Genomic DNA, 114,364 nt, shown 5'->3' on the forward strand with positions numbered 1-114,364 from the left:
CGCAGGGGCGTCCCCGCAGGAGGAGCGCGCAACCACCCTCCCCATCGCGCCGCGGCCGCAGGCGCGACGACGAGGAGTCGCCCCGGAGGGCCCCCGCGGACCGACCCGCACGACCGAAGCCCCCGGCCCGGCACATCCAGCCTCGCCGGCGTTTGAGGCGCGGGGGCGCGGGGGGAGAGCCCCCGCAACGGCGCCGCAGTTGCGCTACTGGATCAGGCTCGGGCCTTCACGGCCTGGATGAACGGAGCCCACGCGGCCGCCTGGAACACCAGCACCGGACCGAGACCGGCGAGCTTGCTGTCGCGGACGGGGACGGCGCCAGGGAGGTCGTCGGACACCTCGACGCACTCGCCGCCCTCCCCGTTACTGTGCGAGGACTTTCGCCAGGACAGCCCGTTCACTGCGCGCATTTCGCATGCTCCTCCGCCACCGACTCGATCAAAGCCAGGGACGCCTCCGGCGACAGCGCGGCAGCCCTTGCAAGATCGTATGACCTCCAGTGACGCCCGACCAGCGCCGGATAATCGAGCAACTGCCCGGCGTGAGGCCCCTCCGTGTAGGCCACATCGGGTGCGTCACCGAACTGCATGATGCGTAGGTACGCTCCCGAGGCACCATGGGCACCCGCCGCGAACGGCACCACCTGAACGGTGATCCGATGCGCACGGACACGGGAGGAGATGTGCCGCAGCTGAGCAGCCATCACGAGGTGCCCACCGACTGCTGTCCGCAAAACGGCCTCGTGCAGGACGACCCAAAATTCGGGAGTGACCGGGTCTTCGAGGATTCGCGCACGATCTATGCGAGCCTCAACCAAAGAGTCGACTCGTTCCGCCAGACCGGTGGGACTGCTCGCCCTGATCACGGCACGCGCGTAGTCCGCCGTCTGGAGCAGGCCCGGAACCAGCGTGGGAGCGTAGTCGAAGACGGCCGTCGCCAGACGTTCCAGCTCAGCCGCTTCCGCGAAGTACTCCACATGCTTCGACTTGAACGCCCTGGCCAGGCGGGTGAAGTAGTCCCCGGTGCCCAGCTCCCGGTCGATCAGCTCCGCGATCTCCGGCCGGAGCCTCCTCGTCCCGCACTCCATCTGCCCGACGTACGCCCCGCTCGTGAAGATCCGCTCGCCCAGGCCCTCCTGGGTCAGCCCCGCCGCCTCCCGGTGGCGCCGCAGCTCCTCGCGGGCGAACTCCTCCGGCGTCTGCGCCCCTGTCCGGTCCTTCGGCTTGCCCATGGGCCGAGCCTAGCCCCGGCGACCCGTCCCGGGCGGCGGAACGCATTCATACGACCAGGCAACGCCACAGCGCCCGCCATCCCTGGTCGGGGACATGGCGGGCGCTGTGTCGGGAGTTCCGTACGCCGTTGTACGGACCGTATGAGGGGTCCCGCCCTTCCCCGGGCGGGGGTACTGCGCGTACTGCTGTCCGTCAGACGGTCAGCGAGCGGTCCGTCGGCTTGACCGGGTACGGGAGGGTGCTGCTGCCGGTCAGGAAGCGGTCCACGCCGCGGGCGGCCGAGCGGCCCTCCGCGATGGCCCAGACGATCAGCGACTGGCCGCGGCCGGCGTCACCGGCGACGAAGACGCCGTCGACGTTGGTCGCGTAGGACGCGTCGCGGGCGACGTTGCCGCGGCCGTCCAGCTCCAGGCCGAACTGCTCCACCAGGCCGTTGGCCTGGTCGGTGCCGGTGAAGCCCATCGCCAGGGTGACCAGCTGCGCGGGGAGGACGCGCTCGGTACCCGGGATCTGCTCCAGCTTGCCGTCCTTGAACTCCACCTCGACGAGGTGCAGCGCCTTGACGTTGCCGTCCTCGTCGCCCTCGAAGTGGGTGGTGGAGACGGAGTAGACCCGCTCGCCGCCCTCCTCGTGCGCCGAGGTGACCTTGTACAGCATCGGGAAGGTCGGCCAGGGCTGGTTGGCGTTCCGCTCCTCGCCCGGCTTGGGCATGATCTCCAGCTGCGTGACCGAGGCCGCGCCCTGGCGGTGGGCGGTGCCCACGCAGTCGGCGCCGGTGTCGCCGCCGCCGATGACGACGACGTGCTTGCCCTCGGCGGTGATCGGCGGGGCCATGAAGTCGCCTTCCTGGACCTTGTTCGCGAGCGGCAGGTACTCCATCGCGAAGTGGATGCCGCCGAGCTCACGGCCCGGGACCGGGAGGTCGCGGGAGACGGTGGCGCCCGCCGCGATGACGACCGCGTCGAACCGCTTGCGCAGGTCGGTGGCGGTGATGTCGCGGCCGACCTCGATGCCGGTGCGGAACTTGGTGCCCTCCGCGCGCATCTGCTCGATGCGGCGGTTGATGTGCACCTTCTCCATCTTGAACTCGGGGATGCCGTAGCGCAGCAGGCCGCCGATGCGGTCGGCGCGCTCGTACACGACCACGGTGTGGCCGGCCCGGGTCAGCTGCTGGGCGGCGGCCAGGCCGGCCGGGCCCGAGCCGATGACGGCGGCGGTCTTCCCGGACAGGCGCTCGGGCGCCTGCGGGGTGACGTCGCCGTTGTCCCAGGCCTTGTCGATGATCGAGACTTCGACGTTCTTGATGGTGACGGCCGGCTGGTTGATGCCGAGCACGCACGCCGACTCGCACGGGGCGGGGCACAGGCGGCCCGTGAACTCCGGGAAGTTGTTCGTCGCGTGCAGGCGCTCCGAGGCGGCGGTCCAGTCCTCGCGGTACGCGAAGTCGTTCCACTCGGGGATCAGGTTCCCGAGCGGACAGCCGTTGTGGCAGAACGGGATGCCGCAGTCCATGCAGCGGCCGGCCTGCTTGCTGATGATCGGGAGCAGCGAGCCCGGGACGTAGACCTCGTTCCAGTCCTGAAGCCGTTCGGCGACGGGACGGGAGCAGGCGGTCTCGCGGGGGGTGGTGAGGAAGCCCTTCGGGTCAGCCATGGGTCGCCGCCTCCATCATCTTCTCCGTGGTCTCGGTTTCCGAGAGTCCGGCGAGCTCAGCGGCTTCCTTGGCGGCGAGCACTGCCTTGTACGTGGTCGGGATGATCTTGCTGAAGCGGTCCGCCGCGACGGTCCAGTCAGCCAGGAGCTTCGCGGCCACGGTCGAGCCGGTCTCCTCCTCGTGGCGGCGCACCACATCGTGCAGCCACTGCTTGTCGGTGTCGGACAGGGCCTCGACCGCGCCCGTGTTGCCGACGTTGACGTTGTTCGGGTCGAGGTCGATGACGTACGCGACGCCACCCGACATGCCGGCCGCGAAGTTGCGGCCCGTCTCGCCGAGGACGACCGCCGTGCCGCCGGTCATGTACTCGCAGCCGTGGTCGCCCACGCCCTCCGAGACGACCAGGGCGCCGGAGTTGCGGACGCAGAAGCGCTCGCCGGTGCGGCCGCGCAGGAACATCTCGCCGCCGGTGGCTCCGTAGCCGATGGTGTTGCCGGCGATGGTGGAGTACTCGGCGAGGTGGTCGGCGGCGCGGTCCGGGCGGACCACGATCCGGCCGCCGGAGAGGCCCTTGCCGACGTAGTCGTTGGCGTCGCCCTCGAGGCGGAGGGTGATGCCCTTCGGGACGAAGGCGCCGAAGGACTGGCCGGCCGAACCGGTGAAGGTCAGGTCGATGGTGTTGTCGGGCAGGCCCGCACCGCCGAACTTCTTCGTGACGTGGTGGCCGAGCATGGTGCCGACGGTCCGGTTGATGTTGCGGATCGCGACCTGGGCGCGGACCGGCTGGGCCGCCTCCGCGGTGTCGGCGTTCAGCGCGTCGGCGGCGAGCTCGATGAGCTCGTTGTCCAGCGCCTTCTCCAGGCCGTGGTCCTGCTCGATCAGGGCGTGGCGGACCGCGCCCTCGGGCAGCTCGGGCACGTGGAAGAGCGGCTCCAGGTCGAGGCCCTGCGCCTTCCAGTGCGTGACGGCCTTGGTGGTGTCGAGGAGTTCGGCGTGGCCGACGGCCTCCTCGATGGAGCGGAAGCCCAGCTCGGCGAGGAGCTCGCGCACCTCCTCCGCGATGAACTCGAAGAAGTTGACGACGAACTCGGGCTTGCCGGAGAAGCGCTCGCGCAGGACCGGGTTCTGCGTGGCGATGCCGACCGGGCAGGTGTCCAGGTGGCAGACGCGCATCATGACGCAGCCGGAGACGACGAGGGGCGCGGTCGCGAAACCGAACTCCTCGGCGCCGAGCAGCGCGGCGATGACGACGTCACGGCCGGTCTTGAGCTGGCCGTCGGTCTGGACGACGATCCGGTCGCGCAGCCCGTTGAGCAGCAGGGTCTGCTGGGTCTCGGCGAGGCCGAGCTCCCAGGGACCGCCCGCGTGCTTGAGCGAGGTGAGCGGGGAGGCGCCCGTTCCGCCGTCGTGGCCGGAGATCAGGACGACGTCCGCGTGGGCCTTGGAGACACCCGCGGCGACCGTGCCGACGCCGACCTCGGAGACGAGCTTCACGTGGATGCGCGCGACCGGGTTGGCGTTCTTGAGGTCGTGGATCAGCTGAGCCAGGTCCTCGATGGAGTAGATGTCGTGGTGCGGCGGCGGGGAGATCAGGCCGACGCCCGGGGTGGAGTGACGCGTCTTGGCGACCCACGGGTAGACCTTGTGGCCGGGCAGCTGGCCGCCCTCGCCGGGCTTGGCGCCCTGCGCCATCTTGATCTGGATGTCGTCCGCGTTGACCAGGTATTCGGAGGTGACGCCGAAGCGGCCGGAGGCGACCTGCTTGATGGACGAGCGGCGCGCCGGGTCGTAGAGGCGGTCCGGGTCCTCGCCGCCCTCACCGGTGTTGGACTTGGCGCCCAGCTGGTTCATGGCGATGGCGAGGGTCTCGTGCGCCTCCTTGGAGATGGAGCCGTACGACATGGCGCCGGTGGAGAAGCGCTTGACGATCTCGGAGACCGGCTCGACCTCGTCGATGGAGATCGACGGGCGGTCCTCGGACTTGAAGCCGAACAGGCCGCGGAGCGTCATGAGGCGCTCGGACTGCTCGTTCACGCGGTCCGTGTACTGCTTGAAGATGTCGTACCGGCGGTTGCGCGTGGCGTGCTGCAGGCGGAAGACCGTCTCCGGGTCGAACAGGTGCGGCTCGCCCTCGCGGCGCCACTGGTACTCGCCGCCGATCTCCAGCGCGCGGTGCGTGGCCGCGATGCCGGAGGCCGGGTACGCCTTGGCGTGGCGCGCGGCCACCTCCTTGGCGATGACGTCCAGCCCCGCGCCGCCGATCTTGGTGGCGGTGCCCGCGAAGTACGCGTCGACGAACTCGTCGTTCAGGCCGACGGCCTCGAAGACCTGGGCGCCGCGGTAGGAGGCGACGGTGGAGATGCCCATCTTGGACATGACCTTCAGGACGCCCTTGCCGAGGGCGTAGATCAGGTTCTTGATGGCCTGCTCCGGCTCCAGGCCGGACAGGAAGGTGCCGGCGCGCAGCAGGTCCTCGACGGACTCCATGGCGAGGTACGGGTTGACCGCGGCGGCGCCGTAGCCGATGAGGAGCGCGACGTGGTGGACCTCGCGGACGTCACCGGCCTCGACGAGCAGGCCCACCTGGGTGCGCTGCTTGGTCGCGATGAGGTGGTGGTGCACGGCGGCGGTGAGCAGCAGCGAGGGGATCGGCGCGTGCTCGGCGTCCGAGTGGCGGTCCGACAGGACGATCAGGCGGGCGCCGGCGGCGATGGCCGCGTCGGCCTCGGTACGGATCTCCGCGATCCGCGCGGCGAGCGCGTCGGCGCCGCCCGAGACCCGGTAGAGGCCCGAGAGGGTGGCGGCCTTCATGCCCGGCATGTCGCCGTCGTGGTTGATGTGGATGAGCTTGGCGAGCTCGTCGTTGTCGATCACCGGGAAGGGCAGCGTGACGCTGCGGCACGACGCGGCGGTCGGGTCGAGCAGGTTGGACTCCGGCCCGATCGAGGACAGCAGCGAGGTGACGAGCTCCTCGCGGATGGCGTCCAGCGGCGGGTTGGTGACCTGCGCGAAGAGCTGGGTGAAGTAGTCGAAGAGCAGCCGGGGGCGCTCGGAGAGGGCGGCGATGGGCGAGTCGGTGCCCATGGAGCCGATCGGCTCGGCGCCGGTGCGGGCCATCGGCGCGAGGAGGACGCGGAGCTCTTCCTCGGTGTAGCCGAAGGTCTGCTGGCGGCGGGTGACCGAGGCGTGGGTGTGCACGATGTGCTCCCGCTCGGGCAGGTCCGACAGCTCGATCTCGCCGGTCTCCAGCCAGTCCGCGTACGGGGCGGCGGCGGCCAGCTCGTCCTTGATCTCGTCGTCCTCGATGATCCGCTTCTGGGCGGTGTCGACGAGGAACATCTTGCCGGGCTGCAGGCGACCCTTGCGGACGACCTTGGCCGGGTCGATGTCGAGCACGCCGACCTCGGAGCCGAGGACGACGAGGCCGTCGTCGGTGACCCAGTAGCGGCCGGGGCGCAGGCCGTTGCGGTCGAGGACCGCGCCGACCTGGGTGCCGTCGGTGAAGGTGACGCAGGCCGGGCCGTCCCAGGGCTCCATCATCGTGGAGTGGTACTGGTAGAACGCGCGGCGGGCCGGGTCCATGGAGGTGTGGTTCTCCCACGCCTCCGGGATCATCATCAGGACGCTGTGCGGGAGCGAGCGGCCACCGAGGTGGAGCAGCTCCAGGACCTCGTCGAAGGAGGCCGAGTCGGAGGCGTCCGGGGTGCAGATCGGGAAGATCCGGTCCAGCGCGCCCTCGCCGAAGACGTCGGACGCCAGCTGGGACTCGCGGGCCTTCATCCAGTTGCGGTTGCCCTTGACCGTGTTGATCTCGCCGTTGTGCGCGACGAAGCGGTACGGGTGGGCGAGCGGCCAGGACGGGAAGGTGTTCGTCGAGAACCGCGAGTGGACCAGGGCGACGGCCGAGGCGAAACGGCGGTCGGAGAGGTCGGGGAAGAAGGGCTCCAGCTGGCCGGTGGTCAGCATGCCCTTGTAGACGATCGTGCGGGCGGAGAGCGAGGGGAAGTACGTGCCCGCCTCGCGCTCGGCGCGCTTGCGCAGGACGAAGGCCTTGCGGTCCAGCTCGATGCCGGTGCTGCCGTTGCTCACGAAGAGCTGGCGGAAGGCGGGCATGGTGGTGCGGGCGCCGTTGCCGAGCAGGTCCGGGGTGACCGGGACCTCGCGCCAGCCCAGGACCGTGAGGTTCTCCTCGGCGGCGATGGCCTCGATCTGCTCCACGGCGACGGCCTGTGCGGTGCCGTCGGCGGGGAGGAAGGCGATGCCGACGGCGTACGCGCCGGCTTCGGGGAGAGCGAATCCGGCGACCTCGCGGAGGAACGCGTCGGGCACCTGGGAGAGGATTCCGGCACCGTCGCCAGAGTCCGGCTCGGAGCCGGTGGCGCCGCGGTGCTCAAGGTTCCGCAGTACGGTCAGGGCCTGCTCAACGAGGGTGTGGGTGGCCTCGCCGGTGAGGTTCGCCACGAATCCGACGCCACAGGCGTCCTTCTCGTTGCGCGGGTCGTACATGCCCTGCTGGGCGGGGCGACCGTCCATGGGCGACCAGGCGGTGTTGCTGGGGCCGGTCGCGGAGTGCGTGGATGCGGAACGCATCGGCTCTCCCGTCGTCGTCGTGGCATATGTGCATAGCCGAGGGACGACGTTGGCCCTCTGCGAAATTTCGTGCAGATTACATGATGACGACAATCCCGCGAAGCGGATATGCCATTCCAGCATGCGGACAGCGCACGAGGCAGAAAGAAGGGGACCTTCGAGTGTTCAGACGCAACAAGCACGGGGAAGGTCCCGACGCGTAGGTGGGCATCATTGCCCTGGCGCCCTGGTCTGATGCCCAGCGGACACGGGATCGAAACCGCCGGGTAACGAACTACTTATGCTGCGTTCCGCATAGTGTCTCACTCCCTGCCTGATCAGCCTATGGCCGCACCGATCCAGGTTCCCAGGATGTACGTCACACCGGCGGCGGCGCCACCCAGGACGAGCTGGCGCAGACCGCTGTACCACCAGGACCGGGCGGTGACCCGGGCGACGACCGCGCCGCAGGCGAAGAGGCCGGCCAGCGCCAGCAGCACCGCGGGCCACAGGGCGGTGGCGCCGAGCAGGTAGGGCAGTACGGGGAGCAGCGCGCCCAGCGCGAAGGAGCCGAAGGAGGAGACGGCGGCGACGAGCGGCGAGGGCAGGTCGTCGGGGTCGATGCCGAGCTCCTCGCGGGCGTGGATCTCCAGCGCCTGCTCGGGGTCGCGGGACAACTGCATGGCCACCTCGCGGGCGAGGGCCGGCTCGACGCCCCGGGAGACGTAGAGCTCGGCGAGCTCCTCCATCTCGTCGACCGGGTGCTTTCGCAACTGCTGGCGTTCCACGTCCAGTTCGGCGAGGACCAGCTCACGCTGCGAGGCCACGGAGGTGTATTCGCCGGCCGCCATCGAGAACGCGCCGGCCGCGAGGCCCGCCAGGCCGGTGATCACGATGGTGTGCGGGGCGACGGCGCCGCCCGCCACGCCGGTCATCAGCGCGAGGTTGGAGACGAGCCCGTCCATGGCGCCGAAGACGGCCGGACGCAGCCATCCGCCGTTGACGTCGCGGTGCGTGTGGTTGTCCCGGTGGGCGGTGTGCAGCGGTGCTTCGATGTCGATGATGGACATACGGATATCTCCCCATTTGTGCCAACGGGCTCCGCGAGACCTCCCGCTCCCCCTGAACACCTCGAAACTACGCACGATTTCTGCGGCCCGCCAGCAAGGAAGGCCGTACTTACCTGGGGTTTTGAGGGTCGGCGACCGGGTGACGGCACCGTTCGCGGGGTGTTTCGCGACGAGCGACAAACCTCATGCCATGGCACAAATCCCCCAAGGGCTCATGATGAGTCCCATCAAGTGGAGAGGCGCGCCATGGAGCTGATTGCATGCAATCCGCAGGTCCTCCTCGAACGGGCCAGGGGCGCTCTTCTGGGACTGGCGGTGGGTGACGCGCTGGGCGCCCCCGCGGAGAACATGAAGCCGTCGGAGATCCGGGCCAAGTGGGGCCGGATCGAGGGCTTCGTGTCGGACGACCCGGCGGGCACGGACGACACCGAGTACGCGATCTTCTCGGGCCTGCTGCTGGCCCGGCACGGATCGGCGCTGACCGTCTCCCACGTGGAGCGGGCCTGGCACCACTGGATCGCGGACCTCGACGAAGGCCCGTTCCGCGGCGCCGGGTTCTCGGAGCGCGGCACCCTGGAGAACCTCCGCCGCGGGCTGGCGGCGCCCATCTCGGCGCAGCACCGGCACGCCTGGTCGGACGGTCTCGCCATGCGGGCGGCGCCGTTCGGCGTCTTCGCGGCCGGCCGGCCCGCGGAGGCGGCCCGGCTCGTCTCCATCGACGGCACGGTGAGCCACGACGGGGAGGGCATCTACGGCGGCCAGGCGGTCGCCGCCGGGGTGGCCGCGGCCATGGCGGGCGGCTCCCCGGCCTCCGTGGTCTCCGCGGCGCTGTCCGTGATCCCCTCCGACTCCTGGACGGCCCGCTCGCTGCGCCGCGCGGTGACGGCCGCCCCGCGCGGCGAGCGGGCGGTGCGCTCGGCGGTGGTCATCGGCGGCTACCCGTGGACGGACCTGGCCCCCGAGGCGGTGGGCCTGGCGTTCGGCGCGTTCGCCGCCTGCCGGGGCGACTTCTCCTCATCGGTCCTCACGGCCGTGAACATGGGCCGCGACGCCGACACGACGGCGGCGGTGGCGGGCGCGCTGGCCGGAGCCCTCTCCGGCGCCTCCTCGATCCCCGTCTCCTGGTCCTCGGCCATCGGGCCGGTCCGCGGCAGCTGCCTCCCGTCGATGCGGGGCTACCACGTCCTGGACATCGCGGACCTCCTCACCCCGGAATACGAGGCCCCCCGATGACCCCCTTCACACCGGACACCCCCGACTCCCCGGACCCCGGCGGGTGCGGCGCCGTTGCGGGGGCTCCGCCCCCGAACCCCCGCGCCTCAAACGCCGGCGAGGCTGAAATTGCCCCCAGCCGCGCTGCAAGCGCAGGCGGCAGCAGCGGCAATCCAGCCCCTCCGGCGTTCGAGGAGCGGGGTCCGGGGCGGAGCCCCGGTTCGGGAACGGCCACGGCCGAGAGGGCCAAGGGCACGGAGCCACCCGGGGCACGGAACGCGGCACACCCGGCCGAGCCGCCCGCAGGGCAACCCGCAGGGGCCCGCCGGATCGAGGGACTCCTCCTCGGGCTCGCCGCAGGCGACGCCGCCGGGTGGCCCGCGGCCCGCCACCGCGCCAGCCGGATGCCCGAGTGGACCCGCCGCCTCACCCGCGAGCTCGACACCTTCGCCGAGCAGAACGCCACCACCACCCTCCCCGTCCCCATCGCCCTGAACCAGCCGCCCGAGCCGCTCCGCCTCGGCCCGTCCGACGACGCCGAGTGGGCCGCCTTCGTCGCCGAGTCCGTGCTCACCGCCGCCGGCGTGCTCCTCTCCGACCTCAGCCGGTCCCGGCGCATGCGCGCGGCCATCGACCTCGCCTGGAACGCCCTCGCCAGCGAGGTCGCCGCCGCCGCGGAACGCGCGCCCGAGGTCGAGTCCGCCGTTCTCCCCCTCCGCGCCCGGATCTCGGTCCGCGCCGGCCTCGGCAACCTCGCCACCGGCCTGCGCCCGCCCGCCACCGGCCACGACAACCCGCACTACTTCGACGACGCCGCCTGCGTCCGCGCCTGCGTCCTGGCCGTCGTCCACCCCGGCGACCCCCGCGCGGCCGCCGACCTCGCCGAGTTCGACGCCCGCTACACCCAGGACGGCGACGGGGTCCACGGCGCCCGCGCCATGGCCGCCGCCCTCGCCACCGCCCTGGCCACCCCCGATGTCGACGCCGCCGTCGACGCCGCGCTCGGCCAGCTCCCCGAGACCACCGAGATCGGCCGCAACGCCCGGCACGCGGTCAAACTGGCCCGCGCCCACACCGACGGCGGGGCCTTCGCCATCGTCCCCACCCTCGAACACGAGATCGTCGACCACGTCTACAGCTACGGGATCGCCGCCGCCGAGACCGTCCCGGTGGCCCTCGCCCTCGCGACCGCCGCCCGCGGCAAGGCCACCGAGGCCGTCCCGGCCGCCGCCTGCCTGTCCCGCGTCGCGGACTCCGCACCCGCCCTCGCCGGCGCGCTCACCGGCGCGCTCGGCGGCGGCGACTCGATCCCCGCCGCCTGGCGCGAGGCCTGCCGCACCCTCTCCGGCTGCGCCCTCCCCCGCCTCGCCGGGACCGACCTCGTCGAACTGGCAGCCCTCCTCACCCGCACGGAACTCACCTCACCCCACCCCGGCCACCCCCATCCCCATCCCCAAGGAATGATTCGGACATGACGCTGACGACCCCCACCCTGGAGGACCGGGCCACCGGCGCCCTCGTCGGAGCCGCCGTGGGCGACGCGCTCGGCGGCCCGGTGGAGGGCTGGACCCCGGACCAGATCGTCGAACGGCACGGCGGCCGCATCCACGGCATCGTCGGCCCGTGGCACGAGGACTGGCGCACCGCCCGCCCCATCGCCCCGTACCACAAGGGCGACGGACACGTCACCGACGACACCCTGATGACCCACGCCCTCGTCCGCGTCTACGAGGCCGTCCGGGACCACCTCGACGCCTACGCCGTCGCCGAGCACCTGGTCCCGGACCTGATGACGAACCCGCGCTGGATCCCGGAACTGGAGGCCGAGGCCCTGCCCCTGCAGCGGATCTTCCTGGCCGAGAAGTGGATCGTCACCCGCCTCCACTACGCGCACGTCGACCCCCGCGAGGCGGGCTCCGGCAACATCGTCAACTGCGGTGCGGCGATGTACATGGCGCCGGTCGGCATCGCCAACGCGGGCAATCCGGCCGGGGCGTACGCGGAGGCGCTGGACGTCGCCGGCGCGCACCAGTCCTCGTACGGGCGGGAGGCGGCGGGCGTGTTCGCGGCGGCGGTGGCGGCCGCGTGCCAGCCCGGTGCGACGGCCTCCTCGGTGGTGGACACCGCGCTCGCGCTGGCGAAGGACGGCACCCGCTCCGCCATCGCCGCGGTCGCGGAAACCGCCTCCCGCCACCGGGACTTCGAGTCGGCCCTGGGCCCGCTGCGGGCGGCGGTCGCCCCGTACGACTCGGTGGGCCCCGACTACCGTTCCCCGTCCCTCGGCGCGCGGCGCCCCTCCCGTCTCCACTCCATCGAGGAGCTCCCCATCGCGCTCGGCATGCTGCTGATCGCGGACGGCGCGTACGAGGCCTCCGTGCTCGGGGCGGTCAACTACGGCCGGGACTGCGACTCCATCGCCACCATGGCGGGCGCGATCGCCGGAGCCCTGGGCGGCGAGGCGGTGGTCCCGCCGGTCTGGGCGAAGCAGGTGGCCGAATCCAGCCGCCTGGACCTGCACGCCCCCGCCGCGTCGATGGCCGCGGTGACCCGCGAGATCTTCGCCCGCGACCGCACCCGCCACGACGCCCACGCCCGGGCCTTCGCCACCCTGACGGCCCCCCGATGACCCCGCCCCCGGCGGACCCCGCCCGCCACCCCCTCCCCGAGCCGGCAACCCACCCGGCCGGAGGCACCCAACCCCCCGAGCCCACCCCCACCGAACACGGCCCGACGCCCGGGCACGACCCGACGCCCGGGCCGGGGACCGGGCACGGGCCGGGGACCGGAGCGGGGTCCGGGCACAGGCCGGGGACCGGGCCCGGGCCGGGGTCCAGGCCGGGGACCGGGCACACCCCGGGGACCGGAGCGGGGACCGGGCACACCCCGGGGACCAGGCCAGGGACCGGGCACGGGCCGGGGTCCAGGCCGGGGACCGGGCACACCCCGGGGACCGGAGCGGGGACCGGGCACGGCCCGGGGACCAGGCCAGGGACCGGGCACACCCCGGGGACCAGGCCGGGGACCGGGCACGGGCCGGGGTCCAGGCCGGGGTCCGGGCACGGGCCGGGGTCCGGGGCGGAGTCCCGGTTTCGGGAAGGGACGGGTAGGGGAACAGCGCCGCAGGCCCCCGCGCCCACCCACCCCGCCCCCGGCCCGGTACGGCTCACCTGGGCGCAGCCCGAGGACCTGCTCGGGCACGAGCTGCGCCAGGCCGCGGAGGACGGCCGGGACGCGTACGCGGAGCCCGCCCGCCGGACCTGGCTGGCGGCGGGCGGCCACCCGGCCCCCACACGGGCCGGCGCCTCCCCCACCCCGGCCCCGCCGGAGCTCCGCGCCCTGGCCGTCCGCCTCCTGGACGACCTGGCCGCCCTCCCCTCCCCCCTCGCCCCCCACGAACCGCACTCCCTGGAAGCCATCGCCGCCACCTGGCCCGAGCCCGCCGCGCCACCCGGCGCCCCCGGGGGCCCGACCCCGGACCCCGCCGAGCCGCCCGCCGAGCCGCCCGCCGACTACCCGGCCCGGCTGCAGGCCGCCTGGACCGGACGGGCCGTCGGGTGTCTGCTCGGGAAGCCCGTCGAGAAGCTGCCGCTGCCCGGCATCCGCGCCCTGGCCCGCGCCGCCGGCAACTGGCCGCTCGACGACTGGTTCACCGCCCGCCGCGTCCCACCGGAGGTACTCGCCGCGTACCCCTGGAACCGCCGTTCCGCCCCCACCTCCCTCGCCGAGAACATCGACGGCATGCCCGAGGACGACGACCTCAACTACCCCCTCCTCGGCCTGCTCCTCCTCCAGCGCCACGGCAAGGGCTTCACCACCGCCGACGTCGCCCGGCTCTGGCTCGACGAGCTGCCCGCGGGCCGGACCTTCACCGCCGAGCGCGTCGCCTACCGCAACCTCCTCCACGGCCTGGAACCCCCGCTCACCGCCACCCACCACAACCCCTTCCGCGAATGGATCGGCGCTCTCATCCGCGCCGACGTCCACGGCTGGACCAACCCCGGCGACCCCGCCGCCGCCGCGGCCCGGGCGTACCGGGACGCCGTCCTCACCCACACCGCCAACGGGCTCTACGCCGCCCTCTTCGTCGCCGCGGCCACCGCCACCGCCGCCACCGGGCGCGCCGACGTGCACACCGCGCTGCGGGCCGGGCTGGACTTCGTACCGCCCCGCTCCCGTCTCGCCGAGGCCGTCCGGTTCGGCATCCGGGCCGCCGGGGAGGACGCCGACTTCGATCTCGTCGTGGACCGCCTGCACGCCCGCTACGGGCACTACCACTGGGTCCACGCCGTGCCCAACACCGCGCTGATCGCCGCCGCCCTCACCCACGCCGACGGGGACTTCACCCGCTCCGTCTGCCGGGCCGTCTCCGGCGGATGGGACACCGACTCCAACGGGGCCACCGCCGGCGCCCTCGCCGCCCTCGTCGCCGGCGAGGTCCCGCACCGCTGGTCGGCCCCCCTGAAGAACCGCCTCGCCACCACCGTCCCCGGCTTCGACGGCATCGGCTTCGACACCCTCGCCCACCTCACCGCACAGGAGGCAGCACGCTCATGACGGCCATCGCCGTGCTCGGCAGTACCAACATGGACCTCGTCGCCTACGTCCCCAAGGCCCCCCGCCTCGGCGAGACCGTCACGGGCAGAGCCTTCCGCACCGTCCCCGGCGGCAAGGGCGCCAACCAGGCCGTCGCGGCCGCCCGCTGCGGCGGGGAGGTGGTGATGATCGGCGCGGTCGGGGCCGACGAGTTCGGCGTACGGCTGCGCTCCGCGCTCGCCTCGGCCGGGGTGGAGACGGCCGGTCTGCGCACGGTCGAGGGCGCCAGCGGCACCGCCCACATCACCGTCGACGACGAGGGCGCCAACAGCATCATCGTCATCCCGGGCGCGAATGCCCTGTTCACAGGCCTGGAGGCGGGCGACGAGGCCCGGATCGCCGGCGCCGGCTCGCTCCTCCTCCAGCTCGAACTCCCCCTCCCCGCCGTCCTCGCCGGTGCCCTCGCCGCCCGCGCCCACGGCGTCCGTACGGTCCTCACCCCGGCCCCCGCCCAGCCGCTGCCCGCCGAGCTCCTCGCGGCCGTCGACCTCCTCGTCCCCAACGAGCACGAGGCCGCCGCGCTCACCGGCCTCACCGACCCCGGCCAGGCGGCCGCGGCCCTGCTGGACGACGTGCCCGAGGTGGTGATCACCCTCGGCGCGGCGGGCGCCCTGTACGCCGCGCGCGGCCGGGAACCGATGACCGTGGCCGCGCCGCGGGTGCGCGCCGTGGACACCACCGCCGCCGGGGACACCTTCGTCGGCGCCCTCGCGGTGGCCCTGGGCGAGGGCGGGCCCGTGCCGGAGGCGCTGCGCTGGGCCGCGCACGCCGCCGCCCTCTCCGTCCAGCGCCCCGGCGCGCAGGACTCGATGCCGACGCGTGCGGAGACCGATGCCTTTGCCCTGGCCGGGCGGAAGACGGAGAACGGACCGCCACCCGGGCCGGCCCCGGACCCGCACCCGGGCCGCGCCTCCGGGCCGGAACCCGACGGAGCCTCCGCATGACCCCCCGGCCGGCACCCGGCGTACCCCCACCCGCGCCCGGACCCGGGACCGAGGCCAAGACCCGTACCGAGCCCGAGACGCGGACCGAAACCCGGACCGGGACCGGGGCCGGGACCGGGGCCGGGGCCAGGACCGGGGCCGGGGCCGGGGCCGGGGCCGAAACCCGGACCGGGGCCGGGGCCGAGGGCTCGGGTACCGGTTCGCGGCCAGGGTGTTACCCCGTCGGCGCACGGCCAGGGCCAGGGCGAGGGCCCGGCCCCCTGGAGGGGCTGCGCGTCCTCGACCTCGCCACGCTCTTCGCCGGGCCGCTGGCCGCGACCCTCCTCGGGGACTTCGGCGCCGAGGTCGTCAAGGTCGAGCATCCCGGCCGCCCCGACCCCTCCCGCGGCCACGGCCCCGCCAAGGACGGCGTCGGCCTGTGGTGGAAGCTGCTCGGGCGGAACAAGCGGAACATCACCCTCGACCTGTCCACCCCGGGCGGCCGCGACACCCTGCTCCGCCTGGCCGCCACCGCCGACGTGGTCGTCGAGAACTTCCGCCCCGGCACCCTGGAGAAGTGGGGTCTGGGCTGGCCCGAACTGTCGGCGGCCAACCCGCGCCTCGTCCTGGCCCGCGTGACGGCCTTCGGCCAGCAGGGCCCGTACGCCCGCCGCCCCGGCTTCGGCACGCTCGCCGAGGCGATGAGCGGCTTCGCCGCCATCACAGGCGAGCCGGACGGGCCGCCGACCCTCCCGCCCTTCGGGCTCGCCGACTCGATCGCCGCGCTGACCACCGCGTACGCCGTGATGACGGCCCTCACCGCCCGCGACCGCACCGGGCACGGGCAGGTCGTGGACCTGGCCATCATCGAGCCGATCCTGACCGTGCTCGGCCCGCAGCCGATCTGGTACGACCAGCTCGGTTACGTACAGCCGCGCACCGGCAACCGCTCCACGAACAACGCCCCCCGCAACACCTACCGCAGCGCCGACGACCGCTGGCTGGCGGTGTCCACCTCGGCCCAGTCCATCGCCGAGCGGGTCATGCGGCTGGTGGGCCGGCCGGAGCTGATCGCCGAACCCTGGTTCGCGACCGGCGCCGGGCGGGCCGCCCACGCCCAGGTCCTGGACGAGGCGGTCGGCGGCTGGATCGCCCGCCACAAGGCGGAGGAGGTCGTCGCCGCCTTCGAGGACGCGGAGGCGGCCGTAGCCCAGGTCTACGACGTCAGGGACGTGATGGCCGACCCCCAGTTCGCCGCCCTGGACACGCTCACGGAGATCGAGGACCCGGAGCTGGGCCCGCTGCGGATGCAGAACGTCCTCTTCCGGCTGTCCGAGACCCCCGGCGGGATCCGCTGGGCCGGCCGCCCGCACGGCGCGGACACCGAGGCCGTCCTGACCGAGCTCGGCCTGTCGTCCACCGAGATCGACAACCTGCGCGAGGAGGGGGCACTGTGATCCTGACCTGGCTGTACGCACCCGGCGATCACCCGGAGGTGGTCGCCAAGGCCCTGGGGCGCGGGGCGGACGCCGTGATCGTGGACCTGGAGGACGCGGTACCGGTCTCCCGGAAGGAGTACGCCCGCGCCGCCACCGCCGAACTGCTCACCGAGCGGCCCCCGGTCCCCGTCCACGTCCGCGTCAACGCGCTGGACTCGCCTTGGGGCGGCGCGGACCTCACGGCCCTAGCCGGCCTGCGGGGGCTCGCGGGGCTCCGGCTGCCGAAGATCAGCGCCCCGGAGCAGATCACCGCGGTCGCCGACCGCACCGGCGGGGTCGGGCTGCACGCGCTGCTCGAATCGGCGCTGGGCGTGGAGCGGGCGTACGAGATCGCCCGCGCTCACCCGGCCCTGCACGGGCTGTCCCTCGGCGAGGCGGACCTGCGGGCCGACCTGGGCGTGAGCGCGGAGGCGGGGCTGGACTGGCCGCGCTCCCGGGTCGTGGTCGCGGCCCGCGCGGCGGGGCTGGCGCCGCCGGCCCAGTCGGTGTTCCCGGACATCCGGGACCTGGAGGCGCTTGCCGTCTCCTGTGCGCGGGGCCGCGCCCTCGGCTTCCTGGGCCGGGCGGCGATCCATCCGCGGCAGCTGCCGGTGATCGAGCGGGCGTATCTCCCGGGGCCGGAGGAGGTCACGGCCGCGGAGGAGATCGTCACGGCGGCTCGGGCCGTGCCGGGGGCGCAGGCCCTGCCGGACGGCCGCTTCATCGACCCCGCGGTGGTCGCCGCCGCCCACCGCACCCTCGCCCTCGCGGAACGCCCCCGCTGACGCCGCCCACCCGCGGCCCTGCGCACCCCCCGGCCCAGCCCGACCCACCGCTGCCCTGCGGAGCTGTCCCCTCCCCTCCCCCCGGACTCCGTCCGGGGCCCCTCTTCCCCCGTTCCCTGGGGCTCCGCCCCGGACCCCGCGCCTCAAACGCCGGCGGGGCTTGATTCGTCCCCGGTGCGGGCTGGTGTGCGCGGAGCGCACTTCCAGCCCCGCCGGCGTTTGAGGCGCGGGCGCGGAGCGCCGTGCAGTGGGCCGCGGGGCGGGCTCGGGGCGGAGCACCCGCGAAGGCCGGGTCCGGGGCGGGGCCACGGGGAACGGTGGAAGAGGGGATCCCCCCGGACGGAGTCCGGGAGGAGGGTCGGGAAACGGCCCCGCGCAGCGGGCACGGCCGGGCCGGGTACGCGTAAGGGGGCGCCGCGCAGTGCGCGGCGCCCCCTTCCGGACCGTACGGTCAGCTCTTCCCCGCCTCCGGGGCCTCAAGCGCCGGCGCTTCCTTCGTCAGGACGGCCGCCTTCGGTTCGGCCTCGCCCAGAGCCGCGGTGCCCGAGGCCTTGCCCTCGGACTCCTCACCGCCCTCCGCATCGGCCTCGGCCTCCCCACCGGAGGTGTCCGGCTCGACGATCTCCTCGCGCCCCGGCCGCAGCTTCGCCGAGACCACCAGGTACACCACCGCGAGCACGAAGACCACGATCGAGGTCCACACGTTCAGCCGCAGGCCGAGGACGTGGTGCGCCTCGTCGACGCGCATGTACTCGATCCACACCCGCCCCGAGCAGTACGCCGCCACGTACAGCGCGAACGCCCGCCCGTGTCCGAGCGTGAACCGCCGGTCGGCCCAGATCACCAGGAGCGCGACGCCGACGCACCACAGCGACTCGTACAGGAAGGTCGGGTGGTAGGTGCCCGCGACCCGGTTCGGGCCCTCGCTGATCTCCAGCGCCCACGGCAGGTCGGTGGCGCGGCCGTACAGCTCCTGGTTGAACCAGTTGCCCCAGCGCCCGAAGGCCTGGGCCAGCGCGATGCCGGGGGCGAGGGCGTCCGCCCAGGCCGGAAGCGGGATGCCGCGCAGCCGGCAGCCGATCCAGGCTCCGACCGCGCCCAGCGCGATCGCACCCCAGATGCCGAGGCCGCCTTCCCAGATCTTGAAGGCGTCGACCCAGTTGCGGCCCTCGCCGAAGTAGAGCTGGTAGTCGGTGATCACGTGGTAGAGGCGACCGCCGACCAGGCCGAACGGGACCGCCCACACGGCGATGTCCGCGACCGTGCCCGGCTTTCCGCCGCGCGCGATCCAGCGCTTGTTGCCGAGCCAGACGGCGACGAAGACGCCGACGATGATGCAGAACGCGTAGCCGCGCAGCGGGATCGGTCCGAGATGGATCACGCCGGTCGACGGGCTGGGGATGTAAGCAATGTCCATGGCAGTCATGACGCTACCCTGCCGGGCGGTACGGACCGCAACCCGCCCGGCAAGCCGAAACCAAATCCACACATGCCCCGGGGGTGACTCAGTCCTCCTCGGCCCCGCCGGCAGCGCCCGATGCGGTCCCCTTCGGCGACCCGCTCGCGGAAGGTGAGCCGGTCTTCGACGAGCTCTTCGCCCGCGCCCCGGCCGGGGGAGAAGCCGGGGCGGAGGCCGAACCGGAGGCGGAGGCGGACGGGGACGCCTTCCCCGCACCGCTGCCGGATCCCGCGGCCGTGCCCTCGACCTGCTCCTTCAGCTTCTGCGGGGTGATGGGGTTGGTCTGGTCGGAGAAGATGTCCTTGCCGTCCAGCAGCACGGTCGGCGTGCCCCGGAACTTCGCGGCGCGGAAGGCCTCGTGCGATTTGCCGACCCAGCTGTTGTGCGTGCCGTTCTCGACGCACGCGCGGAACTCGGGCGTGTCCAGCCCGTCCACCTTGCCCGCCAGTTCCAGCAGCTTGGCGTTCTTGCCGTAGGCGTCGTCGACCTCCTGCGGCTGGTTCTGGAAGAGGACGTCGTGGTACTCGGGGAACTTCCCGGCGTCCTGCGCGCAGGCGGCGGCGTTCGCGCCCTTCAGCGAACCGCTGCCGCCCATGTTCCCGTCGATGAGGGTGACCAGGTGGTACTCGACGTCGAGCAGGCCCTTGGCCTGCAGTTCGTGGATGGTGCCGCGGTAGTTGTCCTCGAAGGCCTTGCAGGCGGGGCAGCGGAAGTCCTCCCACACGACCAGCGTGTGCTTGGCCCCTTCCTTCCCCGTCCGGATGGCGAGCGCGTCCTTGCCCATGGCCCCGGAGGGGGCGACCACCGGGCCCGCCTTGGCTGCCTTGTCGCCCTTGCCGGTGTTGGCCGCGATCACGCCCACGACGGTGGCCAGGCCGAGCACGCCGACCACCGCCGCCGCCACGATGAGGGTCCGCCGGCGCTTGTCCCGGGTCTTCTGCCGCTCGCGCTCCATCTGGAGTCGCTCCCGGGCCGATCGTTTCGTCGCATCGCGGTTCGCACCGTCGTTCTTCTCGCTCACGTTCGGCCAAACGAAGCGGGGAGGCACTCGCGTGCCTCCCCGCCGTCACTTCCACCCGATCGGACTACAGAACCCGCTCAGGAGTGCGTTTCGCCTCGGCGCCCTCAGTGCCTGCGCACGCCTTCGGCGAGCTCGCCCGCCAGCGCCCGTACGGCGTCCAGCCCGGTCGCCTCGTCCGGTGCGTCGAGCAGCAGCTTGACGAAGGCCGAGCCGACGATCACGCCGTCGGCGAAGCCGGCGACCTCCTTGGCCTGTGCGGCGTTGGAGACGCCGAGGCCCACGCAGACCGGGAGCTCGGTGGTGGCGCGGGTGCGCCGGACGAGGTCCTGGGCCTGGTTGCCGACGGACTCGCGGGTGCCGGTGACTCCCATGAGGGAGGCGGCGTAGACGAAGCCGGAGCCGGCCGCCGTGATGGTGGCGAGGCGTTCGTCCTTGCTGCTGGGGGCCACGACGAAGACGGTCGCCAGACCGTGCTTCTCCGCGTGCTCGCGCCACAGCGCGGACTCCTGGACGGGCAGGTCGGGCAGGATGCAGCCGGCGCCGCCCGCCTCGGCCAGCTCGGCGGTGAACCGCTCGACGCCGTAGCGGTCGATGGGGTTCCAGTACGTCATCACCAGGATCGGGGCCCCGGTCGCCTCGTGGGCCTCGCGCACGGTGCGCAGTACGTCGGCGATCTTGACGCCGCCGCGCAGGGCGATGTCGTCGGCGGTCTGGATGATCGCGCCGTCCAGGACCGGGTCGCTGTGCGGGAGGCCGATCTCGACCACGTCGGCGCCGCCCGCGATGACGGCCTTGACCGCCTCGATGGCGCCGTCGACGGTCGGGAAGCCGGCCGGGAGGTAGGCGACGAGGGCGGCGCGGTCCTCGGACTTGGCCTTGGCGAGCGTGTCGCTCAGCAGCTGGATGCGGCCGGTCTTTTCGCTGGTGTCGCTCACTTCGACTCCCCCTCGGCGTTCTCGCCGTCGTACAGCCCGAAGTAGCGGGCTGCCGTGTCCATGTCCTTGTCACCGCGGCCGGACAGGTTGACGACCAGCAGGCCGTCCTTGCCCAGCTCCTTGCCGAGGTCCAGCGCGCCGGCGAGGGCGTGTGCCGACTCGATGGCCGGGATGATGCCCTCGGTGCGGGAGAGCAGGCGCAGGGCCTGCATGGCCGCGTCGTCGGTGACGGCGCGGTACTCGCCGCGGCCGGAGTCCTTGAGGTAGGAGTGCTCCGGGCCGATGCCGGGGTAGTCCAGGCCGGCGGAGATGGAGTACGGCTCGGTGATCTGGCCTTCCTCGTCCTGCAGGACGTAGGAGCGGGAGCCGTGCAGGATGCCGGGCTCGCCCGCGGTCAGCGTGGCCGCGTGCTCGCCGGTCTCGACGCCGTGGCCGGCGGGCTCGAAGCCGACGAGGCGGACGTCGGCGTCCGGGATGAAGGCGTGGAAGAGGCCGATGGCGTTGGAGCCGCCGCCGACGCAGGCCGCGACGGCGTCGGGCAGGCGCCCGGCGCGCTCCAGGATCTGGCGGCGGGCCTCGACGCCGATGACGCGGTGGAAGTCGCGGACCATGGCGGGGAAGGGGTGCGGGCCGGCGACGGTGCCGAAGAGGTAGTGGGTCCGGTCCACGTTGGCGACCCAGTCGCGGAACGCCTCGTTGATGGCGTCCTTCAGGGTGCGGGAGCCGGATTTCACCGCGATGACCTCGGCCCCCAGCATGCGCATGCGGGCCACGTTGAGGGCCTGGCGCTGGGTGTCGATCTCGCCCATGTAGATGGTGCAGTCGAGGCCGAAGAGGGCGCAGGCGGTGGCGGTGGCCACGCCGTGCTGGCCGGCTCCGGTCTCGGCGATGACGCGGGTCTTGCCCATGCGCTTGGTGAGGAGCGCCTGGCCCAGCACGTTGTTGATCTTGTGCGAGCCGGTGTGGTTGAGGTCCTCGCGCTTGAGGAAGATCCGTGCGCCGCCCGCGTGCTCGGCGAACCGGGGCACCTCGGTGAGGGCGCTGGGCCGGCCGGTGTAGTTGACCATCAGGTCGTTGAGCTCGGCCGCGAAGGCCGGGTCGCTCTTGGCCTTGTCGTACTCGACGGCGACCTCGTCCACGGCGGCGACGAGGGCCTCCGGGATGAACTTGCCTCCGAAGTCACCGAAGTAGCCTTCGGCGTTCGGGACGTGACCCTCCGGGTCCGGGATGAAGTATTGGCTGGACATGCCGGTGCTCCTACGGAATGCGACGAGTGGGTTCACCGTATTGCGCCGCTCGCCCACGACAGACGTGTCCCGCTCGGGGGCCGCTGGTGTGTCGGGACGAGGAGACCGCGCCCCGGGCCGGACGGGCCCGGGGACGCTGGCGGTACGAGGGTGCGGTGCGGCGCGGTACGTCTCGCGTACCCGGCCGCCGCGGCGGCCCTCGTTACGGCGCGTCTCCGGGACGCCATCGCATGCCGTTGACCTGACCGGGCTCGGAGCCGATCACGTACCGGACCCGCCGCCCGTGCACGCGCCGGGCCGGGGCGCGGCAGCCGCGGGGGCGGCAGCCGCGCGCCAGGGGCGCGTGTGCCGTCGGCACGCCGACCGGGCCGCGGCGGGATGCCGGGGGCGCGGTCTGCGTGCTGACGACGGGCGGGTTGTGGGCCATGGGGACGGGTCAGCTCCGGCCGTGGCGCAGGGCGGGGTGGGCGCCGGCGGCGACGAGGTCGGCCACGGCCGCCTTCGGGTCGCGGCCGGTCACCAGGGACTCGCCGACGAGGACGGCGTCGGCGCCCTCGTTCGCGTAGGCGATGAGGTCGTGCGGACCGCGGATGCCGGATTCGGCGATCTTGACGATGTGGTCCGGGATCTCGGGCGCGACGCGCTCGAAGGTGGAGCGGTCGACCTTGAGGTCCTTGAGGTTGCGGGCGTTGACGCCGATGATCCTGGCGCCTGCCGCGACCGCGCGCTCGACCTCCTCCTCGTCGTGGACCTCGACGAGCGGGGTGAGGCCGATGGACTCGGCCCGCTCGATGAGGGAGACGAGCGCCTCCTGCTCCAGGGCCGCGACGATCAGCAGCGCGAGGTCGGCGCCGTAGGCGCGGGCCTCCCAGAGCTGGTACGCCGAGACGATGAAGTCCTTGCGCAGGATCGGGATGTCCACGCGGGCGCGGACGGCCTCCAGGTCGGCCAGCGAGCCGCCGAAGCGGCGCTGCTCGGTGAGGACGGAGATGACCGCCGCACCGCCCGCCTCGTAGTCGGCGGCGAGCCCGGCCGGATCGGCGATCGCGGCCAGCGCGCCCTTGGACGGGCTGGAGCGCTTGACCTCGCAGATCACCTTGACGCTGTCGCCGCGCAGGGCGGCGACGCCGTCCTTGGCCTGGGGCGCCTTGGCGGCACGCTCCTTGAGCTCGTCGAGGCTCACGCGGGCCTGCCGTTCGGCAAGGTCTTCGCGGACCCCTTCGATGATCTCGTCGAGCACACTCACGCGAGCGGCCCCCTTCCGGGTCGATGACGGTCGGCCGCCTTGCGGACACGTACCACTGCGAGGTCGGCAATCAAATGGTATCCGCAGGTGGCGTCGCACTCCGCACGCGGTTGACTCCGTCCCAGTAACTGGACATTCGGAACCACGGCTTCATGCCGGCCCCGTACGGGCCTCAGGGGGCCAGTGCGGAGCCGAAGGAAAGATTTCGGACGACGGCGAAGACCAGGGCCGCGATGCCCAGTCCCCACCATTGCAGGGGCTTCAGGGTGAGCTTCGGCACGGGTCCGCCGCGGTAGGCGCGAACCAGCCACAGGGCCGTGAATCCGGCGAAGACGAAGTAGCCGACGACCGCCAGGGCATTTGCCCCGAATGCCGTCGCCAGATCGCCATGGGCGAACGCGTGAGCGCTCCGCAGGCCGCCGCAACCGGGGCACAGGATCCCGGTCAGCCGGAACAGCGGACAGACCGGGTAGTGGCCCGGTTCGTTGGGATCCACGACGCCCACGTACGCGAACGCCGCGACGGCCCCCGCCAGGGTGGCGGCCGGAACGGCGAGGCGCCGGGCCCGGGAGACCGCACGGGTCCCGTGGGCTGGTGGAACGAGTGGGACGGGGGGAACCGGTGGAACCGGGGGCGGTGCGGCTTCGGGAGTGCGGGAGGCGTCCACCCGCCGATTCTCTCCGATCTTCGCGGGAGCCGCAGCCCGGCAAGGGAGCCGCAGCCCGGCCAGGGGGCGCACGCCGGCCAGGGGGCGCATGCCGAAAGGCGCGGCCCGACGGGCCGCGCCTTTGCGTTCCGCGGTACCGGTCAGACCTTGGCGGGCACCTTGGCGGCGGCGATCACATCGGCGAGGTCCTTGTGGGGGGCCTTCGGCGCGCCCAGGCCCGCGGCCTTCATCGCCATGCCCACGACGCCGCCGATCGCGACGACGACGATGCCGGCCCAGAAGCCCAGCGGGTTCGCGAGCACCATGAAGGCGCCGGAGATGCAGAAACCGATGAAGGCGATGATGACACCGGTCCAGGCGGCCGGGGTGTGTCCGTGGCTAGTGCCCGCCATTAGTTGCTCCTCGTTGCTCTGCCGCGATGCTGTGTGGGTGGAAAGCGCGGTCCGTGCGGAACGCTCGGTGACCATTGTCCCGCACCCGGCCGGGGCCGCGCTCACGGGGGTGGGGTCGTAGTGCCGGTCAGCGCCCCTGATCGGAGGTCGGATCCTCGCCCCGGTCCAGAGCCTTCCACAGATCCTCGGGCCGGTCCGGATCCACGACGGCGGCCTTGCGGGCGCGCGGGCTGCCGTCGCGCTCGTAGCGGCCGCCCATCGCCGGCCAGTCCCGGCCGAAGCGCAGGGCGAGCAGGCCCGCGACCAGGATCAGGGCCGCGCCGGCGGCCGTGACGTAAGGCCAGGCCGTATGGGTCAGTCCCGCCGCCTTGGCCGCGGTGTCCGCGGTGGTCCGGGCGGCCGCCGCGTCGAGGGCGCTGCGGCCGTCGGCGGCGAGGACGGCCGACAGTGCCGCGCCGAGGCCGCTGAGCGCCAGCAGCCCGGAGACCAGCAGCCGGCTCCGGCCGCGCACCGCGAAGACGGCGACGAGCGCGGCGAGCCCGACGATGGCCAGGGCCGCCGGCAGCCCGGTGACGGTCTGCCCGTCCGCGGTCAGCCTGAGGGAGTCACCGGCGTAGGCGGTGGTGCCGCGGGCCCAGACCCGGCCGGAGGCGAGCAGGACGACGGTGGCGCCCAGCGTGCCGAGCAGCAGCGCGACGGCCACGCTGCGGCGGCTGCGGCGGCTGTCGGGGGCCTCGGACCGGGGCGCGTGCTCCGGTCCGTGGTCCGGGTCGTGCTCCGGGTCGGGGGCGGCGTCGGTTCGGGGCGGGGGTACGGCACTCACGTACCCCACTATCCCCTACGGCTTCACGCTCGGTGGAGGCGGTTCGCCGCTCCGACCGCGCGCAGCACCGCGGCCGCCTTGTTGCGGCACTCGTTGTCCTCCAGCTCGGGCACCGAGTCGGCCACCACCCCGGCGCCCGCCTGGACGTACGCCGTGCCGTCGCGCAGCAGCGCGGTGCGGATGGCGATGGCGGTGTCGGAGTCCCCGGCGAAGTCCAGATAGCCCACGCAGCCTCCGTACAGTCCGCGGCGGGTCGGCTCCAGCTCCTCGATGATCTGCATGGCGCGCGGCTTGGGCGCTCCGGAGAGCGTGCCGGCCGGGAAGCAGGCGGTGAGCACGTCGAACGCGGTCTTCCCCTCGGCGACCCGCCCGGTGACGGTGGACACGATGTGCATCACGTGCGAGTAGCGCTCGATCGACATGAAGTCGACGACCTCCACCGAGCCCGGCTCGCAGACCCGGCCCAGGTCGTTGCGGCCCAGGTCGACGAGCATCAGGTGCTCGGCGCGCTCCTTGGGGTCGGCGAGCAGCTCCTCCGCGAGGTCGTGGTCCTCCTGCGGGGTGGCGCCGCGGTGCCGGGTGCCGGCGATGGGGTGGACCACGGCTCGCCCGTCCTCGACCTTGACCAGCGCCTCGGGGCTGGAGCCGACCACGTCGAAGCCGTTCTCGAAGCGGAAGAGGTACATGTACGGGGACGGGTTGGTGGCCCGCAGCACCCGGTACACGTCCAGCGCGGAGGCCTCGCAGGGGGTCTCGAACCGCTGGGAGGGCACCACCTGGAAGGCCTCGCCGGCCCGGATCCGCTCCTTGATGTCCTCGACGGCGGCCTGGTACTTCTCGCCGCCCCACAGCCCGGAGAACTCCGGCAGCTCGGAGGCGGGCAGCGGGGTCGGGGTGTACGGCGCGGGCCGCGCGAGGTCGGCCTCCATGGCGTCGAGGCGGGCGACGGCGTCCGCGTATGCCTCGTCCACGCCGGTGTCGAGGTCGTTGTGGTTGATGGCGTTGGCGATGAGCAGGACGGTGCCGTCCCAGTGGTCCAGCACCGCCAGGTCCGAGGTGAGCAGCATGGTCAGCTCGGGCAGTTCGAGGTCGTCGGCCGTGCTGTCGCCGATGCGTTCCAGGCGGCGCACGATGTCGTAGCCGAGGTAGCCGACCATGCCGCCGGTGAAGGGCGGCATCCCGCCCGCGAGGTCGCGGGGGGTGTGCAGGGCCTCGACGGTGGCGCGCAGGGCGTCGAGCGGGTCGCCCGCGGTGGGCACGCCCACCGGCGGGGTGCCGATCCAGTACGCCTGGCCGTCCCGGACGGTCAGGGTGGCGTCGCTGCGCACGCCGACGAAGGAGTACCGCGACCAGGAGCGGCCGTTCTCGGCGGACTCCAGGAGGAAGGTGCCGGGGCGCTCCGCGGCCAGCTTCCGGTACAGCCCGACCGGGGTGTCCCCGTCGGCCAGCAGCCTGCGGCTCACGGGGATGACGCGGCGGTCGGCCGCGAGCTTGCGGAAGGTGTCGAGATCCATGGCGTGGGACCCTATCCGGCTATTCGGCCAGCGGAAGGACATCGGCGTCGAAGCAGGTGCGGGCTCCGGTGTGGCAGGCGGCACCGACCTGGTCGACCTTGACGAGCACGGTGTCCGCGTCGCAGTCGAGGGCGACCGACTTCACGTGCTGGAAGTGGCCGGAAGTATCCCCCTTCACCCAGTACTCCTGGCGGCTGCGGGACCAGTACGTGCAGCGCCCGGTGGTCAGGGTGCGGTGCAGCGCCTCGTCGTCCATCCAGCCGAGCATGAGCACCTCTCCGGTGTCGTACTGCTGGGCGATGGCCGGAACCAGGCCGTCGGCGGAGCGCTTGAGGCGCGCGGCGATGGCGGGATCGAGGGAGGACGTACTCATGCGTGCCATTGTGCCGCGAGACGGGACGGGAAATGGATCTCTGTCCGCCTGATGGGCAGGCACGGGGCGAGTTCCGGCCGTAGGCTGGCCCGCATGTCTACCCATGCGAAGCGCGAACGTCTGCTGCTGGCCGACCTGTTGGAAGCGGCGGGGCCGGAGGCGCCGACGCTGTGCGACGGCTGGACCTGCCGGGACCTGGCGGCGCACGTGGTGGTCCGGGAGCGGCGTCCGGACGCGGCGGGCGGCCTGCTGCTGAAGGTGCTGAGGGACCGGCTGGACAGGGCGATGGCGGAGTACGCGGCCAAGCCGTACGAGGAGCTCGTGCAGCTGATCAGGACGGGCCCGCCGAAGCTGTCCCCGTACGCGCTGAAGCAGATCGACGAGGCGGCGAACGCGGTGGAGTTCTACGTCCACTCGGAGGACGTCCGGCGGGCCCAGCCCGACTGGTCCCCGCGCGAGCTGGACCCGGTGTTCGCGGACGCGCTCTGGTCGCGCCTGGAGAAGCTGGCCCGCCTGACGGGCCGCCGCTCCCCGGTGGGCCTGGTCCTGCGCCGGCCCGACGGCCGCACGGCGGTGGCCCGCCGCGGTACCCCGGTGGTGACGGTGACGGGCGAACCGGGCGAACTGACCCTCTTCTGCTTCGGCCGCCAGGCCGCCGCCGCGGTGACCCTGGACGGCGACAAGGAGGCGGTGGCCAAGCTGACCACCGCCCAACTGGGCATCTGACGGCCGCCCCACCGCTTCCTGGGGCTCCGCCCCAGACCCCGCGCCTCAAACGCCGGCGGGGCTGGATTTTCCAGCCCCGCCGGCGTTTGAGGCGACGGGCGCGCAGCGCACGTTCGGGGACCGGCTCGCGCGGCCGAACCCGCACCCACCCCGCCCCATGGGCCGAAGGCCTCAGCGGACGGGGTGGCCCGCTTCGCGCAGGGCGCCCTTGACCTCGGAGATCCGCAGATCGCCGAAGTGGAACACCGACGCCGCCAGGACCGCGTCAGCACCGGCCGCCACCGCCGGAGCGAAGTCCGACAGCTTGCCGGCCCCGCCCGAGGCGATCACCGGGACGGTGACGTGCTTGCGCACCGCCCCGATCATCTCCGTGTCGTAGCCGTCCTTCGTGCCGTCCGCGTCCATGGAGTTCAGCAGGATCTCGCCGGCGCCCAGCTCGGCCGCCCGGTGCGCCCACTCGACCGCGTCGATGCCGGTGCCCTTGCGGCCGCCGTGGGTGGTGACCTCGAAGGAGCCGGTGGCGGTGCGGCGCGCGTCCACCGACAGGACGAGGACCTGCCGACCGAAGCGTTCCGCGATCTCCTGGATGAGCTCGGGGCGGGCGATGGCGGCGGTGTTGACACCCACCTTGTCCGCACCGGCGCGCAGCAGCTTGTCCACGTCGTCCGCGGTGCGGACGCCGCCGCCCACGGTCAGCGGGATGAAGACCTGCTCGGCGGTGCGCCGCACCACGTCGTACGTGGTCTCGCGGTTGCCGGAGGACGCGGTGATGTCGAGGAAGGTCAGCTCGTCGGCGCCCTCGGCGTCGTACAGCTTGGCCATCTCCACCGGGTCGCCCGCGTCGCGCAGGTTCTGGAAGTTGACGCCCTTGACGACGCGGCCGTTGTCCACGTCCAGGCAGGGGATCACCCGTACGGCGAGAGTCATGCCGTCTCTCCCTTCCAAGCCTCGACCTCGACCTCGACGACCATGCTGGGGTCGACCAGGCCGGCGACGATGACCATCGTTGCGGCCGGGCGGACCTCGTCGAAGAGCTCCTTGTGGGCGCGGCCCACCTCCTCGACGTCCCGGGCGTGCGTGAGGTACATCCGGGTGCGCACGACGTGCTCGGGGCCGAGACCGGCCTGGGCGAGGGCCTTGAAGGCGACGCCGAAGGCGGTGACGGTCTGGTCGTACGGGCCGTCCACGCCGGCCGCGGTGCAGCCGGAGACGAGCACGAGCCCGTTGGGGAGCTGGACCGCCCTGGAGTAGGCGATCACGTCCTCGTAGGGCCCGCCGGAGGAGATCCGGCGTACCTCGGGGGCGTTGCTCATGCGGAGACCACCTCCAGTGCCTCTTCCAGGGTGAAGGCCTTCGCGTACAGGGCCTTGCCGACGATGGCGCCCTCCACACCCAGCGGCACCAGCGCGGACAGGTCGCGCAGGTCGTCGAGGGAGGAGATGCCTCCGGAGGCGACGACGGGCCGGTCGGTGGCGGCGCAGACGTTCTTCAGCAGCTCCAGGTTGGGGCCGGTGAGGGTGCCGTCCTTGCCGATGTCGGTGACCACGTAGCGGGCGCAGCCCTCGGAGTCCAGGCGGGCGAGGGTCTCGTAGAGGTCGCCGCCCTCGCTGGTCCAGCCGCGGCCCTTGAGGGTGGTGCCGCGGACGTCCAGGCCGATCGCGATCCTGTCGCCGTGCTCGGCGATGGCCTTGGCGGCCCACTCGGGGGTCTCCAGGGCGGCGGTGCCGAGGTTGACGCGGGTGCAGCCGGTGGCGAGGGCCGCGGCGAGCGAGGCGTCGTCGCGGATGCCGCCGGAGAGCTCGACCTTGATGTCCATGGCGCGGGTGATCTCCGCGACCAGCGCGCGGTTGTCGCCGGTGCCGAACGCGGCGTCCAGGTCGACCAGGTGCAGCCATTCGGCGCCGGAGCGCTGCCAGGCGAGGGCCGCCTCCAGCGGGGAGCCGTAGGAGGTCTCGCTGCCGGACACGCCGTGCACGAGGCGGACGGCCTGGCCGTCGCGGACGTCGACCGCGGGCAGGAGTTCCAGGGTCTTCGGCGTAGCGGTCATCACAGGGTCTCGATCCAGTTGGTGAGGAGCTGGGCTCCGGCGTCTCCGGACTTCTCGGGGTGGAACTGGGTGGCCCACAGGGCGCCGTTCTCCACCGCCGCGACGAACCGTTCCCCGTGCGTGGCCCAGGTGACCTTGGGGGCGCGGATCACCGGGTTGGTGACTTCCAGGGTCCAGTCGTGCGCCGCGTAGGAGTGCACGAAGTAGAACCGGGCGTCGGCGTCGAGGCCGGCGAACAGCCGGCTGTCCTCCGGGGCCTCGACGGTGTTCCAGCCCATGTGGGGGACGACGGGGGCCTTGAGCGGGCCGACCGTGCCGGGCCACTCGTCCAGGCCCTCGGTCTCGACGCCGTGCTCGATGCCGCGCTCGAAGAGGATCTGCATGCCGACGCAGATGCCCATGACGGGGCGGCCGCCGGAGAGCCGGCGGCCGATGATCCAGTCGCCGCGGACCTCGCGCAGGCCCTGCATGCAGGCGGAGAAGGCGCCGACGCCGGGGACGAGGAGCCCGTCGGCGTCCATGGCCTTGTCGTAGTCGCGGGTGATCTCGACGTTCGCGCCGACGCGCGCGAGGGCGCGCTCGGCGGAGCGGACGTTGCCGAAGCCGTAGTCGAAGACGACGACGTTCTTGGTGGCTGCGCTCATTCCCAGATTCCTTGGATTCGCAGGACTCCGGCGGCCAGGCACATCGCGGAGCCGATGGCGAGCAGGACGACGACCGACTTGGGCATCTGCTGCTTCTGGAAGGAGTAGACGCCGCCGGCCAGGAAGAGGCCGACGACGATCAGGATGGTGTTGAGCCCGTTCACGCTAGAGGGCGCCCTTCGTGGACGGAAGGATCCCGGCGGCGCGCGGGTCGAACTCGGCGGCGTAGCGCAGGGCGCGCGCCAGCGCCTTGAACTGGCACTCCACGATGTGATGGGCGTTGCGGCCGTAGGGGACGTGGACGTGCAGGGCGATCTGGGCCTGCGCGACGAAGGACTCCAGGATGTGCCGGGTCATCGTCGTGTCGTACTCGCCGATCATCGGCGCCATGTTCTCGGGCTCGGTGTGCACGAGGTAGGGGCGGCCCGACAGGTCGACGGTGACCTGGGCGAGGGACTCGTCCAGGGGCACGGTGCAGTTGCCGAAGCGGTAGATGCCGACCTTGTCGCCGAGGGCCTGCTTGAAGGCGGCACCGAGCGCGAGCGCGGTGTCCTCGATGGTGTGGTGGCTGTCGATGTGCAGGTCGCCGTCCGTCTTGACCGTGAGGTCGAACAGGCCGTGGCGGCCGAGCTGGTCGAGCATGTGGTCGTAGAAGCCCACGCCCGTCGAGACGTCGACCTTGCCGGTGCCGTCGAGGTTTATCTCGACGAGGACCGAGGTCTCCTTCGTGGTCCGTTCGACCCGTCCGATGCGGCTCATGCGTGCTGCTCCTTCTTCAGTGCGCGAACCGCTTCCAGGAACGCGTCGTTCTCGGCCGGGGTGCCCGCGGTGACCCGCAGCCAGCCCGGCACTCCGTTGTCCCGGACCAGGACGCCCTGGTCGAGGATCTTCTGCCAAGCGGTGTGGGAGTCCTCGAACCGGCCGAACTGGATGAAGTTCGCGTCGGACTCGGTGACCTCGTAGCCGATGGCCCGCAGCTCGGTGACGAGGCGGTCCCGCTCGGCCTTGAGCTGCTCGACGTATCCGAGCAGGGTGTCGGTGTGCTCCAGGGCGGCCAGCGCGGTGGCCTGGGTGACGGCCGACAGGTGGTACGGCAGGCGCACCAGCTGGACGGCGTCGACCACGGCGGGGTGCGCGGCCAGGTAGCCCAGGCGCAGTCCGGCGGCGCCGAAGGCCTTGGACATGGTCCGGGAGATCACCAGGTTCGGGCGGCCTTCGATCAGCGGGAGGAGGGAGTCGCGGTGGGAGAACTCCACGTACGCCTCGTCCACGACGACCAGCGAAGGCTTGGCGGCCTGCGCCGCCTCGTAGAGGGCGAGGACCGTCTCCGCCTCGACCGCGGTACCCGTGGGGTTGTTGGGCGAGGTGATGAAGACGACGTCAGGGGCGTTCTCGGCGATCGCCTGCTCCGCCGCCTCCACGTCCAGGCGGAAGTCCTCGCGGCGCGGGCCGGAGATCCACCCCGTGCCGGTGCCGCGCGCGATGAGCGCGTGCATCGAGTACGAGGGCTCGAAGCCGATGGCCGTGCGACCCGGGCCGCCGAAGGTCTGCAGCAGTTGCTGGAGGACCTCGTTGGAGCCGTTGGCGGCCCAGACGTTCTCCTTGGCGACGGGGTGCTTGCCCGTGCGGGTGAGGTAGGCGGCCAGCTCGGTGCGCAGCTCCACCGCGTCCCGGTCGGGGTAGCGGTTGAGGGTGCGGGCGGCGTCGGCCACGCGCTCGGCGATGCGCCGTACGAGCGGCTCGGGCAGCTCGTACGGGTTCTCGTTGGTGTTCAGCTGCACGGGCACGTCGAGCTGCGGGGCGCCGTAAGGGCTCTTGCCGCGGAGCTCGTCCCGGATGGGGAGGTCGTCGATCCCGAAGGTCACTGTCCGGGCACCTTCCATCCGAAGCGCGCCTTGAGGGCCGCGCCGTGCGCGGGCAGGTCCTCGGCCTCGGCGAGGGTGACCACGTGGTGGGTGACCTCGGCGAGGGCGTCGCGCGTGTAGTCGACGATGTGGATGCCGCGCAGGAAGGACTGCACGGACAGGCCGGAGGAGTGGCAGGCGCATCCGCCGGTGGGCAGCACGTGGTTCGACCCGGCGCAGTAGTCGCCGAGGGAGACCGGGGCCCACGGGCCGACGAAGATCGCGCCGGCGTTGCGCACGCGGGCGGCCCACGCGGCGGCGTCGGCGGTCTGGATCTCCAGGTGCTCGGCGCCGTAGGCGTCGACGACCTTGAGGCCGTCCTCCAGGTCGCGCACGAGCACGATGGCGGACTGCCTGCCGGCGAGGGCGGGCTTGATCCGGTCCTCGACGTGCTTGGTGGCGGCGACCTGCGGCTCCAGCTCGCGCTCGACGGCGGCCGCGAGTTCCTCGGAGTCGGTGACGAGGACGGCGGCGGCCAGCGGGTCGTGCTCGGCCTGGCTGATCAGGTCGGCGGCGACGTGCACCGGGTCGGCCGTGGAGTCCGCGAGGACCGCGATCTCGGTCGGGCCGGCCTCGGTGTCGATGCCGATCTTCCCGGTGAAGTAGCGCTTGGCGGCGGCGACCCAGATGTTGCCGGGGCCGGTCACCATGTTGGCGGGCGCGCACTCCTCGGTCCCGTACGCGAACATCGCCACGGCCTGGGCCCCGCCGGCCGCGTACACCTCGTCCACGCCGAGCAGCGCGCAGGCGGCCAGGATCGTGGGGTGCGGCAGCCCGCCGAACTCCCTCTGCGGCGGGGACGCGAGCGCGATCGAGCCGACCCCCGCCTCCTGGGCCGGTACGACGTTCATGACGACGGAGGACGGGTACACCGAGCGGCCGCCTGGGGCGTACAGCCCCACGCGCTCCACCGGAACCCACTTCTCGGTCACGGTGCCGCCGGGGACCACCTGGGTGGTGTGCTCGGTGCGGCGCTGGTTGCGGTGCACGATCCGGGCGCGCCGGATCGACTCCTCCAGGGCGGCGCGGACGGCCGGGTCGAGCTCGTCGAGGGCGGCCTGGAGGGCCTCTGCGTCCACCCTGACCTGCTCCAACGTCACCCCGTCGAACTTCTGCGCGTACTCGATCAGCGCCGCCGTGCCACGATGATGGACGTCCTCGCAGATGGGCCGCACCTTCTCCAGGGCAGCTTCTACGTCGAACTCGGCACGGGGCAGCAGATCGCGCAGGGCGCCGCCCTCGGGGAGGGCGTCACCGCGCAGGTCGATACGAGAGATCACCTTCCAATTCTCTCAGACCGCCTCGATCCACCGTTCGCCCGTATCACTGGCTGATACACGCCCCGGACGTCACAGCCCCCGATAGCGTTGATCCACACGTCGTACCAGCGGAGGGGGGCCGCCATGACCGAGGCACGCGCGGTCGACGCGCCGGCGGATCTTTCCGCCGCGGAACAGCGCATGTGGGAGGCGTTCCGCACGGGCAGCGTGTGCGATCTGAGCGAGCGCGCCGCCGCCGCCCGGGACGACCCGCACGCCGACCACGTGTGGGGCCCGGAGCGCAGCGTCCGCGCCCAGGTGGTGGCCCTGCTGCTGCTCCACGGGCCGCCGCCGGTGCCGGGCCGGGTGGCCTCGCTGAAGCTGCGCGGGGTGCGGATCGCGGGGCGGCTGGATCTGTCCGGTGGGGTGGTCGGCCCGTACGTGGAGCTCCAGTCCTGCCGCTTCGACAGCGAGATCCAGCTGTCCGAGGCCCGGCTCGGCACGCTGCGCCTGGTCAACTGCGCGATACCGCGGCTGGAGGCGGCGCGGCTGCACACGGAGGGCGACCTGCACCTGCCGCGCTGCCGGGTGGCGCGCGGGATCCGGCTGACCGACGCGCAGATCGGCACGGACCTGCTGATCAGCCAGGCGGTGGTGCAGCGCGACGCCAAGGGGAGGGCGATCACGGCCGACGGGATGTCCGTCGCGCAGGACTTCCAGGGCGAGCTGCTCCAGACGTACGGGGAGATGAGCCTGCGCGGCGCGAAGGTCGGCGTGTCGATGAACATGCGCGGCGCCCGGCTCCACAACCCGAACGGCCGGTACGCGCTGAACGCGCCGCAGTTGACCGTCGAGCGCACCCTGTACCTGACCTCGATCTCCATGGACTACGCCACGGGGGCGGTCTCCTCCACTCCCCCGTACGGGCTGGGGGCGACGCCGGTGCGCGGCAGGCGGGCGCAGCGCTTCGAGTGCCGGGGCGGCCTGCGGCTGGACGACGGCCGTTTCGGCGACGCCGTCGACTTCTACGGGGCGCGGTTCGTGCTCGCCGCCGATCAGGAGCTGTCGCTGCGGCGGATCCAGACGCCCGAGTTCCGTTTCGTCGGGGAGCGGCCGGAGCGCGGGCGGGTCGTGGTCTCGGGGGCCAAGGTGGTCAAGCTGGTGGACACCTCGACGAGCTGGCCGGGCCCGGGCGGCGTGTCGATCGAGGGCTTCGTCTACGAGAACCTCGCGCCCCGGGGCCACTTCCCGCTCCCGCGCCGGCTGGAGTGGCTGGAGGCGGCCACGCCCGAGTACTCGCCGGAGCCGTACGAGCGGCTGGCGGCGGTGCTGCGGGCGGGCGGCGAGGACGCGGACGCCCGCGAGGTGCTGCTGGCCAAGCAGCGACGGCGCCGGGCCACGCTGCCGGCGGGGCAGAAGGCGTGGGGGTACCTCCAGGACTGGACGGTGGTCTACGGCTATCGCCCGGGCCGGGCCGCGCTGTGGATGGCGGTGCTGTGGGCGGCGGGGACGCTGCTGTTCTCGCAGCTGCACCCGCCGCCGATCAAGGCGGACGAGCACCCGCAGTGGGACGCCGCCCTGTACGCCCTGGACCTGCTGCTCCCGGTGATCGACCTGGGCCAGCAGGACCAGTGGATGGTGACGGGCGGCTGGCAGTGGGGGGCCACGGTCCTCATCCTGCTGGGGTGGATCCTGGCCACGACGGTGGCGGCGGGGGCCTCCCGCCTGCTGAGGCGGGGGTGACGGGTCCCGCCCCGCGGCCATTACCCTGTGCCTCGTGACCACCGTTCGCCTGCCCCTCTTCCCGCTGAACTCGGTGCTGTTCCCGGGACTCGTCCTCCCGCTGAACGTCTTCGAGGAGCGTTATCGCGCCATGATGCGCGAGTTGCTGAAGGGGAGCTCGGACGAACCGCGCCGGTTCGCCGTCGTGGCGATCCGGGACGGCCGGGAGGTGGCCCCGACCGCGCCCGGCCTGCCGGACCAGACGTCCGTCCCCGAGCGCGGCCCGGCCGCGGGCTTCGGCTCGGATCCGATCCAGGCCTTCCACCGGGTGGGCTGCATCGCGGACGCGGCGACGATCCGGGAGCGGGAGGACGGCAGCTTCGAGGTCCTGGCGACGGGTACGACCCGCGTGCGCCTGCTGTCGGTGGACGCGTCGGGCCCGTTCCTGACGGCGGAGCTGGAGGAGCTCCCGGAGGACGCCGGGGACGGCGCGGGCGCGCTGGCCGAGGGGGTGCTGCGGGCCTTCCGCACCTACCAGAAGCGGCTGGCCGGGGCGCGCGAGCGGTCCCTGACGGGCGCGGAACTCCCCGACGAGCCGTCGGTGGTGTCCTACCTGGTGGCAGCGGCGGCGGTGCTGGACATCCCGGCGAAGCAGCGCCTGCTCCAGGCCCCCGACACGGCGACCCGCCTGGCGGAGGAGCTGAAACTCCTGCGCACGGAGACCGCGGTGATCCGCCACCTCCCCTCGCTGCCGGCGGTGGACCTGACCCGCTCGCCGACGAGCCCGAACTGATGGCGAAGAAGAAGCCCGCGGGCACCCCGGCGATCGTCGCCCTCACGGCGGCCGGGGTGTCCTTCACCACGCACTCCTACGAGCACGACCCGGCGCACCCTTCGTACGGCGAGGAGGCCGCGCAGGCCATGGGCGTCTCCCCGGACCGTGTCTTCAAGACGCTGGTCGCGGACGTGGACGGCGCCCTGACGGTGGCGGTGGTCCCGGTGTCGGGCTCCCTGGACCTAAAGGCGCTGGCGGCGGCGGTGGGCGGGAAGCGGGCGGCGATGGCGGATCCGGCGCTGGCGGAGCGGACCACCGGGTATGTGCGGGGCGGCATCTCCCCGCTGGGGCAGCGGCGGCGTCTGCGCACGGTCCTGGACGCCTCTGCCTCGCTCCACGCCACGATCTGCGTCTCGGCGGGCCGCCGCGGCCTGGAGGTCGAGCTCTCCCCCACGGCCCTCGCCACCCTCACGGCCGCCACCCTCGCCCCGGTGGCCCGCCCGTAGCCTGCGGGGCGCCACTGGTTCTGCCGGGCCCCGCCCGTACCCGTCTGCAGCGCCGCTGTCGGGGGCCGGCCCCCGAACCCCCGCTCCTCAAACGCCGGAGGGGCTGTTTTGCCTCCGGCGGCGCCTCAAACGCCGGCGGGGCTGAATTCGCCCGCCCCCGGCGGACGGCAGGAGCGAAATCCAGCCCCTCCGGCGTTTGAGGAGCGGGGTCCGGGGCGGAGCCCCGAGGGTTGAGCCGCAGGCGACCCCGAGGCGCGCCGTCAGGCGATCGGTGGCTTCGGTTCCGCGTGGACGTGCGGCGGCGGGTAGACGGACCACTCCGGGGACGGGTCCGGGTCGTCCCGGGGGGTCCACAGGGCCGTGAGGCCCAGGTGCACCAGCACCGCCGCCATCGGCCAGGCCAGCAGCACCCCGTGCGCCAGCAACTGCAGCGGCGCGTCGAACGGCACCCCCTTGCCCGCCGCCCGCGCCGCGGCGACGAGGTTCGACGTCGGCCCGAGCACGAGGCCCAGCCGCCATCCCACCAGCCCCGCGAAGAGCGACCCCACCGCAAGCCCGATGACGAGCGGCACGCCGCCAGCCCGCCGCCACAGGAACGTGCCGGCGCCGCTCAGCGCGCCCAGTCCGGCCGCCAGCAGGAAGAACGTCCCGTCGGTCCCTATCCGCCCCTCGCTCTCGCTGTTGCGCAGGAACACGGCCTCCCCGTTGGAGACGTACTGCACCCGCGGCGCCAGCCACGCCCACAGCAGGGCGAGGAGCACGCCGGCCACACCGACCGCCAGGGCCACGGCGGCCCCGTCGCGGACGTCGGCCGGGGTGATGCCCACCCCGGCGCCCCGCTTCTCGGGCGGGGGCGGCGGCGGGTCGGCGGGGGACGGAGGGGTCACGGCTTCGGTCACCCCCACATCGTGCCAGGTGTGCCCGGCACCGGCGCCACCGGCGTCAGCGGACCGCGGCCCGCCGGTACGCCCAGGTGGCGACGGCCAGCGAGAGGACGCCCACGGCCGCGCACACCCCCAGGTCGACGGCGACGGCGGCCCAGTCCGGCGCGGGCGCGAAGGTGCGGGCGAACGCCTCGACCCCGTACGTGGACGGCAGCAGGTCCCGCGCCCACGCGATCGGCTCCGGCATCCGCTCGGGCGGCAGCACGCCGAGCAGCAGCGCCGCCGACATGCCGAGCTGCCCGGCCAGCGTGGCCAGCTCCTGCCGCGGTGCCAGCAGCCCCAGCGCCGCGCCGAGCCCGGCGAGCGCGGCCCCGGCGAGCGGCACCACCGCCAGCAGGATCCACAGCCCGCCCATCGGCAGCCCGAACAGCACGCATCCCAGGACCGCCGTGACCAGCGTCCCCGGCAGCGTGAAGGAGGCGTACGCGGCGGCCGCGCCCAGCACCACCGACGCGGGCGGCACCGGCAGGGTGGCGTAGTGGTCGAGCCCGCCGCCCGCCCGCAGCTGCCCGAAGTACTGCGCGAGCAGGTTCAGCGCGACGAAGGCGACGACGAGCACCGAGGAGCCGGCCACGACGGCCCGGGCCTCCGAGCCGCCGTCCACCACGCCCCGCATCAGGATCATGATGCCGACGGACTGGAAGGTGGCCACGAAGAGCAGCGGGATCCGTGCCACGCGGGCCCGGGAGAGCTGGGCGCGGTACACCGCGGCCAGCGCCGGCAACAGCCGGGCCGGGGTCGCGAGCGGCGCCGCGGCCGCCTGCCGGGCGGCGGAGTGCGGGACGGCCCCGGTCGGCGTGGCCGGCGCGGTCGGCGCGACGCCGGTCGGTGCCGTCCCGGTCGGCACGGCCCCGGTCGGGCCGGCTTCGGTCGGCGTGGCAGTGCCTGCCGGACTGTCGCTCACTGCTTCACCAGCCCTTTCGTCTTGCCGCCGAGCGCGAGGTACACGTCCTCCAGGCTCGGCGTGGCCAGTGTGAAGTCGTCCAGCGAGGCGAAGGCCGGGCCGCCGGTCACGGCCGCGACCGCGGCCCGCGCCGCGTCGGGGCCCAGCCGCAGCACCCAGCGCCGCCCCGACTCCGTGGCGAGCTCGCGCAGCGCCGCGACCTCCGGCACGCCCAGCGGAGCCGATTCGCGCCACACCAGTTCGAGCCGGACCTCGCCCGAGACGGTGGCCTTCAGTCCGGCCGGGGAGTCGCAGGCGATGACCTTGCCCTGGTCGATGACGGCGACCCGGTCGAGGACGGTCTCGGCCTCGATGACGTTGTGGGTGACCAGCAGGACCGTCGCGCCGTGCTGCGCGCGCCGCCGGTCGACGGCCGTCCAGACGGCCCGCCGGGCCACGGGGTCCATGCCGGTGGTGGGTTCGTCCAGGACGAGCACCGGCCGCTCCCCCACCAGTGCGGCGGCGAAGCAGGCGAGGCGCCGCTGGCCGCCGGAGAGCTTCTTCAGGGGCCGGCCGGCGATCGCGGTCAGTCCGAGCTCCTCCAGGACCTCGTCGCGGGCGGCCCGGGCCGCCCGGAGCGGCAGTCCGCGCAGCCGTCCGGTGGTCTCGGCGGCCAGGGCCACCGTGAGCTCGTCGAGGGCGGTGGACTCCTGCCCCAGGTAGGCGAGCAGCCGCGCCGCCCGCTCGGGGTGGCGTACGAGGTCGTGCCCGAGGAGGCTGACGCTGCCCGCGTCGGGGCGCATCAGGCCGGTCAGCTGGCGGACCAGGGTGGACTTGCCGGCGCCGTTGGGGCCGAGCAGGCCGAAGACCTCGCCGCGCCGCACGTCCAGGGAGATCCCGTCGTTGGCGCGGGTCTCGGGCAGGGCGGGGGCGCCGCGCCGGCCGCGTACCGCGGGGTACGTCTTGACCAGGTCGCGTACCGCGCAGACGACGTCGGCGGGCCCTCCCGCGGCTGCCGCCGTACTGCTCTGGTGTTGCGCCGTGCCCGTACTCACGAGGGAGCAGCCTACGCGGCTTCCGGCCCTACTCGGCCGCCGGGGTCGCCGTGCCCGCGGGTCCCAGGGAGAGTCCCACCGGGCCCGCGGCGGGTACGGCGACCACGTGCTCGGCGGCGGCGCGCACGTCGATCTCCCGCCAGAACCCGGCGCGGATGGCGTAGCGGTCGTGCTCGTCGATCTGGTCGTCCTTGTGCGCCAGCAGCCCGAACCGGGCGGCGTAGCGCAGCAGCTCGCCGTCGATGCGGTGCGGGATCCGCGGGTACATGGTGGCGAGCTTCTGCAGGTGCACCTGCTCGGGGAGCCGTTCCATCCAGCGCCGGGCGAAGACCTGCCCGACCTCGAACGGGTCGCCGCCGACGGTGGTGATGTCCTCCTCGCGGTCCGCCCAGCGCTGTTCGGCGCTGGTGAGCTGGGCGAGGGTGGGCAGCGAGGCGGTCTCGGCGGGTTCGCCGAGGGGTCCGGCGCGGTCGATCCAGCCCTTGTCGGAGGACCAGCGCAGGGCGCTCCCGGCGGGCTGGACGCCGGGGTGCCCGGCCGGCACGGGGGGCGGTCCGGTCTGCTGGCCGGGTGCCCGCAGGGCGCCGGCGAGGTCCTTGGGCGTGGGTACGGTCTTGCCGCCGGTGGCGGGCGCCGGTACGGGTACCCCCTCGGCCTCCTCGTCCCCGGCGTCGGCGCCGTTGCGGGCGGCTTCGGCGAGGGCGGCCTCGGGCAGCGGGGCGGAGAGGATGGCGGCGATGTCGGGGCGCGGGGCGGTCGGCGGGGCGCAGAGCCCGGCGAGGTCCTTGGCGCGGACGGCGCGGGTGATCCAGGCCCGGTCGAGGACGCGGCGTTCGTCGGCCTCGGCCACGAGGTCCTCGGACTGGTTGTAGTCCCCGTCGGCGGCCTGTACGGCCCACAGGTGGACGGCGACGCCGTGTTCCTTGGCGGACATCAGGCCGGGCAGCAGGTCTCCGTCGCCGGTGACGAGGACCACGTCGGAGCAGGCCCGGTTGCGGGCGAGTTCGGTGAGTTCCGCGTGCATGGCCGCGTCGACGCCCTTCTGCGCCCAGCGGCCGTCGCTGCGGGTCAGGGCACCCAGCCGGACGGTCACGCGGGGCATGACGCGCAGCCGCCGGTGCTCGGGCTGCGGCACCCGGTCGGGTGCGCCGTCGAACCAGTAGATGCGCAGCAGGGGCTGCTCGGTGTCGGCCTCGGCGCGTTCGCGCAGCCCCTGGATGAGGGCGGTGTGGTCGACGGTGATGCGGGAGCGCGAGGGCTCCCCTGCGAGAAGGCTCGCGGCGGCGCCCAGCAGGTAGCCGGCGTCCACCAGGACGACGCAGCGGTCCACGCGTTCCACCTCTTCCCTGGGGATTCCTCTGAGTTCTTCGGCGGGTCCCCCGAGTCTGCCCGACCGCAAGGGTGTTGACGGCCGGAACTCGATCATCGGCGTGGCGGAAGTTTTGGTTCTACCGGCTACGCGCAGTAATGATCCAAAATGCGCGGTTTCTGGCGCTGTGTGAGTGTGAAGGCGGTCCTGGCCCCTAGACCCTCACGGAGGCTCCCCCCATGGCCAAGAACAAGAACCAGAAGCAGCCGTCGAAGCAGCAGGCCCGCTCTTCGCAGGACCCGTCGAAGAGCTCCATGGAATCCGGCGAGTCGGTACATCCGTCGCCGAGTCCGATGGACATGGCCCACAAGAGCAAGCAGAAGAAGTTCGGCCACAACTGACGCGCCGCTGACGCGCGCGCGGCGCGTTCGGCGCGCTCAGTGACGGAAAGGGCCTGCCCGGTGTACCGGGCAGGCCCTCGCGTGTGTGCGGTTACGGTCTCATCCGGCCAGGCAGGACGGTCCGAGCAGCACCTTGAGGTCGCCGAAGAGGGCGGGGTCGGGCTGGACGCGGTGCCGGTCCAGGCGCAGCACGGTGGTGGTGCGGGGCCCCTGGAGCTTGATCCGTACCTCGGTGTTGCCCTTGTGGTGGCGCAGGATCTCCCCCAGACGGGTCACCATCGGCGGGGTGACCTTGACGGTCGGGATGGTGAGGACGACGGGTGCGTTGGTGCCGGCGGAGGAGAGGTCGGGGACCATCATCTCCATGGCGACGAGGCGCGGGACGTCCTCGCGCTTGTCGAGGCGGCCCTTGACGAAGACGACGGTGTCCTCGACCAGCTGGGTGGAGACGAGCTGGTAGGTCGCGGGGAAGAACATGCACTCGATGGAGCCGGCCAGGTCCTCGACGGTGGCGATGGCCCAGGCGTTGCCCTGCTTGGTCATCTTGCGCTGGAGGCCGGAGATGATGCCGCCGATGGTGACGACGGCGCCGTCCGCGTGCTCGCCGCCGGTGAGCTGGGAGATGCCGGCGTCGGTCTTGTCGGAGAGGACGTGCTCCAGGCCGAAGAGCGGGTGGTCGGAGACGTAGAGGCCGAGCATCTCGCGTTCCTGGGCGAGCAGGTAGGACTTCTCCCACTCGACGTCGGAGAACTCCACGTCGAGCCCGAAGCCGGGCTCGTCGCCGCCGTCCTCGTCACCCATTCCGCCGAACAGGTCGAACTGGCCCTCGGCCTCCTTGCGCTTGACCGCGACCACGTTGTCGATCATCGATTCGTGGTGGGCGACCAGGCCCTTGCGGGTGTGGCCCATCTCGTCGTAGGCGCCCGCCTTGATCAGCGACTCGATGGTGCGCTTGTTGCAGACGACGGCCTCGACCTTGTCCAGGAAGTCGGGGAAGGAGGAGTACTTCCCCTTCGACTTCCTCGTCTTGATGATCGAGTCGACGACGTTCTGTCCGACGTTGCGGACGGCGGTGAGGCCGAAGAGGATCACGTCGTCGCCCTGGGCGGCGAAGTTGGACTCCGACTCGTTCACGTTCGGCGGGAGGACCTTGATGCCCATGCGCCGGCACTCGTTCAGGTAGATCGCGGACTTGTCCTTGTCGTCCTTGACCGAGGTGAGCAGGCCGGCCATGTACTCGGCGGGGTAGTTCGCCTTGAGGTAGGCGGTCCAGTAGGAGACGAGGCCGTAGGCGGCCGAGTGGGCCTTGTTGAAGGCGTAGCCGGCGAAGGGGACCAGGACGTCCCAGAGGGCCTGGATCGCCTGGTCGGAGTAGCCGTTCTTCCGGGCGCCCTCCTGGAAGATCGTGAAGTTCTTCGCGAGTTCCTCGGGCTTCTTCTTGCCCATCACGCGGCGCAGGATGTCGGCCTCGCCGAGCGAGTAGCCGGCGATGATCTGCGCGGCCTTCTGCACCTGCTCCTGGTAGACGATCAGGCCGTAGGTGACCGCGAGGACCTCTTCGAGCGGCTTCTCCAGCTCGGGGTGGATCGGGGTGATCTCCTGCTGCTTGTTCTTGCGCAGGGCGTAGTTCGTGTGCGAGTTCATGCCCATCGGGCCCGGGCGGTAGAGCGCGGACACCGCGGAGATGTCTTCGAAGTTGTCGGGCTTCATCAGGCGCAGCAGGGAGCGCATGGGCCCGCCGTCGAACTGGAAGACGCCGAGGGTGTCACCGCGCTGGAGCAGTTCGAAGGTCTTGGGGTCGTCGAGCGGGAGGGCCAGGAGGTCGATGTCGATCCCCTTGTTGGCCTTCACCATCTTGACGGCGTCGTCCATGATCGTGAGGTTGCGCAGGCCGAGGAAGTCCATCTTCAGCAGGCCGAGCGACTCGCAGCTCGGGTAGTCCCACTGGGTGATGGTGACGCCGTCGGTGTGCCGCACCCAGACGGGCACGTGGTCGGTGATCTTCTCGCTGGACATGATCACGCCGGCGGCGTGCACGCCCATCTGGCGGACCAGGCCCTCCACACCGCGGGCGGTGTCGATGACCTTCTTCACGTCCGGCTCGTTCTCGTACATGCTGCGGATCTCGCCGGCCTCGCTGTAGCGCGGGTGCGAGGGGTCGAGAATGCCGGAGAGCGGGATGCCCTTGCCGAGGACGTCGGCGGGCATGGCCTTGGTGAGGCGGTCGCCCATGGCGTACGGGTAGCCGAGGACGCGCGCCGAGTCCTTGATCGCGTTCTTGGCCTTGATGGTGCCGTAGGTGCCGATCATGGCGACCTTGTCCTCGCCGTACTTCTCCGTCACGTACCTGATCACCTCGACGCGCCTGCGCTCGTCGAAGTCGATGTCGACGTCGGGCATGGAGACGCGCTCGGGGTTCAGGAAGCGCTCGAAGATCAGGCCGTGCGGGATGGGGTCGAGGTCGGTGATGCCCATGGCGTAGGCGACGATCGAGCCGGCCGCGGAGCCCCGGCCGGGGCCGACCGCGATGCCCTGGTTCTTGGCCCACATGATGAAGTCGGCGACCACGAGGAAGTAGCCCGGGAAGCCCATCGAGATGATCGTGTCCATCTCGTACTCGACCTGCTTCATGCGGTCCTCGGGGATGCCGTCGGGGAAACGGCGGTGCATGCCCCGCATGGTCTCCTCGCGGAACCAGGTGACCTCGGTGTAGCCCTCCGGGATGTCGAACTTCGGCATCAGGTTCCGGAACTTGAACATGCCCTCGGTGTCGATCTGGTCCGCGACCAGCTTCGTGTTGGCGCAGCCCTCCTGCCAGGCGTCCGAGGAGTCGATGGCGTACATCTCCTCCGTGGACTTCAGGTAGTAGCCGGAGCCGTCGAAGCGGAAGCGGTCGGGGTCCGAGAGGTTCTTGCCGGTCTGGATGCAAAGGAGGGCGTCGTGGGCGCCGGCCTCGCTCGCGTAGGTGTAGTGCGAGTCGTTCGTCACCAGCGGCGGGATGCCGAGCTTCTTGCCGATCTCCAGCAGGCCGTCGCGGACCCGGCGCTCGATCTCGATGCCGTGGTCCATCAGCTCCAGGAAGTAGCGGTCCTTGCCGAAGATGTCCTGGTACTCGGAGGCCGACTTCAGGGCCTCGTCGAACTGGCCGAGGCGCAGACGCGTCTGGAGCTCGCCGGAGGGGCAGCCGGTGGAGGCGATCAGGCCCTCCGACCACTGGGAGATGGTCTCCTTGTCCATGCGCGGCCACTTCGTGAGCCAGCCCTCCTTGTACGCGTCGGAGGACAGCCGGAAGAGGTTGTGCAGCCCGGTGGCGTTCGCCGCCCAGATCGTCTTGTGCGTGTAACCGCCGGAACCGGAGACGTCGTCCCGCTTCTGGTGCGGCTGGCCCCACTGGATGCGCCGCTTGTTGCGCCGGGACTCGGGCGCGACATACGCCTCGATCCCGATGATCGGGGTGATTCCGGCCTTCTGGGCGGAATGGAAGAAGTCGTACGCCCCGTGCAGGTTGCCGTGGTCGGACATGGCGATGTGCGTCATGCCCATCTCGTTGCAGGCCGCGAACATGTCCTTCAGCCGTGCGGCACCGTCCAGCAGCGAGTACTGGGTGTGGACGTGCAGGTGCGTGAACGGCGTCTTGGACACGGTGTGGGCCTCCGGGGGAGAGAGGGGCGGCAGCTATGAATCCTACGTCCCACGAGTGACACTTCCGGGGCACGGAGAGATACGGTCGGGCGTTGCAGAACCAGGAACACGTGTCCGACGTCCAGTCGGTCAGAACCCGTACCACCCCGTGCACCAGGAGGCATCCGCCATGGCGGTTCCCGAGACGACCGACGAGCAGCGCGCCGAGCAGATACTGGATGTGTTCGACACCGCCTTCGGTGAGCTGCTCGCCGCCGACCCCGCCGCCTTCCAGGTCAAATTCCGCAAGATGGCGGCCTCCGCCTTCGCCTTCTACCGGGGCACGGCCTGTCTCTTCTACTCCGATCTGGAGCGGGAGCGGCACGGCGGACCCTACGTCGACGACCGCACGGGCCGGGTCTGGATCCACGGTGATCTCCACGCCGAGAACTTCGGCACCTACATGGACTCCAACGGCCGGCTGGTCTTCAACGTCAACGACTTCGACGAGGCCTACGTCGGCCCCTTCACCTGGGACCTCAAGCGCTTCGCCGCCTCCGTCGCCCTGATCGGCTACACCAAGGCGCTCAGCGACGAGCAGATCAGCTCCCTGGTGCGGACCTACGCGGTCGCCTACCGGGAGCGCATCCACCAGCTGGCCGCGGGCGCGAAGTACGAGGAAGTCCCCTCCTTCACCCTGGACACCGCCGAGGGCCCCCTGCTGGGCGCCCTGCGCGACGCCCGCTCCCGGACCCGCTTCTCCCTGCTGGACTCGATGACCGAGATCCGCGACCACGAGCGCCGCTTCAGCGAGGGCGGCGGGGCCGTCGAGCTGGACGCGGCCACCCGCTACAAGGTGCTGGCCGCCTTCGACGGGTACCTGGAGACCCTGCCGGAGGAGTCCCTCGTGCGCCCGGACTCCTACCGGGTCAAGGACGTGGTGGGCCGCCGGGGCGTGGGCATCGGCTCGGCCGGCCTGCCCTCCTACAACATCCTGCTGGAGGGGCACAGCGACGCCCTGGAGAACGACGTCGTGATCTACCTCAAGCAGGCGCAGACCCCGGCGGTGTCGCGGCACATCACGGACCGGGCGGTGCGGGAGTACTTCCGCCACGAGGGCCACCGCACGGTGATCTCGCAGCGCGCCCTGCAGGCGCACGCCGACCCGTGGCTGGGCTGGACGGAGCTGGACGGCGCCGGACAGCTGGTCGCGGAGGTCTCCCCGTACGCGGTGGACCTGGACTGGTCCGATCTGGACGACCCGGAGGAGATCGCGGCGGTGGTCGCGGACCTCGGCCGGGCCACGGCCACCATGCACGCCTCGGCCGACGAGGCGGAGAGCGGCCAGTCCCTGGTGCCCTTCTCCACCGAGCGGGCCATCGACGCGGCGATCGCCGCCGACGAGGAGGGCTTCGCGGAGCTGCTGGTCGACTTCGCCCACGCCTACGGGGCCCGGGCGCGCTCGGACCACCAGATCTTCGTGGACCTCTTCCGCAACGGCCGCATCACGCCGTAGGCCCGACCTGTGGCCCGCTTTCACAGACTCACGTGACAGACTCGCGGCGATGGACATATCAGGGGTGAGACTCCGGGGGCTGCGGGCCGCGCTGTTCAGCGCGCTCGTCGTGCTGCTCTCGGCCGGCTCGCACGTCCTCATGTCCAGGGTCCCGCTGCCGCCCGCACCGGTCGGCGGGGCCTTCGCCGCCGTGTTCGCGATCGCCTACGCGCTCGCCGGGCGCGAGCGCGGCTTCGGCTCCATCGCCGGGCTGCTCGTGCCGCTGGAGCTGGCCGCCGACACCGTCTTCACCTCCGGGCAGCACGTCTGCTACGGCCCCGCGGGCGGCCCGGTCGCGGGCCCGCTGCGCGCGCTGGGCCTGGACGCGCTGTGCGGGGGCGCCCCGGTGGGCGGGCCGCTGACCGCGGTGACCGGGCCCGCCGCCGATCCGGCCGCGCTCCTCGCGTCGCCCGGGCCGTGGGCCCCCTGGCTGCTGCTCGGGGCGCACGTCTCGGTCGGGCTGCTGGCCGCCGCCTGGCTGCACCGGGGCGAGCGGGCGCTGGGCCGGCTGCTGCGGGCGGTGGCCGCCTTCGCGTTCCGGCCGCTGCTGCTGGCGGCGGCCGGGGAGACGGCGGCCGCCGGGCCGAAGCCGCGGCCGGCCCGGCCGGCCCTTCCCGGCGCGGCGTCCCGTACGCGGTTCCCCGCGCACTCCGTGGGACGGCGGGGACCTCCCGTGTCCGGCGCGCTCGCGCGCGCCTGAGGCACGTACGGCAGTCCACCCCTTCCCATGTCACACCCCACGGAGATCACGATGAGTGCACGCAACAGCCAGGCGAACAAGGCGGCGGCCCGCGAGCGGCTGCGCATCGAGCGCGAGAAGCAGCTCAAGAAGGACAAGGCGCGCCGCCAGGTGATCGTGGCGGGTGCGGTCGTCGCCGCCCTGGCCCTGGCCGGCGGCATCGGTTACATGGTCGTCAAGGCCAACCAGCCCTCGGAGTGGGACAAGGCCGCCGACGCGGCGCTGGTCGCTCCGAAGAACACCACCGGGGACAACGGCACGACCGTCGTCATCGGCAAGGCCGACGCCAAGAAGACCCTGGAGCTCTACGAGGACGCGCGCTGCCCCGTCTGCGCGCAGTTCGAGCAGACCTCCGGCGCGCAGATCAAGAAGGACGTCGACGCGGGCAAGTACAAGATCCAGTTCATCGGCGCCACCTTCCTGGACAAGGGCTTCGGCGGTTCCGGCGCGAAGAACGCGCTGAGCGCGCTGGGCGCGGCCCTGAACGTCAGCCCCGAGGCGTTCCTGGAGTACAAGTCGGCCCTGTACTCGGCGGAGAACCACCCCGAGGAGAAGGACGACAAGTTCTCCAAGGACGACTACCTGCTGAAGGTCGCGGACCAGGTCCCGGCGCTCAAGGGCAACGCCGAGTTCAAGAAGGCCGTCGAGGACGGCACTTACAACCGCTGGGCGATCGAGATGTCCAAGGTCTTCGACAAGAGCGGTGTCCAGGGCACGCCGACGCTGAAGATGGACGGCAAGAAGATCGAGACGCCGCAGACCGCGGAGCAGTTCACGGCGGCGATCGACAAGGCCCTGCAGGGCTGAGCCCCGGCCGTTCCGGAGGATCATTTCCGGACAGGCCGGGTCAACGGGCGGGCGGACCACCAGAGTTCGCCCGCTCGTTGCGTTTTCGCGCCTGTTCCGTCGGCTGTACCCGCCAGTAATGTGATCGTCCGTGACCAGTCATCTCAACTCTTCCGACACCTCGACGGCCCCCCGCCGCCGGACGGTCGTCCTCGCCGCCGCGGCCACGGCCGCGCTGGCCCCCCTGACCTCCCTGGGCGCCGCCCCGGCCCACGCCGCCGCGAGCGCACCGGCGTTCCTGCACGGCGTCGCCTCCGGCGACCCGCTGCCCGACGGGGTCCTGCTGTGGACCCGCGTCACCCCGACCCCCGAGGCCGTGCCCGGCTCCGGGCTCGGCCCGGCCACCTCCGTGAGCTGGGAGGTGGCCACGGACAAGGCCTTCTCCCGGGTCGTCGCCGGCGGCACGGCCACCACGAGCGCCGACACCGACCACACGGTCAAGGTGGACGTGCGCGGGCTCCAGCCGCAGACCGCGTACTGGTACCGGTTCACCGCCGGCAGCGCCGTCTCCCCCGTCGGCCGCACCCGGACCACGCCAGGACACGACGTCACCACGGCCGGGGTCCGCTTCGGCGTGGTCTCCTGCGCCAACTGGGAGTCCGGCTACTTCTCCGCGTACCGCCACCTGGCCGCCCGTACCGACCTGGACGCCATCCTGCACCTGGGCGACTACATCTACGAGTACCAGAGCGGGGGCTACCCGGAGGCGAAGTACGTCGTGCGCCGGCACGAGCCCGAGCACGAGATCCTCTCGCTCGCCGACTACCGCACCCGGCACGGCAACTACAAGACGGACGCCGACCTCCAGGCCCTGCACCACGCGCACCCGATCGTCGCCATCTGGGACGACCACGAGTTCGCCAACGACGCCTGGTCGGGCGGCGCCGAGAACCACACGCCCGGCGCCGAGGGCGAGTGGGCGGCCCGCGCGGCCGCCGCCAAGCAGGCCTACTTCGAGTGGATGCCGGTACGCGCCTCCATCGCCGGCACCGTCTACCGGCGGCTCCGCTTCGGCACCCTCGCGGACCTGCACCTGCTCGACCTGCGCTCGTTCCGCTCGCAGCAGGCCAAGGTCGGCAACGGTGCGGTGGACGACCCGGATCGCACCATCACCGGGCGCGCCCAGCTGGACTGGCTCAAGGCGGGTCTCGCGGGTTCGAACGCGACCTGGAAGCTGGTCGGCACCTCGGTGATGATCTCGCCGGTGGCCTTCGCCTCGCTGCCCGCGCACCTGCTGGGGCCCCTGACGAAGCTGCTCGGCCTGCCCGAGGGTGGCATAGCGGTCAACGTGGACCAGTGGGACGGGTACACGGACGACCGCAAGGAGCTGCTGGGCCACCTGAGGGACCGGAACATCAAGAACACGGTGTTCCTGACCGGCGACATCCACATGGCGTGGGCGAACGAGGTGCCGGTGAACATGGCCACGTACCCGGGTTCGGGCACGGCCGCCACGGAGTTCGTCGTCACCTCGGTGACCTCGGACAACATCGACGACATCCTGCACGTGCCGGCGGACACCGCCTCGCTGGTCGCGGAAGCGGCCATCAAGGCCGCCAACTGGCACGTGAAGTGGCTGGACATGGACTCCCACGGCTACGGCGTCCTCGACGTGACGGCCGAGCGCTCGCAGATGGACTACTACGTCGTTTCGGACAAGCGGCGCAAGGACGCCACCTCCGCGTGGGAGCGCTCGTACCGGACGCTGAACGGGACGCAGAAGGTCGAGCGGGTGTGGCAGCCGGTCCGCTGACCCCGGCCGGTTCCACAGACTTTCCGGACAAAATAACTGACTGACCGTCAATTTTGCGCCACAGAGGGGCGCCTGGTGCAGACCAGGCGCCCCTCCGTCATGACAAGCAACAAATCTTTTACGTAGGACTCTTGACCCCTGCATGTCATGAACACATAAGCTTCCCGCCAACGTGGAGAGATCGTCTTCACGCCAAAACCCCCCACGCGAGGAGCACACGTGCGCGCTGTCGCCCGCATATCCCCCCTTCTTCGCCGCCGCCTGATGGGCACGGCGGTGCTGGCCGGAACCCTGGCGTTCACCCCGCTCGCCGCCCCCACCACCCTGGCCGCCGCCAAGACCCCCGCCGAGGCGTGCGCCCAGGAATCCGGCGCGGCCGCCAACGCCCGTACCGCCCGCCCCAAGGAGGAGCACGCGGCCGAGCCCAACGAGCTCACCGACGCGCAGGCCAAGGCCATGGACGCCGACCTCAAGGCGAAGCTCGACAAGGCCCTGAAGAACCAGCCCCAGCGCGGCCTGGCCGGCGCCGAGGCCGTCACGAGCATCCCGGTGTACTTCCACGTGGTGCACTCCGGCACCACCGGAAAGCTGACGTCCACCCAGATCAACAACCAGCTCTCGGTCCTCAACGCCGCCTACGGCGGCCAGGGCACCGGGAACGTGAACACGAACTTCCAGTTCACCCTGGCGGGCACCGACTACACGGACAACGCCACCTGGTACAACCTGACCTCCGGCTCCCAGGCCGAGAAGGACATGAAGACCACCCTGCGCAAGGGCGGCGCCGGCGCGCTGAACTTCTACACCGCCAACCTCGGCGGCGGACTGCTCGGCTGGGCGACCTTCCCGAGCTCCTACAACTCCGCCCCCAACATGGACGGCGTGGTCGTGCTCGACACCTCGCTGCCGGGCGGCTCCGCGACCAACTACAACGAGGGTGACACCGCGACCCACGAGGTCGGCCACTGGATGGGCCTCTACCACACCTTCCAGGGCGGCTGTAACGGCAACGGCGACTACGTCTCCGACACCCCGGCCGAGAAGAGCGCCGCCTACGAGTGCCCGACCGGCCGTGACAGCTGCGCCAGCAAGCCCGGCGCGGACCCGATCCACAACTTCATGGACTACACGTACGACTCCTGCATGTACCAGTTCACCGCTGGTCAGGTGGCCCGCATGAGCAGCAGCTGGACCGCCTACCGCGCGGGCTGACCCCCGCCGCGTGAAGACGGGTGCGGGGCACGGACCGGCGAACGCCGGCCGTGCCCCGCACCCCTTTTCCCGCTCCTACAGGGAATCCAGGAACGCCAGGGCGACCTTCCATGTCTGCTCGGCGGCCTCGGCGTCGTAGTCGTCCAGCCCCGGGTCGGTGAACAGGTGCCCGGCGCCCGGGTAGCTGTGGACCTCCACGTCGGCCCCGGCCCGCTGCATCCGCAGGTACCAGGCCGTCAGCCAGTCGTGCGGCTCGAAGGGATCCGGGTCCGCGATGTGCAGCTGGACGGGCAGCTCGTCGACCGAGGCGTCCTCCTCCAGATCCGCCGTCCCGTGCAGGAGCAGCAGGCCGCGCGCCTTCTCGTCGGCCATCGCCAGGTGCTGGGCGACGGAACCCCCGAAGGAGAAGCCCGCGTACACCAGGCCCTCGTCGGAGTGGGGCGCGGAGGCCAGCACCGCGCGCTTGAGCAGCTCGTCCCGGCCGATCTCGTCCCGGTGGGCCATGCCCTCCTCGACGGTCTCGAAGGTGCGCCCCTCGAAGAGGTCCGGCACCTGGACCTGGTGCCCGGCCGCGCGCAGCCGGTCGGCCGCCGCGTGCACCGCGGGCCGCAGCCCGTACGTCGAGTGGAAAAGCATGATGTTCATGCCCCCATCGTGCCAGTTCGCCCGGGCGCCTTCCCGATACGTTCTCCCCCATGGAGATCGAGAGCGTTCTGCGTCCCGTGGCGGTCCTCGGCGGCTCGCTGGCGGTCACCCTGATCGCGGGCTGGGCCGCCGACCTGGTGCTCCGCCGGCTGGCCGCCCGCCACCCCGAGACCCCGCTCTGGGGTCTGCTGCGCCACTGCCGGCTGCCCTTCCAGGTGGTGCTCTGCACCTCGCTGCTCAGGGCCGCGTACCGGCAGGCCGGGATCCTTCCCGACCACGCCTTCGCCCTCGGCAGCGTCCTCAACCTGGTGCTGATCGCCTCGGTGGCCTGGCTGGCGGTCCGCATCGCGACGGCCGCCGTCGACTCGGTGTACGCGCGCTACGCCGCGACCGCCGCGGACGAGGCCCGGGTCCGCCGGGTCCGCACCCAGGTCACGCTGATCCACCGGGTGGTCAGCGCGGTGGTGATCGTGGTCGCCGTCGCGAGCATGCTGCTGACCTTCCCCCAGATGCGGGGCATCGGCGCCTCGGTGCTGGCCTCGGCGGGCGTCCTCGGCATCGTCGCGGGCATCGCGGCCCAGTCATCGCTGGGCAACCTCTTCGCCGGACTCCAGATCGCCTTCGGCGACACCGTGCGGATCGGGGACACGGTGGTGGTCGACAAGGAATGGGGCACGGTCGAGGAGATCACGCTGACCTTCCTCACCGTCCGCACCTGGGACGAACGCCGCATCACGATGCCTGTGTCGTACTTCACGAGCAAGCCGTACGAGAACTGGTCCCGCGGCGGCGCGGAGATGACCGGGACGGTCTACCTGCACCTGGACCACAGCGCGCCGGTCCCGCTGCTGCGGGACCACCTGGAGCAGCTGCTGCCCGGCATCCCGGAGTGGGACGGGCGGGCGTGGGCCCTGGTGGTGACGGACACCACACCGCACACCATCCAGGTCCGGGCGACGGCCACCGCGAAGGACGCCTCCGACGTCTGGACGCTGCGCTGCACGATCCGCGAACACCTGGTCGCCTGGCTGTCCACCCACCACCCCGACGCCCTCCCCCGCCTGTCCCCACCCGACCCGACCCTCTGACCCACCAGGTGCACCCCCCGCGCCGCCGGGATCGGGCGCGCACCGGGTGCCCCCCAGGGCGTCGTGCACGGCTGCCGCGGGGTCGGCCCCGCTGCCGCCCCCGCGCCGTCGGGGCCGGGTGTGCGGCGGGGTGCCCCCGCAGGGCGTCGAACGCGAGTGCCCGGCTGACCGGCCTCCTGCCACCCCCGCGCCGCCGGGGCCGGGTGTGTGGCGGGGTGCCCCCGCAGGGCGTCGAACGCAACCACGTCGCCACATGTCCGCTGCCTCTGCAGGTTCGACGCCCGAGGAGGTACCCCGGCGCGCGCCCGGCCCCGGCGGCCCTTGCCTGGCGGGCCGGGCCGGGGTGCCGCTGCGCGGGGCTGGTCCCCTACCCGCCCTTCCACCGTTCCCTGGGGCTCCGCCCCAGACCCCGCGCCTCAAACGCCGGCGAGGCTGGATCTGGGTTCGCCCAGGCCCGGACCTCAAACGCCGACGAGGCTGGATAGGGCACGCCCAGGCCCGCGCCTCAAACGCCGGCGAGGCTGAATCGGGGCCCCGCGGCAAGCGCGGACGGGCTGAAGATCCAGCCCCGCCTGCGGTTGAGGCGCGGGGCGGGGCCGAGCCCCGGCAGCGCCGCTCCTAAGGGCTGCGCAGACTCCGTACGTCCAGGTGCCGCAGGACCCGGTCGACGATCTCCGGATCGGCGCCGGGCTCGCTGCGCGCGGACAGCACTTCGTGCCGGGCGGCCGACATCATCTCGCGCTGGATCCGCTGGATGTCCCGGAGCCGCTCGACCCGCTTCGCGTACGCCTCCCGCCGCTCCTCGTCGACCATGTCGGGGCTGATCCTGGCCCCCACGTCGTACGCGCGCCGCTGCAGCAGTTCGACCAGGTCCTCCGGCAGTTCCTCGCTCTCCTCGATCTCCTTCAGCCGGCGCTTCGCGGCCTTCGCGGCGCGGATCGCGAGCTTCCGCTGGGTCTCCGCCTCGGCGTCGGCGTCGGCCTCCACCCCCAGCCGCCGCACCAGCCAGGGCAGGGTGAGCCCCTGGCACACGAGGGTCGTCATGATCACCGCGAAGGCGATGAAGACGATCTCGTCCCGCGCCGGAAAGGGGTCACCGGCATCCGTCGTGAACGGGATCGCCAGCGCGAGCGCCACCGAGGCCACCCCGCGCATCCCGGCCCACCACATCACGACGCTCTCCCGCCAGCTCAGCGGGATCTCCTCGTCGAGGTCGCGCAGCGAGTGCAGCCGCTTGGCGAGCCAGGCGGCCGGCAGCAGCCACAGCAGCCGTACGACGACGACCACCCCGACGACGGCCGCGGCCCACCCGACCAGCTCCCACGGGCGGCCCGCCGGCGCGGCGAAGACGTTGTGCAGCTCCAGCCCGATCAGCCCGAACGCCACCCCGGTGACCAGCATGTCGACGACTTCCCAGAAGGTGTGCCCGGCCAGCCGTCCCAGCACGTCGTCGGCGTCGGACGCGTACTCCGCGAGGAACAGGGCCGTCGTCAGCACGGCCAGCACCCCCGAACCCCGCAGTTCCTCGGCCAGCACGTAGGAGACGAACGGCACGAGCAGCGTCAGCCCGATCTGCAGCGTGGCGTCACCGAGCCGCCCCATGAGCCGGTTGGCGGCCCACCCCAGCGCCAGCCCGACGGCGACGGCGACGACGGCCGACAGCACGAACTCCCCGAGCGCGTCGGGCCAGGAGAAACTGCCGCTGACGGCGGCGGCGACGGCCACGTGGTAGAGCACGATGGCGGTGACGTCGTTGAAGAGCCCCTCGCCCTCCAGGATCGACACCAGTCGGCGGGGCAGCCCGAGCGACCCCGCCACTGCGGTGGCGGCGACCGGGTCGGGCGGCGCGACGAGCGCGCCGAGCGCGATGGCGGCGGCGATCGGCAGGCCGGGCACGACGGCGTGCGCGACGAAGCCGACGGCCGCGGTCGTCACGAACACCAGGGCCACGGCCAGCAGGAAGATGGGCCGCACGTTGGCGGCGAACTGGCGCCAGGAGGTGCGCTGCGCGGAGGCGTACAGCAGGGGCGGCAGCAGCAGCGGCAGGATGTACTCGGGCGGGATGTCGACGTTGGGCACGGCGGGCACCAGCGCGAGGACGGCTCCGCCGATGGTCATCAGGACGGGCGCGGGCAGCCCGAGCCGGTCCCCGAGCGGCACGCTGACCACGGCCCCGAGCAGCAGCACGAACAGCAGAGCAAGCTGATCCATCCCCCCAACCCTGCCGCACCGCCTGCCGCGGGCACCTGAGCCCCGCCGATGCGCAGGCCGCGGGGCCGGGTCCCGCTGCGCGGAGCCACTCCCCGCCCCGCCCTTCCTCCGTTCCCCGGGGCAGCGCCCCGGACCCCGTACGGGCGCTTCGCGCCCGCGCCTCAAACGCCGGCGGGGCTGGATTGCCCGCAGGGCGATTCCAGCCCCGCCGGCGTTTGAGGCGCGGGGTCCGGGGCAGCGCCCCGGCAGCGGCGCCGCACCCGTACGGCTACGGCAACGGCTTCCGCATGGAACGGTGCGGAATGCCCGCGTCCTGGAACTCCGGCCCGTACGCCACGTACCCGAGCCGCTCGTAGAAGCCGAGCGCATGCGTCTGCGCGCCCAGGTCCACCGCCGCCAGCCCCAGCGCGACGGCCTCCGCCTCGATCGCCCGCACCAGCGCCACCCCCACGCCCAGCCCGCGCGCGGACTTGGCGACGGCCAGCCGCCCGAGCGAGCCGACCTCCGGCGAGCCGGTCTTGGCCAGCGCCTCGGGCCCGTGCAGCAGCCGCCCGGTGCCCAGCGGCTCACCGTCCGGGCCCACGGCCAGCACGTGCACGGCGCCCGCGTCGTACGCGTCGTACTCGATCGACTCCGGCACGGACTGCTCGATCACGAACACCTCGGTCCGCACGGCGAAGCACGCCGCCATGTCGGCCTCCCCCGAGGCCACCCGCACCTCGAAGCCGGCGGCCGAGGCCGCGGAGGCCGTCACTCGCTCTCCGCCCGGATCACGTCCAGCGCGTGCTGCAGGTCCGCCGGGTACTTGCTCTCGAACTCCACCCACTGGCCGTCCGCCGGGTGCTCGAAACCGAGCCGCACCGCGTGCAGCCACTGCCGGGTCAGCCCCAGCCGCTTCGCCACCGTCGGGTCGGCGCCGTACGTCAGGTCGCCGACGCAGGGGTGCCGGTGCGCGGACATGTGCACGCGGATCTGGTGCGTGCGCCCGGTCTCCAGCTTGATGTCGAGCAGCGAGGCCGCGCGGAACGCCTCGATCAGGTCGTAGTGGGTGACCGAGGCCTTGCCGTCCTGGGTCACGGCCCACTTGTAGTCCGCGTTCGGGTGCCGGCCGATCGGCGCGTCGATGGTGCCGCTCATCGGGTCCGGGTGGCCCTGCACCAGCGCGTGGTAGCGCTTGTCCACGATCCGCTCGCGGAACTGGTTCTTCAGCGAGGTGTACGCCCGCTCCGACTTGGCGACGGCCATCAGGCCGGACGTGCCGACGTCGAGGCGGTGCACGATGCCCTGGCGCTCGGACGCGCCGGAGGTCGAGATCCGGTAGCCGGCGGCGGCGAGCCCGCCGATGACCGTGGTGCCGGTCCAGCCGGGGCTCGGGTGGGCGGCGACGCCCACCGGCTTCATGATGACGACGATGTCGTCGTCATCATGGACGATCTCCATGCCGGGGACCGGCTCGGCGACGACCTCGACCGGGCGCGCCGGGGCGGGCATCTCGACTTCGAGCCAGGCGCCGCCGTGCACGCGCTCGGACTTCCCGACGACGCTTCCGTCGACCGCCACCTTCCCCTCGGCCGCGAGTTCGGCCGCCTTCGTCCGGGAAAACCCGAACATACGGGCAATGGCGGCGTCGACGCGCTCGCCTTCGAGGCCATCGGGAACGGGCAGGGTGCGGATCTCGGGATTGGTACTCACCCGTCGAGTATGCCTTGTCAGTCCTTGTGGACGGTGCCGTCCGGGTCCAGGCCCCTGAACGACAGCAGCACGATCAGGATGCCGCCGCACACGATCGCCGTGTCCGCGAGGTTGAAGACGGCGAAGTGGGCCGGGGCGATGAAGTCGACGACGGCGCCCCGGAAGACGCCCGGCGAGCGGAAGATCCGGTCGGTCAGATTGCCCAGCGCACCGCCGAGCAGCAGGCCCAGCGCGATCGCCCACGGCAGGCTGTAGAGCTTGCGCGCCAGCCGGACGATCACCACGATCACGGTGGCCGCGATGCAGGTGAAGATGATCGTGAAGGCCTCGCCGAAGCCGAAGGCGGCCCCCGCGTTGCGGACGGCCTCGAACTTCAGCAGGTCGCCGATGATCTCGATCGGCGGCTGGTGCTCCAGCTTTGCCACGACCACCATCTTGCTGCCGAGGTCCAGCAGGTACGCGAGCACCGCCACGACGAGCAGCGCGACGATCCGCCGGCGCCCCTTGGGCTGCGCGGCCTCCGGCTGGGCATCGTCCCCGACCTCCGGCGTACCGATGATGCTCTCCGCCTCTGCCACGTGAGTCCCTCGAACTAGCTCGAACCGGCTTGCTGACCAGACACGAGGGTACGTCAGGCCGCCGCCGGGCCGGCCTCCCACCGCCCGCCCGTTTCCCGGCCGCCCGCCGGCCCTCACGGAGTCAGTGCCTCCGTTCCTGCTTCTGCTTGCAGTCCACGCACAGGGTGGCCCGCGGGAAGGCCTGCATCCGCGCCTTGCCGATGGGCTTGCCGCAGTTCTCGCAGAGCCCGTAGGTGCCGGCGTCCATGCGCTCCAGGGCGCGCTCCGTCTGCTCCAGCATCGAGGTGGCGTTCGCCGCGAGGGCCAGCTCGGACTCCCGGGTGATGTTCTTGGTGCCCGTGTCGGCCTGGTCGTCACCGGCGCCGTCGCCCGAGTCCCGCATGAGGCCCGAGATGGCGACCTCCGAGGCGTCGAGTTCCGCGCGCAGCCTCAGGACCTCCGTCATCAGCTCGCTGCGGGCCTCCTCGACCTCCTGGGGGGTCCAGGGGTCCTCACCCGGCCGTACGGCGAGCTCGCCCGGTTCGGTGACCGTCACCCTCGCCTTGGGCAGTCCGCTCGTGGCGGCCGCGGCCGTCTTCCTGGCCGTGCCGGTGCTCTTCTTGGCAACCACTTTCCGGACTCCCGTCTTCTTCGCGGCCTGCGCCGCCCCCTCGGCTCCGGCCTTCTTGGCCGGTGCCTTGCGCGTGGTCTTCACGGCGGTCGTGTCATCGGCGGCGGAGGCCGTCTTCGCCGCCACGGCCTTCTTGGTGGTGCTCTTGGCGGCGGTCTTCCCGGCAGCGGCCTTCCTGGTCGGCGCCTTCCCGTCCGCGGCGCTCTTCGCCGAGGCCTTCCTGGCCGGCTCCTCCCCGGCGGCAGCCGGTGCGGCAGCCGTCCTGGCAGTACTCCCGGCGGTACTCCCGGCGGTCTTTTTCGCCACCATGGCCGCGGCCCCTTCACATACTGTGATCTTTGCTCGCGAATCGTGCCGGAACGATAAATCGACTCCAGTCCCGCGGCAACGGGGCACGCTTCCGTCGAGGCCAACCTGCATCCGTTGTGCCCAGCAGGGGCCCCCGTAATCCGCCCCACCCGCCCCACCTGGATCCCTTCGGGCCCGTCAGCCCGTTCGGGTCACCCCCGGCGCCCCCGGCTGCCGCCTGCGGGAGCCCGTACGGCGGGCCCGTACGGCAGCCCGTACGAACCCCCGCGCGGCCCCCCGTAAAGCGGTCTGCCGACCACCGCCCGGGCCCGTACACTGGGCCCAGCGAGAGGCATGGATGGGGACGAGTAGCGTCGGACGCAGCCAGGAGCGACCCGGGGACGGTGAGAGCCCGGGGGCGAGCGCGATGCGAAGGATCACCCCGGAGCCGCCGGAAGAAAGCCCGCAGGGCCAGTAGAACCGGCTTCGCACCCCAATGAGGGGGCCACCGGTGCGCCCGGAGGCCAAGGAGGGTGGTACCGCGGGAGCACACAGGCTCTCGTCCCTCCGGACGGAAGTGACACACCGCCGGAGGAAGAGTTCAGCCTCATGACCACACCGCCGCAATACCGCCCGGTACCCGCCCAGGTCGACCTGTCCGCCCTTGAGCACGGGGTCCTCGACTTCTGGCGCGAGAGCAAGATCTTCGCCAAGACCCTGGAGCAGTCCGAGGGCCGCCCCGAGTGGGTCTTCTACGAGGGCCCGCCCACCGCGAACGGCATGCCCGGTGCCCACCACATCGAGGCCCGCGTCTTCAAGGACGTCTTCCCCCGCTTCCGCACCATGCGCGGCTACCACGTGGCCCGCAAGGCCGGCTGGGACTGCCACGGCCTGCCGGTCGAGCTCGCCGTCGAGAAGGAGCTGGGCTTCAACGGCAAGCAGGACATCGAGGCCTACGGCATCGCCGAGTTCAACGCCAAGTGCCGCGAGTCCGTGACCCGCCACACCGACGCGTTCACCGAGCTCACGACCCGGATGGGCTACTGGGTCGACCTGGACGACGCCTACCGCACGATGGACCCCGAGTACATCGAGTCCGTGTGGTGGTCGCTGAAGGAGATCTTCGGCAAGGGCCTGCTGGTCCAGGACCACCGCGTCGCCCCGTGGTGCCCGCGCTGCGGCACCGGCCTCTCCGACCACGAGCTGGCGCAGGGCTACGAGACCGTCGTCGACCCCTCGGTCTTCGTCCGGTTCCCGCTGACGAGCGGCCCGCTCGCCGGCCGCGCCGCCCTCCTGGTGTGGACGACCACCCCCTGGACCCTGGTCTCCAACACGGCGGTCGCCGCGCACCCCGAGGTCACCTACGTCGTCGCCACGAACGGCGAGGAGCACCTCGTCGTCGCCCAGCCCCTCCTGGCGAAGGCCCTCGGCGAGGGCTGGGAGCCCACCGGCGAGTCCTTCACGGGCAAGGAGATGGAGCGCTGGACGTACGAGCGTCCGTTCTCCCTGGTCGAGTTCCCCGAGCCGGCCCACTACGTCGTCAACGCCGAGTACGTCACGACCGAGGACGGTACGGGTCTGGTCCACCAGTCCCCCGCCTTCGGCGCCGACGACCTCGCGGTCTGCCGCGCCTACGGCCTGCCCGTGGTGAACCCGGTCCGCCCCGACGGCACCTTCGAGGAGGAGGTCCCGCTGGTCGGCGGCGTCTTCTTCAAGAAGGCCGACGAGAAGCTGACCGCCGACCTCGACGCGCGCGGCCTGCTCTTCAAGCACATCGCCTACGAGCACAGCTACCCGCACTGCTGGCGCTGCCACACGGCCCTGCTCTACTACGCGCAGCCGTCCTGGTACATCCGCACCACCGCCGTCAAGGACGCGATGCTGCGGGAGAACGAGAAGACGAACTGGTTCCCGGACTCGGTCAAGCAGGGCCGTTTCGGCGACTGGCTGAACAACAACATCGACTGGGCGCTGTCCCGCAACCGCTACTGGGGCACCCCGCTCCCGATCTGGCGCTGCGAGGAGGACCACCTCACCTGCGTCGGCTCCCGCGCCGAGCTGAGCGAGCTGACGGGCACGGACCTGTCGGCCCTGGACCCGCACCGCCCGTACATCGACGACGTGACCTTCACCTGCACCGCGGAGGGCTGCGCGCACACGGCGGTCCGCGTGCCGGAGGTCATCGACGCCTGGTACGACTCGGGCTCGATGCCGTTCGCGCAGTGGGGCTACCCGTACAAGAACAAGGAGATCTTCGAGAAGCGCTACCCGGCGCAGTTCATCTCGGAGGCCATCGACCAGACCCGCGGGTGGTTCTACACCCTGATGGCGGTCGGCACCCTCGTCTTCGACAAGTCCTCCTACGAGAACGTGGTCTGCCTGGGCCACATCCTCGCCGAGGACGGCCGCAAGATGTCCAAGCACCTGGGCAACATCCTCCAGCCGATCCCGCTCATGGACCAGCACGGCGCGGACGCGGTGCGCTGGTTCATGGCGGCCGGCGGCTCCCCGTGGGCGGCGCGCCGCGTCGGCCACGGCACGATCCAGGAGGTCGTCCGCAAGACCCTCCTCACGTACTGGAACACGGTCGCCTTCCAGGCCCTGTACGCCCGTACGTCGAACTGGGCGCCCTCCGCGGCCGACCCGGCCCCGGCCGACCGCACGGTCCTCGACCGCTGGCTGCTCTCCGAGCTCCACACCCTCGTCTCCGAGGTCACGGACGCCATGGAGGCCTACGACACCCAGCGCGCGGGCAAGCTCCTCTCCTCCTTCGTGGACGACCTGTCCAACTGGTACGTCCGCCGTTCGCGCCGCCGCTTCTGGCAGGGCGACGCGGCCGCGCTGCGCACGCTGCACGACGTGGTCGAGACGGTGACCCGACTGATGGCCCCGCTGACCCCCTTCATCACCGAGCGGGTCTGGCAGGACATGGTCGCTCCGGTCACCCCGGAGGCCCCGGAGTCGGTGCACCTGTCCACGTGGCCCGAGGCGGACGCCACCCAGGTGGACCGGACCCTGTCCCAGCAGATGCTCCTGGTCCGCCGCCTGGTCGAGCTGGGCCGCGCCACGCGCGCGGAGTCGGGCGTCAAGACCCGTCAGCCCCTCTCCCGGGCCCTGGTCGGCGCGGTGGGCTTCGAGGCACTCTCCCCCGAGCTGCAGGCGCAGATCACGGAGGAGCTGAACGTCTCCTCGCTGGCCTCCCTCTCCGAGGTCGGCGGCTCGCTGGTCGACACGACGGCGAAGGCGAACTTCCGGGCGCTGGGCAAGCGCTTCGGCAAGGGCGTCCAGGACGTGGCGAAGGCGGTCGCGGCCGCCGATGCCGCGGCCCTCTCCCTGGCCCTGCGCGCGGGCTCCGCGGTCGTCACGGTCAACGGTGAGGAGGTCACGCTCACCCCCGAGGAGGTCATCATCACGGAGACCCCGCGCGAGGGCTGGTCGGTGGCGTCCGACTCGGGCGCGACGGTCGCCCTGGACCTGGAGATCACCCCGGAGCTGCGGCTGGCGGGCCTGGCGCGTGACGCGATCCGCCTGATCCAGGAGGCCCGGAAGAACTCCGGCCTCGACGTGGCGGACCGCATCGCCCTGCGCTGGTCCTCCTCGGACCCGGAGGTCGTGTCGGCCCTGACGGACCACGCGTCGCTCATCGCGGACGAGGTCCTGGCCACGGACTTCGCCTCGGGCGACGCGGACGCCACGTACGGCGAGGCCTTCACGGACGAGCCCCTCGGCCTGACGTTCCGCCTCCGCAAGGCGTAACGCCCGGCCCCTGTGGCCCGGCCCCCGTCACGGGGTCCGGGCCACACACGTTTCCCGCCTCGAACGCCGACGAGGCTCATCAAGCCCCGCCGCCGTCTGCGGCGCAGGGGCCCGGGGACGGAGCCCCGCCTCAAGCCCCGCCGGCGTTCGAGGCGCGGGGTCCGGGGGCGGAGCCCCGACCCAAGCCCCGCCGACGTCTGCGGCGCGGAGGCCCGGGGACGGAGCCCCGCCCCAAGCCCCGCCGACGTCTGCGGCGCGGAGGCCCGGGGACGGAGCCCCGCCTCAAGCCCCGCCGGCGTTCGAGGCGCGGGGTCCGGGGGCGGAGCCCCCGGGAAACGGAGAAAGGCGGGGCGGGGAGCGGCTCCGCGCAGCGGCACCCGCCACCCCCGCCCGCCCGCACACGGCACGCAAACGGGCCGGGCCCGGTGCCCCCGAAGGGGAACCGGGCCCGGCCCGTGAAGGCGACTGCCGACAGACGCGGCGGCGGCGCCTAGTTGTCGTCCTCGTCGATCAGGAAGCCCCGCATGGGCGACGGCGCCTGCATCGGCTGCGGAGCCGCCGGCCGGACCGGAGCCATCGGCTGGGTCATCGCCGGGGACATCTGCTGCTGGCCGCCGTAGGACGGGCCGCCCATCGGCGAGGGACCGCCCATGGGGGACGGGCCGCCGCCCATCGACGGGCCGCCCATGGAGTGGCCCATGGCGCCGGCCGGAGCCATCGACGGGGACGGCGACGGCGGCAGCGCCGGACCGGCCGGACCGCGCGGCGGGGCGAGCGAGTCGTCGGCCTGGGTCTCCAGCTGGCGCAGCTGCGACTCCAGGTAGGACTTCAGACGCGTACGGTACTCACGCTCGAAGCCCCGCAGGTCCTCGACCTTGCGCTCCAGCGTGGCGCGGGCGGACTCCAGGGAGCCCATCGCGACGCGGTGCTTCTCCTGCGCGTCCCGCTCCAGCGCGTCGGCCTTGGCGCGGGCGTCCCGCTCCAGGCCCTCGGCGCGGCTGCGCGCCTCGCCGACGATCTTGTTGGCCTCGGAGCGGGCCTCGGCGATCGCCTGGTCGGCGGTCTGCTGCGCCAGCGACAGGACGCGGGCGGCGCTGTCGCCACCGGGACCCTGCTGCGGGAGCTGCTGCTGCGGCTGGCCCATCGGCTGCATCGGCTGGCCCATGCCCTGCATCGGCTGGCCCATCGGCTGCATCTGCTGGCCCATGGGCTGCATCTGCTGGCCGAGCGGGTTCTGGCCGCCCATGGAGGGCTGGCCCATGCCCTGCTGACCCATGCCCTGCGGTCCGCCCATGGGGTGCTGCTGCATGGGGCCGCCCATCGGGCCGGGACCCTGCGGTCCGTGTCCGCCGGGGCCGGCCGGAAGCTGCGGCGGGCCGCCCGGAAGCTGCGGCGGACCCATCTGGGGCTGCTGCGGCGGGCCGGATATGGCCGCGGGCACGGGGGCGCCGGGGCCACGCTGGTCCTGGGGCTCGGGCTTGCGCATGCCCTGCTGCTGCTGGTTCTGCGCGGCGGCACGCGTGGCGGCAGCCAGCTTGGCGCGCAGGTCCTCGTTCTCGCGCAGCAGGCGCGTCAGCTCGGACTCGACCTCGTCGAGGAAGGCATCGACCTCGTCCTCGTCATAGCCTTCTCGGAGGCGGACGGTCGTGAACTGCTTGTTCCGCACGTCCTCGGGAGTCAGCGGCATGTCTTCTTCACCTCTACGTAGTCGTCGGCAGTCGGCAAGACCGTATCGGGACTGTCCCCGCGCGCGCGGAGAAGCTCATCGTTCACACGCTTCTCGCAGCGGTGCTCACGAAGCTGATGAGGATGTAAACGATGATCATCAGAACGAAGAAGGACAGGTCGAGTGCCACGCCCCCGAGACGCAACGGCGGGATGAACCGCCGAAGAAGCTTGAGCGGTGGATCGGTAAGAGTGTAGGTGGCCTCCAGGACGACCACCATCGCCTTGCCCGGTGCCCATGAACGTGCGAACTGGAACACGTAGTCCATGACCAGCCGGAAGATCAGCACGATGAGGAAGCACATCAGCGCGATGTAGACCACCTGCAGTGCGACGCCCATCCCGCGCTTCCCTCTCCCCGTTTCCCGCTCTGTTCCCGGTCCCGTATCTGACGGATCGGTCTAGCTTTGGTTGAAGAACCCGCCCTCCGCGATGCGGGCCTTGTCCTCCGCCGTGACATCGACGTTAGCAGGCGACAGCAGGAACACCTTCTGTGTCACGCGTTCAATGCTGCCGTGCAGACCGAAGACGAGTCCGGCGGCGAAGTCCACGAGACGCTTCGCATCCGTGTCGTCCATCTCCGTGAGATTCATGATCACCGGAGTGCCCTCACGGAAGTGTTCCCCGATGGTACGGGCCTCGTTGTAGGTCCGGGGGTGCAGCGTCGTGATGCGGTACGGCTCCCGCTCGGAGACGACCTTGGGCATGATCACGGGGGCGTTCTTCTCCAGGTTCGAGCGGTCGGGTGTGATAGACGCCACGGGGGCGATTCGCGCAGGACGTCCATTTTCAACAGGGATTGAGACGGGTTCGCGCTGCGGCGGGGGCTGTACGACTCGTACCGGTTCGTCCGGTACGGGCGTTTGATGCACGGGCTGCTGTCGGCGATCCCGGTCCCGGGCCACGCGCTCCGGTTCCGGCTCGGGCTCGAACTCGTCGTCGGGGTCGTACCCCGGGTTGTCGTACCGGTCGTCCTCCACGAGGCCGAGGTAGACCGCCATCTTGCGCATCGCGCCGGCCATTCTCTGAGTCCTCCGCTCTGTGGTGGATCGCCCTGTCGCAGGTGCCGCCGTGTCACGAATGTCACCAACTGCCCGCGATCCACGTGGCCCGCCCGCCCATTTGCGGGAATGACCATATTTTCTGCTGTGGTTCGACTTTCTTCGCGACGTTACCCGAGGCGGGGTCTCGCGCCGAGTACCGCAGTGCCGACGCGTACATGTGTCGCACCGGCCGCAACGGCCTGCTCCAGGTCTGCGCTCATCCCGGCCGACACCATCGTGGCAGCAGGATGGTCCGCGCGCAGGCGGGATGACAATTCCATCAGCCGCTCGAAGGCGGCCTGTTCGCGTCCCGCGTACTGCCCGGACAGCGGAGCGACCGTCATCAGCCCGTCGATCCGCAGCCCCGGCGCCTTCGCGACGAGGTCCGCCAGCTCCGCCAGCTGCTCCGGTGCCGCGCCGCCGCGGGACCCGCGCTCCCCCGACTCCGCGTCGAGGGCGATCTGCACGAGGCAGCCGAGCTCGCGCCCCGCTCCCTCCGCGGCCGCCGAGAGGGCGGTCACGAGCTTCGGGCGGTCGACCGACTGCACCACGTGCGCGTATCCCGCCACGGAACGGACTTTGTTGGTCTGCAACTGTCCGACGAAGTGCCAGTTGAGCGGCAGATCCGCGCAGGCCGCGGCCTTCGGCGCGGCGTCCTGGTCACGATTCTCCGCAACATGACGGACGCCCAGCTCCGCCAGCAGTCGTACGTCGCTCGCGGGGTAGGTCTTGGTGACCACGATGAGGGTCACCTCGTCCCGCTCGCGTCCCGCCGCCGCGCAGGCGGACGCGATGCGCTCCTCCACCCGCTCCAGGTTACCGGCGAGTTCCGACTTACGATCCGTCATCAGTCCAACCAGACATATCCGGCAAGCCGCCCGGTCACCCGGTCACGGCGGTACGAGTAGTGGTCCCTCGACTCCAGTGTGCAGACCGGGGAACGGTGGACGTCCACCACCCCCGCCTCGGCGAGCTGCGCGTGCACCCCGGCGACCACGTCGACGGCCGGCGTCCCCCACCTGGTCTCGGCCCGGGCGGCCGGCACCGCTTCGGCGACGGCCTCCCGCATCTCGGCGGGCACTTCGTAGCAGCGTCCGCAGATCGCCGGTCCGGTACGGGCGGTGATCCGGGCGGGCTCGGCGCCGAGGGAGACCATGGCCTCCAGGACGGCGGGCACCACTCCGGCGACCAGTCCCGGCCGCCCGGCGTGGGCGGCGCCCGCGATCCCGGCGACGGGGTCGGCGAGCAGGACGGGCGTGCAGTCCGCGGTGAGCACGGCGAGGGCCAGCCCCCGACGGGCGGTCACCACCGCGTCCACCGCGGGGACTGCGGAGTCCCCGCCCCAGGGGCCGGGGACCACGGCGACGTCCCGGCCGTGCACCTGGTTCATCCAGACCACGTGGTCCGGCTCCAGGCCCAGGGAGTTCGCGGCGAGTGCCCGGTTCGCCAGAACGGCGGCCGGGTCGTCTCCGACCGCGCCGCCGAGGTTGAGCTCTTCGTACGGAACGGCGCTCACTCCGCCCCACCTGTCGGTGAAGGCGAAGTGGGCGCCGCCCACGTGGTGCTGCTCCGGTGTCACTTCAAGAAGTCCGGTACGTCCAGTTCCTCGGCCGGGCTGTCCTGGTACGGACGGGCCGTGGGGACCTGCGGCGCGGGGGGCTCGACCATGGCCGGGGCCGGCTCGACCGGGACCGGGGGCTCCTCGCGCGGCGGGACCGTGCCGAGTCCGCCGAAGGCCGGACGGACCGGCTCCGGGGCGCGGACGGGGGCCGGGGCCGGCTCGTCGCGCTTCGTGGAAGCGGCGCCGATGACGTTGTCCCGGCGGGCCGGGGGCTGTCCGCCGTCGAACCCGGCCGCGATGACGGTGACCCGTACCTCGTCGCCGAGCGCGTCGTCGATGACGGCACCGAAGATGATGTTCGCCTCGGGGTGCGCGGCCTCGCTCACCAGCTGCGCGGCTTCGTTGATCTCGAAGAGACCCAGGTCCGAGCCGCCGGAGATGGAGAGCAGCACGCCGCGGGCGCCGTCGATGGACGCCTCCAGCAGCGGCGAGGAGATCGCCATCTCGGCGGCGGCCACGGCGCGGTCGTCGCCGCGGGCCGAGCCGATGCCCATCAGGGCCGAGCCCGCCTCGGACATCACGGACTTGACGTCGGCGAAGTCGAGGTTGATCAGGCCCGGGGTGGTGATCAGGTCGGTGATGCCCTGGACGCCGCTGAGCAGCACCTGGTCGGCCGACTTGAAGGCGTCCAGGACGCTGACCTGGCGGTCCGAGATGGACAGCAGGCGGTCGTTGGGGATGACGATGAGGGTGTCGACCTCTTCGCGGAGCTCGGCGATGCCGTCCTCCGCCTGGTTCGCGCGGCGCCGGCCCTCGAAGGTGAACGGCCGGGTGACCACACCGATCGTCAGGGCGCCCAGCGAGCGCGCGATGTTGGCGACGACGGGTGCGCCGCCGGTGCCGGTGCCGCCGCCCTCGCCGGCGGTCACGAAGACCATGTCGGCCCCCTTGAGGACCTCCTCGATCTCCTCGCGGTGGTCCTCTGCCGCCTTGCGACCGACGGCCGGATTTGCTCCGGCGCCGAGGCCCCGGGTGAGTTCACGGCCGACGTCGAGCTTGACGTCGGCGTCGCTCATCAACAGCGCCTGCGCGTCCGTGTTGATGGCGATGAACTCGACGCCCTTGAGACCGACCTCGATCATTCGGTTGATGGCATTGACACCACCGCCGCCGACACCGATGACCTTGATGACTGCGAGGTAGTTCTGCGGTGCTGCCACGTCGAAGGCCTCTCGCCTCGATTACGTGTCGTCGCCTCGCGGTCTGCGTTGCGACGACTGATGCCGAAATAGGGACGGTCCGAACGCGCCGACCCGAACCCTCACCCTGAAGTTTAGGGTTAGGGGTGTGCCTGTTCCTCGGACTCTTCCGAACAGGACACTAAGTCGACAAGTAGCGCGTGTTCAACGAACACGCCGAACCTCCCGTTTTTCTTTTCACCCTATGTGATCACCCGTATCGCTGGCCAACCAGGGTGCTCCGCTGTTCGACCGGGAGTCAACTCCCGGACACCGCAGGGGCGGTGGGAACGCTCACGTCGAAGTGACCGGCCTTGGGCGCGGCCTTGAGCAAAGCGGTCAGCGCGCGCCCCTTCGCTTCGCTCTGCTCACCGCTCCCCCACGTCACGGACCGCCCCCCGGTGAGCTCCAGGACCACCGAATCGTACGAACCCACCTTGACCTGCACCGTCTGCTTCGCGACCGGCTCCGGGAGGGCTCCCGCGATGAGCACGGCCTCGCGCAGCAGCCGTTCCTCGTCGAAGCGGCGGGCGCTCGGGGAGCCTCCCGCGTTCAATTCGAGGACCGGGACACCGGCCGGCGCTTTCGGAACCGTGTCGAAACGCACACCCGCTGCGTCCACTTCCACGAAGTTGGCGTCCTTTTTGATGAGCAGGACCGGTTTGCGTTCCGTCACTTTCAGCCCGATTCCGTGCGGCCAGGCCCGCACCACGTCGACCGAATCGATGCGGGGCAGACGGCCGCGGACGCGGTCGGCGATCTCGTCGGTGTCGACGCCGACGAGGGGCGCGCCGACCGGCACCGCCGCGGCGGCGACGACCTGTTCGGGGGTCAGCACCTCGGTGCCGGCGGCGGTGACCTTCTCGACGCGCAGCCAGGAGGAGCCGTAGAGCACCCACATGCCGCCCCCGGCGAGGAGCAGTGCGGCCGCGAGGGCGGCCAGCAGCACGGGGCCGCGGCGCAGGCGTGCGCCGGGGCCCCGCGGGCCGGACCGCTTCCCGGGCTCGGACGCCTTGGGCGGCTTGGGTGTCCTGGGCGCCCTGGGGGGCTTCGGAGAGCCGGTGCCACCCTTGCGGGCGGGCCGGTCAGAGCCCGGGTTGCCGCGTTGCGCGGTCGTTGCTCCGGCCACTCCTGTGCCTCCTGCCTCAGGCGCTCCTGTGCGCCGCGATCGCCTCGTACACCATCCCGACCAGCAGCTCGTCGGCGTCCCTGCGGCCGAACTCGCCTGCGGCTCGGGACATCTCGTACAGGCGGTGCGGGTCGGACAGCACCGGCAGGACCTGGCCGAGCACCCACTCGGGCGTCAGTTCCGCGTCGTCGACGAGCAGGCCGCCGCCGGCCTTGACCACCGGCTGGGCGTTGAGCCGCTGTTCGCCGTTGCCGATCGGCAGCGGGACGTAGGCGGCGGGCAGCCCGACGGCGGAGAGTTCGGCGACGGTCATCGCGCCCGCGCGGCACAGCATCATGTCCGCGGCGGCGTACGCGAGGTCCATCCGGTCCACGTACGGTACCGGCACGTAGGGCGGCATCCCGGGCATGTTGTCGACACGCGGCAGTTCGTTCTTCGGACCGACGGCGTGCAGGATCTGGACGCCGGCGCGCTGGAGGTTCGGGGCGACCTGCTGGATCGTCTCGTTGAGGCGGCGGGCGCCCTGCGAGCCGCCGGAGACCAGCAGCGTCGGCAGGTTGGGGTCCAGACCGAAGGCGGCGCGCGCCTCGAGGCGTACGGCGGCCCGGTCGAGAGTGGAGATGGAGCGGCGCAGCGGGATGCCGACGTAGCGGGCGCCGCGCAGCTTGCTGTCCGGGGTGGAGACGGCGACGGCGTGCGCGTAGCGGGAGCCGATCTTGTTGGCCAGACCGGGGCGGGCGTTGGCCTCGTGGACGATGATCGGCACCCCGAGCCGCTTGGCCGCGAGGTAGCCGGGGAGGGCCACGTAGCCGCCGAAGCCGACGACGCAGTCGGCCTTGGTGCGGATCAGGATCTCCTCGGCGGCCTTGATGGTGCCGCGCAGCCGTCCGGGGACGGTGATGAGCTCGGGCGTGGGCTTGCGGGGCAGCGGGACGGCGGGGATCAGGCCCAGCTCGTAGCCGCGTTCCGGCACCAGGCGGGTCTCCAGTCCGCGCTCGGTGCCGAGGGCGGTGATGCCCACTGAAGGGTCCTGCCTGCGCAGGGCGTCCGCGAGGGCGAGCGCCGGCTCGATGTGGCCGGCGGTCCCCCCACCGGCGAGTACGACATGCACCGAAATTCACCGCTCTCCGGACGGACGCCTCTTGACGCGCCGTCTCATCGACTTCCATCTCACCCCGGTCCGCCACCAGCCCGTCTTCGGCTGTCGCATCGCCAGGGCCGCGCGCGCCGCCGGCTCCTCCCGCGCGAAGGCGATGAGGAGTCCGACCGCGAACATGGTCGGCAGCAGGGCCGACCCTCCGTAGGAGAACAGCGGGAGCGGGACACCGGCGATCGGCAGCAGGCCGAGCACCGCACCGATGTTGATCACGGCCTGGGCCGTGATCCAGGTGGTCACGCCTCCCGCGGCAAACCGTACGAAGGAGTCCTCCGTGCGTCCGGCCACGCGGATACCCGCATAGCCTAGAGCCGCGAACAGGGCGAGCACCGACAGCGTCCCCGCCAGACCCAGTTCCTCCCCGGTGATGGCGAAGATGAAGTCGGTGTGGGCTTCGGGTAGTTGGCCCCATTTTTCCACACTGGCACCCAGCCCGGAACCAAACCATCCACCGGATGCGAGGGCGTAGATCCCGTGGACCGCCTGCCAGCAGAGGTCGTTCTTGCCCGGGTCCGTCGCGCCGATGCACTCCAGCCGGTCCATCCGGTGGGGGCTCGTCTTGATGAGCAGGGCGACGATCGCACCAGCGAAGACCAGCACCCCGACGAACATCCGCGTCGGCGCCCCCGCCAGCCACAGCAGGCCGAAGAGGATGGCGCCGAGGATCATCGCGGTGCCCATGTCCCCGCCCAGCATGATCAGCCCGAGCAGCAGGAAGGCCACCGGGACCAGCGGCACCAGCAGGTGCTTCCACTGGCTGAGCAGCCCCTTGTCGCCCTTGCGCGCCAACAGGTCGGCGCCCCACAGGATCAGTGCGAGCTTGCCGAACTCACTGGGCTGCAACATGAACGGACCGCCAAGGGAGATCCAATTCTGGTTGCCGTTGATGGCCACCCCTATCCCGGGGATCTGGACGAGGACCATCAGGAAGAGCGTGCCGGCGAGCACCGGATAGGACAGCGCCCGGTGGAGTTTGACGGGCATCCGGGAGGCGGCGAACATCAGCCCGGTGCCGATGAGGGCCGCGAGGAACTGCTTCTTGAAGAAGTAGGCGTCGCCCAGCCCGAGCTGGAGCGCCTTGATCATGGAGGCCGAGTAGACCATCACCAGGCCGAGCACGGTGATGAGGAGCGAACTGCCGAAAATCAGGTAATACGCCGTAAGCGGCCGGTCCCAGGCCCTGCGCAACTTCCGCTGCGTACGCCGGAAACCGGCCAGCGGCCCGCGCCCGGCGGGCCGCTTCGGGGTCACCGCCGGGCGCTTGCGGCCCTGCGCCCTCACGGCGGAAGGCCGCCGCCCCGGCAGCATCTGCTTGGCCGGCATCTGTGATCATCCCCTCCACTCGTACGGAGCGAGCCGCCGGCCGGAGGGAACCGCTCCCGGAGCCCCCGGCTCAGGCCGTGTTCGCGTCGCTCCCGGCGGCCAGTTCACGCACCGCGTCTGCGAACGCGTCCCCACGCTCGTTGTAGTTCGCGAACATGTCCATCGAGGCGCAGCCGGGCGCCAGCAGGACCGTGTCGCCGCGCTCGGCGAGCCGGGCCGCTTCCCGGACCGCTGCGAGCATCGCCCCAGTGTCGGTCCGGTCGAGGTCGACGACCGGGACCTCGGGCGCGTGTCGCGCCAACGCCTCGGCGATCAGCGCCCGGTCGGCGCCCATCAGCACGGCGGCGCGCAGCCGCTTCGCGGCCTTGCGGACCAGCTCGTCGAAAGTGGCGCCCTTGGCGAGGCCGCCGGCGATCCAGACGACCGGCTCGAAGGAGGCGAGGGAGGCCTCGGTGGCGTGCGTGTTGGTGGCCTTGGAGTCGTCGATGTAGGTGACCCCGTCGACCTCGTCCACGTACGCGACGCGGTGGGCGTCCGGGCGGAAGTCGCGCAGCCCGTCGCGGACCGCACGCGGCTCCACGCCGAAGGCGCGGGCCAGGGCCGCCGCGGCGAGCGCGTTGGCGATGTTGTGCGGGGCGGGCGGGTTGACGTCCTCGACGTGCGCGAGTTCCTGGGCGTTCTTCTGCCGGTTCTCGACGAAGGCGCGGTCGACGAGGATGCCGTCGACGACACCGAGCATGGAGGGACCCGGGGCGCCGAGGGTGAAGCCGATGGCGCGGCAGCCCTCTTCGACGTCGGCCTCCACGACCAGGTCCTCGGTGGCCTTGTCCGCCACGTTGTAGACGCAGGCCACCGTGTTGCCCTCGTAGATCCGGCCCTTGTCGGCGGCGTACGCCTCCATCGAGCCGTGCCAGTCGAGGTGGTCCGGGGCCAGGTTGAGCACGGCCGCGGAGTGGACGCGCAGCGAGGGCGCCCAGTGCAGCTGGTAACTGGAGAGCTCGACGGCGAGTACGTCGTACGCCTGCTCGCCGAGGACCACGTCGATGATCGGGGTGCCGATGTTCCCGACGGCGGCGGTGCGCAGCCCCGCGGCCTTCAGGATCGAGGCCAGCATCTGGGTGGTGGTGGTCTTGCCGTTCGTCCCGGTGATGGCGAGCCATTCGGCCGCGCCGGCGGTGCCCGGTGCACCGCCCGGGGCGCCCTTCGGGGCGGCCTGGGCGCGGGCGGCGCGGAGCTCCACACCCGCTTCGCGCAGGCGCCAGGCGATCTCGACGTCGCCGACGACGTCCACACCGGCCTTGGCCGCCTCCAGGAAGAGCGGGCTGTCCGGCTTCCAGCCGGGCGAGGTGACGACCAGCTCGGTGCCCTCGGGGAGGGTCTCGCCCGCGTGCCCGCCGCTCTCCAGGCGGCCCAGGCGGACCTCGATGCCCAGCTCCGCGAGCTCGGCGGCCTTCGCGCGGTGCGCGTCGCCGTCGCCGTTGTCGACGACGGTCACGGCGGCACCCAGCCGGGCCAGGGCCCGGGCGGCGCTGATGCCGCTGATGCCCAGGCCCGCGACGGTGATCCGGCCTGGCAGACCGAACCGGCCCAGGGCATCGGGGCCGAGCGCGTCGGCCAGGTCGGTGGTGCTCACTTGTCGGCTGCCCATCCCGCGTAGAAGAGGCCGAGTCCCACGATCACGCACATGCCCTGGATGATCCAGAACCGCACGACGACGAGGACTTCGGACCAGCCCTTGAGTTCGAAGTGGTGCTGCAGCGGTGCCATCCGGAAGACGCGCTTGCCGGTCAGCTTGAAGGAGCCGACCTGGATGACGACCGACATGGTGATGAGGACGAACAGGCCGCCGAGCAGGGCGATCAGGAACTCCGTGCGGGAGCAGATCGCGAGGCCGGCGAGCGCGCCGCCGAGCGCCAGCGAACCGGTGTCGCCCATGAAGATCTTGGCGGGCGAGGTGTTCCACCACAGGAAGCCGAAGCAGGCGCCCATGAGGGCCGACGCGACGACCGCCAGGTCGAGGGGGTCGCGCACCTCGAAGCACGCGTTGGGGTTGGTCAGCGTGGCCGCGTTGGCGCAGGACTCCTGGAACTGCCACACCCCGATGAAGGTGTACGCGCCGAAGACCATCACCGCGGCGCCGGTGGCCAGACCGTCGAGGCCGTCGGTCAGGTTCACGCCGTTGGACATGGCCAGGATCATGAACAGCGCCCAGACCACGAACAGCACCGGTCCGATCGACCAGCCGAAGTCCGTGACGAACGACAGCTTGGTGGAGGCCGGGGTGAGCCCGCGCGAGTCCTTGAACTGCAGTGCGAGCACCGCGAAGGCGATGCCGACGATCAGCTGGCCGGACATCTTGGCCTTGGCGCGCAGACCGAGCGAGCGCCGCTTGACGATCTTGATGTAGTCGTCCAGGTAGCCGACCAGGCCCATGCCCGCCATCAGGAACAGGACGAGCAGGCCCGAGAAGGTCGGCTCACTGCCCGTGATGACCTTCGTCAGGACGTACGCGACGATCGTGGCCAGGATGAAGGAGATACCGCCCATGGTGGGCGTTCCCTTCTTGCCCGCGTGGCCGCGGGGGCCGTCGTCGCGGATGAACTGGCCGTAGCCCTTGCGGGCCAGCAGCTTGATGAGCAGCGGGGTGCCGATGACAGTGAGGAACATGCCGATGACACCGGCGAACAGGATCTGCCTCATCGGCCGGCGACCTCGCCCTCGAGCAGCGCCAGCGCCACCCGCTCCAGACCGACCGACCTGGAAGCCTTCACCAGCACGACGTCCCCCGGGCGCAGTTCACTGCGCAACAGGTCGACCGCCGCCTGCGCGTCGGACACGAGCACCGACTCCTCACCCCACGAACCCTCGTTATATGCGCCCAGTTGCAGCCAGGACGCTTCCCTGCCCCCGACTGCGACGAGCTTGCTCACGTTGAGCCGGACGGCGAGCCGTCCCACCGCGTCGTGTTCGGCGAGCGATTCGTCACCGAGTTCGGCCATGGGACCGAGCACCGCCCACGTACGCCCCCCGTTCGCCCTGGCCGGGCCGCCCATCGCGACAAGTGCGCGCAGTGCGGCCCGCATGGACTCGGGATTCGCGTTGTAGGCGTCGTTGACGATCGTCACACCGTCCGCCCGCTCGGTGACCTCCATCCGCCACCGGGACAGCGTGCCCGCCCCGGAGAGCGCGGTGGCGATCTCCTCGACGGACATTCCCAGTACATGGGCTACGGCGGCCGCGGCGAGCGCGTTCGACACGTGGTGCTCACCGTACAGCCGCAAGGTCACATCGCTGCACCCGGTCGGTGTGTGGAGTGTGAAGGAGGGCTGTCCCGAAGGCGTCATCCGGACCTCGGTGGCCCGGACTTCGGCGTCGTCGGCCTCACCGAACAGGACGGTACGGGCCTTGGTGCGGGCGGACATCGCACGTACCAGAGGGTCGTCGGCGTTGAGGACGGCGATGCCGCCCTCGGCCTCGGCCGGGAGGGCCTCGACCAGCTCTCCCTTGGCCTGTGCGATCTGCTCGCGGCCCCCGAACTCGCCGATGTGGGCGGTGCCGACGTTGAGGACGAGGCCGATCCTCGGCGGGGTCAGGCCGGTGAGGTAGGCGATGTGGCCGATCCCGCGGGCCCCCATCTCCAGGACCAGGTGACGGGTTTCGGCGGTGGCCTTGAGCGCGGTGAGCGGCAGGCCGATCTCGTTGTTGAGGGATCCGGGTGTCCACACCGTGGGCGCGTGGGTCTGGAGCACCTGGGCGATGAGGTCCTTGGTGGAGGTCTTCCCGGCGGAACCGGTCAGGGCCACCACGTCGGTGCCGAGCCGCTCGACGACGGCCCGGGCGAGGGCGCCGAGCGCCTTCTCCACGTCCGGGACGACGACGGCGGGCACGCCGACCGGCCGGGCCGCGAGGACGGCCGCGGCTCCGGCGGCGACCGCGCGCTCGGCGTAGTCGTGGCCGTCGACGTGCTCGCCCTCGAAGGCGGCGAACAGGCTGCCGGCCTCCACCTGGCGGGAGTCGATGACCACGGGTCCGCTGATCCGCACCGACGGATCCGGTATGTCGTGGGGCCGCCCGCCGGTGATGTCGGCGATCTCGGCGAGGGAAAGGGCGATCACTGGTTCACCTCGGCCTGTCGGGCGCTGCTCTGCTGGGTCTCGATGGCCGCGCGGAGCACCTCGCGGTCGTCGAAGGGGCGTACGACGCCCGCGGTGTCCTGGCCCTGCTCGTGACCCTTGCCGGCCACCAGCACGGTGTCGCCGGGCTCGGCGCGCGCGACGGCGGCGGCGATGGCCGCGGCCCGGTCGGCGTCCACGAGGACGGTGCCCCGCTCGGCGGCCGGCACGGACACCGCGCCCTCGAACATCGCGGCAAGGATCTTGAGGGGGTCCTCGGAGCGCGGGTTGTCGGAGGTCAGGACGGCCACGTCGGCGTACCGGGCGGCCGCGGCGCCCATCGGGGCGCGCTTGGTGGTGTCGCGGTCGCCGCCGCAGCCGAGCACGATGTGCAGCTTGCCGGTGGTGACCTCGCGCAGCGCGCGCAGGACCGACTCGACGGCGTCCGTCTTGTGGGCGTAGTCGACGACGGCCAGGTACGGCTGTCCCGCGTCCACCCGCTCCAGCCGGCCGGGGACCCCGGGGACCGCGGCGATGCCGTCGGCGGCGGTCTGCGGGTCGAGGCCGGCGGCGGCGAGCGTGACGATCGCGGCGACGGTGTTGGCGACGTTGAACGGGCCGGGCAGCGGCGCGGTGGCCCGTACGCGCTGTCCTCCGGGGCCCAGCAGGGTCAGCGTGGAGCTCGCCGGCCCGAAGACCACGTCCTCGGCGCGCCAGTCGGCGGCCGGGTCACCGACCGCGGAGAAGGTGACGACCGGGACGGTGGCCTCCTTGGCGAGGCGGCGGCCGTACTCGTCGTCGAGGTTGACCACGCCCAGGCGGGCGCGGCGGGGGGTGAAGAGCCCCGCCTTCGCCTGGAAGTAGTCCTCCATGTCGGTGTGGAACTCCATGTGTTCCGGGCTCAGGTTGTTGAAGACGGCGACGTCGAAGACGCAGCCGTCGACCCGGCCGAGCACCAGGGCGTGGCTGGAGACCTCCATGGCGACGGCCTCGACCCCGCGTTCGCGCATGACCGCGAAGAGCGCCTGGAGGTCGGTGGCCTCGGGGGTGGTGCGCTCGGACTTGATGCGCTCGTCGCCGATGCGCATCTCGACGGTGCCCACGAGCCCTGTGCGGCGGCCCGCGGCGCGCAGGCCGCCTTCGACGAGGTACGCCGTGGTGGTCTTGCCGGAGGTACCGGTGATCCCGATCTGGAGCAGGTCCTCACCGGGACTGCCGTAGACGGCGGCGGCGAGCTCGCCCATCCGGGCGCGCGGGTCGTCGACGGTCAGGACGGGCAGTCCGGTGGCGGCCGCGCGCTCCTCCCCCGCGGGGTCGGTCAGCACGGCGGCCGCGCCGAGGCCCGCGGCCTGGGCGGTGTAGTCGGCGCCGTGGGTCCTGGCGCCGGCGAGGGCCGCGTACAGGTCGCCCGGGCGGACGGCACGGGAATCGTGCGTGATGCCGGTGATCGCCGCGTCGGCCGGCTCGGGCAGCCCCAGCAGGGCTGCCAGCTCGCCGAGCGCGGTCGGGCGGACGGACGCGGGCCGCGGCGCTCCCGGCGGCACTGCCGGGGCGTCCTTCTGGGTGGTTCTGGGCTGATCAGCGTGGGGCACGGCGGTGAGCGTACCGGGCGCGGCGGGCCGCCCGCGAAGTGAGGGCCCGGCCTCCGCGCCGTCGGCCGACTGGTTCCCTGGTTTCGGGGTGATCGTTGTCACTGATGGTGCCTCACGCTTTTCGGGCCGGGACGGCCGGTCACCGGCCCGGCTGCGCAGCGGGCTGCTGGCCGGGTTCGTAGGTGACCGGAAGTCCGGCGGGGGCGGATCCTGTGGGGGCGACTTGGAGGGTCTTGAGGGCGAACTCCATGACCTTCTTGTAGATGGGGCCGCAGATCTGGCCGCCGAAGTAGCTGCCCTTGGTGGGGTTCTGGATGGCGCAGTAGACGGTGATGCGGGGGTTGTCGGCGGGCGCGAACCCGGCGAAGGAGGCGGTGTAGCCCTTGTAGCGGCCGGTGGCCGGATCCACCCGGTTGGAGGTGCCCGTCTTGCCGCCGACCCGGTAGCCGGGGATCTTCGCCTTGGTCCCGGTGCCCTCCTGGTCGTCTACCACCGATTCGAGCATCTCGGCCAGGGTCTTGGCGGTCTCCTTGCTGATCACCTGGTGCCGCTCGGGTGCCGGGGCGGGCGTGAAGCGGCCGTCGGGGCCCTTGGTGCCCCGCACCAGAGTCGGCTCGACGCGGACGCCGTCGTTGGCGATGGTCGAGTACACGGAGGCCGCCTGCATGGCGTTGAGGGACAGGCCCTGGCCGAAAGGGATCGTGTACTGCTGGGAGGTGGACCAGTCCTCGGGCTTGGCGAGGATGCCCCGGGACTCGCCGGGGTAGTTCAGGCCGGTGGGCCGGCCGATGCCGAACTTGGTCAGGTAGGAGTACAGGACCCGGTTGGCCTCGGGCTGGGTGGGGCCGAGCTGGCCGGTGGCCAGGATCGTGCCGATGTTGGAGGACTTGGCGAGGACCCCGTTGAGGGTCAGGTACCAGGTCGGGTGGTCGATGTCGTCCTTGAAGAGCCGGTCGCCGCGGTGCAGCCGGTTGGGGACCTCGACGTGCGTCTCCGGCGTGGCCTTCTTCTCCTCCAGTACGGCCGCCATCGACATCACCTTGGCGGTGGAGCCGGGCTCGTACACGTCCTGGAGTGCGGCGTTGCCCATGGCGGCGGAACGGGCCCGGGTCAGGTCGTTGGGGTCGAAGCCGGGGGCGTTGGCCATGGCCAGCACCTCGCCGGTGCGGGTGTCCTGGACGACGACGTAGCCGCGGTCGGCACCGGACTTCTCGACCTGCTCGGCGATGGCGCTCTGGGCGGCCCACTGGATGTCGCGGTCGATGGTCAGCTCGACGTCCTCGCCGGGCACGGCGGGCTTCTCGCTGGAGCCGGCCGTGGGGACCTTGCGGCCGCCGGACTGGGCGTAGGTGATCTCCCCGTCCTTGCCTGACAGCTTCTTGTCGAGGGAGGACTCCAGCCCGCCGGCGCCCTTGCCGTCGGCGTTGACGTAACCCAGTATCCCGGCGGCGAGGTCGCCGTTCGGGTACACGCGCTTGCTGCTGTCCTCCTTGAAGACGCCCGCCAGGACGTTGGCGCCGGGGCCGTTGTTCTTCTTGTCGGCTGCGGCCTTCTCGGCGAAGACCCGCTTGAGGTCCTTGATCTGGTTCCAGACCTGCGGGGTCTGCCGGTGGGCCAGCACCACGTAGCGGGAGTTCTTGGTCCTCAGCTTGGCGGTGAGCGCCTTGGCGTCCGCGCCGAGGATGGGCCCGAGGAGGGCGGCGGCCTGCTCGGGGGCGTCCGGGGCCTTGCTCTCCTGCGGGGTGAACATCTTCGGGTCGGCGGTGATGTCGTAGGCGTCGACGCTGGTGGCCAGGGCCACGCCCCTGCGGTCGGTGATCTCCCCGCGTTCGGCGGCCAGCCTGACACTGGTGTAGCGGTTCTTGGAGGCCTCGGCGGAGAAGGCGGAGGCGTCGACGGCCTGCACCTGGAGCAGCCGGACGACGAAGGCGAGCATGACGAGGGTCAGCCCGACGCTGACGAGGCGCAGCCGGGGGCGGGGACTGCCGAGGCGGATGGTGTGCGGTGTGCGCTGCGGCGCGGGGCGCCGGGTCGCGGGCCGCGACGCGGGCCGCGCCGGGCCGCCGCCGCGCGGCCTCCCGGGCCCCGGTACCCGCCGCGGATCGCGCGGCGCGGGGCTCACAGCGCCACCGCCGCCAGGCCGCGCCGCCGCTGCACGAGCACGTCTGGGCTCCGCCCGGAACCCCTGGGGCTCCGCCCCGGACCCCGCTCCATAAACGCCGGAGGGGCTGGAATTCGGCTCACGCCGCCGGTTACCAGCGACACGACCACCCGCAGGGCGAATCCAGGCGGGGGACAATCCAGCCCCGCCGGCGTTCGAGGCGCGGGGGTCCGGGGGCGGAGCCCCCAGGGGGTCCGGGCGGGGCCCGGGGAACGGTGGAAGGGCGGGGTGGGGCAAGGCCCCGCAGGGATCCGCGTCACGACGTCACCTTCCAGGAGCGGGCTGGGTCGCCGGGGAGGATCCCCCGGGGTTGGGGCTCGGAGCGGCGGCCGGAGCCGAGGACTGGCCGGCCGGGCCGGCGGGGGCGGCCGGACCCGGTACGGCGGTGGAGGGAGACGGGGACGGCGACGGCGGCGGCTCCGCCTCGGCGGCGGTCCCCGCGACCTTGCCGTCCGCGCCGATGAAGACCGGGCTGCCGCCGGGGACCAGGCCCAGCTCCTGCGCCCGCCGCTGCAGCGCGTCCGGCGCCGAGTACCCGTCCACGTCCCGCTGGAGCGCCTGCTCCTCGTCCGTGAGGGCGGTGGTCTCCTTCTTCAGCTTCGTCAGCTGGAAGGAGCCCTCGTTCAGCGCCGAGTTGAGCAGCAGCAGGCTGATGAGGCCGCCGGCCAGCAGGGCCACGACCAGCAGCACGAACGGCGTCCGCGCCGCCTGCCCTCCCGGCCGGGCCGGACGGACGGGGCGGGAGGGCCGGACCGGCCGCCCCCCTCGCGCCCGGCGCGTCAGCGTCGCGAACCTCCCCGGCCCGGCACCGGCTCCGGCCCCTGCTCCGGCGGCTTTCGTCACAGCCGCGCCTCCCGGATGCGCTCGACCCCGCGGAACCTCGCCGGCGCGGCCCGCCGGTTCTCGGCGACCTCCTCCTCCGTCGGCAGCTCCGCCCCGCGCGTCAGCAGCTTCAGCTTCGGCTGGTACTTCTCCGGTACGACCGGCAGCCCCGGCGGCGCCGTGGAGGCGGCGCCCGCGGCGAAGACCTGCTTCACCAGGCGGTCCTCCAGCGAGTGGTACGAGAGCACGGCGATCCGGCCGCCGACCGCGATCCGGTCCACCGCCGCCGGGATCGCCTTCTCCAGGCCGGACAGCTCGCCGTTGACCTCGATGCGCAGGGCCTGGAAGGTCCGCTTCGCCGGGTTGCCGCCGGTCCGCTTCGCCGCCTGCGGCAGCGAGTCCCGGATCAGCTCCACGAGCCGGGCACTGTTCGAGAACGGCTCCTTCTCCCGCTCCCGGACGATCGCCGACACGATCCGCTTGGCCTGCTTCTCCTCGCCGTACTGGCGCAGGATGCGGACGAGCTCGCCCGGGGCGTATGTGTTGAGCACCTCGGCGGCGCTGATGCCCGTCGTCTGGTCCATGCGCATGTCCAGCGGTGCGTCCTGCGCGTACGCGAACCCGCGGTCGGCCTCGTCGAGCTGCATGGAGGAGACGCCGAGGTCGAAGAGGATGCCCTGGACCGCGGGGATCCCCAGGGCGTCGAGGACCTCGGCCAGGTCGGCGTAGATCGCGTGCACGAGGGTGGCCCGGTCGCCGAAGGGCGCGAGGCGCTCGCCGGAGAGCCGCAGGGCCTCCTTGTCGCGGTCGAGGCCGATCAGGTGCACCTCGGGGAATCGGGTCAGCAGGGCCTCGCTGTGGCCGCCGAGGCCGAGGGTGCAGTCGACGACGACGGCCCCCGGCTTCTGCAGCGCCGGGGCCAACAGGTCCAGGCACCGCTGGAGCATCACCGGGACATGTCGGGACTCGCTGGTCAAAGCGCCCTCTCAGATAACGGCGCGGCAGGCATACGCCGCGCCGCGCACGCGGAGTGTTACCAGGGGGCCGGGCGGCCGGTGAGGGCCGGGCTCCGGCCGGTTCGCGTCACTTTAGTGCAACGGTCGCCGCGGTCAACGAACCGCCCCGCGTGCGGTGCGCCCCTCTCGCACGGAACCCGCGAATGCCGCGAATCACCCGTACGGCCCCCTCCTGCAACCCCTGTGGATTAGCTCACAACAAAACCGGTTGACCTTCTTTGTCCCTCCTCACCCCATGCCCGGACCTGCTGTGACCACTAACGTCGTATCCATGACGACTTCCGCATCCGTGCCCGCAGAGTCCGCGCAGAAGGCTTCCGGCGCAGGCAGTGTCACCGACCGACTGGTAGAGGCGAACCGCGCCTACTCCTCGGAATTCACCGACCCGGGCATGGACGCCCGCCCCGTGCTCCAGGTGGCGATCGTCGCCTGCATGGACGCCCGCCTCGACCTGCACAAGGCGCTCGGCCTGGAGCTGGGCGACTGTCACACGATCCGCAACGCGGGCGGCGTGGTCACCGACGACACCATCCGCTCCCTCACCATCAGCCAGCGCGCGCTCGGCACCCGCTCGGTGATACTGATCCACCACACCGGATGCGGTCTCGAACGTCTGACCGAGGACTTCCGGCACGAGCTGGAGGACGAGGTCGGCCAGCGCCCGTCCTGGGCCGTCGAGGCCTTCCGGGACGTGGACCAGGACGTTCGCCAGTCCATGCAGCGCGTGCGCACGAACCCGTTCCTGCCCCACCGCGACGATGTGCGAGGCTTCGTCTTCGACGTGCACACCGGGCTCCTGCGGGAGATCGATCCCAGCTCTTGAGTGACACAAGGCCGTAACGCCGTCAACAATGCGGGGAGACGCCACCCGGGGCCTCCCGGGCCGGTGTCCGCGTTTTGGGGTGGGCCGGTCATGCGCCAAGGGCGTCGGCCCTGGATTTTGGGCCGAGGAGTACCAAGGTGACGACGTATGACGACCGAGCGAGCCTCGCGGATCTGACGAGCACGGCGGAGCGGGTGCGCCACTCGGTCGAGAGCGTGATCGAGGGCAAGCCCGAGGTCGTCCGCCTCGCGCTCACCGTGCTCCTCGCCGAAGGGCACCTGCTGATCGAGGACGTCCCCGGCGTCGGCAAGACGATGCTCGCCAAGACCCTCGCCAAGTCCATCGACTGCTCGGTGCAGCGCATCCAGTTCACGCCGGACCTGCTGCCCTCCGACATCACCGGCGTCAGCATCTACGACCAGCAGCGCCGCGAGTTCGAGTTCAAGCCCGGCGCGATCTTCGCGCAGATCGTCATCGGCGACGAGATCAACCGCGCCTCCCCCAAGACCCAGTCCGCGCTGCTGGAGTCGATGGAGGAGCGCCAGGTCACCATCGACGGCACCACCTACGCGCTGCCGAGCCCCTTCATGGTCGTCGCCACCCAGAACCCGGTGGAGATGGAGGGCACCTACCCCCTCCCCGAGGCCCAGCGCGACCGCTTCATGGCCCGCGTCTCCGTCGGCTACCCCGGCCCCGACGCCGAACTGCAGATGCTCGACGTGCACGGCGGGCTCTCCCCGCTCGACGACCTGACGGCCGTCGCGCACGCCCACGAGATCGTCAAGCTCATCGAGGCCGTCCGCGAGGTGTACGTCGCCGAGCCCGTCAAGCGGTACGTCGTCGACCTGGTCTCCGCCACCCGCACCCACCCCGACCTGCGCCTGGGCGCCTCGCCCCGCGCCACCCTGCACCTGCTGCGCGCCGTGAAGGCCTCCGCCGCGCTCTCCGGCCGGGACTACGTCCTGCCCGACGACGTCCAGGCGCTCGCCGCCCCGGTCCTCGCGCACCGCCTGCTGCCCACCGCGCAGGCCCAGCTGAACCGGCGCACCGCCGAGCAGGTCGTCGCCGACATCCTGCAGCGCACCCCCGTACCCGCCGCGCACCCCCGCGGCGAGATGCCGCCCGGCGCCGGCATCCGGAGCTTCTGATGAGCACCGGTGCCCCGCGCGGCGCCGGTGGCGAGGACGGCGGCGGCACCGGCGGGCTGCGCTCGTCGCTGTCCGGCCTGACCACCCGCGGCCGCTCGTTCCTGGCCGCCGGGATCGCCGCGGCCGCGTGCGCCTACGTACTGGGCCAGAGCGAACTGCTGCGGGTCGGCGTGCTGCTCACCGCCCTGCCGCTGATCTGCGTCCTCGCCCTGCACCGCACCCGCCACCGGGTGTCCGCGAGCCGCCGGCTCAGCCCGGGCCGGGTGCCCACGGGAGGCGAGGCCCGGGTGCAGCTGCGCATGGACAACGTCTCCCGCATGCCCACCGGACTGCTGATGCTCCAGGACCGGGTGCCCTACGTCCTGGGCCCGCGCCCGCGCTTCGTCCTGGACAGGGTGGAGCCCGGCGGGCGCCGCGAGGTGTCCTACCGGGTCCGCTCCGACCTGCGCGGCCGCTACCCGCTGGGCCCGCTCCAGCTGCGCCTGACCGACCCCTTCGGGCTGGTCGAGCTGACCCGCTCCTTCAGCGCGTACGACACCCTCACCGTCATCCCGCGCACCGAGCCCTTGCCGCCGGTCCGGCTGACCGGCGACTCCTCCGGCTACGGCGACGGCGGCCGCCGCTCGCTCGCCCTGGCCGGCGACGACGACGTCATCCCGCGCACCTACCGGCGCGGCGACGACCTGCGCCGGGTGCACTGGCGCTCCACCGCCCGCTACGGCGAGCTGATGGTGCGCCGCGAGGAGCAGCCGCAGCGCAGCCGCGCCACCGTCCTGCTGGACACCCGTGACATCGCCTTCGAGGGCGCGGGGCCCGACTCGGCCTTCGAGTGGGCCGTGTCCGCGGCCGCCTCCTCCCTGGTGCACCTGCTGGAGCAGGGCTTCTCGGTGCGGCTGCTCACCGACACGGGGACCTCGGTGCCGGGCGAGGGCGCCGGCGGCTTCTCCTCCGGCGGCCACGAGTCCGCGGAGGCCGCCGGGCTGATGATGGACACCCTGGCGGTGATCGGGCACTCGGACGGCGCGGGCGTCTCCCGTGCCCACGACGCGCTGCGCGGCGCCGGTCAGAGCGGTGGCGGGTTCGGCGGCGACGGGCTCCTGGTCGCCTTCTTCGGGGACCTGGACGACGTACAGACCGAGCTGGCGGCCAAGATGCGCCAGCGTGCCGGAGCCGCGGTGGCCTTCCTCCTGGACTCGGCGGCCTGGACCGGCGAGTCCGCGCTCGCGCAGGACCTGCCCCCGCTGGAGGAGCGGCTGCGCAGGCTGCGCGACGCCGGCTGGACGGCCGTGGCCGTCCGGCCCGGGGTGGCCTTCGGCGAGCTGTGGCGACAGGCCGGGGCCGCTCCCCTCGGCACGGGAACCCCGGGAGGACGCGGATGAGCGGGCGGGCGAGACTGACGCTGTTCGCGGCACTGGCGACACTGCTCACCTCGTGGTCGCTGACCCCGCTGGTGCAGTCGGCGGGCTGGCTGCTCCAGGCGGCACTGCTGCTGGCCGTGCAGAGCGCGGTGGGGGCCGGGGCGCGGCGGGTGCCGCTGGCCCGGTCGCTGACCGTGGCCGCGCAGGCCCTGGTGTCGCTGCTGCTGCTCATGTTCCTGTTCCTCGGCAAGGGCGAGTCGACCGGCCAGGGGCCGTTCGCCTACCTCGTCACGGACTTCGGGGGGCTGTACGCGCGGGGCGCGCAGGACGTGAGCGAGTTCGCGATCCCGGCCCCGCTGACGGACGGCATCCGGCTCCTCCTGCTGTCCGGGGTGCTGCTGATCGGGCTGCTGGTGGACGCGCTGGCGATCACCGCGCGGACGGCCGCGGCGGCCGGACTGCCGCTGCTCGCGCTGTACTCGGTGGCCGCGGGCCTGTCGGGCGGGGGGAAGGCCTCCTGGTTCTCCTTCCTGCTGGCGGGCTGCGGCTACCTGCTGATGCTGCTGGCCGAGGGCCGCGACCGGCTCGCCCAGTGGGGCCGGGTCTTCGGCGCGGCCCCCCGCGACCGGGTCTCGGCCGCCTCCGGTCTGGGCGGCGGTGCGGGCGGGCAGGCGACGGCCCCCGTGCGGACCGGGCGGCGGATCGGCGCGGTGGCGCTCGGGGTCGCGCTGGCGGTCCCGGCGGCGCTGCCCGCGCTCGGCGGCGGCCTGCTGGGCCCGCGGGGCGAGGAGAGCGGCGGCAGCGGTCCGGGCGGCACGATCTCGGCCGTCAACCCACTGGTGTCCCTGCAGAGCAGCCTGAACGCGCAGGACAACCGGGTGGTGCTGAAGTACCGCACCGACAACCCCCAGCAGAGCGAGCAGTACCTGCGGATCCTGGCGCTCGACGAGTTCAACGGCGTCAAGTGGGAGGCCTCCGGGCGGGCCCTGACGGACGTCCCGGAGCAGCTGCCGAAGCCCCCGGGGCTCAGCGCGGCGGTCCGGGCGGGCGCGACCGAGGTGCGTACGAGCGTCTCGGCGGCGGACAGCTACACCCAGCGCTACCTGCCGATGCCCTATCCGGCGACGCAGGTGGACATCGGCGGGAAGTGGCGGTTCGAGCCGGAGGGCCGGACCCTGGTCGGCGACCAGCTGGCGAAGGACAGGTTCCAGAACGTCCAGGGCGCGCAGTACACCGTACGGAGCCTGCTGCTGAAGCCGACGGCCCAGCAGCTCTCCAAGGCCCCGGAACCGGGGCAGGCCGTCCTGGCCGAGTACACCAAGCTGCCGGACAACCTGCCGCCGGTGGTCGCCGAGACCGCCCGCCAGGTGACGCAGGGGTCGAAGGACAACTACACGCGGGCGGTCAGGCTCCAGGACTGGTTCGCGGTGAACGGCGGCTTCCGCTACAACACGAAGACCGCTTCGGGCACGGGTTCGGAGGCGGTCGCGCGGTTCCTCGCCGAGAAGGAGGGCTTCTGCGTCCACTTCGCGTTCTCGATGGCGGCGATGTCCCGTTCGCTGGGGATCCCGGCGCGGGTGGCCGTGGGCTTCACGCCCGGCGAGAAGCAGGCGGACGGCAGCGTGAACGTCTCGATGCGGGACGCGCACGCCTGGCCCGAGCTGTACTTCGAGGGCGTGGGCTGGACCCGGTTCGAGCCGACGCCCCGGTCGGGCATCACGGTGCCGGACTACTCCCGTCCGCAGGCGCAGCCGGCCCAGCCGTCGGCGCCGGCGCCGCTGCCCTCGGCCAGTACGCCCGCGCCCTCCGCCGCCCCGTCGAAGGCGGACGACTGCCCGCCGGAGCTGAAGAAGCTCGGCGAGTGCGGTGCGGCCGTGGCGGCGAAGGGTCCGGCGGGCGGCGGGCCGTCGGCGACGACGGTCGTGCTGTGGTTGGTGGGCGTGCTGGCGGTACTGGGCCTGCCGCTGCTGCCGATGCTGTGGCGGAGCAGGCTGCGGGCGCGCCGGCTGGGCTCGGGTGAGGTGCTGGCGGCCTGGCGGGAGCTGGGCGACGCGGCGTGGGACGTGGGCGTGCCGCCGGACGGGGCACTCTCCCCGCGGGGGGCGGCGGCGCGGGTCGTGGACCTGGGCCGGCTGGACCCGGACGCTGCGGCCGCCGTGCACCGGGTGGCGGGCGCGGTGGAGCGGTCGCTGTACGCGCCGCCGGGCACCGAGGTCTCGTACCCCGGCCTGTCCGCCGACGTCCTGCTGGCCCGCACGGGCCTCCTGGCGGCGGTGACCCGCTGGTCGCGCCTGCGCGCCGTCCTGCTCCCGCGCTCGGCGGCCCGGATCGGCTGGTCCGTGTCCGCCCGCTGGTCCGCCGTGACGGCGGCGGCATCGGCCCGGCTGGCCTCCGTACGTGTGCGGTTGCCGCTCCGGGGCCGCGGCTGACGCCGGAATCCAGCCTCGTCGGCGTTTGAGGCGCGGGGGTTCGGGGCGGAGCCCCCGACAACGGCGCCGCACCCGGCACCCGGCCCGCAGCATCCGGCACGCGGCACCCGGCACCCGACCCGCGGACGCGGAACGGCGAGGCTCGATCCCCCCGAGCCCCGCCGTATCCGCACCACACCCCCGTAACCGGACCGGGAGGCACCCGACCCGCTCCGCAGCCCCGTGTCGGCGGTGCGGGCCGGGTCTCCCGTCCGTTGTCCCCAGTCTGGCGTCCGCACAGGTGGGGGCCCATCCGCGCGCCTACTCATATCCGCGTCTAGGTACGGATACTCAGTCGCCTCGGCGGGGCCCCACCAGTTCTACGGGCTCCGCCCCCCGCGCGGACACCGCCGACCGGGGGGGGTCAGTGCCCGCTGACCCGCCCCCGCAGCAGCAGCGACAGCGCCGAGTGGACATCGTCCAGGGACCGCTCGCGCTGGAAGGACTGCCAGTCCAGCGCCGCCACCAGCACCATCCCGACCAGCGCAGCGGCCGTCAGCGGCACGTCGATCTCGGCGCTCAGTTCACCGCGCTCGACACCCTCCGCCAGCACCTTCTCCACGACGGCCACCGCCTCCTGGCGGACCACCATCAGCGTGGACTGCCAGGTCCGGTTGGTCCGCCACAGCTCGGCGACGTACAGCTGGGTGAAGGCCGGGTAGCGGTCGATGAAGACGAGGCCGGCCCGGATCATTCCGTCGAGCGCCTCGACCCGCGTGCCGCCCCGCGCCTCCGTGGTCTCGGCGGCCTCCCGCAGGGACGCGGTCAGCAGTCCGACGCCGTGCCGCAGCAGCTCCTCGAAGAGCTCGTTCTTGCTGGCGAAGTTGTAGTAGACGGTGCCCTTCGCCACGCCCGCCCGCTCGGCGATCTCCTCGACCGTGGTCGCCGAGAACCCCTGCTCCGCGATGAGCGTCACGGCCGCCTCGTAGAGCTTCTGCCGCGTGGCCTGCCGTCGGCCGCCCGCGCTGGTACCGGTGGTGCTGCCGGTGCTGCTTTCCATGGCGCTGATTCTCACAGGTCAACCGCTCCCTACAGGCTCAGTTCCGGGTGCAGCCGGTCCATGGTCCACACCTGCTTGCCGCGCGCGGCGAGCGCCGTGAGCGCGAGGGCTCCCACCGTGAAGGCGAGCAGGACCCCGCAGCCCTGCCAGACCGGGGTGAGCGGCCCGCCGCTGATCAGGTGGCGCAGGCTCTCGACGATGTACGACATGGGCAGGTACGGGTGGATCGCGTTGAAGAAGCCGGGGCTGGTCTCCACCGGGTAGGTGCCGCCCGCCGAGGTCAGCTGGAGCATCAGCACGGCGAGGACGAGGATCCGCCCGGCCGCGCCGAACTTGGCGTTGAGCCACTGCACGATCGCCGCGAAGCAGGCCGTGACCAGCATCAGGAAGCCGATGGTGAGGGCCGGGTGGGCCATCTCCAGGCCGAGTCCGAAATGCAGTACGGACATCAGCGCGCCCACCTGCGCCGCGCCGAGGCCCGCCACGGGCAGCCAGCCGGCCAGGGCGATCCGCCACGGCGAGGCGCCGGCGGCCAGGGCCCGCTTGTTGAGCGGGGCGATCAGCATGTAGGCGACCATCGCGCCCACCCACAGCGAGAGCGGGATGAAGTAGGGGGCGAAGCCGGTGCCGTAGTTGGGCGCCTTGTGCAGGGACTGGTTGGCGAGCCGGACGGGGTCGGCCATGACCTCCGTGCGGGCGTCGCGCTGCTGGTCGTCGTAGTCGGGGATCTTGTCCACGCCCTCGTGGAGGCCGCCGGCGAGTTCGCCGGTGCCGTCGACGAGCTTGTACATGCCGCCGCTGAGGCTGTGCGCGCCGTCGCCGATCTTGCCGACCCCCTCGCCGATGGCCGCGGAGCCGTCGGTGGCCTTGCCGAGGCCCGCGTGGAGCTGGGCCATGCCGGTGGCGACCTTGTGGGCGCCGTCGTTGAGGGCCTTGACGTCGGCGACGGCCTGGTCGAGCCTGCCGGCCAGGGCCGGGGCGCCCGCGGCGAGCTTGCGGGCCTGCTTCTCCAGGTCGGCGAGCTGCTTGCGCAGGGCGGCCAGGTCGCCGCCCGAGTCCTTGACCAGGGTGTCCACGTCGCCGGTGAGCCGGGCGGCCTCGGCGGTGGCGTCCTTGAGCTTCTTCATGTCGGCGCACGCGGCGGGCAGCGGCTTGGGCGCCGAGCCGGTGCAGGTGCGGGTGTAGGTGTCGGCGGCCAGCGCGGCGGCCTGCTTGCTGACCTTGGCGGCGGCGGGGGCCTTCTTGCCGAAGGTCTCCAGGTGGTTGCCGACGACCTGCGCGGTGTCCGCCACGAGCAGGGCCGTGTCGGCGAGCTGCTTGGGGTTGTCCAGGTAGGGACGCACCTGGGACGCGGTGCCGTTGACCTTGTCCGCGACCTGCTGGGTGCCGGCGGCGACGTCCTTGCTGCCCTTCGCCAGCTTGGCGGACGCCTCGTTGAGCTTCTTCAGCCCGCCGGTCAGCTCGCCGTTCTTCTCCTCGACCGTGTCGAGTCCGGCGGCGATCTCCTTGGCACCCTCCTGGGCCTTGCCGGCGCCGTCCTTGAGCTTGTCGGCGCCGTCGGCGGCCTCGGCGGTCTTGTCGTGCAGGTCGGAGAAGGAGACGAAGATCTTGTCGAGGAAGCCGCGGGAGGCGTTGGTGGACGCCGCCGAGCGGACCTCGGAGAAGACGGTCCGTGAGATCGAGCCGACGATGTAGTTGTTGGCGTCGTTGGTGCGGACCTGGAGGGCTCCGGTGGCGGGGTCCTGGCCGGAGCTGGAGGCGATCTTCTGGCTGAAGTCCGCGGGCATGGTCAGGGACAGGTAGTACGTGCCGTTCTCCAGCCCCTTGGCGGCCTCCTCGGCGCTGACCTCGCGCCAGTCGAAGGTCTTGCTGTCGTGGAGCTTCTTGGTGATCTCGCCGCCGGCGTCGATGTGCTTGCCGTCGACGGTGGCGCCCTTGTCGGAGTTGACGAGGGCGACGGGCACCTTGTCGAGGCGGCTGTACGGGTCCCAGAAGGACCAGAGGTACAGGGCTCCGTAGAGCAGCGGCAGCAGGAGCAGCGCGACGAGAGCGGCCCGGGGCAGCTTCCCCCGCCCGAACCGCTTCAGCTCAAGCGCGGCCAGCTTCGGCGAGCGCATCGTCCGCCCCCTTCGTGTCTTCGGTGTCGGTATCGGTGTCGGTGTCGCTGTCGGTTTGGGTCACGGCCGGGACCGCGGGCCCGGCGGTGCGCAGGACCACCGCGTCGGCCGGGGCCTCGCTGCACACCGCGAGGACGGTGGTGCCCGCGGCGGCGATCCGGCGGAGCATGGCCCAGGCCTCGTCGCGTTCGGCGTCCGAGAGCTTCAGGTCGAGGTCGTCCAGGGCCAGCAGACCCGGCCGGCCCATCAGCGCGATGGCCACGGACAGCCGGACGGATTCCAGCCGTTCCAGGTCGCGTACGGAGGTCCGCGCGCCCTTCGGCAGCGTGTCGAGGTCGAGTCCGGCGGCGGCGAGCGCGGCGTCGATGCGGGCCGCGGACGCGGCGCCGCGCTCGTCGCGGGGGCGCAGCAGGGCGCGGACCGATCCTTCGTAGCGGCGCTGGAGGAGGGCGCCCTCGCGCAGTTGCTCGCCGACGGTGAGGGCCTGGTCGAGCTCGTTGACCCCGGTGACGGGGCCGAGGGCCGCGGTCTTGCGGACCGCGGTCATCCGCTTCGGCAGCCGGTGGCCGCCGATCTCGGCGTGGCCCTCGGTGGCCTTCATCCGTCCGGTGAGGGCGAGGAGCAGGCAGGTGCGGCCACTGCCGGAGGGGCCTTCGACCGCGATGAGCGAGCCGGGCGCCGCGTCGATGCCGATTCCCCGGAAGGCCCAGCCGCGCGGGCCCTTGAGTCCGAAGTTCTCGGCTGTGACGGCCGCGCCGTGCGGGCTGTCCACGCCGTCCCCCCTTCTTTTTGAACTGACCGGTCAGTTCAAAAACTACCACCCCTTTCCGCACCACGCGCGCCGGAGGGGGCAGTTGCTGTGCCGGCGCGACAAAACTGCAGGTCAGCGCGATTGTCAGTGGCGCCCGTCACGATGGGGGCAGGCAGCAACACCCGTGCAAGGCATCGACAGGAGGTTCGTCATGGCCACACCGTCCCCGTCCCCTGTCCACCCCGTCCCGCGCAAGTCCGCGGCCGATCCGGCCGCGCTCGACCTGCTCGAAAAGGCCCGCGGCGGCCTGGCCGAGGCGGCGCGGCTGACCCGGCCCAACGAGCGGTACGCCACCGCCCACCTGGCCGCCCTGCGCGTCGCCGCGGCCGTGCTCGCCGCGCGAGGCCGGCCGGAACCGGTCACCCCGCGGCGGCGGCCCCGCATCCGCAGCGCGTGGGAGGTGCTCCCGGAGATAGCGCCGGAGCTCGCCGAGTGGAGCGCGCTCTTCGCCTCCGGCGCGGCGCGCCGGGCCCGGGCCGAGGCGGGGATAGCGGGCGCGGCGAGCGCCCGCCAGGCGGACGATCTGGTGCGCGCCGCCTCGATGTTCCTGCGCCTGGTGGAGCGGATGCTCGCCCTCCGGCCGCCGGCGCAGACCCTCCCGGGATCCTTGCCGGGACCTCGTCCGGAGCGTCCGGACGCGGGATGAGCTGCCGGGCTGCGCAAGGCAATAGGGTGGGACCGGGTGGGGCACTGACGGCCCACCCGATTCCCTAGCGCGCCGAGGAGCCATCAGCCGTGTCGGACAATTCCCGCCCCCGCGCCTCCCTTCGCACCGCCGTGGTGTGGGAGGTCCTCAAGGAGGCTCTCGACCGCCGGGTGAAGGCGACCGGGCGGGATGTGCTGGACGTGCTCGACACCGGTGGCGGTACCGGCAAGTTCGCGGTGCCGGTGGCCCTCCTGGGCCACCGGGTCACCGTGGTCGACCCCAGCCCGAACGCGCTGTTCGGGCTGGAGCGCCGGGTCTCCGAGGCGGGCCTGTCCGACCTGGTCCGCGGTGTCCAGGGAGACGCCCAGGGCCTGTTGGAGGTCGTGGAGCAGGGCGCGTACGACGTGGTGCTGTGCCACGGCGTGCTGGAGTACGTGGACGACCCGGCCGAGGGCGTCGCCAACGCGGTGGCCGCCCTGCGCCCCGGCGGCACGCTCAGCCTGCTGGCCGCCGGCCTCGGCGGTGCCGTGCTCGCCCGCGCGCTGGCCGGCCACTTCACCGAGGCCCGGACCGCCCTCACCGACCCGGCCGGCCGCTGGGGCTCCGGCGACCCGGTGCCCCGCCGCTTCACCGCCGAACAGCTTTCCGAGCTGGTCGGCGGGGCCGGCCTGGAGGTCGGCTCGGTCCACGGCGTACGGATCTTCGCCGACCTCGTCCCGGGCGTCCTGGTGGACACCGAGCCGGGTGCGGTCGAGGCCCTGCTCCGCCTGGAGGAGGCCGCCGCGGAGCTCCCCGCCTTCCACGCCGTCGCCACTCAGCTGCACGTACTGGGCGAGAAGCAGGGCTGATCTGCGATCTTCGGCGCATGGAGTCGGCCACACACCCTCCGCCACGGCGCTCGGCCCCGTATGATCGGGTAACCGAACGGCATGGCGGACGGATCATTGGGGAACAATCGCCTCAGTGGCCGCTCGCAGGGCCGGACGGACACGCAGTTCTTTCCGGCAGTGCTTTTTTGGAACGTGGCGTAGAGGGCGGGTATCACGGGGGCGGTTCCCCGCCTATCCTGAAGGGGACCCCTGGTCGCTACCCCCCGCGACCGACGGATGAGGAGGACTCCCGTGCCGCTCTCGGAGCACGAGCAGCGAATGCTCGAGCAGATGGAGCGAGCGCTGTACGCCGAAGATCCCAAGTTCGCGACAGCGCTTGAGGGAAGCGGACTGCGTACGTACACCCGGCGACGGGTCTACCAGGCAGTCGCAGGCATTGTGGTGGGTATCGCGCTCCTCATGACCGGTGTGATCATTCCGAACGTGCTCTGGATCAGCGTGGTGGGTTTCCTCGTCATGCTGGGATGTACGGTTCTCGTGGTCACCGGTTGGCGCAAGGCCCCCAAGCCTGGCGAGCAGCCCGTCTCCGGCAGTGCAGGCGGTTCGGCCCACGGCCGGGGCCGCCAGCGTCGGTCGATGATGACCCGCATCGAGGAACGGTGGCAGCGCCGCCGTGACGAGCAGGGGCACTAGCACCACCGGCCCCGTGACGACGTGAGCGAGGGGACGGCCGCCGCCCGGTGGCCGTCCCCTCGGCGTTGTGCGTCCCGTCACCGGTGCGCTCCGCGATTCCGCACCCGATCCACACCCGTTCGGCCCCCGACTGCGGCATGATGATCGCGTGAATGTGCTCCCCCTGGTCTTCACCAGCGGCTGGGCCAGCGGGATCAACGCATACGCCGTGGTCCTCCTGCTCGGCATCTTCGGCGCGACCGGCATGACCGACGACGTCCCCGCCTCGCTGCAGCGCACCGACGTACTGATCGTCGCCGGCGTGCTGTTCCTCTGCGAGGCGGTAGCCGACAAGATCCCGTACATGGACTCGGTATGGGACTCGGTCCACACCGTGATCCGCCCCGTGTCCGGTGCGGTGGTGGGAGCCCTGCTGGCCGGGCAGAGCGGTTCGCTCTCCGACATCGCCGCCGGCGCCATCGGCGGCTCCACCGCGCTGGTCAGCCACTTCATCAAGGCCGGCACCCGGATGGCGATCAACACCTCGCCCGAGCCGTTCAGCAACATCGTGGTCAGCACGGCCGAGGACCTCGGCGTGGCGGGCATCGTCATCTTCGCGATCTACCACCCCGCGGCCGCCGCGACCGTCGCGGCCGTCATACTCGCCGCCGGTCTGGCCCTCCTGGTCTTCCTCTGGACGAAGATCCGCCGCTTCCTGCGCCGGCGCGCCCAGCGCCGCGAGGAGAAGCGCATGGGCCCCGCCGCCCGTGAGACCGCAGGGGCCCCGCCGTACCGCTGACCGGGCTCGATAGGCTCGGCCGCATGGCACGAATTGCGGTGATCGGCGCCGGGATGGGCGCAATGGCGGCGGCGGCCCGGCTGGCCGTGGCAGGACACCGGGTGACGGTGTACGAACGCGGGACCACCTACGGCGGGGCGCTCGGCAGGTACGAACGCGACGGCTTCGCCTTCGACACCGGTCCCGGGCTGCTGCACCTGCCCGCCGTCTACCGCGACCTGTTCGTGAAGACCGGCAAGCGGTCCCTGGAGGACTGCGTCGACATGGTCCAGGTGGACCCCGCCGTCCGGCACGTCCTGCCCCACCACGGCATCGACGTCACCCTGCCCGGCGCCTCGCGCGGCGGGGTCGCCGCCGCCCTCGACACCGCCTTCGGCCCGGGCGCGGGCGAGCGCTGGAACGATGTGCTGGGCCGCGCCCGGGACGTCTGGGACGCCACCCGCCGCCCGCTCCTGGAGGAGCCGCTGCGCACGGGCGAGGCCCTGCGGGCCCTGGGCAGCGACCCCTACCCCGCCCTGCGCAGGAGCGGCCTGCTGCGCCGCCGCACCCCGACGCTCGCCGAAGTGGCCGAGCGGGAGCTGGGCGGCGCGCTCGGCGAGGTGCTGACGGGCCTGGTCCGCTCGTACGGGCTCGACCCCGCCACCGCGCCCGCCTCCGCGGCCGTGCTCCCGTACATGGAGCAGACCTTCGGCAGCTGGTACGTGCGCGGCGGTATGCGGGCCCTGGCCACCGCCGTGTACGAGCGCTGCCTGGAGCGGAAGGTCGCCTTCGTCTTCGGCGCCGGGGTGCGGGAGGTGCTCGCGGCCGCCGGCCGGGCGTCCGGACTGCTGCTGGCCGACGGCACCGAGGTCGAGGCCGACTCCGTCGTCTGCGCGATCGACCCGCGCCGGCTGCCCGCCCGCTCCCTGCCCCGGCCCCCGGAGACGGTGCCCGCCCGCGGGGCGGGCACCGCGAGCCGGGTCACGCTGCTGCTCGCGCTGCGCGGGGCCCGCCCCGCCGACGCCGTGCACCGCACGCTGGTCCACGCGCGGGGCGCCGACGTCACCGTGATGCGGCCCGACGACCCCGCCACCCGGCCCGACGCGGACCACGAGGCGGTCACCGTGAGCGCCGTGTGCGGCTCCCGGGTCCCCGGGGACCGGGAACTGCTGGAACTCGCCGCGAAGGCCGTTCCAGGGCTTCAGGAGCGCCTGCTGTGGCACGAGGTGCGCACCCCCGCCGACATCGAGGCGGCCACGGGCGCGGTCGGCGGCTCGGTGCCCCCGCCCGCCCTCGCGGGTGCCGGGGGCCGGCTGCTCCGACCGGCCAACACCACGGCCGTGCCCGGCCTGTACCTGGCGGGCGGCTGGGCGCACCCGGGCGGCGGGCTGCCGCACGCCGGGATGACCGGGGCCCTGGTGGCCGGGCTGATCGTGGAAGGCGCGGAGTTCCGCGGCTCGCAATGAGCCGCGGGGTCCGTCAGTAGCGGTACTGCTCGTACTCGCCCGTCCCCTGGGACGGGTACGGGTAGCCCTGCTGCTGGTCCTCCGCCGGGTACGGCTGCCCGTACGCGTCGGTGGTCCGCTGCTGCGGGACCCAGACCCCGCCGGGCGGGGTGTCCATGGAGTACTGCTGCCCCTGGTCGCCGTAGGGGGCGTAGCCCGCGGCGTACGGGTCGGCGCCGGGCGGGATCGTTCCGCCGGTGCCGATGTAGGGGTCGGAGTAGGCGGCGTACACCTGCTGCTCGCCCCCCGGGTAGCCGTTGGAGTAGTCGTAGCCGCCCTGGCCGCCCTGGGACTGCGAGGGGTCGTAGTACGCGGCGTACTGGTGGGCGTCCTGCTCGGCCGTGGTGAACGGCGAGGCGAAGGCCGCCGTCTGCGCGGCGTCCTGGGCGGACCGGTCGGGGGCGAAGCTCTGGATCCCGTAGGACCCGGTGTCCTCGGGCACCGGCTCCGGGTTGTAGACCTCGGGGGCCTCGGGCCGGTCCCGGCCTTCGCCGCGGCCGTCGCCCCGCCCCTCGTACTCCAGGCCGGTGACCTCCAGGGAGGGTTCCTGCTTCACCGCGGCGCCGGAGCGCCGCCGCCTGGTCTGCCGTACGGGTTTCCCGCCGCGGCGCAGCGCCCAGCCGGCCACGAACCCCTTGCGGAAGGAGAGCGTGACGAGCGTCTGGCCCACGGCGAACATGGCCGCTCCGGCGCCGATGACCAGCACCGACGGCAGCACGACCCCGGCGACCACGCCGAGGAACCCCGCGAAGGCGAGCAGGCGCCAGCGGAGCCGGGCCTTGTACTGCATCAGGACCTCGGCGAGCAACCACAGCGCGACGATCCCGAACGCGATGTAGAGGACCGTCATTCCCATGCGTGGCCCCTCTCGGTACGGCCGCCCATGGCGTACGGCCGGTCAGGCCCGCTGGTGCAGGCCCAGGTTCTCGTAGATTTCGAGAGTCGCCGTGGAATTGTTCAGCGTGATGAAGTGCAGCCCCGGTACACCCTCGGACAGCAGCCGCGCGCAGAACTCCGTGGCGAACTCGATGCCAATGGAGCGTACAGCGGCCGGGTCGTCCTTGACGGCGAGCATGCGCTCTTTCACGTCCGCAGGGAAGACCGCGTTGCTGAGCTGGGGCAGCCGGTCGAGCTGCTTGATGCCCACAACAGGCATGATCTCGGGGATGATCGGGGTCTCGCAGCCCGCCTTTTCGACGCTGTCGCGAAGCCGCAGATAATTCTCCGGGTCGAAGAACATCTGCGTGATGGCGTAGTCGGCCCCGGCGCGGCACTTGTCCACGAAGTGCCGGATGTCCGTGTCCCAGTCCAGCGAACGCGGGTGCATCTCGGGGAAGGCCGCGACGCCGACGCAGAAGTCCCCCGATTCCTTGACGAGTCGGACGAGGTCCGCGGCGTAGTGCACGCCCTCGGGATGTGCCACCCACTCGCCCATCGGGTCGCCCGGCGGGTCCCCGCGCAGGACGAGCATGTTGCGGATGCCGGCGTCGGCGAACTGGCCGATGACGTGGCGCAGCTCGGCGACCGAGTGGTCGACGGCCGTGAGGTGTGCGACCGGGGTCAGGGTGGTGTCCGCGGCGATCTGCTCGGTGGCCCGGACGGTGCCGCCGCGGGTGGAGCCGCCGGCCCCGTAGGTCACGGAGACGAAGCTGGGAGCCACCGCCTCGACCCGGCGCAGCGCGTTCCAGAGGTTGCGTTCGCCCCTCTCGGTCTTCGGCGCCCAGAACTCGAAGGAGTAGGAGCGCCCGGACGCGAGGAGGTCCCGGACCGTGTGTGCACGGTCCGACCAGGTGGAAGCGGTACCAGAGGCCATACGGGCAGGTTAGACGCGGCATGGCGCAGTCCGAAGCGGTGTCCGTCTTTTGGACAGCTTTTTGGACACCCCCGTCGGGGCTTGGCTACTGGCCGAGGCGGGCCCGTACGCGCTTGGCGAGCTCGGCGGCGGCCGCGCCCGGGTCGGAGGCCTCGGTGACGGCGCGGACGACGACCACGCGGGTGGCGCCGGCGTCCAGTACCTCGTCCAGGTTCGAGGCGTCGATGCCGCCGATGGCGAACCAGGGCCGGTCCTGCTCCAGCGAGGCCGCGTACCGGACGAGCCCGAGGCCGGGGGCGTAGCGGCCGGGCTTGGTGGGGGTGGGCCAGCAGGGGCCGGTGCAGAAGTAGTCCACGCCGGGCTCGGCAGCGGCCGCGTCGACCTCGGATTCCGCGTGGCAGGAACGGCCGATCAGCACTCCGTCGCCGAGGATGGCGCGGGCGGCGGGTACGGGGATGTCGCCCTGGCCGAGGTGCAGGACGTCGGAGCCGATGGCGTGCGCGACGTCGGCACGGTCGTTCACGGCGAGGAGCTTGCCGTGCCGGCGGGCGGCCTCGGCGAACACCTGGAGGTGCTCGAGCTCCTCCCCGGCCTCCATGCCCTTGTCCCGGAGCTGGACGATGTCCACGCCTCCGGCGAGCACGGCGTCGAGGAACTGGGGGAGGTCACCCTGCTTCTTCCGGGCGTCCGTGCACAGATAGAGCCGGGCGTCGGACAGCTGCTGCATGGGTGTACCCCCCGTGATGGAGCGCGGTGCACGGGCACGGGGCCCGTACACCGCGGTGTTTCAGATGGTTCGGATGATGCGGCCGAATCGGATGAACCGACTCAGAGGGCGAGCGCCTGCGCCCGGCGCTTGACCTCCGTGCCGCGATTCTCGCTCAGCGCCTGCGCGGGGGTGCCGGGCAGGGTCGGATCCGGGGTGAACATCCACTCCAGGATCTCCTCGTCGGAGAAGCCGTCGTCGCGGAGGACCGTCAGCAGGCCGACCAGACCCTTGACGACCTTGTCGCCGTCGATGAAGGGTGCGGGGACCTGGAGGGAGCGGTTCTCGCCGCGGCGCACGGCGACCAGCTGACCTTCCTTGACCATCTGGCGGACCCGGGTCACCTCGATGTCGAGCATCTCCGCGATGTCGGGGAGGTACAGCCAGGAGGGAACAAGGGCATCGATCTTTGCGTCAATCTCGGTCACACCCCAAGCCTGCCATCTCCACTCCGCCGCCGGTACCTGACCCACCCCGTCCGGGTACCACCCCCGCGCCGACCCCCGCCGCTTCAGCCCCGCCGCCGTTTGAGGCGAGGGGTCCGCGGCGCAGCCCCGTCGGCGCTTGAGGCACGGGGTCCGCGGCGCAGCCCCGCCGCTCCAGCCCCGCCGACGCTTGAGGCGCGGGGTACGGGGCGGAGCCCCACCGCTCCAGCCCCGCCGGCGTTTGAGGCGCGGTGTCCGGGGCGGAGCCCCGCCGCTCCAGCCCCGCCGACGCTTGAGGCGCGGGGTACGGGGCGGAGCCCCACCGCTCCAGCCCCGCCGGCGCTTGGGGCGCGGGGGCCAGGGCGCAGCCCCGCCACCTCAGCCCCGCCGACGCTTGAGGCGCGGTGTCCGGGGCGGAGCCCCGCCGCTCCAGCCCCGCCGGCGTTTGAGGCGCGGGGTACGGGGCGGAGCCCCGGGGAACGGAGGAAGGGCGGGGCGGGGAGCGGCTCCGCGCAGCGGCCCCCCGCCCCACCCGGCCCCGCCCCGGCGGGCCCGGCCCGGCCCGGCCCGGCCCGGCCCGTCACACGGCTACGCGACCGCCGACTTCAGCGGAACCCCCGGGTCGGAGACCTTCGCCGGGTCGACGGCCGCCCCCGTCTCGATCAGCCGCCGCCCCTGCGCAAGATCCCGCGGCCTCCCCACCGCGAGCACCGCGACCAGCACCCCGCCCCGCAGCCAGCACACCGACCACGCCTCCCCGGCCGGGTCCCCGCGCCACAGCAGCTCGTCCGCCCCGCCGTGATGCCCGGCGTACTGCACGAAGCGCCCGAACTGCTCCGACCAGAAGTACGGGACTGGGTCGTACACCGCCCCCGCTTCCTCCCCCGCCAGGATGTTCGCCGCGACGGCCCGCGGCCCCTGCAGCGCGTTGTCCCAGTGGTGCACCAGCAGCCGCGCCCCGTACCGCCCCGAGGGGAACGACGCGCAGTCGCCGACCGCGTACACCCCGGGCACGGAGGTGCGCAGGTGCTCGTCGGCCGTGACCGACCCGTCGGCCCCGAGCTCCACCCCGGTCCCGGCCAGCCACCCGGTGGCGGGGCGGGCGCCGATGCCCACGACCACCGCCCCGGCCGGCAGCTCCCGGCCGTCCGCCAGCAGTACGCGCCCCGCCTCGATCCCGGCGACCTTCGCGCCGGTGAGCAGCTCGGCGCCCGCCTCCGCGTACCAGCGCCCCATCGGCGCGGCGACCTCCTCGGGCAGCGCCCCCGCCAGCACCCGGTCGGCGGCCTCCACCACCGTCACCGCGCAGCCCGCCTCCCTGGCCGCCGTGGCGAACTCGGCGCCGATCCAGCCCGCCCCGACGACCACGACCGAGGGGGCCTCGGCCAGGACCGGCCGCAGCCGGGCGGCGTCGTCGAGGGTGCGCAGCAGGTGCACGCCGGGGACACCCCCGGTCCCCGGCAGGGTCAGCGGCTCGGCACCGGTGGCCAGCACGAGGACCTCGTACGGGACGGGGCCCGCCTCGGTGTCCAGTTCCCGCTCGTCCGCCCGCAGCCCCGTGACCTCGGTGCCGAGCCTGAGCTCGATGCCGAGCCCCTCGAAGTCCACGTCGAAGGCGGAGTCCTCGGCCTTGCCGAGCAGGACCGCCTTGGAGAGCGGGGGGCGGTCGTAGGGCTGGTGCGGCTCGGCGCCCAGCAGGGTCACGGGGCCGGCGTACCCCTGCTCCCGCAGGGCGACCGCGGTCTGCACACCGGCCATTCCGGCGCCGACGATCACGACGCCGCTCTGATTCTTCTCCGTCTGCTCACTCACTCGGACACCCTAATCATCTGACGCCCCGTCAGGAATAGGTGCCGCCTTACCCGCCGTCGGCGGCCGGGTTAGTCTGGCCACCGTACCTATCGCGGGAGTCCGGCGCACCGGGCTGAGAGGGAGGCTGGACGGCCTCCGACCGTACGAACCTGATCCGGGTCATGCCGGCGAAGGGAGGGGCTGGACGCCCATGTTTTCATCTCGGAATCGAACGGGACCGGAATCCGGACCCGTATCGGGACCCGAATCGGGACCCGCATCCCGGCCCGAATCGGGACCCCTATCCGGACCCGTATCCGGACCCGTATCGGGACCCCTATCCGGACCCGTATCGGGACCCGAAACGGGATCCGGATCCGACGTCCTCGTCATCGGCGGCGGGATCATCGGCCTCGTCACCGCCTGGCGGGCCGCCGAACGCGGCCTGCGCACCGCGCTCGCCGACCCGGCCCCCGGCGGCGGCGCCGCCCAGGTCGCGGCCGGCATGCTCGCCCCCGTCACCGAACTGCACTACGGCGAGGAATCCCTGCTGGGCCTCGGCCTCGCCTCCGCCGAGCGCTACCCGCGGTTCGCCGCCGAGCTCGCCGAGGCCAGCGGCGGCATGGACATCGGCTACCGCGCCTGCGGCACCCTCGCCGTCGCCCTCGACTCCGACGACCGCCTCCACCTGCGGGAACTCCACGCCCTGCAGCGCCGCTGCGGCCTTGAGTCCGAGTGGCTCACCGGCCGCGAGTGCCGCCGCCTGGAGCCCATGCTGGCCCCCGGCGTCCGCGGCGGCCTGCGCGTGGACGGCGACCACCAGGTCGACCCGCGCCGGCTCGCGACCGCCCTGCTGGCCGCCTGCGAGCGCGCCGGGGTGATCATCCACCGGGCGAACGCGGAGCGGCTCGTGGTCACCGCCGACCGCGCGGCCGGCGCCGTGCTCGACGACGGTACGGCGCTGCGCGCCGCCCAGGTGGTCCTGGCCGCGGGCTCGCTCAGCTGCAAGCTGCCCGGCGTACCGCCGGAGGCGGCCGTACCCGTCCGGCCGGTCAAGGGCCAGGTCCTGCGCCTGTCCGTCCCTCCTGCCTACGCCCCGTTCCTCTCCCGGACCGTACGGGCCGTCGTGCGCGGCAGCCACGTCTACCTGGTGCCGCGCGAGAACGGGGAACTCGTCCTGGGCGCCACCAGCGAGGAACTCGGCTGGGACACCACCGTCACCGCCGGCGGGGTCTACGAACTCCTCCGCGACGCCCACGAGCTGGTGCCCGGCATCACTGAACTCCCCCTCGTCGAGACCAGGGCAGGCCTGCGCCCCGGCTCCCCCGACAACGCCCCGCTGCTCGGCCCGACCGAGCTGCCGGGCCTGCACCTGGCCACCGGCCACTACCGCAACGGGGTCCTGCTCACCCCCCTCACGGGCGACGTACTGGCGGAGCTGCTGACCACCGGCGAACTCCCGCCGGTCGCCCGCCCCTTCTCCCCCCGCCGGTTCTCCGCCGCACGTCAGGAGTCCTTCGCATGACCATCTCCGTCAACGGCGAGCCGCGCGAGATCGCGGCCGGCACCACCCTCGACTCGGTGGTCGCCACCCTCACCACCGCCCCCTCCGGCGTCGCCGCCGCGCTCAACGAGACCGTGGTCCCGCGCGGCCAGTGGCCGGCCACGGCGCTGGGCGACGGCGACCGGGTCGAGATCCTCACCGCGGTCCAGGGCGGCTGAACCACATGAGCGGCACGAACGACATGAACACCACGAACGCCATGGCGGACGATCTCCTCACCCTCGGCGGCCGGACCTTCTCCTCCCGCCTGATCATGGGCACGGGCGGTGCCCCGAGCCTGGACGTCCTGGAGCGCGCGCTGATCGCGTCCGGTACGGAACTCACGACCGTCGCGATGCGCCGTCTGGACCCGACGGTCCAGGGCTCCGTCCTCTCCGTCCTCACCAAGCTCGGCATCGCGGTCCTGCCCAACACGGCGGGCTGCTTCACCGCCGGCGAGGCCGTCCTGACGGCGCGCCTCGCACGGGAGGCGCTGGGCACGGACTGGATCAAGCTGGAGGTCGTCGCGGACGAGCGAACCCTCCTGCCGGACGGCGTCGAACTCCTCGACGCGGCCGAGATCCTGGTCGACGAGGGCTTCACCGTCCTCCCGTACACCAACGACGACCCGGTCCTGGCCCGCAAGCTGGAGGACGTGGGCTGCGCGGCGATCATGCCGCTCGGCTCCCCGATCGGCTCGGGCATGGGCATCCGCAACCCGCACAACTTCGAGCTGATCACCGAACGGGCGGGCGTCCCCGTGATCCTCGACGCCGGTGCCGGCACCGCGTCGGACGTGGCCCTCGCCATGGAACTCGGCTGCGACGCGGTGATGCTCGCCTCGGCGGTCACCCGCGCCCAGTCCCCCGCCCTGATGGCGGCGGCCATGCGCGACGCGGTCTCCGCGGGCCGCCTGGCCCACCGAGCGGGCCGCATCCCCCAACGCCGCTTCGCCGAAGCCTCGTCCCCCACGGAGGGGCGGGCGGCCCTGGACCCGGAGCGGCCGGCGTTCTGAGGGGCGGGACGGTTACGGTTCCACGCCCGGTCGGGGCCCTCACTGCGGGTGGGGGTGGCGGGCGGCGTCGCGGGAGGGGAGTTGGGCGTTCGGGCCGGGCGCTCGACGGCGGTCCGCGACCCGGCCTGGAGGCCGGTCGGGGGTCGGGAGGCGGGCGGTGGCGGTGCCCCGGCCGGTCGGCAGCGAGGAAGGGTTGGGGATTTCCCGTCAGTCCCACTGTCCTTCCGCGTCGGGCCGCCCTGTCAAGGGCGCTCCCTGCGGTCGCGTCGCTTCGCGATCGCCTTCGGCGACCCTTGACAGGCCGTCCCGCCACGGAAAGACAAGGACTGCCGGGAAACCCCCAAAAGAACGGGCCGGGCGGAACAGCCCATAAACGACCCAGCCAGAGATGCGCGAGGCGGTGGGGGTAGGACGCGCTCGCCCTCGGGCCGCTCCATCTCGCCCTCCGAACGGGGCAGGCGGCCGAGACTCCTCCCCACCTCGACCACAAGAGCCTGAACCGGAGGAAGGGCGCCCCAGATCGCTACGCGCTCCTCCCTGACGGCGTCCACGGTCGTCTTGGGCTAAGCCGCCAACGATCGCTACGCGCTCCTCTGTCTCGGCGTCCGATGGCCGTCTGGGGCCGATACCCCACCAAACCTCGGCCAGAAAGCCCCATGGAGGTGTGTCAAGTCCCGAAAATGCGGGTCATGACGCAATGTACCCGGCCGGGGTTAATTGGGACTTGGGATCACACAGATCCACCCGCGACATATTGCGCGGGCGATTACTTCCCGCCCCACCGGAGGTTAATTCTCATGACCCACTCATTCCGAAAACAGCGTCTCGCCCTCCTTACAGCCTCGACCGCTCTGGCCGCAGCAGGCGCACTTTTGCCCGCCAACGCATTCGCCGCACCGACGGCAACGCACGGCGTCGCCTCGACGGCACCAAGCAGCAGCGACCACGGCGGGGACTGGGGCTACTGCTACCGCCACCATCGCGGTCACCACAAGTGGGACTGGAATTGGAACTGGCTGTGGGGCTGGAACTGGGACTACTGCAACAACCATCACAGCCACCACCACCGGTACCACTACGACTAAAGCAGTTACGCCGACGGTCCGTGCTGGACAGCGAACAAACCAGCACGGACCGTCGAACGGTCAGGCATCGAAGGCGTATTCCGGCACGTAGGAAGGTCCAGGGTCATTTCATGGACTTCGACCGCCCGCCCTAGGCGGTACAGACGGAATGACAGGCGTGCTTGTGGTGACACGTCCGGGCGCTCTGACCCGAGTACAGCTCGACATGGCCGTTGTCTGAGGCGTCTTCTCCCCAGACGGCCTGCAGTCGCCGTCATCGAGGAGCGCGTAGCGATCTTTTGCGGCTTATGTCCAGCCCCAATCGACCGTGGACGCCGTCAAAGCGAAGCGCGTAGCGATCTGGGGCGAGATCAGCCCCGGACGGGGGTCAGACGCTGAGAGATGGGGAGCGCGTAGCGATTTGACGCGCTCTGCCTGCCGCCAGGCTCTTGTGGCCGAGGTTTGGACGGGTCTCGGCCGCCTGCCCCGTTCGGAGGGCCAGATGGAGCGGCCCGAGGGCGAGCGTGCCCCACCCCCACCACCTCGCACGTCTCTGGCCGGGCCGCTTATGGGCTCTTCCGCCCGGCCCGTTCTTTTGGGGGTTTCCCGGCAGTCCTTGTCTTTCCGTGGCGGGACGGCCTGTCAAGGGTGGAGCGCAGCGACATCGCGAAGCGACGCGACGAAGGAGCGCCCTTGACAGGCCGGCCCGACGCGGAAGGACAGTGGGACTGACGGGAAACCCCCAACCCTTCCTCGCTCCCGACCGGCCGGGGCACCGATCCCGCCCGCCTCCCCACCACCGACCAGCCTCCACCCCACGCCCCGCCCCACGCCCGGCCCGACGCCCCACCCGACGCCCGGCCCGAACCGTCACCCCCCTCCCGCGACGACGCCCGCCACGCCCCCACTCGCACCCGGAGGCGGGTGGCAGCCGCCGACCCGGCGGCGCGGCCCGCAGGGGCCCAGGCCCCGACCGGGCGTGGGCCCCTGCGCGCCGCCCCACGTCACAGCTGCGCTGCAAGAACGACCGCCCCCGTCTGGGCGCATCCGGCCGCCAATAGAATCGGCGGGTGGATACGACCCTGGATGACCCCCTCGTCGGGCGCGTGCTCGACGGCCGCTACCGCGTAGACGCCCGCATCGCGGCCGGCGGCATGGCAACGGTCTACCGGGCCGTCGACACCCGGCTCGACCGCGTGCTCGCGCTGAAGGTGATGCACCCGGCCCTCGCCGCCGACGCGGCCTTCGTCGACCGGTTCATCCGGGAGGCCAAGTCCGTGGCGCGGCTCGCGCACCCCAACGTGGTCGCCGTGTTCGACCAGGGCACGGACGGGCCGTACGTCTTCCTCGCCATGGAGTACGTGTCCGGCTGCACCCTGCGCGACGTGCTCCGCGAGCGCGGTGCGCTGCGGCCGCGGGCGGCCCTCGACATCCTCGAGCCGGTCCTCGCCGCCCTCGGCGCGGCCCACCGGGCCGGGTTCGTGCACCGTGACATGAAGCCCGAGAACGTCCTGATCGGTGACGACGGCCGGGTCAAGGTGGCCGACTTCGGGCTGGTCCGTTCCGTGGACTCCGTCACCAACACCACCGGCTCCGTCCTCGGCACCGTCTCCTACCTGGCCCCCGAGCAGATCGAGAGCGGTGTCGCCGACACCCGCGTGGACGTCTACGCCTGCGGTGTCGTGCTGTACGAGATGCTGACCGGCTCCAAGCCGCACACCGGCGGGACCCCCGCCCAGGTGCTCTACCAGCACCTCCACGAGGACGTGCCGCCGCCTTCGGCCGCCGTCCCGGGGCTCGCCACCGGGCTCGACGAGCTCGTCGCCCAGGCCACCGCGCGCCACCCCGAGCTGCGCCCGCACGACGCCGCCGCGCTGCTCGGCCTCGCCCTGGAGGCCCGTGCGCAGCTCGGTGACGCCGAGCTGGACGCCGTACCGCCGCAGGCGCGGTCCGAGGAACGGTCGTCCGCGGAGGACCGCACCGGCGTGATCCCGCGCCCGGTGGCCGCGCAGCAGCCCGTGCACCACACCTCCCGTCTGGAGATGCCCCCGACTCCGTCCCCGACCTCGACACCGGCGACGCACCGGCCGGCCGCCGCGGCCTCCCGGCTGCCCCGCCGTGGTGTGCTGCTCGTCGTCGCGGGGGTGCTGCTGGCCCTCGGGCTGGGCACGGGCGTCTGGTACATCAGCTCCGGCCAGTTCACGAAGGTCCCGAACCTCCTCGGCAAGACCGAGGCCGAGGCCCGCTCCCAGCTGTCGGCGGCCGGGCTCGGGGTGAAGGGCGTCGACCGGAAGTTCAGCGACGCCTTCGACCGCGGGACGGTGATGAACACCGACCCGCCGGGCGGCAAGCGCATCCGCGGCAACGGCGCCGTGACGATCACGATTTCGCGCGGCCCCCAGCTCGTGGCCGTGCCCAACCTGAAGGAACGCCCGCTGGAGGAGGCCAAGAAGGAGCTGACGAAGGCCGGGCTGGCCCCCGGCGTCGTCACCCAGGCCTTCAGCCAGGACATCGCCCAGGGCTCGGTGATCAGCACCGACCCGGCGGGCGGCGAGAAGCGTGCGCCGGACACGGCCGTCTCGCTCGTGGTCAGCAAGGGCCGCCCGGTCGGCGTCCCGAGCGTGGTGGGACTTCCCGCCGATCAGGCGAAGGCGAGCCTGGAGGGCCTGGGCTTCAAGGTCGAGACGGCCCCCGAACAGGTCAACTCCCCCGCCGCGGCCGGTACGGTCGCCAACCAGTCGGTCAGCGCCGGCGCCCAGGCCGCGGCCGGTGACACGATCACGCTGACCGTGTCCAAGGGCCCCCGCCAGCTCCCGGTCCCGGGCGTGACCGGCCAGGAGGTGGACGCGGCGCGCAGGACGCTGGAGGCCGCGGGCTTCAAGGTGAAGGTGGAGCGGCCCTTCCTCTCCTTCAGCAACACCGTGGACACCCAGTCGGTGCCTGCCGGGCAGACCGCCCCCGAGGGCAGCACGATCACCATCAAGACCAAGGGGCTGTAGGCCGCAGTGATACGCAATCCAGTGGGCGGGCACGTCCCCGTGGCGGGCGGCCTCGCCTCGGTCGGGCTGGCCTACGCCCGTGAGATGGGTGCCGAGGCGGTCCAGGTCTTCGTCGCCAATCCGCGCGGCTGGGCCACCCCGGTCGGTAATCCGGCGCAGGACGAGCGGTTCCGGGCGGAGTGCGCGGAGGCGTCGGTCCCGGCGTACGTGCACGCCCCCTACCTGATCAACTTCGGCTCCCACACCGAGGCGACCGTCGAGAAGTCGGTGGAGTCGCTGCGCCACTCGCTGCGCCGCGGCCGGGAGATCGGCGCGCTCGGGGTGGTCGTGCACACCGGCTCCGCGACCGGCGGACGTCCGCGTGAGGCGGCGTACGCGCAGGTCAGGGAGCACATGCTGCCGCTGCTGGACGAGCTGACGCACGAGGACGACCCCTTCCTGCTGCTGGAGTCCACGGCCGGTCAGGGTTCCTCGCTGTGCTCGACGGCCGAGGAGTTCGGCCCGTACTTCGACGCGCTCGACCGCCATCCGATGCTCGGGGTCTGCCTGGACACCTGTCACGTCTTCGCGGCCGGACACGACCTGGCGGAGCCGGGCGGCACCAAGCGGACCCTCGACCTGCTCGTGGACACGGTCGGCGAGGGCCGGCTGAAGCTGGTCCACGCGAACGATTCCAAGGAGGGTGTCGGCGCGCACAAGGACCGGCACGCGCAGATCGGCCAGGGCCACATCGGCCGGGACGCCTTCGCGGAGCTGTTCACGCACCCGGCGATGGAGGGCGTACCGCTGATCATCGAGACGCCCGGCGGCAAGGAAGGACATGCGGCGGACGTGGCGCTGCTGAAGGAGCTGCGCGGTATGGAGTGATCCGGTGATCCCTTGAGGAATACCCCAGGGGGGTATACGGTTCTGTCAGAACGACGGAACCGCCACCCGGCATTCCCATGAGGGGGTTGTTGTCATGGAGCAGACGCACGCGCACGACGAGCACCATCAGCACCACGGACACGAGCACCACGGCGGCCACGCAGACCACGAGGCCCACCAGGGACACCAGGTCCACGACCAGCACGCCAACCACGCCGGGCACGCCGCACACGGCGACCACGCGGCCCACGCCGACCACGGCGCGCACCAAGGCCACCACGGCCACGGCCACGGCCCCGTCAGCTGGGCCATGGCCGCCAAGGCCACCCTCCACTGCCTCACCGGCTGCGCCATCGGCGAAGTGCTCGGCATGATCATCGGCACCGCGCTCGGGTGGGGCAACGTGTCGACCATGATCCTGGCGATCGTGCTGGCGTTCTTCTTCGGCTACGCCCTCACCCTGCGCGGGATCCTCGGCGCCGGCGTCGACTTCCGTACGGCCGTCCGGGTGGCGCTGGCCGCCGACACCCTCTCGATCGCCGTCATGGAGCTGATCGACAACGGGGTGATCGCCCTGTGGCCCGGCGCCATGGACGCGCACCTGTCGGACGCGCTGTTCTGGATCGTGCTCGCGATCTCGCTCGCGATCGCCTTCGTCCTCACCACCCCGGTCAACAAGTGGATGATCGGCCGCGGCAAGGGTCACGCGGTCGTCCACCAGTACCACCACTGAGCAGTACCACCATCGGGCGATTCCCCCGACGGCGTCCGCTACAGCTCCGGGCCGTCCCCCGGCTCCTCCTGATAGGAGTAGCGCTGTTCGCGCCAGGGGTCGCCGATGTTGTGGTAACCCCGCTCCTCCCAGAAGCCCCGGCGGTCCGCGGTCATGTACTCGATCCCGCGGACCCACTTGGGGCCCTTCCAGGCGTACAGGTGCGGGACCACGAGCCGCAGCGGGAACCCGTGCTCGGCGGTGAGCAGTTCACCGCCCTCGTGAGTGGCGAAGACGGTCCGGTCGGAAGCGAAGTCGGCCAGCCGCAAGTTGGAGCTGAAGCCGTACTCGGCCCACACCATCACGTGCGTGACCTGCGGGGCGGGCGGTGCGAGGGCGAGCACGGTACGGGCGAGCACACCGCCCCATTCGGCGCCCTGCATGCTGAACTTCGTCACGCAGTGGAGATCCGCCACCACCGACTCGAAGGGCAGGGCCGTGAACTCCTCGTGGTTCCAGCAGTGCTTCTCACCGTCGGCCGTGGCCCCGAAGACGCGGAACTCCCAGCGCTCCGGCTTGAACTTCGGTACAGGCCCGTAGTGGGTGACGGGCCAGCCCCGCTGGAGCCGCTGCCCCGGGGGGAGCTCCGGCTGCTCTGCTCCCGGAGATTCCCGGCTTTCCGGCTGACCCATGACTCCATGGTGACAGACTTGGCGGGGTGGTCATGACCAGGTCTGGGCCAATGCGGGCCGGTTTCGGGGCAAGTCCTGGCAACTCCCACTAAGGAGGCACTTACTGGACGCTCCCCAGTGGCGGTGCAAGGATGCGCCCACCTGCCCCGTCACATAGCTGACATTGCCTGGAAGGAGCCTCTGCGATGCAGGGCGACCCCGAGGTCCTTGAGTTTCTGAACGAGCAGCTGACCGGCGAGCTGACGGCCATCAACCAGTACTGGCTGCACTACCGCATCCAGGACAACAAGGGCTGGACCAAGCTCGCCAAGTACACGCGTGAAGAGTCCATCGACGAGATGAAGCACGCGGACAAGCTCACCGAACGCATCCTCATGCTGGACGGCCTGCCGAACTACCAGCGCCTCTTCCACGTGCGCGTCGGCCAGACGATCACGGAGATGTTCCAGGCGGACCGCCAGGTCGAGGTCGAGGCCATCGACCGGCTCAAGCGGGGCATCGAAGTCATGCGCGGCAAGGGCGACATCACCTCGGCGCGGCTCTTCGAGGAGATCCTGGAGGACGAGGAGCACCACATCGACTACCTCGACACCCAGCTGGAGCTCATCGAGTCCCTGGGAGAGCCCCTGTACATCGCCCAGCTGATCGAGCAGCCGAGCTGACCCCTGCCCTTGCGGGAGGACTAGGCCGCTTCCGCGAGCCGGGGCGCGAGCGCAGGCGCCTGCTCCGCCGCGGGTGCGGCCACCGCCGCGATCGCGGGCACGGCCGTGAGCTCGGGTACGGTCACCGCCGCCAGCTCGGGGTCCGCGGCGAGGACGGCCGCGGCGTTGCCCTTGTCCAGCTGCTCGCGGCGCGGGCAGGCACCGCGGCCGAGTATGCCCTGGATGGTGCGCACGCACGAGCCGCAGTCCGTGCCGGCCTTGGTGGCCGAGGCGATCTGGCGCGGGGTGCAGGCCCCGGCAGCCGCGTGGTCCTTGACCTGCTGGTCGGTGATCCCGAAACACGAGCAGACGTACACGCGGTGCACCTCCCTGAGCGGAATGGTTCTTCGAGCCATCCCCTAGATCGGTGAGGCTTACCTAACCGTACCCAAAGTTAGGGTTCCCTAAAAGACCCGGATACGCGGATGGGGCGCGGATCACATCGATCCGCGCCCCATCGTCACGGGCTGCTGCCCGCCCGTAGCCGCTTACTGGTCGCGGTACATCTCGGCGACCAGGAACGCCAGGTCCAGGGACTGGCTGCGGTTGAGCCGGGGGTCGCAGGCCGTCTCGTAGCGCTGGTGGAGGTCGTCGACGAAGATCTCGTCGCCGCCGCCCACGCATTCGGTGACGTCGTCACCGGTGAGCTCGACGTGGATGCCGCCCGGGTGGGTGCCGAGGCCCTTGTGGACCTCGAAGAAGCCCTTGACCTCGTCGAGCACGTCGTCGAAACGGCGCGTCTTGTGGCCGGAGGCCGCCTCGAAGGTGTTGCCGTGCATCGGGTCGGTGACCCAGGCGACGGTCGCACCGGACGCGGTGACCTTCTCGACGAGCTCCGGGAGCTTGTCGCGGACCTTGTCGGCGCCCATGCGAACGACGAAGGTCAGCCGGCCCGGCTCGCGCTCGGGGTCCAGGCGGTCGATGTAGGTCAGCGCCTCGTCCACCGTGGTGGTCGGACCGAGCTTGATGCCGATCGGGTTGGCGATCTGCGAGCAGAACTCGATGTGCGCGTGGTCCAGCTGGCGGGTGCGCTCACCGATCCAGACCATGTGGCCCGAGGTGTCGTACAGCCTGCCGGTACGGGAGTCCGTACGGGTCAGCGCGCCCTCGTAGTCGAGCAGCAGCGCCTCGTGGGAGGCGTAGAACTCGACGGCCTTGAACTCGGCCGGGTCGGTGCCGCAGGCCTTCATGAAGTTCAGCGCGTTGTCGATCTCCCGCGCGAGCTGCTCGTAGCGCTGCCCGGAGGGGGAGGACTTCACGAAGTCCTGGTTCCAGGCGTGCACCTGGCGCAGGTCGGCGTAACCACCGGTGGTGAATGCGCGCACCAGGTTCAGCGTCGACGCGGACGCGTGGTACATGCGCTTCAGCCGCTCCGGGTCCGGGATGCGGGCCTCTTCGGTGAAGGCGAAGCCGTTGACGGAGTCACCGCGGTAGGTCGGCAGGGTGATGCCGTCGCGGGTCTCGGTGTCCTTGGAGCGCGGCTTGGAGTACTGACCCGCGATGCGGCCGACCTTCACGACGGGCACGGAGGCCGCGTACGTCAGGACGGCGCTCATCTGGAGCAGCGTCTTCAGCTTGGCGCGGATGTGGTCGGCGGACACGGCGTCGAAGGCCTCGGCACAGTCGCCGCCCTGGAGCAGGAACGCCTCGCCCTTGGCGACGGCTCCCAGTCGGGCGCGCAGCTGGTCACACTCGCCCGCGAAGACGAGCGGCGGATACGACTCGAGGTCCGCGACGACAGCGCGCAGAGCCTCGGCATCGGGGTACGAAGGCTGCTGCGCCGCGGGAAGGTCTCGCCAGGTCGCCTTGGCGGCGGGGGCTTGGGTTTCAGCGTTCACGGTCACCTCGTAAACATTACGTCGTCATTCGTCACGTCCAGCCTCGCGCCCACCTGGTGAGACGGAAGTGGCTCGAAGGTTGACGGAGCCCGGAAATACGGAATCCATGGTTCATACCGCTTCATGAGACGGATCCTGCGCCTGGAGGACGATCTGGGCTAAGGTGCGCAGCATGTACGCGCACTCGAACCAGAACTGGTGGTGGACCGCTCCGGGCGGCCCACTCCTCGCGCGTACGTAAACGACACTACCGACGCGAAGGCCGCCCCGAGGGGCGGCCTTTCGTGTTCGGTGAAGAAACACCGCCCACGGACACCGGGCCGCTCCTCCCACCGGAAGGACGACCCGCCCATGTCCATGGCACTCAGCCGCCTGCTCGACGACTCCTGTCCCCCGTTCGCCCTGCTGCGCCGGCGCACCCCCGGCCGTGACCACGACACCGTCGAGGTGCTCCTCGGCCCGGTCCACGAGGCCGGCCACCTCTGCGACCTGCCGGTGCGGGAGCTGCCCACCCTCGCCCTCGTCCCCTTCCGGCAGATCCGCGAGCGCGGGTTCGACGTGCGCGACGACGGCACGCCGCTGAGCGTGCTCGTCGCCGAGGAGGCGTACGAGATCCCGCTCGCCGAGGCGCTGGCCGCGCTGCCCGCGCACACCGTCCGGGTCGACGGCGGCGGCTTCGACGTCCCCGACGAGGAGTACGCGGCCACGGTCGAGCGGGTCATCGAGGACGAGATCGGCCGCGGGGAGGGCGCGAACTTCGTCATCCGGCGCACCTTCGAGGGCCGGATCGAGGGCTTCGGCCGGGCCGACGCCCTCGCCCTGTTCCGGCGGCTGCTGGAGGGGGAGCGGGGCGCGTACTGGACGTACGTCGTCCACACCGGGGAGCGGACGCTGGTGGGCGCCAGCCCGGAGGTCCACGTACGGATGTCCGGTGGGAGGAGCGAGCGCGAAGCGCTCTCGATTGAGGGTGGTGGCGGGCGACGGGTGGGCGGGACCGTCGTGATGAACCCGATCAGCGGGACGTACCGCTATCCGGCGGCCGGTCCGACCGTGGACTCCCTCCTGACCTTCCTCGGCGACCGCAAGGAGACCGAGGAGCTGTCGATGGTGGTCGACGAGGAGCTCAAGATGATGTGCACGGTCGGCGACCGCGGCGGCGTCGTGGTCGGACCGCGCCTGAAGGAGATGGCGCACCTCGCCCACACCGAGTACGAGCTGCGCGGGCGCTCCTCCCTGGACGTGCGGGAGGTGCTGCGCGAGACGATGTTCGCGGCGACGGTGACCGGCTCGCCGGTGCAGAACGCCTGCCGGGTGATCGAGCGGTACGAGACCGGTGGCCGCGGCTACTACGCGGGCGCGCTGGCCCTGCTGGGCGTGGACGCGGCCGGGGCGCAGACGCTCGACTCCCCCATCCTGATCCGCACCGCCGACATCGACGGGGACGGCGTGCTGCGGGTGCCGGTCGGCGCCACCCTCGTGCGGCACTCCGACCCGGCGGGCGAGGTCGCGGAGACCCACGCGAAGGCCGCGGGGGTGCTGGCGGCGCTCGGGGTCCGGCCGGCGGCGCCCCGCCCCGCCTTCGAGGGGGCGGCGCGGCTGGCGGACGATCCCCGGGTGCAGGCGGCGCTCTCTGCCCGGCGGGCGGACCTGGCCCCCTTCTGGCTGCGGATGCAGGAACGGCCCGCCACGCCGTCCGGCCACGCGCTGGTCGTCGACGGTGAGGACACCTTCACGGCGATGCTGGCGCACGTCCTGCGGGTGGCCGGGCTGGAGGTGACCGTACGCCGCTACGACGATCCGGGGCTGCGGGAGGCGGCCCTGGCCTGGGAGGGGCCGATCGTGCTGGGCCCGGGACCGGGGAACCCGGCGGACGCGGCCGACCCCAAGATGCGGATGCTGCGCGCGCTGGCCGCGGAGCTCCTCGGCTCGCACCGGGGCGGCCTGCTCGGGGTCTGCCTGGGGCACGAGCTGCTGGCGGCGGAGCTCGGACTGCCGCTGATCCGCAAGGCGGAGCCGGCGCAGGGTGCGCAGACGCGGATCGATCTGTTCGGGGCCGAGGAGGTGGTGGGCTTCTACAACACGTACACCGCGCACTGCGCCGAGGGCTGCGAGCCGGTGGGGGTGGAGGTCTCCCGTGACCCCGCGACGGGCGAGGTCCACGCGATCCGCTCCGCGGCGGGTGGCTTTGCGGGGGTCCAGTTCCACCCGGAGTCGGTGCTCACCCTGCGGGGCGCGGAGCTGCTGCGCGAGCTGCTGGCCGACGTGACGGCCGCCGCCGCGGCGTAGCCCCGCCGCGCCCTGCCCGGGGGCGGACCCGCCGGCCGCTGCGCGGGGCCGCCCCCCTACCCGCCCTTCCGCCGTTCCCCGGGGCTCCGCCCCGGACCCCGCGCCTCAAACGCCGGCGGGGCTGGATCGCCCGCAGGGCGACTCCAGCCCGCGCGGCGTGTGAGCGCACGGGTGCGCAGCGCCCGGAACGGGTCCGGGCAGCGCCCGGGGAACGGCGGAAGGGCGGGGTCGGGGATCGGGCCCCGCGCAGCGGCAGCGGCACCCCGCCGCGCCCCGCCTCAGGAGGGGACCAGGGTGTTTTCCGAGCGCCGCCCCGCGAGGTAGTCCGCCACGTTGGCGACCGTCGTGTCGATGATCTGCCCGACCGCGTCCCTCGTGTAGTACGCCTGGTGGGAGGTCACCACCACGTTCGGGAACGTGACGAGGCGGGCCAGGGTGTCGTCCTCCACCGCCTCCAGGGACTTGTCCGTGAAGAACACCCCGGCCTCGGCCTCGTACACGTCGAGGCCCACGCCCGTGAACCGCCCCGCCCGCAGTTCGGCGACCAGCGCCTCCGTGTCGATGAGCCCGCCCCGGCTGGAGTTCACCAGGATCGCGTCGTCGCGCATGAGCCGCAGCGCCGCCGCGTCGACGATGTGGTGGGTGGACTCCAGCAGCGGTACGTGCAGGCTGACCAGGTCCGAGGAGGCGAGCAGTTCGTCCTTGTCAACGTATTGCATGCCGAGTTCCACGCACGCGGGGTTCTGGACTACGTCCCAGCCCAGCAGGTTCATGCCGAAGCCGTGTGCGATCCGGGTGAAGGCCTCGCCGATCTTGCCGGTGCCGAGGACGCCCACTGTGCGGCCCCGCATGTCGC

At 72.4% G+C, this 114,364-nt stretch carries 101 protein-coding genes and 1 riboswitch (1 of these 102 cut by a window edge); of the genes, 38 read left to right on the top strand and 63 right to left on the bottom strand.

What is annotated here, in order from left to right:
- Window positions 1–212: 212 nt before the first annotated feature.
- From ACZ6Y1_RS15215 to ACZ6Y1_RS15235, 5 genes are all read right to left on the bottom strand, one after another.
- Window positions 213–410: a DUF397 domain-containing protein gene (locus tag ACZ6Y1_RS15215; RefSeq protein ID WP_469628333.1), complete on the bottom strand. Its 198-nt coding sequence runs from the start codon at window positions 408–410 to the stop codon at window positions 213–215.
- A complete protein-coding gene (locus ACZ6Y1_RS15220) occupies window positions 398–1,231 on the bottom strand; it encodes a helix-turn-helix domain-containing protein (protein ID WP_469628336.1) in 834 nt (277 codons plus the stop codon). Before ACZ6Y1_RS15220 ends, ACZ6Y1_RS15215 begins: the two co-directional genes overlap by 13 nt.
- A 193-nt stretch (window positions 1,232–1,424) precedes the next feature.
- Window positions 1,425–2,885, bottom strand: coding sequence for a glutamate synthase subunit beta (locus tag ACZ6Y1_RS15225; protein WP_469628339.1), 1,461 nt, complete (start codon window positions 2,883–2,885; stop codon window positions 1,425–1,427).
- On the bottom strand, window positions 2,878–7,419 hold the full coding sequence (gene gltB / locus ACZ6Y1_RS15230; RefSeq protein WP_469629053.1) for a glutamate synthase large subunit: 4,542 nt from the start codon (window positions 7,417–7,419) through the stop codon (window positions 2,878–2,880). The genes ACZ6Y1_RS15225 and gltB overlap by 8 nt, the downstream gene beginning before the upstream one ends.
- Window positions 7,420–7,793: 374 nt before the next feature.
- Window positions 7,794–8,525, bottom strand: a complete 732-nt coding sequence (locus ACZ6Y1_RS15235; RefSeq protein WP_469628342.1) for a VIT1/CCC1 transporter family protein — start codon at window positions 8,523–8,525, stop codon at window positions 7,794–7,796.
- 246 nt (window positions 8,526–8,771) lie between these two features.
- On the opposite strand from ACZ6Y1_RS15235, the gene ACZ6Y1_RS15240 reads away from it, so the two are divergent.
- The 7 genes from ACZ6Y1_RS15240 to ACZ6Y1_RS15270 all read left to right on the top strand — a co-directional run bounded on the left by ACZ6Y1_RS15240 (window position 8,772) and on the right by ACZ6Y1_RS15270 (window position 17,516).
- The gene (locus tag ACZ6Y1_RS15240; protein WP_469628345.1) at window positions 8,772–9,758 is read left to right on the top strand and encodes an ADP-ribosylglycohydrolase family protein; all 987 of its coding nucleotides are present in this window, start codon (window positions 8,772–8,774) and stop codon (window positions 9,756–9,758) included.
- Window positions 9,647–11,212, top strand: coding sequence for an ADP-ribosylglycohydrolase family protein (locus ACZ6Y1_RS15245; RefSeq protein ID WP_469629056.1), 1,566 nt, complete (start codon window positions 9,647–9,649; stop codon window positions 11,210–11,212). The genes ACZ6Y1_RS15240 and ACZ6Y1_RS15245 overlap by 112 nt, the downstream gene beginning before the upstream one ends.
- Window positions 11,209–12,363 carry an ADP-ribosylglycohydrolase family protein gene (locus ACZ6Y1_RS15250; protein ID WP_469628348.1) on the top strand — a complete coding sequence of 385 codons (1,155 nt, stop codon included), beginning with the start codon at window positions 11,209–11,211 and terminating at the stop codon, window positions 12,361–12,363. The genes ACZ6Y1_RS15245 and ACZ6Y1_RS15250 overlap by 4 nt, the downstream gene beginning before the upstream one ends.
- 560 nt (window positions 12,364–12,923) lie before the next feature.
- Window positions 12,924–14,291 carry an ADP-ribosylglycohydrolase family protein gene (locus tag ACZ6Y1_RS15255; protein WP_469629059.1) on the top strand — a complete coding sequence of 456 codons (1,368 nt, stop codon included), beginning with the start codon at window positions 12,924–12,926 and terminating at the stop codon, window positions 14,289–14,291.
- On the top strand, window positions 14,288–15,274 hold the full coding sequence (rbsK, locus tag ACZ6Y1_RS15260; RefSeq protein WP_469628351.1) for a ribokinase: 987 nt from the start codon (window positions 14,288–14,290) through the stop codon (window positions 15,272–15,274). The genes ACZ6Y1_RS15255 and rbsK overlap by 4 nt, the downstream gene beginning before the upstream one ends.
- Entirely contained in the window at window positions 15,271–16,710 is a 1,440-nt protein-coding gene (locus ACZ6Y1_RS15265; RefSeq protein ID WP_469628354.1) for a CaiB/BaiF CoA transferase family protein, read from the top strand. The genes rbsK and ACZ6Y1_RS15265 overlap by 4 nt, the downstream gene beginning before the upstream one ends.
- Window positions 16,707–17,516: an HpcH/HpaI aldolase/citrate lyase family protein gene (locus tag ACZ6Y1_RS15270; RefSeq protein WP_469628357.1), complete on the top strand. Its 810-nt coding sequence runs from the start codon at window positions 16,707–16,709 to the stop codon at window positions 17,514–17,516. The genes ACZ6Y1_RS15265 and ACZ6Y1_RS15270 overlap by 4 nt, the downstream gene beginning before the upstream one ends.
- A 451-nt stretch (window positions 17,517–17,967) precedes the next feature.
- Here the strand turns inward: ACZ6Y1_RS15270 and lgt are convergent, their stop codons facing one another.
- The 11 genes from lgt to hisI all read right to left on the bottom strand — a co-directional run bounded on the left by lgt (window position 17,968) and on the right by hisI (window position 27,202).
- Window positions 17,968–18,933, bottom strand: coding sequence for a prolipoprotein diacylglyceryl transferase (gene lgt / locus ACZ6Y1_RS15275; protein ID WP_469629062.1), 966 nt, complete (start codon window positions 18,931–18,933; stop codon window positions 17,968–17,970).
- Between the two features lie 88 nt (window positions 18,934–19,021).
- Entirely contained in the window at window positions 19,022–19,930 is a 909-nt protein-coding gene (locus ACZ6Y1_RS15280) for a DsbA family protein (RefSeq protein WP_469629065.1), read from the bottom strand.
- A 170-nt stretch (window positions 19,931–20,100) separates the two neighbouring features.
- Window positions 20,101–20,931 carry a tryptophan synthase subunit alpha gene (gene trpA, locus ACZ6Y1_RS15285; protein ID WP_469628360.1) on the bottom strand — a complete coding sequence of 277 codons (831 nt, stop codon included), beginning with the start codon at window positions 20,929–20,931 and terminating at the stop codon, window positions 20,101–20,103.
- Complete coding sequence (gene trpB, locus ACZ6Y1_RS15290; RefSeq protein WP_469628363.1) at window positions 20,928–22,178, bottom strand: tryptophan synthase subunit beta; 1,251 nt, start codon at window positions 22,176–22,178, stop codon at window positions 20,928–20,930. Before trpB ends, trpA begins: the two co-directional genes overlap by 4 nt.
- Window positions 22,179–22,380: 202 nt before the next feature.
- Complete coding sequence (trpM, locus tag ACZ6Y1_RS15295; protein ID WP_469628367.1) at window positions 22,381–22,605, bottom strand: tryptophan biosynthesis modulator TrpM; 225 nt, start codon at window positions 22,603–22,605, stop codon at window positions 22,381–22,383.
- Between the two features lie 9 nt (window positions 22,606–22,614).
- Entirely contained in the window at window positions 22,615–23,424 is an 810-nt protein-coding gene (gene trpC, locus ACZ6Y1_RS15300) for an indole-3-glycerol phosphate synthase TrpC (protein ID WP_469628370.1), read from the bottom strand.
- Window positions 23,425–23,596: 172 nt separating this feature from the next.
- A complete protein-coding gene (locus ACZ6Y1_RS15305) occupies window positions 23,597–24,091 on the bottom strand; it encodes a DUF2752 domain-containing protein (protein WP_469628373.1) in 495 nt (164 codons plus the stop codon).
- 140 nt (window positions 24,092–24,231) lie between these two features.
- Window positions 24,232–24,483 carry an HGxxPAAW family protein gene (locus ACZ6Y1_RS15310; RefSeq protein WP_469628376.1) on the bottom strand — a complete coding sequence of 84 codons (252 nt, stop codon included), beginning with the start codon at window positions 24,481–24,483 and terminating at the stop codon, window positions 24,232–24,234.
- A gap of 127 nt (window positions 24,484–24,610) precedes the next feature.
- A complete protein-coding gene (locus ACZ6Y1_RS15315) occupies window positions 24,611–25,315 on the bottom strand; it encodes a TIGR02234 family membrane protein (protein WP_469628379.1) in 705 nt (234 codons plus the stop codon).
- Window positions 25,316–25,329: 14 nt separating this feature from the next.
- A complete protein-coding gene (locus ACZ6Y1_RS15320; protein ID WP_469628382.1) occupies window positions 25,330–26,820 on the bottom strand; it encodes an anthranilate synthase component I in 1,491 nt (496 codons plus the stop codon).
- A gap of 19 nt (window positions 26,821–26,839) precedes the next feature.
- Window positions 26,840–27,202: a phosphoribosyl-AMP cyclohydrolase gene (gene hisI, locus ACZ6Y1_RS15325; RefSeq protein ID WP_384595537.1), complete on the bottom strand. Its 363-nt coding sequence runs from the start codon at window positions 27,200–27,202 to the stop codon at window positions 26,840–26,842.
- Window positions 27,203–27,286: 84 nt separating this feature from the next.
- Here hisI and ACZ6Y1_RS15330 point away from each other — a divergent pair, with 84 nt between their 5' ends.
- Window positions 27,287–27,919 carry a TIGR03085 family metal-binding protein gene (locus ACZ6Y1_RS15330; RefSeq protein ID WP_469628385.1) on the top strand — a complete coding sequence of 211 codons (633 nt, stop codon included), beginning with the start codon at window positions 27,287–27,289 and terminating at the stop codon, window positions 27,917–27,919.
- A gap of 171 nt (window positions 27,920–28,090) precedes the next feature.
- Here ACZ6Y1_RS15330 and hisF read toward each other — a convergent pair whose 3' ends face one another.
- Genes hisF through hisD form a run of 8 tightly spaced genes read right to left on the bottom strand, consistent with a single transcriptional unit; the run spans window position 28,091 to window position 33,794 of the window.
- Entirely contained in the window at window positions 28,091–28,846 is a 756-nt protein-coding gene (gene hisF / locus ACZ6Y1_RS15335; RefSeq protein WP_469628388.1) for an imidazole glycerol phosphate synthase subunit HisF, read from the bottom strand.
- Window positions 28,843–29,232: a RidA family protein gene (locus tag ACZ6Y1_RS15340; RefSeq protein ID WP_469628391.1), complete on the bottom strand. Its 390-nt coding sequence runs from the start codon at window positions 29,230–29,232 to the stop codon at window positions 28,843–28,845. Before ACZ6Y1_RS15340 ends, hisF begins: the two co-directional genes overlap by 4 nt.
- Complete coding sequence (gene priA, locus ACZ6Y1_RS15345; RefSeq protein WP_403887153.1) at window positions 29,229–29,966, bottom strand: bifunctional 1-(5-phosphoribosyl)-5-((5-phosphoribosylamino)methylideneamino)imidazole-4-carboxamide isomerase/phosphoribosylanthranilate isomerase PriA; 738 nt, start codon at window positions 29,964–29,966, stop codon at window positions 29,229–29,231. Before priA ends, ACZ6Y1_RS15340 begins: the two co-directional genes overlap by 4 nt.
- Complete coding sequence (gene hisH / locus ACZ6Y1_RS15350) at window positions 29,966–30,610, bottom strand: imidazole glycerol phosphate synthase subunit HisH (protein WP_469628395.1); 645 nt, start codon at window positions 30,608–30,610, stop codon at window positions 29,966–29,968. The genes priA and hisH overlap by 1 nt, the downstream gene beginning before the upstream one ends.
- Window positions 30,607–30,774 (bottom strand): hypothetical protein, encoded by a 168-nt coding sequence (locus ACZ6Y1_RS15355; protein WP_362590272.1) that lies wholly within the window; start codon window positions 30,772–30,774, stop codon window positions 30,607–30,609. Before ACZ6Y1_RS15355 ends, hisH begins: the two co-directional genes overlap by 4 nt.
- A gap of 1 nt (window position 30,775) precedes the next feature.
- Window positions 30,776–31,369, bottom strand: coding sequence for an imidazoleglycerol-phosphate dehydratase HisB (hisB, locus tag ACZ6Y1_RS15360; protein WP_030707279.1), 594 nt, complete (start codon window positions 31,367–31,369; stop codon window positions 30,776–30,778).
- Window positions 31,366–32,475, bottom strand: coding sequence for a histidinol-phosphate transaminase (locus tag ACZ6Y1_RS15365; protein WP_469628400.1), 1,110 nt, complete (start codon window positions 32,473–32,475; stop codon window positions 31,366–31,368). The genes hisB and ACZ6Y1_RS15365 overlap by 4 nt, the downstream gene beginning before the upstream one ends.
- On the bottom strand, window positions 32,472–33,794 hold the full coding sequence (gene hisD, locus ACZ6Y1_RS15370) for a histidinol dehydrogenase (protein ID WP_469628403.1): 1,323 nt from the start codon (window positions 33,792–33,794) through the stop codon (window positions 32,472–32,474). The genes ACZ6Y1_RS15365 and hisD overlap by 4 nt, the downstream gene beginning before the upstream one ends.
- Before the next feature lie 123 nt (window positions 33,795–33,917).
- Between hisD and ACZ6Y1_RS15375 the strand changes: the two genes are divergently transcribed.
- Genes ACZ6Y1_RS15375 through ybaK form a run of 3 tightly spaced genes read left to right on the top strand, consistent with a single transcriptional unit; the run spans window position 33,918 to window position 36,776 of the window.
- The gene (locus ACZ6Y1_RS15375) at window positions 33,918–35,516 is read left to right on the top strand and encodes an oxidoreductase (protein ID WP_469628406.1); all 1,599 of its coding nucleotides are present in this window, start codon (window positions 33,918–33,920) and stop codon (window positions 35,514–35,516) included.
- 34 nt (window positions 35,517–35,550) lie between these two features.
- Window positions 35,551–36,288, top strand: a complete 738-nt coding sequence (locus ACZ6Y1_RS15380; RefSeq protein WP_469628410.1) for an LON peptidase substrate-binding domain-containing protein — start codon at window positions 35,551–35,553, stop codon at window positions 36,286–36,288.
- Window positions 36,288–36,776 (top strand): Cys-tRNA(Pro) deacylase, encoded by a 489-nt coding sequence (gene ybaK / locus ACZ6Y1_RS15385; RefSeq protein WP_469628413.1) that lies wholly within the window; start codon window positions 36,288–36,290, stop codon window positions 36,774–36,776. The genes ACZ6Y1_RS15380 and ybaK overlap by 1 nt, the downstream gene beginning before the upstream one ends.
- Before the next feature lie 260 nt (window positions 36,777–37,036).
- Here the strand turns inward: ybaK and ACZ6Y1_RS15390 are convergent, their stop codons facing one another.
- From ACZ6Y1_RS15390 to ACZ6Y1_RS15405, 4 genes are read right to left on the bottom strand one after another with little or no spacing between them, the layout of a single operon-like run.
- On the bottom strand, window positions 37,037–37,675 hold the full coding sequence (locus tag ACZ6Y1_RS15390) for a hypothetical protein (protein ID WP_469628416.1): 639 nt from the start codon (window positions 37,673–37,675) through the stop codon (window positions 37,037–37,039).
- Window positions 37,676–37,718: 43 nt separating this feature from the next.
- On the bottom strand, window positions 37,719–38,567 hold the full coding sequence (locus tag ACZ6Y1_RS15395) for an ABC transporter permease (protein WP_469629068.1): 849 nt from the start codon (window positions 38,565–38,567) through the stop codon (window positions 37,719–37,721).
- A 53-nt stretch (window positions 38,568–38,620) separates the two neighbouring features.
- Entirely contained in the window at window positions 38,621–39,658 is a 1,038-nt protein-coding gene (locus ACZ6Y1_RS15400) for an ABC transporter ATP-binding protein (protein WP_469628419.1), read from the bottom strand.
- A 28-nt stretch (window positions 39,659–39,686) separates the two neighbouring features.
- Entirely contained in the window at window positions 39,687–40,997 is a 1,311-nt protein-coding gene (locus ACZ6Y1_RS15405) for an NYN domain-containing protein (protein WP_469628422.1), read from the bottom strand.
- A 209-nt stretch (window positions 40,998–41,206) separates the two neighbouring features.
- On the opposite strand from ACZ6Y1_RS15405, the gene ACZ6Y1_RS15410 reads away from it, so the two are divergent.
- On the top strand, window positions 41,207–41,368 hold the full coding sequence (locus ACZ6Y1_RS15410) for a hypothetical protein (RefSeq protein ID WP_469628425.1): 162 nt from the start codon (window positions 41,207–41,209) through the stop codon (window positions 41,366–41,368).
- Window positions 41,369–41,467: 99 nt separating this feature from the next.
- Here ACZ6Y1_RS15410 and dnaE read toward each other — a convergent pair whose 3' ends face one another.
- Complete coding sequence (gene dnaE / locus ACZ6Y1_RS15415; protein ID WP_469628428.1) at window positions 41,468–45,010, bottom strand: DNA polymerase III subunit alpha; 3,543 nt, start codon at window positions 45,008–45,010, stop codon at window positions 41,468–41,470.
- A 169-nt stretch (window positions 45,011–45,179) separates the two neighbouring features.
- On the opposite strand from dnaE, the gene ACZ6Y1_RS15420 reads away from it, so the two are divergent.
- The 5 genes from ACZ6Y1_RS15420 (at window position 45,180) to ACZ6Y1_RS15440 (ending at window position 51,094) form a co-directional block, all read left to right on the top strand.
- The gene (locus ACZ6Y1_RS15420; RefSeq protein ID WP_469628431.1) at window positions 45,180–46,505 is read left to right on the top strand and encodes a DUF2252 domain-containing protein; all 1,326 of its coding nucleotides are present in this window, start codon (window positions 45,180–45,182) and stop codon (window positions 46,503–46,505) included.
- A gap of 49 nt (window positions 46,506–46,554) precedes the next feature.
- Window positions 46,555–47,244, top strand: a complete 690-nt coding sequence (locus ACZ6Y1_RS15425) for a hypothetical protein (protein ID WP_469628434.1) — start codon at window positions 46,555–46,557, stop codon at window positions 47,242–47,244.
- Between the two features lie 51 nt (window positions 47,245–47,295).
- Complete coding sequence (locus ACZ6Y1_RS15430; RefSeq protein ID WP_469628437.1) at window positions 47,296–48,090, top strand: DsbA family protein; 795 nt, start codon at window positions 47,296–47,298, stop codon at window positions 48,088–48,090.
- A 130-nt stretch (window positions 48,091–48,220) separates the two neighbouring features.
- Entirely contained in the window at window positions 48,221–49,882 is a 1,662-nt protein-coding gene (locus tag ACZ6Y1_RS15435; protein ID WP_469628440.1) for an alkaline phosphatase D family protein, read from the top strand.
- A gap of 264 nt (window positions 49,883–50,146) precedes the next feature.
- Window positions 50,147–51,094, top strand: coding sequence for a zinc metalloprotease (locus ACZ6Y1_RS15440; RefSeq protein ID WP_469629071.1), 948 nt, complete (start codon window positions 50,147–50,149; stop codon window positions 51,092–51,094).
- A 75-nt stretch (window positions 51,095–51,169) separates the two neighbouring features.
- On the opposite strand, the gene ACZ6Y1_RS15445 is transcribed toward ACZ6Y1_RS15440, so the two are convergent.
- A complete protein-coding gene (locus ACZ6Y1_RS15445) occupies window positions 51,170–51,739 on the bottom strand; it encodes a dienelactone hydrolase family protein (protein WP_469628443.1) in 570 nt (189 codons plus the stop codon).
- A 50-nt stretch (window positions 51,740–51,789) separates the two neighbouring features.
- On the opposite strand from ACZ6Y1_RS15445, the gene ACZ6Y1_RS15450 reads away from it, so the two are divergent.
- The gene (locus tag ACZ6Y1_RS15450; RefSeq protein WP_469628446.1) at window positions 51,790–52,827 is read left to right on the top strand and encodes a mechanosensitive ion channel family protein; all 1,038 of its coding nucleotides are present in this window, start codon (window positions 51,790–51,792) and stop codon (window positions 52,825–52,827) included.
- A 618-nt stretch (window positions 52,828–53,445) separates the two neighbouring features.
- Here the strand turns inward: ACZ6Y1_RS15450 and ACZ6Y1_RS15455 are convergent.
- The 5 genes from ACZ6Y1_RS15455 to ACZ6Y1_RS15475 all read right to left on the bottom strand — a co-directional run bounded on the left by ACZ6Y1_RS15455 (window position 53,446) and on the right by ACZ6Y1_RS15475 (window position 58,227).
- Complete coding sequence (locus ACZ6Y1_RS15455) at window positions 53,446–55,038, bottom strand: Na+/H+ antiporter (protein WP_469628449.1); 1,593 nt, start codon at window positions 55,036–55,038, stop codon at window positions 53,446–53,448.
- A 268-nt stretch (window positions 55,039–55,306) separates the two neighbouring features.
- Window positions 55,307–55,729, bottom strand: coding sequence for a GNAT family N-acetyltransferase (locus ACZ6Y1_RS15460; protein ID WP_469629076.1), 423 nt, complete (start codon window positions 55,727–55,729; stop codon window positions 55,307–55,309).
- Window positions 55,730–55,788: 59 nt separating this feature from the next.
- Entirely contained in the window at window positions 55,789–56,730 is a 942-nt protein-coding gene (locus tag ACZ6Y1_RS15465) for an RluA family pseudouridine synthase (RefSeq protein ID WP_469628452.1), read from the bottom strand.
- A 17-nt stretch (window positions 56,731–56,747) separates the two neighbouring features.
- Window positions 56,748–57,308, bottom strand: coding sequence for a signal peptidase II (gene lspA / locus ACZ6Y1_RS15470; RefSeq protein ID WP_469628455.1), 561 nt, complete (start codon window positions 57,306–57,308; stop codon window positions 56,748–56,750).
- Between the two features lie 121 nt (window positions 57,309–57,429).
- Window positions 57,430–58,227: a TraR/DksA family transcriptional regulator gene (locus tag ACZ6Y1_RS15475; RefSeq protein WP_469628458.1), complete on the bottom strand. Its 798-nt coding sequence runs from the start codon at window positions 58,225–58,227 to the stop codon at window positions 57,430–57,432.
- Window positions 58,228–58,815: 588 nt separating this feature from the next.
- Between ACZ6Y1_RS15475 and ileS the strand changes: the two genes are divergently transcribed.
- Complete coding sequence (ileS, locus tag ACZ6Y1_RS15480) at window positions 58,816–61,962, top strand: isoleucine--tRNA ligase (RefSeq protein ID WP_469628461.1); 3,147 nt, start codon at window positions 58,816–58,818, stop codon at window positions 61,960–61,962.
- 490 nt (window positions 61,963–62,452) lie between these two features.
- On the opposite strand, the gene ACZ6Y1_RS15485 is transcribed toward ileS, so the two are convergent.
- From ACZ6Y1_RS15485 to rsmH, 16 genes are all read right to left on the bottom strand, one after another.
- Window positions 62,453–63,649, bottom strand: coding sequence for a DivIVA domain-containing protein (locus ACZ6Y1_RS15485; RefSeq protein WP_469628464.1), 1,197 nt, complete (start codon window positions 63,647–63,649; stop codon window positions 62,453–62,455).
- An 82-nt stretch (window positions 63,650–63,731) separates the two neighbouring features.
- A complete protein-coding gene (locus ACZ6Y1_RS15490; RefSeq protein WP_362299998.1) occupies window positions 63,732–64,028 on the bottom strand; it encodes a YggT family protein in 297 nt (98 codons plus the stop codon).
- Window positions 64,029–64,088: 60 nt separating this feature from the next.
- The gene (locus tag ACZ6Y1_RS15495; RefSeq protein WP_469628468.1) at window positions 64,089–64,709 is read right to left on the bottom strand and encodes a cell division protein SepF; all 621 of its coding nucleotides are present in this window, start codon (window positions 64,707–64,709) and stop codon (window positions 64,089–64,091) included.
- 149 nt (window positions 64,710–64,858) lie between these two features.
- The gene (locus ACZ6Y1_RS15500) at window positions 64,859–65,578 is read right to left on the bottom strand and encodes a YggS family pyridoxal phosphate-dependent enzyme (RefSeq protein WP_469628471.1); all 720 of its coding nucleotides are present in this window, start codon (window positions 65,576–65,578) and stop codon (window positions 64,859–64,861) included.
- Window positions 65,578–66,309, bottom strand: a complete 732-nt coding sequence (pgeF, locus tag ACZ6Y1_RS15505; RefSeq protein WP_469628474.1) for a peptidoglycan editing factor PgeF — start codon at window positions 66,307–66,309, stop codon at window positions 65,578–65,580. Before pgeF ends, ACZ6Y1_RS15500 begins: the two co-directional genes overlap by 1 nt.
- Entirely contained in the window at window positions 66,306–67,511 is a 1,206-nt protein-coding gene (ftsZ, locus tag ACZ6Y1_RS15510; protein ID WP_469628476.1) for a cell division protein FtsZ, read from the bottom strand. Before ftsZ ends, pgeF begins: the two co-directional genes overlap by 4 nt.
- A gap of 277 nt (window positions 67,512–67,788) precedes the next feature.
- Window positions 67,789–68,658, bottom strand: a complete 870-nt coding sequence (locus ACZ6Y1_RS15515; RefSeq protein WP_469628479.1) for a cell division protein FtsQ/DivIB — start codon at window positions 68,656–68,658, stop codon at window positions 67,789–67,791.
- Between the two features lie 16 nt (window positions 68,659–68,674).
- Entirely contained in the window at window positions 68,675–69,769 is a 1,095-nt protein-coding gene (murG, locus tag ACZ6Y1_RS15520; RefSeq protein ID WP_469628482.1) for an undecaprenyldiphospho-muramoylpentapeptide beta-N-acetylglucosaminyltransferase, read from the bottom strand.
- Window positions 69,770–69,775: 6 nt separating this feature from the next.
- Window positions 69,776–71,137: a putative lipid II flippase FtsW gene (ftsW, locus tag ACZ6Y1_RS15525; RefSeq protein ID WP_469628486.1), complete on the bottom strand. Its 1,362-nt coding sequence runs from the start codon at window positions 71,135–71,137 to the stop codon at window positions 69,776–69,778.
- Between the two features lie 70 nt (window positions 71,138–71,207).
- The gene (murD, locus tag ACZ6Y1_RS15530) at window positions 71,208–72,785 is read right to left on the bottom strand and encodes a UDP-N-acetylmuramoyl-L-alanine--D-glutamate ligase (protein WP_469628489.1); all 1,578 of its coding nucleotides are present in this window, start codon (window positions 72,783–72,785) and stop codon (window positions 71,208–71,210) included.
- Window positions 72,767–73,837 (bottom strand): phospho-N-acetylmuramoyl-pentapeptide-transferase, encoded by a 1,071-nt coding sequence (gene mraY, locus ACZ6Y1_RS15535; protein WP_376660688.1) that lies wholly within the window; start codon window positions 73,835–73,837, stop codon window positions 72,767–72,769. Before mraY ends, murD begins: the two co-directional genes overlap by 19 nt.
- Window positions 73,834–75,252, bottom strand: coding sequence for a UDP-N-acetylmuramoyl-tripeptide--D-alanyl-D-alanine ligase (locus ACZ6Y1_RS15540; RefSeq protein ID WP_469628491.1), 1,419 nt, complete (start codon window positions 75,250–75,252; stop codon window positions 73,834–73,836). The genes mraY and ACZ6Y1_RS15540 overlap by 4 nt, the downstream gene beginning before the upstream one ends.
- Complete coding sequence (locus tag ACZ6Y1_RS15545) at window positions 75,249–76,943, bottom strand: UDP-N-acetylmuramoyl-L-alanyl-D-glutamate--2,6-diaminopimelate ligase (RefSeq protein WP_469628493.1); 1,695 nt, start codon at window positions 76,941–76,943, stop codon at window positions 75,249–75,251. Before ACZ6Y1_RS15545 ends, ACZ6Y1_RS15540 begins: the two co-directional genes overlap by 4 nt.
- A 37-nt stretch (window positions 76,944–76,980) precedes the next feature.
- Window positions 76,981–78,963, bottom strand: coding sequence for a peptidoglycan D,D-transpeptidase FtsI family protein (locus ACZ6Y1_RS15550; protein ID WP_469628496.1), 1,983 nt, complete (start codon window positions 78,961–78,963; stop codon window positions 76,981–76,983).
- 303 nt (window positions 78,964–79,266) lie between these two features.
- On the bottom strand, window positions 79,267–79,692 hold the full coding sequence (gene ftsL, locus ACZ6Y1_RS15555; RefSeq protein WP_469628500.1) for a cell division protein FtsL: 426 nt from the start codon (window positions 79,690–79,692) through the stop codon (window positions 79,267–79,269).
- A gap of 149 nt (window positions 79,693–79,841) precedes the next feature.
- Complete coding sequence (gene rsmH, locus ACZ6Y1_RS15560) at window positions 79,842–80,801, bottom strand: 16S rRNA (cytosine(1402)-N(4))-methyltransferase RsmH (protein WP_469628504.1); 960 nt, start codon at window positions 80,799–80,801, stop codon at window positions 79,842–79,844.
- A 274-nt stretch (window positions 80,802–81,075) separates the two neighbouring features.
- Here rsmH and ACZ6Y1_RS15565 point away from each other — a divergent pair, with 274 nt between their 5' ends.
- From ACZ6Y1_RS15565 to ACZ6Y1_RS15580, 4 genes are all read left to right on the top strand, one after another.
- A complete protein-coding gene (locus ACZ6Y1_RS15565) occupies window positions 81,076–81,663 on the top strand; it encodes a beta-class carbonic anhydrase (RefSeq protein WP_469628507.1) in 588 nt (195 codons plus the stop codon).
- Between the two features lie 137 nt (window positions 81,664–81,800).
- Window positions 81,801–82,811 carry an AAA family ATPase gene (locus tag ACZ6Y1_RS15570; RefSeq protein WP_469628511.1) on the top strand — a complete coding sequence of 337 codons (1,011 nt, stop codon included), beginning with the start codon at window positions 81,801–81,803 and terminating at the stop codon, window positions 82,809–82,811.
- On the top strand, window positions 82,811–84,190 hold the full coding sequence (locus tag ACZ6Y1_RS15575) for a DUF58 domain-containing protein (RefSeq protein ID WP_469628514.1): 1,380 nt from the start codon (window positions 82,811–82,813) through the stop codon (window positions 84,188–84,190). Before ACZ6Y1_RS15570 ends, ACZ6Y1_RS15575 begins: the two co-directional genes overlap by 1 nt.
- Window positions 84,187–86,598: a transglutaminase TgpA family protein gene (locus ACZ6Y1_RS15580; protein WP_469628517.1), complete on the top strand. Its 2,412-nt coding sequence runs from the start codon at window positions 84,187–84,189 to the stop codon at window positions 86,596–86,598. The genes ACZ6Y1_RS15575 and ACZ6Y1_RS15580 overlap by 4 nt, the downstream gene beginning before the upstream one ends.
- 403 nt (window positions 86,599–87,001) lie before the next feature.
- Here the strand turns inward: ACZ6Y1_RS15580 and ACZ6Y1_RS15585 are convergent, their stop codons facing one another.
- From ACZ6Y1_RS15585 to ACZ6Y1_RS15595, 3 genes are read right to left on the bottom strand one after another with little or no spacing between them, the layout of a single operon-like run.
- Complete coding sequence (locus ACZ6Y1_RS15585; RefSeq protein ID WP_469628520.1) at window positions 87,002–87,652, bottom strand: TetR/AcrR family transcriptional regulator; 651 nt, start codon at window positions 87,650–87,652, stop codon at window positions 87,002–87,004.
- 14 nt (window positions 87,653–87,666) lie between these two features.
- Window positions 87,667–89,754, bottom strand: a complete 2,088-nt coding sequence (locus ACZ6Y1_RS15590; protein WP_469628524.1) for a YhgE/Pip family protein — start codon at window positions 89,752–89,754, stop codon at window positions 87,667–87,669.
- Complete coding sequence (locus ACZ6Y1_RS15595; protein ID WP_469628527.1) at window positions 89,726–90,526, bottom strand: ATP-binding cassette domain-containing protein; 801 nt, start codon at window positions 90,524–90,526, stop codon at window positions 89,726–89,728. Before ACZ6Y1_RS15595 ends, ACZ6Y1_RS15590 begins: the two co-directional genes overlap by 29 nt.
- 190 nt (window positions 90,527–90,716) lie before the next feature.
- On the opposite strand from ACZ6Y1_RS15595, the gene ACZ6Y1_RS15600 reads away from it, so the two are divergent.
- The 5 genes from ACZ6Y1_RS15600 (at window position 90,717) to ACZ6Y1_RS15620 (ending at window position 94,957) form a co-directional block, all read left to right on the top strand.
- A complete protein-coding gene (locus ACZ6Y1_RS15600; protein WP_469628530.1) occupies window positions 90,717–91,211 on the top strand; it encodes an SAV_6107 family HEPN domain-containing protein in 495 nt (164 codons plus the stop codon).
- An 89-nt stretch (window positions 91,212–91,300) separates the two neighbouring features.
- Window positions 91,301–92,059, top strand: coding sequence for a methyltransferase (locus tag ACZ6Y1_RS15605; RefSeq protein WP_469628533.1), 759 nt, complete (start codon window positions 91,301–91,303; stop codon window positions 92,057–92,059).
- A 273-nt stretch (window positions 92,060–92,332) separates the two neighbouring features.
- Window positions 92,333–92,734 carry a DUF3040 domain-containing protein gene (locus ACZ6Y1_RS15610; protein ID WP_376659470.1) on the top strand — a complete coding sequence of 134 codons (402 nt, stop codon included), beginning with the start codon at window positions 92,333–92,335 and terminating at the stop codon, window positions 92,732–92,734.
- A gap of 148 nt (window positions 92,735–92,882) precedes the next feature.
- Window positions 92,883–93,512 (top strand): DUF4126 domain-containing protein, encoded by a 630-nt coding sequence (locus ACZ6Y1_RS15615; protein WP_469628536.1) that lies wholly within the window; start codon window positions 92,883–92,885, stop codon window positions 93,510–93,512.
- Window positions 93,513–93,535: 23 nt separating this feature from the next.
- Complete coding sequence (locus tag ACZ6Y1_RS15620; RefSeq protein ID WP_469628539.1) at window positions 93,536–94,957, top strand: phytoene desaturase family protein; 1,422 nt, start codon at window positions 93,536–93,538, stop codon at window positions 94,955–94,957.
- 13 nt (window positions 94,958–94,970) lie between these two features.
- On the opposite strand, the gene ACZ6Y1_RS15625 is transcribed toward ACZ6Y1_RS15620, so the two are convergent.
- From ACZ6Y1_RS15625 to ACZ6Y1_RS15645, 5 genes are all read right to left on the bottom strand, one after another.
- Window positions 94,971–95,852 (bottom strand): hypothetical protein, encoded by an 882-nt coding sequence (locus ACZ6Y1_RS15625; protein ID WP_469628542.1) that lies wholly within the window; start codon window positions 95,850–95,852, stop codon window positions 94,971–94,973.
- A 42-nt stretch (window positions 95,853–95,894) separates the two neighbouring features.
- On the bottom strand, window positions 95,895–96,809 hold the full coding sequence (metF, locus tag ACZ6Y1_RS15630) for a methylenetetrahydrofolate reductase [NAD(P)H] (protein ID WP_469628545.1): 915 nt from the start codon (window positions 96,807–96,809) through the stop codon (window positions 95,895–95,897).
- Between the two features lie 85 nt (window positions 96,810–96,894).
- Entirely contained in the window at window positions 96,895–97,536 is a 642-nt protein-coding gene (gene thiE / locus ACZ6Y1_RS15635; RefSeq protein ID WP_469628548.1) for a thiamine phosphate synthase, read from the bottom strand.
- Between the two features lie 101 nt (window positions 97,537–97,637).
- Window positions 97,638–98,003 carry an Rv2175c family DNA-binding protein gene (locus tag ACZ6Y1_RS15640; protein ID WP_384593954.1) on the bottom strand — a complete coding sequence of 122 codons (366 nt, stop codon included), beginning with the start codon at window positions 98,001–98,003 and terminating at the stop codon, window positions 97,638–97,640.
- 585 nt (window positions 98,004–98,588) lie between these two features.
- Window positions 98,589–99,812, bottom strand: a complete 1,224-nt coding sequence (locus ACZ6Y1_RS15645) for an NAD(P)/FAD-dependent oxidoreductase (RefSeq protein ID WP_469628552.1) — start codon at window positions 99,810–99,812, stop codon at window positions 98,589–98,591.
- A gap of 81 nt (window positions 99,813–99,893) precedes the next feature.
- Window positions 99,894–100,005, top strand: a riboswitch (TPP riboswitch).
- Between the two features lie 177 nt (window positions 100,006–100,182).
- Between ACZ6Y1_RS15645 and thiO the strand changes: the two genes are divergently transcribed.
- The 7 genes from thiO (at window position 100,183) to ACZ6Y1_RS15680 (ending at window position 108,012) form a co-directional block, all read left to right on the top strand.
- A complete protein-coding gene (gene thiO / locus ACZ6Y1_RS15650) occupies window positions 100,183–101,316 on the top strand; it encodes a glycine oxidase ThiO (RefSeq protein WP_469629079.1) in 1,134 nt (377 codons plus the stop codon).
- Window positions 101,313–101,513, top strand: a complete 201-nt coding sequence (gene thiS / locus ACZ6Y1_RS15655) for a sulfur carrier protein ThiS (RefSeq protein ID WP_376659461.1) — start codon at window positions 101,313–101,315, stop codon at window positions 101,511–101,513. The genes thiO and thiS overlap by 4 nt, the downstream gene beginning before the upstream one ends.
- Before the next feature lie 41 nt (window positions 101,514–101,554).
- Window positions 101,555–102,349, top strand: coding sequence for a thiazole synthase (locus ACZ6Y1_RS15660; protein ID WP_469629082.1), 795 nt, complete (start codon window positions 101,555–101,557; stop codon window positions 102,347–102,349).
- A gap of 872 nt (window positions 102,350–103,221) precedes the next feature.
- Window positions 103,222–103,434, top strand: a complete 213-nt coding sequence (locus tag ACZ6Y1_RS15665) for a hypothetical protein (protein WP_469628557.1) — start codon at window positions 103,222–103,224, stop codon at window positions 103,432–103,434.
- 1,049 nt (window positions 103,435–104,483) lie between these two features.
- Window positions 104,484–106,412 (top strand): Stk1 family PASTA domain-containing Ser/Thr kinase, encoded by a 1,929-nt coding sequence (pknB, locus tag ACZ6Y1_RS15670; RefSeq protein WP_469628560.1) that lies wholly within the window; start codon window positions 104,484–104,486, stop codon window positions 106,410–106,412.
- Window positions 106,413–106,421: 9 nt separating this feature from the next.
- On the top strand, window positions 106,422–107,279 hold the full coding sequence (locus ACZ6Y1_RS15675) for a deoxyribonuclease IV (RefSeq protein ID WP_469629085.1): 858 nt from the start codon (window positions 106,422–106,424) through the stop codon (window positions 107,277–107,279).
- A gap of 94 nt (window positions 107,280–107,373) precedes the next feature.
- Window positions 107,374–108,012: a DUF4396 domain-containing protein gene (locus ACZ6Y1_RS15680; protein ID WP_469628563.1), complete on the top strand. Its 639-nt coding sequence runs from the start codon at window positions 107,374–107,376 to the stop codon at window positions 108,010–108,012.
- A 38-nt stretch (window positions 108,013–108,050) separates the two neighbouring features.
- Here ACZ6Y1_RS15680 and ACZ6Y1_RS15685 read toward each other — a convergent pair whose 3' ends face one another.
- Window positions 108,051–108,683: a sulfite oxidase-like oxidoreductase gene (locus ACZ6Y1_RS15685; protein WP_469628566.1), complete on the bottom strand. Its 633-nt coding sequence runs from the start codon at window positions 108,681–108,683 to the stop codon at window positions 108,051–108,053.
- Window positions 108,684–108,868: 185 nt separating this feature from the next.
- On the opposite strand from ACZ6Y1_RS15685, the gene bfr reads away from it, so the two are divergent.
- Window positions 108,869–109,345, top strand: coding sequence for a bacterioferritin (bfr, locus tag ACZ6Y1_RS15690; protein WP_469628569.1), 477 nt, complete (start codon window positions 108,869–108,871; stop codon window positions 109,343–109,345).
- Between the two features lie 20 nt (window positions 109,346–109,365).
- Here bfr and ACZ6Y1_RS15695 read toward each other — a convergent pair whose 3' ends face one another.
- Window positions 109,366–109,701 carry a (2Fe-2S)-binding protein gene (locus ACZ6Y1_RS15695; protein WP_469629088.1) on the bottom strand — a complete coding sequence of 112 codons (336 nt, stop codon included), beginning with the start codon at window positions 109,699–109,701 and terminating at the stop codon, window positions 109,366–109,368.
- A 171-nt stretch (window positions 109,702–109,872) separates the two neighbouring features.
- On the bottom strand, window positions 109,873–111,228 hold the full coding sequence (locus ACZ6Y1_RS15700; protein WP_469628572.1) for a class II 3-deoxy-7-phosphoheptulonate synthase: 1,356 nt from the start codon (window positions 111,226–111,228) through the stop codon (window positions 109,873–109,875).
- A gap of 166 nt (window positions 111,229–111,394) precedes the next feature.
- On the opposite strand from ACZ6Y1_RS15700, the gene ACZ6Y1_RS15705 reads away from it, so the two are divergent.
- Window positions 111,395–111,463 (top strand): trp operon leader peptide, encoded by a 69-nt coding sequence (locus tag ACZ6Y1_RS15705; RefSeq protein ID WP_202203957.1) that lies wholly within the window; start codon window positions 111,395–111,397, stop codon window positions 111,461–111,463.
- Between the two features lie 116 nt (window positions 111,464–111,579).
- Complete coding sequence (locus ACZ6Y1_RS15710; protein WP_469629092.1) at window positions 111,580–113,508, top strand: anthranilate synthase family protein; 1,929 nt, start codon at window positions 111,580–111,582, stop codon at window positions 113,506–113,508.
- Window positions 113,509–113,786: 278 nt separating this feature from the next.
- On the opposite strand, the gene ACZ6Y1_RS15715 is transcribed toward ACZ6Y1_RS15710, so the two are convergent.
- A protein-coding gene (locus ACZ6Y1_RS15715; protein ID WP_469629095.1) for a 2-hydroxyacid dehydrogenase crosses the window boundary here: on the bottom strand, window positions 113,787–114,364 show its 3' portion. The gene runs 415 nt beyond the window's last position; 578 of the gene's 993 nt are visible here — the last part of the coding sequence; the start codon falls outside the window, past its right edge; the stop codon is at window positions 113,787–113,789.

The sequence above is a fragment of the Streptomyces sp. NPDC053432 genome (genome assembly GCF_055585365.1).

What these genes read in the sequence shown, in the direction of transcription:
- ACZ6Y1_RS15215 (WP_469628333.1), bottom strand. Translation starts at nt 410, where the DNA reads ATGCGCGCAGTGAACGGGCTGTCCTGGCGAAAGTCCTCGCACAGTAAC.
- ACZ6Y1_RS15220 (WP_469628336.1), bottom strand. Translation starts at nt 1,231, where the DNA reads ATGGGCAAGCCGAAGGACCGGACAGGGGCGCAGACGCCGGAGGAGTTC.
- ACZ6Y1_RS15225 (WP_469628339.1), bottom strand. Translation starts at nt 2,885, where the DNA reads ATGGCTGACCCGAAGGGCTTCCTCACCACCCCCCGCGAGACCGCCTGC.
- gltB (WP_469629053.1), bottom strand. Translation starts at nt 7,419, where the DNA reads ATGGACGGTCGCCCCGCCCAGCAGGGCATGTACGACCCGCGCAACGAG.
- ACZ6Y1_RS15235 (WP_469628342.1), bottom strand. Translation starts at nt 8,525, where the DNA reads ATGTCCATCATCGACATCGAAGCACCGCTGCACACCGCCCACCGGGAC.
- ACZ6Y1_RS15240 (WP_469628345.1), top strand. Translation starts at nt 8,772, where the DNA reads ATGGAGCTGATTGCATGCAATCCGCAGGTCCTCCTCGAACGGGCCAGG.
- ACZ6Y1_RS15250 (WP_469628348.1), top strand. Translation starts at nt 11,209, where the DNA reads ATGACGCTGACGACCCCCACCCTGGAGGACCGGGCCACCGGCGCCCTC.
- rbsK (WP_469628351.1), top strand. Translation starts at nt 14,288, where the DNA reads ATGACGGCCATCGCCGTGCTCGGCAGTACCAACATGGACCTCGTCGCC.
- ACZ6Y1_RS15265 (WP_469628354.1), top strand. Translation starts at nt 15,271, where the DNA reads ATGACCCCCCGGCCGGCACCCGGCGTACCCCCACCCGCGCCCGGACCC.
- lgt (WP_469629062.1), bottom strand. Translation starts at nt 18,933, where the DNA reads ATGGACATTGCTTACATCCCCAGCCCGTCGACCGGCGTGATCCATCTC.
- ACZ6Y1_RS15280 (WP_469629065.1), bottom strand. Translation starts at nt 19,930, where the DNA reads ATGGAGCGCGAGCGGCAGAAGACCCGGGACAAGCGCCGGCGGACCCTC.
- trpB (WP_469628363.1), bottom strand. Translation starts at nt 22,178, where the DNA reads ATGTCCAGCCAATACTTCATCCCGGACCCGGAGGGTCACGTCCCGAAC.
- trpM (WP_469628367.1), bottom strand. Translation starts at nt 22,605, where the DNA reads ATGGCCCACAACCCGCCCGTCGTCAGCACGCAGACCGCGCCCCCGGCA.
- ACZ6Y1_RS15310 (WP_469628376.1), bottom strand. Translation starts at nt 24,483, where the DNA reads ATGGCGGGCACTAGCCACGGACACACCCCGGCCGCCTGGACCGGTGTC.
- ACZ6Y1_RS15320 (WP_469628382.1), bottom strand. Translation starts at nt 26,820, where the DNA reads ATGGATCTCGACACCTTCCGCAAGCTCGCGGCCGACCGCCGCGTCATC.
- hisI (WP_384595537.1), bottom strand. Translation starts at nt 27,202, where the DNA reads ATGGCACGCATGAGTACGTCCTCCCTCGATCCCGCCATCGCCGCGCGC.
- ACZ6Y1_RS15330 (WP_469628385.1), top strand. Translation starts at nt 27,287, where the DNA reads ATGTCTACCCATGCGAAGCGCGAACGTCTGCTGCTGGCCGACCTGTTG.
- hisF (WP_469628388.1), bottom strand. Translation starts at nt 28,846, where the DNA reads ATGACTCTCGCCGTACGGGTGATCCCCTGCCTGGACGTGGACAACGGC.
- ACZ6Y1_RS15340 (WP_469628391.1), bottom strand. Translation starts at nt 29,232, where the DNA reads ATGAGCAACGCCCCCGAGGTACGCCGGATCTCCTCCGGCGGGCCCTAC.
- priA (WP_403887153.1), bottom strand. Translation starts at nt 29,966, where the DNA reads ATGACCGCTACGCCGAAGACCCTGGAACTCCTGCCCGCGGTCGACGTC.
- hisH (WP_469628395.1), bottom strand. Translation starts at nt 30,610, where the DNA reads ATGAGCGCAGCCACCAAGAACGTCGTCGTCTTCGACTACGGCTTCGGC.
- hisB (WP_030707279.1), bottom strand. Translation starts at nt 31,369, where the DNA reads ATGAGCCGCATCGGACGGGTCGAACGGACCACGAAGGAGACCTCGGTC.
- ACZ6Y1_RS15375 (WP_469628406.1), top strand. Translation starts at nt 33,918, where the DNA reads ATGACCGAGGCACGCGCGGTCGACGCGCCGGCGGATCTTTCCGCCGCG.
- ybaK (WP_469628413.1), top strand. Translation starts at nt 36,288, where the DNA reads ATGGCGAAGAAGAAGCCCGCGGGCACCCCGGCGATCGTCGCCCTCACG.
- ACZ6Y1_RS15410 (WP_469628425.1), top strand. Translation starts at nt 41,207, where the DNA reads ATGGCCAAGAACAAGAACCAGAAGCAGCCGTCGAAGCAGCAGGCCCGC.
- ACZ6Y1_RS15420 (WP_469628431.1), top strand. Translation starts at nt 45,180, where the DNA reads ATGGCGGTTCCCGAGACGACCGACGAGCAGCGCGCCGAGCAGATACTG.
- ACZ6Y1_RS15425 (WP_469628434.1), top strand. Translation starts at nt 46,555, where the DNA reads ATGGACATATCAGGGGTGAGACTCCGGGGGCTGCGGGCCGCGCTGTTC.
- ACZ6Y1_RS15430 (WP_469628437.1), top strand. Translation starts at nt 47,296, where the DNA reads ATGAGTGCACGCAACAGCCAGGCGAACAAGGCGGCGGCCCGCGAGCGG.
- ACZ6Y1_RS15440 (WP_469629071.1), top strand. Translation starts at nt 50,147, where the DNA reads ATGGGCACGGCGGTGCTGGCCGGAACCCTGGCGTTCACCCCGCTCGCC.
- ACZ6Y1_RS15445 (WP_469628443.1), bottom strand. Translation starts at nt 51,739, where the DNA reads ATGAACATCATGCTTTTCCACTCGACGTACGGGCTGCGGCCCGCGGTG.
- ACZ6Y1_RS15450 (WP_469628446.1), top strand. Translation starts at nt 51,790, where the DNA reads ATGGAGATCGAGAGCGTTCTGCGTCCCGTGGCGGTCCTCGGCGGCTCG.
- ACZ6Y1_RS15455 (WP_469628449.1), bottom strand. Translation starts at nt 55,038, where the DNA reads ATGGATCAGCTTGCTCTGCTGTTCGTGCTGCTGCTCGGGGCCGTGGTC.
- ACZ6Y1_RS15460 (WP_469629076.1), bottom strand. Translation starts at nt 55,729, where the DNA reads ATGGCGGCGTGCTTCGCCGTGCGGACCGAGGTGTTCGTGATCGAGCAG.
- ACZ6Y1_RS15475 (WP_469628458.1), bottom strand. Translation starts at nt 58,227, where the DNA reads ATGGTGGCGAAAAAGACCGCCGGGAGTACCGCCGGGAGTACTGCCAGG.
- ileS (WP_469628461.1), top strand. Translation starts at nt 58,816, where the DNA reads ATGACCACACCGCCGCAATACCGCCCGGTACCCGCCCAGGTCGACCTG.
- ACZ6Y1_RS15485 (WP_469628464.1), bottom strand. Translation starts at nt 63,649, where the DNA reads ATGCCGCTGACTCCCGAGGACGTGCGGAACAAGCAGTTCACGACCGTC.
- ACZ6Y1_RS15490 (WP_362299998.1), bottom strand. Translation starts at nt 64,028, where the DNA reads ATGGGCGTCGCACTGCAGGTGGTCTACATCGCGCTGATGTGCTTCCTC.
- ACZ6Y1_RS15495 (WP_469628468.1), bottom strand. Translation starts at nt 64,709, where the DNA reads ATGGCCGGCGCGATGCGCAAGATGGCGGTCTACCTCGGCCTCGTGGAG.
- ACZ6Y1_RS15500 (WP_469628471.1), bottom strand. Translation starts at nt 65,578, where the DNA reads ATGACGGATCGTAAGTCGGAACTCGCCGGTAACCTGGAGCGGGTGGAG.
- ftsW (WP_469628486.1), bottom strand. Translation starts at nt 71,137, where the DNA reads ATGCCGGCCAAGCAGATGCTGCCGGGGCGGCGGCCTTCCGCCGTGAGG.
- murD (WP_469628489.1), bottom strand. Translation starts at nt 72,785, where the DNA reads ATGGGCAGCCGACAAGTGAGCACCACCGACCTGGCCGACGCGCTCGGC.
- mraY (WP_376660688.1), bottom strand. Translation starts at nt 73,837, where the DNA reads ATGAGGCAGATCCTGTTCGCCGGTGTCATCGGCATGTTCCTCACTGTC.
- ACZ6Y1_RS15565 (WP_469628507.1), top strand. Translation starts at nt 81,076, where the DNA reads ATGCCCGGACCTGCTGTGACCACTAACGTCGTATCCATGACGACTTCC.
- ACZ6Y1_RS15575 (WP_469628514.1), top strand. Translation starts at nt 82,811, where the DNA reads ATGAGCACCGGTGCCCCGCGCGGCGCCGGTGGCGAGGACGGCGGCGGC.
- ACZ6Y1_RS15580 (WP_469628517.1), top strand. Translation starts at nt 84,187, where the DNA reads ATGAGCGGGCGGGCGAGACTGACGCTGTTCGCGGCACTGGCGACACTG.
- ACZ6Y1_RS15590 (WP_469628524.1), bottom strand. Translation starts at nt 89,754, where the DNA reads ATGCGCTCGCCGAAGCTGGCCGCGCTTGAGCTGAAGCGGTTCGGGCGG.
- ACZ6Y1_RS15600 (WP_469628530.1), top strand. Translation starts at nt 90,717, where the DNA reads ATGGCCACACCGTCCCCGTCCCCTGTCCACCCCGTCCCGCGCAAGTCC.
- ACZ6Y1_RS15620 (WP_469628539.1), top strand. Translation starts at nt 93,536, where the DNA reads ATGGCACGAATTGCGGTGATCGGCGCCGGGATGGGCGCAATGGCGGCG.
- ACZ6Y1_RS15625 (WP_469628542.1), bottom strand. Translation starts at nt 95,852, where the DNA reads ATGGGAATGACGGTCCTCTACATCGCGTTCGGGATCGTCGCGCTGTGG.
- metF (WP_469628545.1), bottom strand. Translation starts at nt 96,809, where the DNA reads ATGGCCTCTGGTACCGCTTCCACCTGGTCGGACCGTGCACACACGGTC.
- thiE (WP_469628548.1), bottom strand. Translation starts at nt 97,536, where the DNA reads ATGCAGCAGCTGTCCGACGCCCGGCTCTATCTGTGCACGGACGCCCGG.
- thiS (WP_376659461.1), top strand. Translation starts at nt 101,313, where the DNA reads ATGACCATCTCCGTCAACGGCGAGCCGCGCGAGATCGCGGCCGGCACC.
- ACZ6Y1_RS15660 (WP_469629082.1), top strand. Translation starts at nt 101,555, where the DNA reads ATGGCGGACGATCTCCTCACCCTCGGCGGCCGGACCTTCTCCTCCCGC.
- ACZ6Y1_RS15680 (WP_469628563.1), top strand. Translation starts at nt 107,374, where the DNA reads ATGGAGCAGACGCACGCGCACGACGAGCACCATCAGCACCACGGACAC.
- ACZ6Y1_RS15685 (WP_469628566.1), bottom strand. Translation starts at nt 108,683, where the DNA reads ATGGGTCAGCCGGAAAGCCGGGAATCTCCGGGAGCAGAGCAGCCGGAG.
- bfr (WP_469628569.1), top strand. Translation starts at nt 108,869, where the DNA reads ATGCAGGGCGACCCCGAGGTCCTTGAGTTTCTGAACGAGCAGCTGACC.
- ACZ6Y1_RS15710 (WP_469629092.1), top strand. Translation starts at nt 111,580, where the DNA reads ATGGCACTCAGCCGCCTGCTCGACGACTCCTGTCCCCCGTTCGCCCTG.